The sequence below is a fragment of the Sphingobium sp. TomTYG73 genome, from assembly GCF_055394245.1.
The window spans coordinates 1,677,587-1,790,880 of the sequence record NZ_AP027339.1 but is presented as its reverse complement, the minus strand read 5'-3'; the positions used below and the strand labels follow the sequence as shown (position 1 = coordinate 1,790,880).

101 protein-coding genes and 2 tRNA genes (2 of these 103 running past the window's edge) are annotated in these 113,294 nt (G+C 62.3%); 61 read left to right on the top strand and 42 right to left on the bottom strand.

Annotated elements, in window-relative coordinates; genetic code table 11:
• The 5 genes from ACZ5TH_RS08985 to ACZ5TH_RS08965 form a co-directional block, all read right to left on the bottom strand.
• Nucleotides 1–521: the 5' portion of a DUF4198 domain-containing protein gene (locus tag ACZ5TH_RS08985; protein WP_464793673.1), read on the bottom strand. 319 nt of this gene lie to the left of the window's left edge; the window shows 521 of its 840 coding nt (coding positions 1–521); its start codon is at nt 519–521; its stop codon lies off the left edge, out of view.
• Nucleotides 522–531: 10 nt separating this feature from the next.
• Nucleotides 532–1,056 (bottom strand): DUF2271 domain-containing protein, encoded by a 525-nt coding sequence (locus tag ACZ5TH_RS08980; RefSeq protein WP_460986599.1) that lies wholly within the window; start codon nt 1,054–1,056, stop codon nt 532–534.
• Nucleotides 1,057–1,075: 19 nt separating this feature from the next.
• Nucleotides 1,076–1,714, bottom strand: coding sequence for a PepSY-associated TM helix domain-containing protein (locus ACZ5TH_RS08975; protein WP_464793672.1), 639 nt, complete (start codon nt 1,712–1,714; stop codon nt 1,076–1,078).
• A gap of 368 nt (nt 1,715–2,082) precedes the next feature.
• A complete protein-coding gene (locus ACZ5TH_RS08970) occupies nt 2,083–6,753 on the bottom strand; it encodes an NAD-glutamate dehydrogenase (RefSeq protein WP_464793671.1) in 4,671 nt (1,556 codons plus the stop codon).
• A 175-nt stretch (nt 6,754–6,928) separates the two neighbouring features.
• On the bottom strand, nt 6,929–8,203 hold the full coding sequence (locus ACZ5TH_RS08965; RefSeq protein WP_460986596.1) for a PAS domain-containing protein: 1,275 nt from the start codon (nt 8,201–8,203) through the stop codon (nt 6,929–6,931).
• A gap of 187 nt (nt 8,204–8,390) precedes the next feature.
• On the opposite strand from ACZ5TH_RS08965, the gene ACZ5TH_RS08960 reads away from it, so the two are divergent.
• Nucleotides 8,391–8,466 (top strand) — tRNA-Thr (locus ACZ5TH_RS08960).
• 164 nt (nt 8,467–8,630) lie between these two features.
• On the opposite strand, the gene ACZ5TH_RS08955 is transcribed toward ACZ5TH_RS08960, so the two are convergent.
• From ACZ5TH_RS08955 to ACZ5TH_RS08945, 3 genes are all read right to left on the bottom strand, one after another.
• The gene (locus ACZ5TH_RS08955; protein ID WP_464793670.1) at nt 8,631–9,173 is read right to left on the bottom strand and encodes a hypothetical protein; all 543 of its coding nucleotides are present in this window, start codon (nt 9,171–9,173) and stop codon (nt 8,631–8,633) included.
• 244 nt (nt 9,174–9,417) lie between these two features.
• Nucleotides 9,418–9,507, bottom strand: a complete 90-nt coding sequence (locus tag ACZ5TH_RS08950) for an SEC-C metal-binding domain-containing protein (protein ID WP_464793669.1) — start codon at nt 9,505–9,507, stop codon at nt 9,418–9,420.
• 109 nt (nt 9,508–9,616) lie between these two features.
• A complete protein-coding gene (locus ACZ5TH_RS08945; protein WP_464793668.1) occupies nt 9,617–9,931 on the bottom strand; it encodes a UPF0149 family protein in 315 nt (104 codons plus the stop codon).
• A 476-nt stretch (nt 9,932–10,407) separates the two neighbouring features.
• On the opposite strand from ACZ5TH_RS08945, the gene ACZ5TH_RS08940 reads away from it, so the two are divergent.
• Nucleotides 10,408–10,659, top strand: coding sequence for a type II toxin-antitoxin system CcdA family antitoxin (locus tag ACZ5TH_RS08940; protein ID WP_196224392.1), 252 nt, complete (start codon nt 10,408–10,410; stop codon nt 10,657–10,659).
• Entirely contained in the window at nt 10,659–10,958 is a 300-nt protein-coding gene (locus ACZ5TH_RS08935) for a CcdB family protein (RefSeq protein ID WP_464793667.1), read from the top strand. The genes ACZ5TH_RS08940 and ACZ5TH_RS08935 overlap by 1 nt, the downstream gene beginning before the upstream one ends.
• A 234-nt stretch (nt 10,959–11,192) precedes the next feature.
• Here ACZ5TH_RS08935 and ACZ5TH_RS08930 read toward each other — a convergent pair whose 3' ends face one another.
• Complete coding sequence (locus ACZ5TH_RS08930; RefSeq protein WP_464771202.1) at nt 11,193–11,876, bottom strand: TetR/AcrR family transcriptional regulator; 684 nt, start codon at nt 11,874–11,876, stop codon at nt 11,193–11,195.
• Nucleotides 11,877–12,174: 298 nt separating this feature from the next.
• Between ACZ5TH_RS08930 and ACZ5TH_RS08925 the strand changes: the two genes are divergently transcribed.
• The 12 genes from ACZ5TH_RS08925 to ACZ5TH_RS08870 all read left to right on the top strand — a co-directional run bounded on the left by ACZ5TH_RS08925 (nt 12,175) and on the right by ACZ5TH_RS08870 (nt 25,498).
• Nucleotides 12,175–13,197 (top strand): amine dehydrogenase large subunit, encoded by a 1,023-nt coding sequence (locus ACZ5TH_RS08925; RefSeq protein ID WP_464793666.1) that lies wholly within the window; start codon nt 12,175–12,177, stop codon nt 13,195–13,197.
• Complete coding sequence (locus tag ACZ5TH_RS08920) at nt 13,197–13,685, top strand: MauE/DoxX family redox-associated membrane protein (RefSeq protein ID WP_464793665.1); 489 nt, start codon at nt 13,197–13,199, stop codon at nt 13,683–13,685. The genes ACZ5TH_RS08925 and ACZ5TH_RS08920 overlap by 1 nt, the downstream gene beginning before the upstream one ends.
• On the top strand, nt 13,685–14,272 hold the full coding sequence (locus ACZ5TH_RS08915; protein ID WP_464793664.1) for a thioredoxin fold domain-containing protein: 588 nt from the start codon (nt 13,685–13,687) through the stop codon (nt 14,270–14,272). Before ACZ5TH_RS08920 ends, ACZ5TH_RS08915 begins: the two co-directional genes overlap by 1 nt.
• Nucleotides 14,273–14,274: 2 nt before the next feature.
• The gene (locus ACZ5TH_RS08910) at nt 14,275–14,820 is read left to right on the top strand and encodes a methylamine dehydrogenase light chain (RefSeq protein ID WP_464793663.1); all 546 of its coding nucleotides are present in this window, start codon (nt 14,275–14,277) and stop codon (nt 14,818–14,820) included.
• A complete protein-coding gene (locus ACZ5TH_RS08905; RefSeq protein ID WP_464793662.1) occupies nt 14,817–15,266 on the top strand; it encodes a c-type cytochrome in 450 nt (149 codons plus the stop codon). The genes ACZ5TH_RS08910 and ACZ5TH_RS08905 overlap by 4 nt, the downstream gene beginning before the upstream one ends.
• A complete protein-coding gene (locus tag ACZ5TH_RS08900; RefSeq protein WP_464793661.1) occupies nt 15,263–15,733 on the top strand; it encodes a cytochrome C in 471 nt (156 codons plus the stop codon). The genes ACZ5TH_RS08905 and ACZ5TH_RS08900 overlap by 4 nt, the downstream gene beginning before the upstream one ends.
• A 74-nt stretch (nt 15,734–15,807) precedes the next feature.
• Nucleotides 15,808–17,937 (top strand): TonB-dependent receptor, encoded by a 2,130-nt coding sequence (locus tag ACZ5TH_RS08895; RefSeq protein ID WP_464793660.1) that lies wholly within the window; start codon nt 15,808–15,810, stop codon nt 17,935–17,937.
• 21 nt (nt 17,938–17,958) lie between these two features.
• Nucleotides 17,959–19,362 (top strand): aldehyde dehydrogenase family protein, encoded by a 1,404-nt coding sequence (locus ACZ5TH_RS08890; protein ID WP_464793659.1) that lies wholly within the window; start codon nt 17,959–17,961, stop codon nt 19,360–19,362.
• Nucleotides 19,359–20,990: an AMP-binding protein gene (locus ACZ5TH_RS08885; protein ID WP_464793658.1), complete on the top strand. Its 1,632-nt coding sequence runs from the start codon at nt 19,359–19,361 to the stop codon at nt 20,988–20,990. Before ACZ5TH_RS08890 ends, ACZ5TH_RS08885 begins: the two co-directional genes overlap by 4 nt.
• Entirely contained in the window at nt 20,980–21,777 is a 798-nt protein-coding gene (locus ACZ5TH_RS08880; RefSeq protein WP_464793657.1) for a thioesterase family protein, read from the top strand. The genes ACZ5TH_RS08885 and ACZ5TH_RS08880 overlap by 11 nt, the downstream gene beginning before the upstream one ends.
• Before the next feature lie 797 nt (nt 21,778–22,574).
• Nucleotides 22,575–24,995 (top strand): TonB-dependent receptor, encoded by a 2,421-nt coding sequence (locus tag ACZ5TH_RS08875; protein ID WP_464793656.1) that lies wholly within the window; start codon nt 22,575–22,577, stop codon nt 24,993–24,995.
• 140 nt (nt 24,996–25,135) lie between these two features.
• On the top strand, nt 25,136–25,498 hold the full coding sequence (locus tag ACZ5TH_RS08870) for a GlcG/HbpS family heme-binding protein (RefSeq protein ID WP_464772618.1): 363 nt from the start codon (nt 25,136–25,138) through the stop codon (nt 25,496–25,498).
• 52 nt (nt 25,499–25,550) lie between these two features.
• Here ACZ5TH_RS08870 and glpK read toward each other — a convergent pair whose 3' ends face one another.
• A complete protein-coding gene (glpK, locus tag ACZ5TH_RS08865; RefSeq protein ID WP_464793655.1) occupies nt 25,551–27,032 on the bottom strand; it encodes a glycerol kinase GlpK in 1,482 nt (493 codons plus the stop codon).
• A 124-nt stretch (nt 27,033–27,156) separates the two neighbouring features.
• A complete protein-coding gene (locus tag ACZ5TH_RS08860) occupies nt 27,157–27,948 on the bottom strand; it encodes an SDR family NAD(P)-dependent oxidoreductase (protein WP_460986524.1) in 792 nt (263 codons plus the stop codon).
• Between the two features lie 210 nt (nt 27,949–28,158).
• Between ACZ5TH_RS08860 and ACZ5TH_RS08855 the strand changes: the two genes are divergently transcribed.
• Nucleotides 28,159–29,799 (top strand): FAD-binding protein, encoded by a 1,641-nt coding sequence (locus ACZ5TH_RS08855; RefSeq protein ID WP_464793654.1) that lies wholly within the window; start codon nt 28,159–28,161, stop codon nt 29,797–29,799.
• A gap of 95 nt (nt 29,800–29,894) precedes the next feature.
• Here the strand turns inward: ACZ5TH_RS08855 and ACZ5TH_RS08850 are convergent, their stop codons facing one another.
• Together ACZ5TH_RS08850 and alr are read right to left on the bottom strand one after the other, a co-directional pair.
• Nucleotides 29,895–31,148: a D-amino acid dehydrogenase gene (locus ACZ5TH_RS08850; RefSeq protein WP_464793653.1), complete on the bottom strand. Its 1,254-nt coding sequence runs from the start codon at nt 31,146–31,148 to the stop codon at nt 29,895–29,897.
• Nucleotides 31,145–32,275: an alanine racemase gene (alr, locus tag ACZ5TH_RS08845; protein ID WP_464793652.1), complete on the bottom strand. Its 1,131-nt coding sequence runs from the start codon at nt 32,273–32,275 to the stop codon at nt 31,145–31,147. The genes ACZ5TH_RS08850 and alr overlap by 4 nt, the downstream gene beginning before the upstream one ends.
• A gap of 118 nt (nt 32,276–32,393) precedes the next feature.
• On the opposite strand from alr, the gene ACZ5TH_RS08840 reads away from it, so the two are divergent.
• From ACZ5TH_RS08840 to ACZ5TH_RS08825, 4 genes are all read left to right on the top strand, one after another.
• Nucleotides 32,394–32,870 carry an Lrp/AsnC family transcriptional regulator gene (locus tag ACZ5TH_RS08840; protein WP_196224367.1) on the top strand — a complete coding sequence of 159 codons (477 nt, stop codon included), beginning with the start codon at nt 32,394–32,396 and terminating at the stop codon, nt 32,868–32,870.
• Nucleotides 32,871–33,140: 270 nt separating this feature from the next.
• The gene (locus ACZ5TH_RS08835; protein WP_464793651.1) at nt 33,141–34,208 is read left to right on the top strand and encodes a hypothetical protein; all 1,068 of its coding nucleotides are present in this window, start codon (nt 33,141–33,143) and stop codon (nt 34,206–34,208) included.
• A gap of 388 nt (nt 34,209–34,596) precedes the next feature.
• On the top strand, nt 34,597–37,071 hold the full coding sequence (locus tag ACZ5TH_RS08830) for a TonB-dependent receptor (protein WP_464793650.1): 2,475 nt from the start codon (nt 34,597–34,599) through the stop codon (nt 37,069–37,071).
• 42 nt (nt 37,072–37,113) lie between these two features.
• Complete coding sequence (locus ACZ5TH_RS08825; protein ID WP_464793649.1) at nt 37,114–37,521, top strand: VOC family protein; 408 nt, start codon at nt 37,114–37,116, stop codon at nt 37,519–37,521.
• 154 nt (nt 37,522–37,675) lie between these two features.
• Here the strand turns inward: ACZ5TH_RS08825 and ACZ5TH_RS08820 are convergent, their stop codons facing one another.
• Nucleotides 37,676–38,257, bottom strand: a complete 582-nt coding sequence (locus ACZ5TH_RS08820) for a nitroreductase family protein (RefSeq protein ID WP_464793648.1) — start codon at nt 38,255–38,257, stop codon at nt 37,676–37,678.
• 347 nt (nt 38,258–38,604) lie between these two features.
• On the opposite strand from ACZ5TH_RS08820, the gene ACZ5TH_RS08815 reads away from it, so the two are divergent.
• Nucleotides 38,605–39,282 carry a TetR/AcrR family transcriptional regulator gene (locus tag ACZ5TH_RS08815; protein WP_464793647.1) on the top strand — a complete coding sequence of 226 codons (678 nt, stop codon included), beginning with the start codon at nt 38,605–38,607 and terminating at the stop codon, nt 39,280–39,282.
• Between the two features lie 473 nt (nt 39,283–39,755).
• Here the strand turns inward: ACZ5TH_RS08815 and ACZ5TH_RS08810 are convergent.
• From ACZ5TH_RS08810 to ACZ5TH_RS08780, 7 genes are all read right to left on the bottom strand, one after another.
• Nucleotides 39,756–39,829, bottom strand: a tRNA-Gln gene (locus ACZ5TH_RS08810).
• 214 nt (nt 39,830–40,043) lie between these two features.
• Nucleotides 40,044–44,300: a DNA-directed RNA polymerase subunit beta' gene (gene rpoC / locus ACZ5TH_RS08805; RefSeq protein ID WP_460986515.1), complete on the bottom strand. Its 4,257-nt coding sequence runs from the start codon at nt 44,298–44,300 to the stop codon at nt 40,044–40,046.
• Nucleotides 44,301–44,378: 78 nt separating this feature from the next.
• On the bottom strand, nt 44,379–48,542 hold the full coding sequence (rpoB, locus tag ACZ5TH_RS08800) for a DNA-directed RNA polymerase subunit beta (protein ID WP_464771170.1): 4,164 nt from the start codon (nt 48,540–48,542) through the stop codon (nt 44,379–44,381).
• 344 nt (nt 48,543–48,886) lie between these two features.
• Complete coding sequence (locus ACZ5TH_RS08795; RefSeq protein WP_449473903.1) at nt 48,887–49,888, bottom strand: inorganic phosphate transporter; 1,002 nt, start codon at nt 49,886–49,888, stop codon at nt 48,887–48,889.
• 28 nt (nt 49,889–49,916) lie between these two features.
• Nucleotides 49,917–51,032 (bottom strand): DUF47 family protein, encoded by a 1,116-nt coding sequence (locus tag ACZ5TH_RS08790; protein WP_449473902.1) that lies wholly within the window; start codon nt 51,030–51,032, stop codon nt 49,917–49,919.
• A 94-nt stretch (nt 51,033–51,126) separates the two neighbouring features.
• On the bottom strand, nt 51,127–53,238 hold the full coding sequence (locus ACZ5TH_RS08785; RefSeq protein WP_464793646.1) for a TonB-dependent receptor: 2,112 nt from the start codon (nt 53,236–53,238) through the stop codon (nt 51,127–51,129).
• A 455-nt stretch (nt 53,239–53,693) separates the two neighbouring features.
• Entirely contained in the window at nt 53,694–54,635 is a 942-nt protein-coding gene (locus ACZ5TH_RS08780; RefSeq protein ID WP_464793645.1) for a LysR family transcriptional regulator, read from the bottom strand.
• Between the two features lie 203 nt (nt 54,636–54,838).
• On the opposite strand from ACZ5TH_RS08780, the gene ACZ5TH_RS08775 reads away from it, so the two are divergent.
• Nucleotides 54,839–56,173, top strand: a complete 1,335-nt coding sequence (locus ACZ5TH_RS08775) for a lipopolysaccharide biosynthesis protein (protein ID WP_464793644.1) — start codon at nt 54,839–54,841, stop codon at nt 56,171–56,173.
• A 186-nt stretch (nt 56,174–56,359) separates the two neighbouring features.
• Here ACZ5TH_RS08775 and ACZ5TH_RS08770 read toward each other — a convergent pair whose 3' ends face one another.
• Nucleotides 56,360–57,517, bottom strand: coding sequence for a glycosyltransferase (locus ACZ5TH_RS08770; RefSeq protein WP_464793643.1), 1,158 nt, complete (start codon nt 57,515–57,517; stop codon nt 56,360–56,362).
• 93 nt (nt 57,518–57,610) lie between these two features.
• Between ACZ5TH_RS08770 and ACZ5TH_RS08765 the strand changes: the two genes are divergently transcribed.
• Genes ACZ5TH_RS08765 through ACZ5TH_RS08750 form a run of 4 tightly spaced genes read left to right on the top strand, consistent with a single transcriptional unit; the run spans nt 57,611 to nt 62,821 of the window.
• Nucleotides 57,611–58,579 (top strand): glycosyltransferase family 2 protein, encoded by a 969-nt coding sequence (locus ACZ5TH_RS08765; protein ID WP_464793642.1) that lies wholly within the window; start codon nt 57,611–57,613, stop codon nt 58,577–58,579.
• On the top strand, nt 58,576–60,192 hold the full coding sequence (locus ACZ5TH_RS08760) for a hypothetical protein (RefSeq protein WP_464793641.1): 1,617 nt from the start codon (nt 58,576–58,578) through the stop codon (nt 60,190–60,192). Before ACZ5TH_RS08765 ends, ACZ5TH_RS08760 begins: the two co-directional genes overlap by 4 nt.
• Nucleotides 60,192–61,136, top strand: a complete 945-nt coding sequence (locus tag ACZ5TH_RS08755) for a lysylphosphatidylglycerol synthase transmembrane domain-containing protein (protein WP_464793640.1) — start codon at nt 60,192–60,194, stop codon at nt 61,134–61,136. Before ACZ5TH_RS08760 ends, ACZ5TH_RS08755 begins: the two co-directional genes overlap by 1 nt.
• A complete protein-coding gene (locus ACZ5TH_RS08750; protein ID WP_464793639.1) occupies nt 61,133–62,821 on the top strand; it encodes a hypothetical protein in 1,689 nt (562 codons plus the stop codon). Before ACZ5TH_RS08755 ends, ACZ5TH_RS08750 begins: the two co-directional genes overlap by 4 nt.
• A 21-nt stretch (nt 62,822–62,842) precedes the next feature.
• Here ACZ5TH_RS08750 and ACZ5TH_RS08745 read toward each other — a convergent pair whose 3' ends face one another.
• The 4 genes from ACZ5TH_RS08745 to ACZ5TH_RS08730 form a co-directional block, all read right to left on the bottom strand.
• The gene (locus tag ACZ5TH_RS08745; protein WP_464793638.1) at nt 62,843–63,613 is read right to left on the bottom strand and encodes a hypothetical protein; all 771 of its coding nucleotides are present in this window, start codon (nt 63,611–63,613) and stop codon (nt 62,843–62,845) included.
• 505 nt (nt 63,614–64,118) lie between these two features.
• Nucleotides 64,119–65,519 (bottom strand): methyltransferase domain-containing protein, encoded by a 1,401-nt coding sequence (locus ACZ5TH_RS08740; RefSeq protein WP_464793637.1) that lies wholly within the window; start codon nt 65,517–65,519, stop codon nt 64,119–64,121.
• Between the two features lie 2 nt (nt 65,520–65,521).
• On the bottom strand, nt 65,522–65,743 hold the full coding sequence (locus ACZ5TH_RS08735) for a hypothetical protein (protein ID WP_464778027.1): 222 nt from the start codon (nt 65,741–65,743) through the stop codon (nt 65,522–65,524).
• A gap of 86 nt (nt 65,744–65,829) precedes the next feature.
• Complete coding sequence (locus tag ACZ5TH_RS08730; RefSeq protein ID WP_464793636.1) at nt 65,830–67,359, bottom strand: hypothetical protein; 1,530 nt, start codon at nt 67,357–67,359, stop codon at nt 65,830–65,832.
• A 306-nt stretch (nt 67,360–67,665) separates the two neighbouring features.
• Here ACZ5TH_RS08730 and ACZ5TH_RS08725 point away from each other — a divergent pair, with 306 nt between their 5' ends.
• From ACZ5TH_RS08725 to ACZ5TH_RS08700, 6 genes are all read left to right on the top strand, one after another.
• Nucleotides 67,666–67,860, top strand: coding sequence for a DUF4169 family protein (locus ACZ5TH_RS08725; protein WP_449473893.1), 195 nt, complete (start codon nt 67,666–67,668; stop codon nt 67,858–67,860).
• Nucleotides 67,861–68,027: 167 nt separating this feature from the next.
• Nucleotides 68,028–69,008 carry a hypothetical protein gene (locus tag ACZ5TH_RS08720; protein ID WP_464793635.1) on the top strand — a complete coding sequence of 327 codons (981 nt, stop codon included), beginning with the start codon at nt 68,028–68,030 and terminating at the stop codon, nt 69,006–69,008.
• Between the two features lie 166 nt (nt 69,009–69,174).
• The gene (locus ACZ5TH_RS08715) at nt 69,175–70,392 is read left to right on the top strand and encodes an argininosuccinate synthase (RefSeq protein WP_449473889.1); all 1,218 of its coding nucleotides are present in this window, start codon (nt 69,175–69,177) and stop codon (nt 70,390–70,392) included.
• Between the two features lie 194 nt (nt 70,393–70,586).
• On the top strand, nt 70,587–71,243 hold the full coding sequence (locus tag ACZ5TH_RS08710; protein WP_464793634.1) for an EF-hand domain-containing protein: 657 nt from the start codon (nt 70,587–70,589) through the stop codon (nt 71,241–71,243).
• Between the two features lie 70 nt (nt 71,244–71,313).
• Entirely contained in the window at nt 71,314–72,033 is a 720-nt protein-coding gene (locus ACZ5TH_RS08705) for a response regulator (RefSeq protein ID WP_464771161.1), read from the top strand.
• Nucleotides 72,030–73,376, top strand: a complete 1,347-nt coding sequence (locus ACZ5TH_RS08700) for a sensor histidine kinase (RefSeq protein ID WP_464793633.1) — start codon at nt 72,030–72,032, stop codon at nt 73,374–73,376. The genes ACZ5TH_RS08705 and ACZ5TH_RS08700 overlap by 4 nt, the downstream gene beginning before the upstream one ends.
• Nucleotides 73,377–73,545: 169 nt before the next feature.
• Here the strand turns inward: ACZ5TH_RS08700 and ACZ5TH_RS08695 are convergent, their stop codons facing one another.
• From ACZ5TH_RS08695 to flgB, 13 genes are all read right to left on the bottom strand, one after another.
• The gene (locus ACZ5TH_RS08695; protein ID WP_460986501.1) at nt 73,546–74,598 is read right to left on the bottom strand and encodes a flagellar motor protein MotB; all 1,053 of its coding nucleotides are present in this window, start codon (nt 74,596–74,598) and stop codon (nt 73,546–73,548) included.
• A gap of 3 nt (nt 74,599–74,601) precedes the next feature.
• Entirely contained in the window at nt 74,602–75,465 is an 864-nt protein-coding gene (gene motA, locus ACZ5TH_RS08690; protein WP_460986500.1) for a flagellar motor stator protein MotA, read from the bottom strand.
• Between the two features lie 277 nt (nt 75,466–75,742).
• Nucleotides 75,743–76,588: a flagellin gene (locus ACZ5TH_RS08685; protein WP_464793632.1), complete on the bottom strand. Its 846-nt coding sequence runs from the start codon at nt 76,586–76,588 to the stop codon at nt 75,743–75,745.
• Between the two features lie 12 nt (nt 76,589–76,600).
• Entirely contained in the window at nt 76,601–77,935 is a 1,335-nt protein-coding gene (gene flgK, locus ACZ5TH_RS08680; RefSeq protein WP_464793631.1) for a flagellar hook-associated protein FlgK, read from the bottom strand.
• Complete coding sequence (locus ACZ5TH_RS08675; protein ID WP_460986498.1) at nt 77,932–78,246, bottom strand: rod-binding protein; 315 nt, start codon at nt 78,244–78,246, stop codon at nt 77,932–77,934. The genes flgK and ACZ5TH_RS08675 overlap by 4 nt, the downstream gene beginning before the upstream one ends.
• A complete protein-coding gene (locus ACZ5TH_RS08670) occupies nt 78,246–79,376 on the bottom strand; it encodes a flagellar basal body P-ring protein FlgI (RefSeq protein ID WP_449473871.1) in 1,131 nt (376 codons plus the stop codon). Before ACZ5TH_RS08670 ends, ACZ5TH_RS08675 begins: the two co-directional genes overlap by 1 nt.
• The gene (locus ACZ5TH_RS08665; protein ID WP_464793630.1) at nt 79,376–79,990 is read right to left on the bottom strand and encodes a flagellar basal body L-ring protein FlgH; all 615 of its coding nucleotides are present in this window, start codon (nt 79,988–79,990) and stop codon (nt 79,376–79,378) included. The genes ACZ5TH_RS08670 and ACZ5TH_RS08665 overlap by 1 nt, the downstream gene beginning before the upstream one ends.
• A gap of 173 nt (nt 79,991–80,163) precedes the next feature.
• A complete protein-coding gene (gene flgG, locus ACZ5TH_RS08660) occupies nt 80,164–80,952 on the bottom strand; it encodes a flagellar basal-body rod protein FlgG (RefSeq protein ID WP_449473868.1) in 789 nt (262 codons plus the stop codon).
• 70 nt (nt 80,953–81,022) lie between these two features.
• Nucleotides 81,023–81,766 (bottom strand): flagellar basal body rod protein FlgF, encoded by a 744-nt coding sequence (locus tag ACZ5TH_RS08655; protein WP_464793629.1) that lies wholly within the window; start codon nt 81,764–81,766, stop codon nt 81,023–81,025.
• A 136-nt stretch (nt 81,767–81,902) separates the two neighbouring features.
• Complete coding sequence (locus ACZ5TH_RS08650) at nt 81,903–82,766, bottom strand: flagellar hook-basal body complex protein (RefSeq protein WP_449473864.1); 864 nt, start codon at nt 82,764–82,766, stop codon at nt 81,903–81,905.
• A 42-nt stretch (nt 82,767–82,808) separates the two neighbouring features.
• On the bottom strand, nt 82,809–83,468 hold the full coding sequence (locus tag ACZ5TH_RS08645) for a flagellar hook assembly protein FlgD (RefSeq protein ID WP_464793628.1): 660 nt from the start codon (nt 83,466–83,468) through the stop codon (nt 82,809–82,811).
• Complete coding sequence (gene flgC, locus ACZ5TH_RS08640) at nt 83,465–83,875, bottom strand: flagellar basal body rod protein FlgC (RefSeq protein WP_449473860.1); 411 nt, start codon at nt 83,873–83,875, stop codon at nt 83,465–83,467. The genes ACZ5TH_RS08645 and flgC overlap by 4 nt, the downstream gene beginning before the upstream one ends.
• A 2-nt stretch (nt 83,876–83,877) precedes the next feature.
• On the bottom strand, nt 83,878–84,249 hold the full coding sequence (gene flgB / locus ACZ5TH_RS08635) for a flagellar basal body rod protein FlgB (RefSeq protein WP_464793627.1): 372 nt from the start codon (nt 84,247–84,249) through the stop codon (nt 83,878–83,880).
• A 261-nt stretch (nt 84,250–84,510) separates the two neighbouring features.
• Here flgB and ACZ5TH_RS08630 point away from each other — a divergent pair, with 261 nt between their 5' ends.
• From ACZ5TH_RS08630 to ACZ5TH_RS08595, 8 genes are all read left to right on the top strand, one after another.
• The gene (locus ACZ5TH_RS08630) at nt 84,511–85,179 is read left to right on the top strand and encodes a MotA/TolQ/ExbB proton channel family protein (RefSeq protein ID WP_464793626.1); all 669 of its coding nucleotides are present in this window, start codon (nt 84,511–84,513) and stop codon (nt 85,177–85,179) included.
• The gene (locus ACZ5TH_RS08625) at nt 85,179–85,670 is read left to right on the top strand and encodes a flagellar motor protein MotB (RefSeq protein ID WP_464793625.1); all 492 of its coding nucleotides are present in this window, start codon (nt 85,179–85,181) and stop codon (nt 85,668–85,670) included. The genes ACZ5TH_RS08630 and ACZ5TH_RS08625 overlap by 1 nt, the downstream gene beginning before the upstream one ends.
• 92 nt (nt 85,671–85,762) lie before the next feature.
• Nucleotides 85,763–86,281, top strand: coding sequence for a flagella basal body P-ring formation protein FlgA (locus tag ACZ5TH_RS08620; protein ID WP_464795082.1), 519 nt, complete (start codon nt 85,763–85,765; stop codon nt 86,279–86,281).
• Between the two features lie 46 nt (nt 86,282–86,327).
• Complete coding sequence (gene flgM / locus ACZ5TH_RS08615) at nt 86,328–86,606, top strand: flagellar biosynthesis anti-sigma factor FlgM (protein ID WP_464793624.1); 279 nt, start codon at nt 86,328–86,330, stop codon at nt 86,604–86,606.
• A gap of 8 nt (nt 86,607–86,614) precedes the next feature.
• Nucleotides 86,615–86,923: a hypothetical protein gene (locus ACZ5TH_RS08610; RefSeq protein ID WP_464793623.1), complete on the top strand. Its 309-nt coding sequence runs from the start codon at nt 86,615–86,617 to the stop codon at nt 86,921–86,923.
• Nucleotides 86,924–87,183: 260 nt separating this feature from the next.
• Entirely contained in the window at nt 87,184–88,005 is an 822-nt protein-coding gene (locus ACZ5TH_RS08605) for a lytic transglycosylase domain-containing protein (RefSeq protein ID WP_464793622.1), read from the top strand.
• 9 nt (nt 88,006–88,014) lie between these two features.
• Nucleotides 88,015–90,135, top strand: coding sequence for a flagellar biosynthesis protein FlhA (gene flhA / locus ACZ5TH_RS08600; protein ID WP_464793621.1), 2,121 nt, complete (start codon nt 88,015–88,017; stop codon nt 90,133–90,135).
• Nucleotides 90,136–90,238: 103 nt separating this feature from the next.
• On the top strand, nt 90,239–90,970 hold the full coding sequence (locus ACZ5TH_RS08595; protein WP_449473846.1) for a sigma-70 family RNA polymerase sigma factor: 732 nt from the start codon (nt 90,239–90,241) through the stop codon (nt 90,968–90,970).
• 94 nt (nt 90,971–91,064) lie between these two features.
• On the opposite strand, the gene mdoH is transcribed toward ACZ5TH_RS08595, so the two are convergent.
• The 3 genes from mdoH to ACZ5TH_RS08580 form a co-directional block, all read right to left on the bottom strand.
• Nucleotides 91,065–92,948, bottom strand: a complete 1,884-nt coding sequence (gene mdoH / locus ACZ5TH_RS08590; RefSeq protein ID WP_464793620.1) for a glucans biosynthesis glucosyltransferase MdoH — start codon at nt 92,946–92,948, stop codon at nt 91,065–91,067.
• Nucleotides 92,949–93,007: 59 nt separating this feature from the next.
• Nucleotides 93,008–94,492: an OpgD/OpgG family glucan biosynthesis protein gene (locus tag ACZ5TH_RS08585; protein ID WP_464793619.1), complete on the bottom strand. Its 1,485-nt coding sequence runs from the start codon at nt 94,490–94,492 to the stop codon at nt 93,008–93,010.
• A 216-nt stretch (nt 94,493–94,708) separates the two neighbouring features.
• On the bottom strand, nt 94,709–95,536 hold the full coding sequence (locus ACZ5TH_RS08580; RefSeq protein ID WP_460986482.1) for a flagellin N-terminal helical domain-containing protein: 828 nt from the start codon (nt 95,534–95,536) through the stop codon (nt 94,709–94,711).
• A gap of 14 nt (nt 95,537–95,550) precedes the next feature.
• On the opposite strand from ACZ5TH_RS08580, the gene ACZ5TH_RS08575 reads away from it, so the two are divergent.
• From ACZ5TH_RS08575 to ACZ5TH_RS08475, 21 genes are all read left to right on the top strand, one after another.
• Nucleotides 95,551–95,778: a hypothetical protein gene (locus ACZ5TH_RS08575; RefSeq protein WP_464793618.1), complete on the top strand. Its 228-nt coding sequence runs from the start codon at nt 95,551–95,553 to the stop codon at nt 95,776–95,778.
• An 87-nt stretch (nt 95,779–95,865) separates the two neighbouring features.
• Nucleotides 95,866–97,104: a sigma 54-interacting transcriptional regulator gene (locus ACZ5TH_RS08570; protein ID WP_464793617.1), complete on the top strand. Its 1,239-nt coding sequence runs from the start codon at nt 95,866–95,868 to the stop codon at nt 97,102–97,104.
• Between the two features lie 12 nt (nt 97,105–97,116).
• Nucleotides 97,117–97,476: a flagellar hook-basal body complex protein FliE gene (gene fliE, locus ACZ5TH_RS08565; RefSeq protein ID WP_449473838.1), complete on the top strand. Its 360-nt coding sequence runs from the start codon at nt 97,117–97,119 to the stop codon at nt 97,474–97,476.
• A gap of 3 nt (nt 97,477–97,479) precedes the next feature.
• A complete protein-coding gene (fliF, locus tag ACZ5TH_RS08560; RefSeq protein WP_464793616.1) occupies nt 97,480–99,216 on the top strand; it encodes a flagellar basal-body MS-ring/collar protein FliF in 1,737 nt (578 codons plus the stop codon).
• Nucleotides 99,209–100,225, top strand: a complete 1,017-nt coding sequence (gene fliG, locus ACZ5TH_RS08555) for a flagellar motor switch protein FliG (RefSeq protein ID WP_449473834.1) — start codon at nt 99,209–99,211, stop codon at nt 100,223–100,225. The genes fliF and fliG overlap by 8 nt, the downstream gene beginning before the upstream one ends.
• A complete protein-coding gene (locus ACZ5TH_RS08550) occupies nt 100,218–100,856 on the top strand; it encodes a FliH/SctL family protein (RefSeq protein WP_449473833.1) in 639 nt (212 codons plus the stop codon). Before fliG ends, ACZ5TH_RS08550 begins: the two co-directional genes overlap by 8 nt.
• A gap of 13 nt (nt 100,857–100,869) precedes the next feature.
• Nucleotides 100,870–102,198, top strand: a complete 1,329-nt coding sequence (locus ACZ5TH_RS08545; RefSeq protein WP_464793615.1) for a FliI/YscN family ATPase — start codon at nt 100,870–100,872, stop codon at nt 102,196–102,198.
• Between the two features lie 56 nt (nt 102,199–102,254).
• Nucleotides 102,255–102,620: a hypothetical protein gene (locus ACZ5TH_RS08540; RefSeq protein WP_464795081.1), complete on the top strand. Its 366-nt coding sequence runs from the start codon at nt 102,255–102,257 to the stop codon at nt 102,618–102,620.
• Between the two features lies 1 nt (nt 102,621).
• On the top strand, nt 102,622–104,457 hold the full coding sequence (locus tag ACZ5TH_RS08535) for a flagellar hook-length control protein FliK (protein ID WP_464793614.1): 1,836 nt from the start codon (nt 102,622–102,624) through the stop codon (nt 104,455–104,457).
• Between the two features lie 28 nt (nt 104,458–104,485).
• Entirely contained in the window at nt 104,486–105,130 is a 645-nt protein-coding gene (locus tag ACZ5TH_RS08530) for a flagellar basal body-associated FliL family protein (RefSeq protein ID WP_460986474.1), read from the top strand.
• 51 nt (nt 105,131–105,181) lie between these two features.
• Nucleotides 105,182–106,066: a flagellar motor switch protein FliM gene (locus ACZ5TH_RS08525; protein WP_464787262.1), complete on the top strand. Its 885-nt coding sequence runs from the start codon at nt 105,182–105,184 to the stop codon at nt 106,064–106,066.
• Nucleotides 106,063–106,401, top strand: coding sequence for a flagellar motor switch protein FliN (gene fliN / locus ACZ5TH_RS08520; protein ID WP_460986472.1), 339 nt, complete (start codon nt 106,063–106,065; stop codon nt 106,399–106,401). The genes ACZ5TH_RS08525 and fliN overlap by 4 nt, the downstream gene beginning before the upstream one ends.
• 84 nt (nt 106,402–106,485) lie before the next feature.
• Nucleotides 106,486–106,749 carry a FliO/MopB family protein gene (locus ACZ5TH_RS08515; protein WP_167302144.1) on the top strand — a complete coding sequence of 88 codons (264 nt, stop codon included), beginning with the start codon at nt 106,486–106,488 and terminating at the stop codon, nt 106,747–106,749.
• The gene (gene fliP, locus ACZ5TH_RS08510) at nt 106,739–107,533 is read left to right on the top strand and encodes a flagellar type III secretion system pore protein FliP (protein WP_464793613.1); all 795 of its coding nucleotides are present in this window, start codon (nt 106,739–106,741) and stop codon (nt 107,531–107,533) included. The genes ACZ5TH_RS08515 and fliP overlap by 11 nt, the downstream gene beginning before the upstream one ends.
• Nucleotides 107,534–107,570: 37 nt before the next feature.
• On the top strand, nt 107,571–107,843 hold the full coding sequence (gene fliQ / locus ACZ5TH_RS08505; protein WP_066527003.1) for a flagellar biosynthesis protein FliQ: 273 nt from the start codon (nt 107,571–107,573) through the stop codon (nt 107,841–107,843).
• Nucleotides 107,840–108,622 carry a flagellar biosynthetic protein FliR gene (gene fliR / locus ACZ5TH_RS08500; protein WP_464793612.1) on the top strand — a complete coding sequence of 261 codons (783 nt, stop codon included), beginning with the start codon at nt 107,840–107,842 and terminating at the stop codon, nt 108,620–108,622. The genes fliQ and fliR overlap by 4 nt, the downstream gene beginning before the upstream one ends.
• Nucleotide 108,623: 1 nt before the next feature.
• Nucleotides 108,624–109,760, top strand: a complete 1,137-nt coding sequence (flhB, locus tag ACZ5TH_RS08495) for a flagellar type III secretion system protein FlhB (protein WP_464793611.1) — start codon at nt 108,624–108,626, stop codon at nt 109,758–109,760.
• Between the two features lie 223 nt (nt 109,761–109,983).
• Nucleotides 109,984–110,439, top strand: a complete 456-nt coding sequence (locus tag ACZ5TH_RS08490; RefSeq protein ID WP_449473815.1) for a hypothetical protein — start codon at nt 109,984–109,986, stop codon at nt 110,437–110,439.
• 95 nt (nt 110,440–110,534) lie between these two features.
• On the top strand, nt 110,535–111,941 hold the full coding sequence (gene fliD, locus ACZ5TH_RS08485) for a flagellar filament capping protein FliD (protein ID WP_464793610.1): 1,407 nt from the start codon (nt 110,535–110,537) through the stop codon (nt 111,939–111,941).
• 18 nt (nt 111,942–111,959) lie between these two features.
• Nucleotides 111,960–112,358, top strand: a complete 399-nt coding sequence (locus tag ACZ5TH_RS08480; protein ID WP_460986464.1) for a flagellar export chaperone FliS — start codon at nt 111,960–111,962, stop codon at nt 112,356–112,358.
• Nucleotides 112,359–112,584: 226 nt separating this feature from the next.
• Nucleotides 112,585–113,294, top strand: partial view of an acetylornithine transaminase gene (locus ACZ5TH_RS08475; protein ID WP_464793609.1) — the 5' portion only. It continues 484 nt past the right edge of the window; 710 of the gene's 1,194 nt are visible here — the first part of the coding sequence; it begins with the start codon at nt 112,585–112,587; its stop codon lies off the right edge, out of view.

Sequence of the window (113,294 nt, the reverse complement as noted above, 5' to 3'; positions counted from 1 at the left end):
GGCACCAATTCGATGCCAACGCCGGTCGGCTTGAATATGGTGGTGGTGGGCGCGCCCAGTGTCAGGAAAATCTCGTTTCGGTTGGTGGCCTCGACCGTCTGGATGTTGGTGGCTCCGGCCGGGATCGCTTCGGCCAGCTTCTCCTTGGTCGTCCCCCGGGGCAGGCGCTTTACTTCGCCATTGAGGGTGTAGCTGCCCATAACGCCAGTCGAGACGCTGGCGACGCGATATGTGCCGGGTTGCGTCAGGTGAACATCGAAGGTGGAGCGATACTTGCCGGTCGCGACATTTTCGATTTGGCCAGCCGAGCCATCGGGCTGCGTCACTGCGACCGCGTCGGTGCGCATGGGCATATGTTCGAAGTAGAAGAGGTCGTTTGAGACCGCCGCGTCAACGGTGACCCAGCTGTCCGTTCCGGACAGGGTTGTCGAGGACGGGAGCATCCACTGGCGGTGCGCCTGGGCAGCGCTGGTGGTCATCAGCGCGGCGAGGGTTGCTGCGATCAGATATTTGGCTTTCATGACAGTCCCCTTATTTGCTGACGCTGAGGCTGACCTGCCCCAATTCATTGTTGCCCTTTGCGCGGACCACGGTGCCTGGCTTTGCTGGCCAGCTGAAAGGCAAGCGTAGCAGTTCGCGGCCGCCGACTTCGCGCGCCGCCTCTACGACCAGCGTGTAGTTGCCGGGTGCGAGTTGCCCGAGCGGGCCTTTGCCTGGCGTGAAGGCGACCTTCTGGTCACCCGGAGCGCGGGTTGCTCCGGTGATGCCGTCGGCGGGGACTTTCAGCGATCGGCCGGAGACGCGCCACCATTGGCGCAGGTCGCGGAGCCATTTGGTGCCTTCGCCCTTTGCCTTATCGACATCATACCAGACCGACAAGGTGCGGGGAGTGGCGCCTTCCTTTTCCAGCCAGATGGCGACGTAGGGACGGTGATATTCCGCGACGGAGAGGCGCGGGATGGTGACGTTGACGTTGAGCGTCTGGGCGGTGGCGGGGATTGCTGCCGCGCCGAAGGCGGCGCTGCTGCCGAGGATGAGTTTGTAGCGGCTTTGCATGTGCTGCTGGTCCCCTGAATTAATGAAGGAAAAGGAGAATTAAAACGGTTGGGATGATGAGGCCTGCCCCGACGATGGGCCAGGTGCTGGGGCGCTTGGCGGCGTGGAGCTGGAGGAGGAGGAGGCCGGTCATTGCGAAAACGAAACAAGCGACGGCGAAGATGTCGATGAACCATTTCCAGACGGTGCCGGTGTTGCGGCCCTTGTGGAGGTCGTTCAAATAGCTGATCCAGCCGCGGCTGGTGCTTTCGCTGGTCACTGCGCCGCTCTGCCGGTCGATGGAAACCCAGCCGTCGCCGCCGGGGCGGGGGAGGGCGAGGTAGATTTCGTCGGCGGACCATTCCGCCTCGCCCGCTGCGCGAGTGCCGATTTCCTTTTCGACCCAGGCGGCGATGGGCGCGGGGAGGGGCTTTTTGCTGTCGGGGCGATTGTCGGGGGCGACTTGTTTCAAGAGCGGCGCGGGAAGGGTCGCGGACTTTTCGATGGTTTGCGGTGAGGCTTCGACATCGGCGGCGTGGTTGAGGGTGATGCCGGTGAAGGCAAAGAGCAACAGGCCGATGAGGCTGATCGCGGAACTGATCCAGTGCCAGCTGTGCAGTTGCTTCAGCCAGAAGGTCTTCTTCTTTTTCTTGGGCTGGAGACGGGCAGGGGCGTGCATTGGGAGGGTCGGTCCTGATGATGAGGTGGACCGGATAACGCGAACGACTCGCAATTGCAAACGTGGAGAGGTCGGAAATTGTATTAAAGTGTATGGGTTGGGGTGGGATAGGGCATCGGGCCTTTAATCTGAATCGCCCAGCCCCGTTCGGGCTGTTTGAACGAGTCACTTGCCTCGTTCAAATGTCGAAGCCCCCATCTTCCTAAAAAGAAGTAGAACCCTTCGACAGGCTCAGGGCGAACGGCATTAATAGGGGTGGAGCCGATATAAAGCACGAAGCTCTAGGGCGCGTGGCGGGGCACGAGATCCCAGCTTTCGCTGGGATGACGGTAGAGGCTGGGATGAAATGCTGTTGAGGGGGGGCGCTATTAGCGCCCCAATAGTCCCCTTGCTTGCCCCGCTATTTCCGCGAGCATGGCGACGTTGGGTGCCGCAGCCGCCTTGGCGCGGTGGACCAGGGCGCGGAATTGGGTGATGCGGGGCTGCTTTTCGGCGAGCCATGCGTCGACATGGGCGAGGATGTCCTTGCCGTTGGATTTGCCGCCCTGTTCCAGAAAGTCGAGACGGACCTGCTGCATGTCGCGGGCGACGCCGGAGATGAGCAGCCTTTCCCATGGGTCGCTGGGGGCCATGCGGGCGGCGGTTGACTGCACCCAGTCGATGCCGACCGTTTCGCCCAGATGGGTGAAGGCGCGGGTAAGGGCGACTTCATCGACCTTTAGCCGCACCGCAAGCGCGGCGATGCCGACGGCGCCGTCCAGCTTGAACAGACCGGCGGTGCGGCGCACGAGATCCTCTGGCGCGCCCAGTGCGAGGAGGCGGTCGATGACGGCATTGGTGCGGCGCAGGGCTTCGCTGGTGAGGAGGTCGTCGACATCGCGGGCCAGCTTTTCGACGCCGCTGGCAAGCAGGGCGTGACCGGCGCCGGGCAGAGTCCCGGTGGGAAGGCTGCGCAAAATGTCAGCAATCTGTATCCGCACGCCATTGGCGACGTCGGCGAACAGGGCGAGGCGCGCCGCCTCCGACATAACGGCGGCGTCGATGTCGGCCCAGAGGGTGCCGATGTCATAGAGACGCTCAGCAATCAGGAAGGCGCTGGCGAGGTCGGCGAGCGAGCAGCCTTCCTCTTCGGCGAGTTCGAAGGGGTGGATGAGGCCGAGGCGATTGACGATGCGGTTGGCGACCTTGGTCGCGACGATTTCCTTTGCAAGAGCGTGGGCGGCAATGGCGTCCGCCTCCTTCTTTTGCATGGCAGGCGGGAAGGCCGCCGCGAGTTCAGGACCCATGCTGGGGTCGAGGGCAAGTTGCCCCTGTTCGATGGCATCCTGTAGCGCGAGCTTGGCCGTGGAGAGGAGGACGGCCAGTTCGGGACGGGTAAGGCCAAGGCCATCCTGTCCACGCCGAAGCAGCATGTCATTGGCGGCAAGACCCTCCACCTGCCGGTCGAGCCGCCCGCTTTCCTCGAAGGTTTCGATCAGCCGGACATAGCTGGCGAGGTCCGCCGTTCCACCGGATTCGGCGATGGACAGGCCCAGCACCTGAAGGCGGTTATCCTCCAGCACGATGTCGGCCACGGCATCGGTCATGCTTTCCAGTAGCTTGTTGCGCGCGTCGAAGGCCAGACGGCCGTCCGCCATTTCCTGGTTGAGCGCGATCTTGATGTTCACTTCATTGTCCGAACAATCGACGCCCGCCGAATTGTCGATGAAGTCGGTATTGATGCGGCCCCCGCGCAGCGAAAAGGCGATGCGCGCGGCCTGGGTGACGCCGAGATTGGCGCCTTCGCCCACGACCTTTACGCGCAGATCCTCCGCATTGACGCGCAAGCGGTCATTGGCGGGATCGCCCACATCGCCATGGCTTTGCGCAGCGGACTTCACATAGGTGCCGATGCCGCCGAACCACAACAGGTCGGCAGGGCTTTTGAGGATGGCGCTGACGAGAGCCGCCGGTTCCATTTCGGTTTCCGTGACGCCCAGCATCGCCTGAACCTGAGCGCTGAGAGGGATGCTTTTCAACGTGCGGGGAAATACGCCGCCGCCCTTGGAGATCAGCGACTTGTCATAATCGTCCCAGCTGGACCGGGGCAGTTGAAACAGGCGGTCGCGTTCCTTCCAGCTGTTCGCCGGATCGGGGTCCGGATCGAGGAAGATGTGGCGGTGGTCGAAGGCGGCAAGCAGGCGGATGGATTTGGACAGCAGCATGCCGTTGCCGAACACGTCGCCCGACATGTCGCCGCAGCCGACGACGCTGACCGGCTCGCTCTGCACATCGATGCCCATTTCGGCGAAGTGCCGCCGGACGCTGATCCACGCACCGCGCGCGGTGATGCCCATCGCCTTATGATCATAGCCGTGCGAGCCGCCGCTGGCGAAGGCGTCGCCCAGCCAGAAATCGTGATCCAGCGCGATGGCATTGGCGACGTCGCTGAAGGTGGCCGTGCCCTTGTCCGCCGCGACCACGAAATAGGGATCGTCGCCGTCGTGAATGACGGTTTGCGCGGGGTGGCGGACCTTGCCCTTCACGATATTGTCGGTGACCGACAGCAGCGCGCGGATGAAGATGCGGTAGCTTTCGGTGCCCTCCGCCATCCATGCGTCGCGATCGACCTGCGGGTTGGGAAGCTGCTTGGGATAGAAGCCGCCCTTTGCCCCGGTCGGCACGATGACGGCGTTCTTCACCCGCTGCGCCTTCATCAGGCCGAGGATTTCCGTGCGGAAATCGTCGCGCCGGTCGGACCAGCGCAGGCCGCCGCGTGCGATCGGCCCCGCGCGCAGGTGGATGCCCTCGACCCGTGGGGAGTAGACCCAGATTTCGCGCCAAGGCAGCGGTGCGGGCAGGCCGGGCACCTGCGCGCTGTCGAGTTTGAAAGCGAGCGCTTCGGCGGCGGCGTTGCTGAAGAAATTGGTGCGCAGGGTAGCCGTGATGACGGCACGCAGCAGGCGCAGAACGCGGTCCTCGTCGATCGCGCTGACCTTTTCGAGGCCCGCATTGATGGCGGCCTGCGCCTGTTCGGCACGGGCCGGGCCGTCCTTTGCGGCGGGGTCGTGCAGTGTCTCGAACAGGGTGATGAGCTGGCGGGCGATCTCCTGCTCCCGGCGCAGCGTTTCGGCGAAGGTCGCCATGCCATAGGCCATGCCGGTCTGACGCAGATAGCGGAAGAGCGCGCGGAACAGCACGACGGCGCGGGGCGCGAGCCCTGCGGTAACGATCAGTTCGTTGAACCGGTCATTTTCGGCGCGGCCTTCCAGCACCTGCGCAATCGCTTCGGTTACTATGTCGGCGCGAGCGACGACTGCATCACCGCTGCCGCCCGTGGGGAGTTCAAGGACGAAGCGCTGCACATGGCCCTGCGCGCCGCCATCGACCGCCGTCGTCATTTCATCGATGACGCGGAAGCCGAAATTCTCGAACGCCGGGACGACTTCCGACAGGGCGATCACATCGTGGCTGTAGAGCTTCAGACGCAGCTGCTCGGGCGTGTCCTCGCCGTTGCGGTAGATGCGGATCGATTTGTCGCCGGGGCCGCCAAGACCGTGGAGCAAGCGGATGTCGATCGCTGCCTCGGCCGGGCCGGCGCCGTTGCGATAGGCCATGGGAAAGCCGGGCGCATAGCGTTGGGCAAGCGCGGCGGCGCGGCCGGGCTCTTCGGTTTCGGCCAGCGCTTCCTCGACGGCGGGCAGCCAGCCGCGCACCATCTGCTTCAACTGGCGGTCGAGCGAAACTTCGTCAGGCACCACGCCACCATCGCGCAGGTCGAGCGTGATGCGCAGCAGCGCAAGGCCGCTTTCCTCAAGCGCGATCGACCAGCTGAGCACGGGCGCATGGGCGGCCTGGGAGAGCATATCCTGCACGGCAAGGCGGCGGGCGGTGGTCAGTTCGTCGCGCGGCAGCCAGGCGAAGGCATAGAGATGGCGGGGGAGGGCGCTGGTGCCGAGCGCCAGCTTTGGACGCGGCCGGTCGGTCAGCGACATGAAGGTGAGCGCGAGCCGTTCCAGCGTTTCATGATCGAAGCCGATCAATATGTCGTGCGGCAGGGCGGTGAGCGCGTGAACGAGCACTTTGCCCGCATGGCCGCCCGGATCGAAGCCGAACTTGTCCATCAGCGCGGAAAGAGCGGAACGCAGCAGCGGCACCTTGTCGGGGCTGGCCGACAGCGCCGCGCTGGTCCACATGCCTGCGTGAATCGAGAGGGCGACCAGCTTTTTCCCTTCCCGCACTGGCACGATGATGAGGTCGAGCAGGACGGCGCGATGGACGCGGGAGAGCTTGTTCGATTTGATGATGAGCGGGTTGCGCTTGCCCTCTTCAAACCAGGTGAAGGCCGCTTCGAGCGAGGCGGGCGCGAGCAGTGGCGTGTCATCCAGCGTGCAGATGCCCAGCTGATCTTCCGCCCTGCCATTGCGCAGGCGACGTTCATGGCCCGTTTGCGTGAAGTGGCGCGCGAGGAACCAGCGAAGGAGTGCGGCCCCTTCACCGTCGGGGATGGCGTCCGCATCCCGGCTCATGGCGTCGCGCATTTTCGGCCAGTCGGCAACCGCGGCGCGGACATCGGTCAGCGTCTGGCGCAGCGATTTTTCCAGCGCGCGGCGGCCCTTCGCGTCGGCGCGATCCGCCTCGATATAGATCATGGATTCGCGCCGGGCGCCGGGGGCTTCGTCGTCCAGAATGGCGGTCAGCTTGCCCGCTTCGCTGCGGTCGATCGAGAGGACCGGGTGGAGCAGGCGGTAGATGGTGACGTCATGCGATGCCAGCGCATTGGCGATCGAGTCCACCAGGAAGGGCATGTCGTCATTGACGATGGCGATCCGCATGTAGCGGCCGGTCGCGCCTTCGCCGAGCGTTTCGATGGAAATGGCAAGCTGGCCCGATTTGCGGACGTCGGCGGCGCGGCCGAGGAAGGCGGCTGCGGTTACCGCTGCCTCATGATCGAAATCCTCGCTTTCGCCCGGGAGCGCGCCCCTTTCCAGCGCTGCCTCAAGCGCCTTGCGGATCGATACGTTTACTCGGCCGGTCTTCGGCTCGGACAATGCCGTCATGCGTAACCTCTTCCCGCTGCGGCTGTATGCCGCTTTCCCTGAACGGGGACGACGCTGGCATGTTGTCACGCGACTCCCCGGCTCGCCTTGTTATGCGCTAGCGCCCGGTGAGGCTCAATTGGAGAAATGAAATAAAGTTACTGGCCGTCGAAATATAATGAGCGTTGTCGTTCGGTTAGGCGGCCGCCGCGACGATCACCCGCTGACCAAGGTCCGATCCATCGGGAAGGGCGCCGACTATCGCCAGAGTGCCGTCCGCTTCCCGCCGGGCGATGACGACGGCGAGGCCGTCTCCATCGGTCGAAATGGCGACAGGGTCGATCGGCGCGGCGGCCTTCATCGCGGCGCGCGCGGTCTGGCTGGGGTCGGGGCGAGGGGGTAGGAGCGAGCGGCGCTGGGCGCGCTCGTCGCGGATCAGAGCCTTGAGGCCGCCCGGATATTCGCCGAGATAGTCGCCAAGCGCGCCGAGGCCGAGGCCTGCGCTCTTCGCATGTTCCAGCGCGGTCGCATATTCGGTGATGCGCGTCTTGTCATAGGTAGAGCCGAAGACCAGCTTCACCACGGCGGTGAGGGGGCTGCGCGCCTGGGGCTTGATGCCGGCGTCGGCAAGCATCTCGGCATAATCTTCCGGTGACGCCTCGCTCATCAGGGCGAAGTCGTAGGCGAGGCCGATGGCGCGGTAGAGGGCGCCGTGGGTGCGGGCTTCGCTGGTGCGGGCCTGCTCCGCGCCGTCGCGGGCGAGGGCGAGCCAGTCGGCGAGCGGCGCGTCCTCGGCCGGGCTTTCCATGCCGGACAGGTCGAGCGTGTCGTCATCTTCGCCCGCCGCCGGACCATCGGCCCAGATCGGTGCTACGGCATGCGGAGCGGCGCTGCTGCGCAGGGCGGCATCGACTTCGCGGCCTAGCTCGTCAGCGACGGCCTGGCTCGCCAGTTCCTTCCAACTGATGACGCCGAACACGAAATCGATCGTCTCGCCATCGGAAGAGAAGGGCATGAGGATGCCGCGATAGAGGATTTCCGACCCGCGCTGGTTGAGGAAGCCTGCTTCGAAACCGATCGGCGCGGCGTTGGCGATGATCTGCAGATAATGGTCGGTCAGGCGCGACAACAGCGAGCGCGACGGCACGTCGTTGATGAACTGGATGGCGCCGGTGACATCGCACTCACGGCGCAGCGCGGTGCCCAGATACACGACCGCCGGATTGTCGAGCCCGGTGCTGAAATCCAGAAGGACGCTGTTGGGGCCGAAATCCTCCAGATGATCGGGCGAAAGATCCTCGATCGACGGAAGCGTGCGGTCGCCCAGCAGAGATGCCCAGTAATTATAGGCGCGCACCTGCATGCGTCGCTCGTCGGAGCCTACGCTGGACGGCGGCTCCATCGCCTCGTGATCGGCATAGTCGAAATCATCCTGTTCATTGGAGATTTCCTGCCCCCGCAGAGTGTCCATCCGGTCGGTCCTAATCCAGAAGAAAAGCTTTCCTGAGACTCGACACTGCCATGGGATGGTAAACATGCCGTGAAGAAGCGGCGGGCCTGACGCAACGCGCGCGCCCCGTGCCCCGGAAGAGATGGTGCACGAAGATGCATTGCCCGCTTGTCCTGCGCATCAACCGCTGTTATCTGGCCCACCCAACGCCGCTTTAGCTCAGTTGGTAGAGCACATCATTCGTAATGATGGGGTCACGTGTTCGAGTCACGTAAGCGGCACCATAGCTTTGGCCTTATGGGTCGAGTTTTCCCTACCAGAAGCGCTTTGAGATGGGTCCGTCGTGGGTTCCCTGTGGGAGGCAATTTGGGCTTATGATTCGGCCGGATCAAAGGAACGGGCGTTAATTCGAACCACCCCGACACTGCGCGAGCAATTTGTTTGTGGATCAAAAAAGCAATGCGAACCCGCCGATGACCATACCTGCGATGGCTGCAAAACTTACCACCAGATCGACCATGCCGGAACCCATGAGATGACCGAAGCCCCGATAGGTCTCAACACCATATTGGTTTGTGCGGGCGAAACTCCGCTTGTTTCGCCATACAATGGCCGCGATTGACAGGCCTATCAACAGCAGTGGCTTGAAATTGCCGCCCATCGGATGGAACAGCGCCGGTGGGCTCAAGAAGACGTAGAAAAGTACGACAATAGCCGCCCCTATGCCGAACATCGGTGTGGTCCAACGAGCGGAACTAGGATTTTGGGCAGTCGCTGTCGCTACAGGATGGCTTGCCACCGTCTGACTTGTCGGCCCGATTGGATAGACGTCGATCGCACGACCCTCAACTATCTCGAAATCGACGCGTTCGCTCGCCAAGGGGGCAAGGGAGCCGCGCCAATCTGCAGGGTGAAAGCGATAGCGGGTGCCGTCCTCGCCGGAGATTGCACCACCGTGAGCATCGCTGAAGCCGAGGATTTCACCCTTCATGCTATACCCCGCTTAATCTCTTCAGTCCCTCGTCAGCTCCAGAGCAGCGCATTTCCCGCGTTAGACGAGCAACTGGAATGGCGCGCGACTTGCTCCTAGTTCCATTGTCTTGCGCAGGGTAAGTAATTTGCTGATTTGTACAAGCGGGAAAAAGGTATTATCCCTAGGGCGTTAAGCAGCGGCATACGTCAAGCGAGCCAGTACCATTTTTGCCTATAAGTCCGCAAGATTGAAGGAACGGCCGTTAATTCAAGCCGCAGCATTTCTTGTATTTTTTGCCTGATCCGCAAGGGCAGGGATCATTCCGACCTACCTTTCCGCCTTTGGCAGTCATCGGCGGATTCTGATCATTCTCCAGCCGCCACTCGTGAAGCATCTGAACCCAAATGGGGATCAGGTCTGGTGCTTCGCGGTCCCAGCGGTCCTCTTCTTCCTCGGGCAGCTCATGTCGGCCATCTGCGAAGGCTGCAAGTTCGGTGATCCCGGCGATCGCTGCCTTTGCCCTTCATCATCGCTTGCGCGCGTATGCGGTTCCACCCTCGAGGGGCGAGTTTCATGGCCTTTGAGAAACCCTCAATCCAAAGCTCCCAGAGCGTTTCATTGCTTCTGGTGTCGACTTCCAGGATCGGGGCGAAGCCGGCCGGCTCGTCAAGCCCAATGAGAATTTCATTATGATGCCGCATCACGAGGTCGAAAAAGCGCTGCAATTCCTCGGGCGCATCGAATTTGGGCGTATCTGGACCCCACACCTGCTTCATCAGGCTGAAGGTGGCACCATGTCGGGGCTGACGATGATGCCGGTGAGAAAACCGTCTAACTCCGACAGCAACATGCCTCATCAAACTGGTTGATCAGCAGGTCGTCGAGTTCGTCCAAGTAATCGCTCATGGAGGCGACCATAGCTCGAGGTGAGGGCGTGGTCGTCTTCCTCCGCTTTGCCTCACGCAGAACCTGCCATCTTATATGAACAGGCGGACACAAACGCCTATTGCGAAGCTGCTCCCGCCAAAAAAGCTTTGCCTTCCGTGAAAGCCGGACGGTGGGGCGTAGGAACCCCGGCTATTAGAACTCGGTCGCCAGATTTGGAGGCCGAGTAGCATGCGCGCACGTCCAGTCGGTTCGCCGATAAAGGCGCATGCGCCTGCTCTAGTGGCTATGTTTCGTGATCTGACATTGGTTGACGGCCTTCGCTTGAAATGCGCATATATGTGCGCATTAATCTCAGGAGGCTCTAATGGGCAGGCGCGAGTATGATTTGGCGACGCAGGCTCGCAAGCCGACCAATGTGTCGCTGGATATAGCGCTTGTGGCTGAAGCAAAGCGGCTGGGCATCAATATTTCCCGCGCCTGTGAGGTTGGATTGGCTGAGCAGATTGCGATGGAGCGGGGTCGCCTCTGGAAGGAGGAGAATGCCGCCGCGCTAGAAAGCTCGAACAGCTATGTCGAACAGCATGGTCTGCCCTTGAGTCAGCATCGTCGGTTCTAATGGCGAAGTTTGATGTGTATCGATTGAAGCAGGGCGGTTCGTATGTGCTCGATTGTCAGGCAGACCTTCTGAGCGATCTCAACACCCGTTTTGTGGTCCCACTGTTGCCGATCAGCGAGGCTCCGAAACCCGCTATGCGATTGAACCCGATTTTGGCTGTGGAAAGCGAAAGGCTGGTAATGATGACGCAGTTTGCAGCGAGCGTCCCGACCCGTGAACTGGGGGATGCCGTCCAATCCCTCGCTTCTGAACAAGACGTTATTAGTGCTGCGCTGGACATGCTGACTATCGGATTTTGAAAGGGCAATCGGGTCGATTATTGGGTCGGTCCGCAGGTATAGCGCAGGTCGCATTCGGACTTCGCATCCTATCAAAATGCTTTCAATAGGAAGCGGCCCAAACGGGATTTCCGCTGCGTTTGGGTAGGGCGTGGGAGAAGGTGAAGTTGCCGCCTGCTTTGATCGCAAAATTGGCAGAAAAGCTGGCCTCTCGTCCAATCACTGAGTCGCCTTCGTAATGATGCCCCAAGGCTGTCATTCTGAAGAAGGCTGTGATCGTTGCTCAGCAGCCATTCCACAATCGTAAGTTTCTACCAGAGAAACGAACGAGTGAATGGCAATAGCTTCCAGCGTCGACATGATCGGCTCGAATGGTTTCTCGTAGCCGCCAAAAGGCGTCAGTCCTTCCATCGACGCAGAGATGAATAGAGCGATTGCCTTGCGGTCCTCAAAAGACAGATCTGGCCGCATCTCGCCTATTATTTCGGCCAGCGGCGCGCGGGCGCGTTCGTACAATTCCTGCACACGGCCCAGCACGAAACTATCGTGATTGGACAGCGCCCAAAGTTCTGGAAAAAGGTGCGTCGTTTTCTTGCTGCGAATATCCTCCAGGATTAACCGGCAGATGCGCTGCAGCCGTTCGGCGGGCGGCCCCGGCAAATGGATGATTTGGTCGAACTCCACCTCATAGCCACGGATCACCGCTTCCAGCAGTTCGCGGACCAGATCATCGCGGCTGCGATAATGATAGGTGAGGTTGCCGAACTTGATGCCGCAGTCGGTCGCGACTCGGCGCATGCTCATGGCGCGATAGCCCTCCTCAATCAGGATATTGAGGGCGGTATGGAGGATAAGCTCGCGCGTCTCGTGCCCCTTAGAATAGCCGCCATCCCGTTCCGCCATGATCAGGGCGGCGGTCCGGCCTTCCGCTTCATCCATCTGAATATCCGTTATTTTCCGTTCAATCAGGTGAACTATAGAGGTTCGTATAAATATGTCGAACGACAAATTTAGGTCACTTGACAGAATTGTTGCTGTTTATTCATAATCATCCTCAAGCGGACGAGATCCGCAGCGGGAGATTACGAACATGCGGTCCATTGGTCTGAGCTTGCTGCTTGGCGCGGCAATGCCCTTGTCAGCATCTGCCGACACCACAAAATTTCCTGCGCCCTTGCCCGAAGAAACACTGCCCAGTGTCACGCAACTGCCTGTTAATTGGCCGAAAAGTTGGGTCTTGATCCATGATCTCAACTTCGCCTCTATCCTCGATGGCAAGCTGGCGCTGGTCGATACTCGTTCGACGGATCGGCCACTTAAGGGGCTGGTGCGCGCGGCCCAGTTCGCCAATGAACTGGTAGCGCCGGATCGCGGCGAGATTTACACCGCAGAAACATTCTACAGCCGTCTCACGCGCGGGGAACGAACCGACGCCATAACCATATGGGATATGAAAACGCTTCAACCCAAGGGTGAGATCGTCCTGCCCGGTGGCAAGCGCCAGTTGTCCGTTACCTATCCCAACGTTTTCCAGTTCACCAATGGCGGCAAATGGGCGCTGGTCGCCAATTTCACCCCGGCCCAGTCGATCACCGTCGTCGATCTGGAAGGGCGCAAGGTGCTGGGGGAGATTGATCTGCCCGGCTGTACTCAAATCTATCCCAGCGGCCATCGCGGCTTCAGCAGCCTGTGCGCCGATGGATCGATCTTCAGCGTGACGCTGGACGAAAAGGGGCAGGCGGCCTCCTCCAGCAGCGTCGCCAGGGTGCAGGATATTGACCGGCAGCCGCTGTTCGGCACACCCGCCATGGTCGGCCGCACCGCCTGGTTCGTCAGCTATTATGGCATGGTCCAGGGCATCGACCTGTCCGGACCCGTTGCCAGGCCGCTTCCGGGCGCCTTCAGCGTCGGCAAGGCGGACGGCGGCGCCCCGCAATGGCGGCCGGGCGGCTGGCAGGTCATCGCCTCGGACGCCAAGGGGCTGCTCTATGTACTGATGAGCCCCAACGGCAAGGAAGGCAGCCACAAGGATGGTGGCACCGAAGTCTGGGTCATCGATCCGGTCAGGAAGATGCGCCTCTCCCGTATCGCGCTCAAGGGGCAGGGGCTGGCCATCGCGGTGACGCGTGAGGATGCGCCGCAACTGATCGTGGCGCGGGCGGACGGCGTGATCGATGTGCATGACGCCGCGACCGGTGCTTTCGTGCGGACCCTGGGCGCAACGGTCGCGGCCAACCCCATCGTCATCACGGTGCCATGATGGCTGCGCTTTCCCTTTTCCTCGCCATGCTGCTGGGCGTGTCGGCGCTGCACAAGGCGATTGATCGCAAGCGCCTCGGGACGGCGGCGGCGCGGCTTGTGGGGGCCACAGCACCGGCTGGACCGCTGCTGCTGATCGCGGGGGGCGTTGCGGAAACGACCGCTTCCCTGTGTCTGCTGATCGGGCCACTGCGGTCGGTCGGCGCCATCATCGCACTGCTGCTCTGGGCGCTCTATGCCCTGCTGCTGCTGCGCCGCCGGGGCCAGTCGCTTGATTGCGGTTGCGACCTCGTAGCCCGGGAGCAGCTGGTCGGCTGGGTCCAGATCGCCCGCCCGGCGCTGCTCGCCGGTCTCGCAGCCCTTGTGATCCTGCTGCCCCAGGCCCCCTTCACGCTCGATGCGCCCTTCGCCGCCGTCGGCTTCCTGGCGCTCTGGTTCGGTGCGGCCGAGCTTTTTGCCATTCCCCAGCCTGTTTGGAGGAAGAACTGATGCTAACATCCCAGATATTGCTTTGGGCCGCGGTGATCGCCCAAGCGCTGCTGATTGCGGCACTCGCCCGACAGGTCGGCATCCTGCACGAACGGATCGCTCCCGCAGGCGCGCTCACCCTGCATCAGGGCGTGAAGATCGGCGAGACGGCGACGCCGATGGACCTCATCACCATCGACGACGCAAAATTGCGCGTCGGCGGCAAACGCGATGGGCGTAGCCAGTTGCTCTTTTTCGCCTCACCCGACTGCCCGGTCTGCAAGTCGCTGCTGCCGGTGCTGCGCTCCGCCGCGCGCGCCGAGGCGGACTGGATCGATGTGGTGATCGCGGGGGATGGCGCTAAACCCGCCTATCGGGCCATGGCGTCCGACCATGGTCTGGCCGGCCTGCCGATCATCCTTTCCGAAGCCCTGGGCCGTGCCTTTGGCGTCGCGAAGCTGCCTTATGCCGTGCTGCTGGATGAAAATGGCAAGGTCGCCTCGCTCGGCCTCATCAACAGCCGTGAGCATCTGGAAAGCCTGTTCGAGGCAAAGGAACGCGGCGTCGCGTCGATCCAGGACTTCCTCGCCCGCCGGAAGGAGGCCTGAACATGGACGGTTTCGACAAGCTCACCGAACGAATGGCCCGGTCCGTTGCGCGCGGCACGTCCCGCCGCTCCTTGCTGGCCTGGCTTGGAGCGGGGATGACCGGCACGGCCATGCTGCCCGCCTTGCCGGTGGCGCGCGCCGCCACCCACCCCGGTGCCGCCCGGCCTGAGATGACCTCCGGCACGCCGCAGGATCCCGGCAATCCGGCGAGTTGCGATTATTGGCGCTATTGCGCGATCGACGGCTTCCTTTGTTCCTGTTGCGGCGGCACGGTCAACACCTGCCCGCCGGGCACGGAAATGTCGCCTATCACCTGGATCGGCACCTGCACCAACCCGGCGGACGGCCGCGCCTATATCATCAGCTATAATGATTGTTGCGGCGTGTCCTCCTGTGGCCAGTGCCTGTGCAATCGCAATGAAGGCGACCGGCCGCAGGTCCGGCCCCAGTCGAACAACGACTATAATTGGTGTCTGGGAACCGAAAGCAGCATCTACAATTGCTCGGTTGCAGCGATCGTAGGCACAGCCCTGGAGCAGCCGAAATGAAGATCGCCCTGGGACTGGCCTTGCTAATGACGGCAGGGATAGCGCAAGCGGCGCAGGATGGCGCGACCATCTATAATCGCTGCGCTGCCTGCCACACCCGGACCGGCGCTGGCGTACCGGGCGCCTATCCGCCGTTGGGGCGCGATTTCCGTACCCTGGCCGCCAAGCCGGGTGGCCGCCGCTATCTGGCGCTGGCCGTAATCAAGGGACTGAACGGCCCGATCAGCGTCGAGGGCAAGGCCTATCGCGGCATGATGCCGGCGCAGGGCGGGCTGGACGATGCTGGAGTGGCGGCAGTGCTCAACCATGTCGGCGGGTCGATCGCCAGCACCGGTCCCGTTTTCAAGCCCTTCACCGATCAGGAAGTGGCCGGATATCGGGTCGGCGGCAAGGCGCTGAACGCCGCCGATGTCGCGAAGCTCCATGAAGGGGCGGGCGGCAAGTGAAGCTCGTCCTGCTCGCTTTGGCAGGCCTTGTCGCATTATCCGCGACATTGGGGGCTGGAGCGAGCGAGCGAGCGATGCCGGGCGTCGTCAATCCGCGTCAGGCCCATCAAGACTATATTTTGAAATGCCAGGGTTGCCATAGACCGGATGGAGGCGGCGACGATCGGTCCAATCCGCCGATGCGCGGCATAGTCGCCCGTTTTCTGATGGTGCCGGGCGGGCGGGCGTTCCTCGGCCAGGTGCCGGGCGTCGCCACGGTCGATCTGGACGACCGGCGATTGGCGGACCTCGTCAACTGGACACTTTACACTTTCGACGCAGAGCATCTGCCAATCGATTTCAGGCCTTATTCCGCCACGGAAATCGCTGCCTTGCGCCGCAACCCCCTGCGACTGGATCGCGTCGCTACAAGAGAGCGACTGGTGGCAGGGTTCGAACATGCAGGAATGGAACAGGGAAAACCATGATTGGAGTATAATCGATGGGGGAAGTATATACAGGGTTGGTAGCATGCGGCTGTGCGGCTTTCGCAGGTCTTGGCATGATGAATCCGGCGTTCGCGCAGGATGACGCGCAAGGCGAAATCGTCGTTACGGCGGCCAAGCGGTCGGAAAATGTACAGTCTGTCCCGATTTCTGTAACCGCCATAGGTGGTGATATGTTGGCAAAGTCGCGCGTCAGCAGCGTCGACAGCCTGGTGACGAAGGTCGCCAATCTCCAGCTCACCTCCATTGTGGGCGACAATACGCCGATCTTCGCGCTGCGCGGCGTGTCCATGTCCGACTATAGCCTCAACCAGTCGAGCCCGGTCGCCACCTATTATGATGAAGTTTATAAAGGCAATTTCGCCTTTCTCGGCGTTGCCATGTACGATCTCGAACGGGTCGAGGTGCTGCGCGGGCCGCAGGGCACGCTCTATGGCAAGAACACCACGGGTGGCGCGGTCAACATCATCAGCCGGGAAGCGAAGCTGGGTGAAACCAGCGGTTATGTGAACGTCGGCTATGGCAATTATAACCGGTTCGAGGCGAACGGCGCGGTCAATGTGCCGCTGGGCGAGAAAGCCGCCCTGCGCGTGGCGGGCACCTTCGCCAGGGCGGACGGCTGGTTCAGAAATGTCGAGCCCGGCATGCCGGACCTTGCCAGCACCCGCGAATATGCGTTTCGCGCAACGCTGAAGGCCCAGCCGGTCGAGGGGCTGACTTTCGTCCTGCGGGCCTCCACCAGTTTCCAGAACCCGCAAAATTACGGCATCTATGCCCAGCCCGAAGCCAACCATCGACCCGGCCTGTCGCGATGGGAGATTGCGTCCGACGTCCCCACCCGCCGCCGTGCCCGCACGACATCGGTGGCGCTGACCACCAATGTCGATCTGTCCGATGCGATCGCGCTGACCAGCATCACGTCCTATGACAGGGGCACGCTCTTCTTCCGCGAGGATACGGACGGCACGGCAACCAAGCTGCTGGAAATCCCCTATTATGACAAGGCCAGCCAGTTCGCACAGGATTTGCGCCTGACCAGCGACACGGGCGGTCCATTCGACTTCATCCTGGGCGTCTATTTCAACCGGGAAAAGGTCTTCAACCGCACCGCCTTCGAGATCGCCACCGATGTCGACGTGAACGCGGACGGCACCATCGACGCACAGGATTGTGCCGACGGCCTGCCGCTGGCCTGCAAGGTCCAGAACCAGTTCACCCAGGTGAAGAAGAGCGTCGCTGTCTATTCCGACCTTAAATACAAGATTGGCGAGGCGGTGACGCTACGCGGCGGCCTGCGCTATACCCATGATACCGGCCGACAGAACGGCTTCATTTCGCAGGCGCTGGGTGTCGACGATAGCGTCGTCGCGACCCTGATCCCGCTGTCCGACCTGCGCTTCAGGAAAAACAATTTCTCCGGCAAGATCGGCCTCGACTACAAGCTGACCGACGGCAACCTTCTCTATGCCAGCGTCAGCCGTGGCTATCGCGCGCCCAGCTTCAATGCTCAGGCCTTTTTCGATCCGTCCGAACTGTCGGTGGCCAAGGCGGAGCAGGTGACATCCTATGAAGTCGGCGCGAAGACCCAGTTCTGGGATCGCCGCATCACGTTAAATGTCGCCGGCTTCTATTATGATTACAAAAATCAGCAGTTCATCAACGTCGATCCGTCCAGCGCGGCGCAGACATTGCTCAACATCCCCAAGTCGCGAATCTATGGTGGCGAGGCCGAACTGACCGTGCGGGCCGCCGACATGCTGACCATGCGCGCGGGCTTGGGCGTGTTGTCTGCGAAGATCAAGCAGGGCACGGTCAGCGGCGTAGATGTGGGTGGCAATCGCCTGTCCAACGCGCCGAGCCTGACGCTCAACGGCGGGATCGACTGGACGGTTGCGCAAGGCGGCTTCGGCAGCCTCTCCTTCCACCCGGAAGTCGCCTATCAGTCGAGTCAATATTTCGAGGTGCTGAACATCCCCCGTCTGAAGCAAAAGGGCTATGCCCTGCTCAGCGGCCATATCGACTGGGAAAGCGCGAACGGGCGCTTCAATGCCTCGCTCTGGGCGAAGAACCTTACAAAGAAATTCTATTTCACCTCGCGCGTGGACCTGCTCGCGGGCTTTGGTTTCGATTATAATCATATCGGCAATCCGCGGACATATGGTGTGACGGTTGGCGCGAAATTCTAAAGACAGCGCAAGGAGAGGATAATGGCGGACTATAAGCTGCTGATCGGCGGCGAACTGATCGATGGCGACCTCCAGATGGAGGTCGTCAACCCGGCGACGGGCGAGGCGTTCACCACGGTCGCGCGCGCTTCGGCTGCCCAAGCGGATCAGGCGATCGCGGCGGCCAAGGCAGCACAGCCCGGCTGGGCGGCGGTGCCCTATGCCGAGCGGCAGGCGAAGCTGGTCGCGCTGGCCGATGCGGTCGCGGCCAACGGCGCGGAACTGGCGCGACTATTGACGCAGGAACAGGGCAAGCCGCTGCCCGAAGCGCAGGGCGAGGTCGCCTGGACCGAAGGTTTTCTGCGCCATTATGCGACCCTGGAATTGCCGGATCGCGTTATTCAGGATGACGCAGCGGGCTATATCGCCGTCAAGCACAAGCCGCTGGGTGTGGTGGTCGGGATCATCGCCTGGAACTTTCCGCTGCTGGTCGCCTGCTGGAAGATCGGGCCGGCGGTGCTGGCGGGCAATTCCATCGTGCTGAAGCCCGCGCCGACCACGCCCGCCACGGCGCTGGCGCTGGGAGCTTTGTGCAAGGAGATTTTCCCGGCCGGGGTCGTCAATATCATCACCGACGCCAATGATCTGGGGCCGCATCTGACTACCCATCCCGATGTGGCCAAGATCGGCTTCACCGGCTCCACCGCGACCGGCAAGCGCATCGCCGCCAGCAGTGCCGATGGGCTCAAGCGCGTGACGCTGGAACTGGGCGGCAATGATCCGGCAATCATACTGGAAGATGTCGATGTCCGCGAAACGGCGAAAGCGATTTTCGGCAATGCCTTCCTGAATTGCGGACAGGTGTGCCTGGCGGTGAAGCGCGCCTATATCCACGCCGATATTTACGACGCCATGTGCGAGGAACTGGCGGCGCTGGCGCAGGCGGCGATCGTGGGCGACGGGCTGGAGCAGGGCACGCAAATAGGGCCGATCCAAAACGCGATGCAGTTCGAGAAAGTGAAGGGGTTCCTCGACGCCGCCAGATCCGACGGCAAGATCGTGGCAGGGGGACAGGCGATGGAGCGGGCCGGTTATTTCATCGCGCCGACCATCGTGCGCGACGTGACCGACGGCATGACGATCGTGGACGAGGAACAGTTCGGCCCGATCCTGCCGCTGATCAAGTTCGACGATGTGGAGGATGTGATCGCCCGCGCCAACGCGTCCGACTATGGGCTGGGCGGATCGGTCTGGTCCGCTGATGTGGCGCGCGCCGCCGACATCGCGGCGCGGATCGAAAGCGGGCAGGTCTGGGTCAACCAGCATATCGCCATCGGCCCGCACATCCCCATGGCGGGTTTCAAGAATAGCGGGCTGGGCGTTGAACAGGCCGAGGAAGGGCTGGCGGAATACACCCAATTGCAAGTGATCAACATCAAGCGATGAGCGGCCTGTCGATAGCGCGGGGCGCCACCGACGTCCCGCTGCTGGAAACCACCATCGGTCAGGCGCTGCTGAAGGTCGCAGCGGAGCATGGTGACGGCCTCGCGCTGGTGTCGCGACACCAGTCGATCCGCTGGACTTGGGCGCAATTGATTGCACAGGTCGATTCTGTAGCCACTGGGCTGCTGGACCTTGGCATCGGCAAGGGCGACCGCGTCGGCATATGGGCGCCCAATTGCGCTGAATGGACGGTGATCCAGTTCGCGACGGCGCGGATCGGCGCCATCCTCGTCAACATCAATCCGGCCTATCGCGCCAGCGAAGTCGAATATGCACTGAACAAGGTCGGGTGCAGCCTGCTGGTCACCGCGCCCCGATTCAGGAGCAGCGACTATGTGGCGATGCTGCGGGACATCGGGCCGGACCGGCTCCCGGCGCTGCGTCAAGTGGTCGTGCTGGGTGACGAAAGGCAGCAGGACTTGTTGAACTGGTCCGATCTGCATGCGGAGGCCGACCCCGATCGTCTGACCCTGATCGAGGCGACGCTCGACAACAATGATGCGATCAACATCCAGTTCACCAGCGGCACCACCGGCCAGCCCAAGGGCGCGACGCTGACCCATCGCAACGTGCTCAACAATGGCTATTTTTCGGCCCGCACGATGCGTCTCACCGCCGCCGACCGGCTGTGTATTCCGGTGCCGCTCTATCATTGTTTCGGCATGGTGCTGGGCAATATGGCGGCGCTGACCAGCGGCGCGGCGATGATCTATCCCGGTGAAGCCTATGATCCTCGGCTGGTGCTCGACACAGTGCAGGCGGAAGGTTGCACCATGCTGCATGGCGTACCGACCATGTTCATCACCATCTTGAACCAGCCGGATCTGGACGCATTCGACGTATCGACGTTGCGCACCGGCATCATGGCGGGATCGCCCTGCCCGGAAACGGTGATGCGGCAGGTGATGGACCGGCTGAACCTGACCCAGATCACCATCGGCTACGGTATGACCGAAACCAGCCCGCTCACTACCCAGACTGCGACGGATGATCCGTTGGAGGAACGGGTGACCACGGTCGGCCGCGTTCACCCTCATGCGGAGGCGAAGGTCGTCGGCCCCGATGGCGCGATCCTCCCCATCGGCCAGCAGGGCGAATATTGTTCTCGCGGCTATGCCGTGATGCTGGGCTATTGGAACGATCCTGACCGCACTGCGGAGGCGATCGACCCCGACGGTTGGATGCATTCGGGCGACCTGGCGACGATGGACGCGCGTGGCTATGTCCGCATCACCGGCCGCATCAAGGACATGATTATTCGCGGTGGTGAAAATATCTATCCGCGCGAAATAGAAGAATATCTACTTCGTCACCCCGCCGTCGCCGACGCGCAGGTGTTCGGCGTCGCCGACGCGAAATTCGGTGAAGCGGTCTGCGCCTGGATCATCGCCAAGGCTGACGCCACCCTGTCGGAACAGGATATTCAGGACCATTGTCGCGGGCACATCGCGCACTACAAGGTTCCCCGCTACGTGCGCATCGTCGAGCGGTTCGAGATGACTGTGACGGGCAAGGCGCAGAAGTTCGAGATGCGGGCGATCATGGAACGGGAACTGGGTCTTGGGGTCTGAATATAGCGGCCCCCAGGCCTATTTCCTGCGGACGGACGATGGCAGGTTCATGCCCACGAGCCATGTCGGCGGCGCATGGAATGTTGCGGAACAGCATGTTGCGCCAGCGATCGGATTGCTGCTCCATGCGGTGGAAACCGATCATGCCGCGCGACGGGACGATCGATTGCAGGTCGCGCGTCTCTCCTACGACATATGGGGCGTCATCCCGATGGAGGCGGTGCAGATAGAAGTGATCGTGCTGCGGCCAGGCCGTACCATCGAACTGGTCGAGGCCCGGCTCAGCCATGGCGGCCGCCCCGCCATCGTCCTGCGCGCCTGGCTGACGCAGGCCAACGACAGCAGCGCCTTTGCTGCGACCAATTTCCCTACCCTACCGCCGCCCGACACCATAGTCGGCTGGAATCCGTCCAGCCTCTGGGCCGGAGGTTTCATCGCTAGTGTGGAGGTGCGGCGGCAACAGCACGGGCGGGGCCGCGCCCGCTGCTGGGTTCGTTCGCCCTTGGCGCTGCTGGACGGCGAGGATGTGTCGGCGACGGCGCGGGCCATGGGACTGGTCGATATCGCCAACGGCCTTGCGCCGCTGATCTCGCCCCAGGACGCGGCTTTTCCCAATCTCGATCTTACCGCACATCTTCTGCGACCGCCAACGGGAGAATGGATCGGCCTCGACACCTCAGTCTCCGCGAGTCCGCAAGGCCTCGGACTTACACATAGCATTCTTCATGATGAAAGCGGGGCATTTGGTACAGTCTGCCAATGCTTGACGGTGCGCCCTAAAAGGTGATCTGGAATATTGAGGGATATTGCATAGGCTTGGCTGCTCCTGACCTTTAAACCAAATAGCTTACTCTTCAATCGGCGACGCCCGCAGCTTTGATGCTGTTTCTTTATGATCGCTGCAGGTCTGTTAAGCGGCCAGCGTTCTGTTCGTGGGGCTAGGTTTCCAGCAGGCCCCAAGTCCGGTTTTAGGGAGCAGTTTCGAGCGGTCGAATGGCGGCAATGTTCGCGCGTGCTGCCCGGCAGCTTGCCCGTCTCAAACCGGAAGATCGCCAATGACGTGTTGGAATGATGATTCGGTGGGGTTGAGGGAAAAGGCTCGCCCTTGTTACTTCGAGCATGACCACCGCGAGTCCATCTGGTCCAATGTGAGCCTTGCCCGAAATGATCTCCGCAGGCCCCCAGCGCTGAATTTCTTCACCACCGGATGTGACTTTTCCTCCGGCCTCCCTCGATATTCGCAAGTGCAGCAAATCTGCGTTGACGGGGTTGCGCTTCACCGTTTCGCGGTCCTTATTCCTATCCCTCCGATGAGGAAAAATTATCTAGCGCGTGTCAGTCTTTTGGCCCCTTGGGCGCTAGGACGATGTCAGCTGAATTCGGATATCTAATCAACGTAATGCGGATGAAACTCCGCCATATAAAGCGCATTATGCGAAGAAATAACGCCTATATTTGATAAAAAGTTGGTAGGCGGGCCGAAATTTACAAAAATATGACGGCGAGGGTTGCAGGGTTCCTGCGCGATCGTTAGCAGTTGTCAACATTATGGGGCTGGCTTCGGCCAAGAAAAGGAACGCTGTCATGAAACAGGGGAAGAGTCTTTCTGCATTGTTGTGCGGTGCAGCGATGATCGTGCCGACCGCTGCCTGGGCGCAGGATGCGGCCGATGGTGGAGGCGAGATCGTCGTTACGGCGACACGCGAAGCCCGCTCGCTTCAATCAGTGCCTATGAGCGTCAATGTGGCGACCGGCGAGCAGTTGCAGAAGCTGAACATTTTCGACGCCAAGGACGTCCAGCAGCTCGCTCCGGGCCTGGAGATGACCAACACCACGGGCCGTAACAATTCGACGACGCTGCGCGGTATCTCGTTCGATCCCGACCAGGGCACCGATCCGGCGGTCCAGGTCTATTTCAACGAAATTCCGACCGATGCGCAGACGGTTTACACGGCCCTTTACGATATCAAGCAGATCGAAGTGCTGCGCGGTCCCCAAGGCTTGCTGCGCGGTATCTCCGCCCCCGCAGGTGCGATCACCATCTCCACGGCGCGCCCCGGTTTCGATGAGATCGAAGGCTATGCGCAGACTACCGCTACCACGCGTGGGGGCTATAATGTGCAGGGCGGGGTTTCCCTGCCTTTCTCTGACAAGATCGCACTGCGCGTTGCCGCACTGGTCGACGGCAATCGACTGAACAACGTCCGCAATGTCAACACCGGCGAACGGTCGCGCAGCCGCACTGAAAGCGCCCGTTTGACCCTGGGCCTTCGTCCAACGGACAATCTCACTGCCTATATTACCTATCAGTATCTGTATGCGGACAATAGGCAGATGCAGCAGGTCATCGGATCAGGCAACACATCGACTTTCGACGCTGGCGCCTTCCTGGGCGGCGCTCTGGTTCCGAATTCATCAACGCGTTCCGGCCCAGCCCTGGGTGTCGATGACTATGCCGCCGTCGCAGAGGGCACGAGCCGCAATATCAATGAAAGCCACATCGTTAACCTGGCGATTGACTGGGATTTGGGTCCGGCAACATTGTCGTTTGTAGGTGCGCATCAGGATTCACGTCTGAAAGGCCAGCGTGATCTGGATGTCGGCAATGCCGTGCCCAACTACATCTCCAACTCCTTTGGTCCAACTCCCTTCGTATACGATACGGTCGAAATGCGCTTGGCTACGAATAACAAGGATGGCCTGGGCGGAGGCATTGGCGTCTTCTACAGTAAGATTGGGGGAACGACGCGCATCTTTCAGCCCGGCGACAGCTTCATTTTCCCGTTTGAACAGAATGATAGCCTGAACACTCTGGGCGCACTGCCTTATCTGCCCATCGCCACCGAAATTATCGTTCCGGTAGATCGGAGCATTTGGTCGTTCAACGCCAATCTTAACTTTCGGAGGGGCGGCCTGGCAATTGAAGGCGGCCTGCGTTACTCGATCATCAAGTCGGTGAATGTCAGCCGACTGGGTTTGAGCACGCCGGGCAACAGCTTGCTGTGCACTGGCGATCCAATTGTTGATGCTGTGTCGTTTGGCTGCTTACCGGCGTCCTACCCGGCAACGGACATCATTCCGGCCAACCTGCGCAATACGTCTGACAAGCCGATCACGGGCGGTCTGACGATCAGTTACCAGTTGATGCCGTCCATCAATATCTTCGCTTCCTACGGACACTCCTTCCGCGCCGGGAGCGTCAGCCCCGGCCTGCCCGATGGACTGAGCGACGACCTGATCCTGACCCAGCCGGAAAAGACGGATTCGATCGAAGCAGGCGTTAAAGGCAGCTTCGCCGGACGGCGCCTGCATTATGCGGTGTCGGTCTATTATCAGAAGCTCGACAACTTCCTGAACCGTTTCAGCGGCATCTATTATCAGTCCACCGTAGCCGCGCCGCCCACCGGCTTTTTCGATTTCAACTATAATGGCGACGCACGGATCAAGGGGATCGAAGGATCGCTGGACGGCCGGATCACGAGAGACTGGGACTTCGGCGTCAGCGCTGCCTATACTCGCGCCCGTTATCGCAACGCCCTGCTGCCGTGCAACGACTTCGCAGGAACTGGCCGCCCGAACCGGGATGGAGCGGCGACCGTTACGGGGCCGGGCAATGTCAGCTTCTGCGCCAGCAATGGCCGCATCGGCGAGACACCTGATTTCAGCCTGACCGCCAACACGGAAATCCGTTTCCCGATGGACAGCGTTACGCCGTTCCTGCGTGGGTTGCTCACGTACCGGCCTGGGTTCTATTCCGACCGGATCGATTATGATTATCGTAGCCGTGAGATGCTCAACCTGTTCGTTGGTCTTCGTGCCGAGGATAGCAAATGGGAATTCACCTTGTTTGCGAAGAATGTGCTGAACCAGAAGCGGATCGCCAACATCAGCCAGGGTAACGCCGTAGTCGGCACGTCCAGCGGCGTGGACTATGACTCGGGCTACCGCACGGTCAACGTGACCAACCCACGCGAGTTTGGATTGACGGGCAACTTCGAGTTCTAAGATCAAGGCAGGGCCGGTCGGATCACCAACATATGAAGCAGCTTCATAATGATCCGCACCGGCCCCAGCGGCTGGAGTCACGTGTTCGAGTGACGTAGGCGCACTATTTCTTTCCCTCTGGAACCGTTGATGGCCGCGAAATCGGGCTGAAGCCGCTCAGCATCGCTGTCCTGGATGCCGGTTGGCATCTTCTCGCCTTCCAGCGGCAGGATGGGGCATCCACGCTGCGGCCGCAGATTGCCTGCGCCAAGGCTGCGGGTGCGCTCGGCCTTGGTGTTTCGTCGCGCAAGATCGGCGACATGGCAGCCGAACGGCCGACCTTCATCGCGTCGCTCGGGCCGATCGCGCCCCATGGCGTGGTTCCAGCGGCGGGCGGCGTCATCGTCGTCGATGGCACGGGTGTGCCGATCGGCGCGGTGGGGGTGACCGGCGACACGTCGGACAATGACGAAGCCTGCGCGTTGGCGGGGATCAGTGAAGCGGGGCGTCGCGCCCAGGGGTAGGGCGCTTTGCTGGCGCGTCGCTGAGATGGTGGGTGGCCAACATCTGCCTTCCTCAGCGGAAGATGGCCTGGCCAACCGCGCCGCGCCAACCGGCGATAAGCTGATCTCTCTGAATAGCGGGTAGTGTTGGGCTAAACCGCCGGTCGGGCGTTACGCACGACACGGCTTCGGGGAGTGTCGGCCAGACCCCCGTCGCAGCGCCAGCGAGAAAGGCGGCGCCCAGTGCCGTGGTTTCGATGTTGGCGGGCCTGATGATGGTGAGATCCAGTATGTCGGCGAGGAATTGGCACAACCAGTCGTTGGCCACCATTCCACCATCCACCTTGAGCTCGTCAGGCTGCACGGCGCTGTCGAACGCCATGGCGTCCAGCAAGTCCGCGCTCTGGTAAGCGACGCATTCCAGCGCCGCGCGCACGATATGTTCAGGACCCGTGGCGAAGGTCATTCCCGTCAGCATGGCCCTTACATGCGGGTTCCAGTGCGGAGCGCCCAAGCCGACAAAGGCGGGCACCAGATAGACGCCGCCATTATCCGGCAAAGACCGCGCCATGGATTCGGTCTCGGCTGCCGTGGCGACCAGGCCCAGTCTGTCCCGCGTCCACCGGACGGCCGCACCCGCGACGAAGAAAGCGCCTTCGATCGCGTAGCTGACGCTTCCATTGGAATGGCAGGCGACGGTGGACAGCATCCGGTGCTTCGATCGGCAGATCTGCTCTCCCGTGTTCAGCATCGCGAACCCGCCAGTTCCCAGCGTGACCTTTGCGCCGCCCCGGTCCAGGCACCCCTGGCCGATCAACGCGGCCTGTTGATCCCCAACCATTCCCGCAATGGGGAGCGATACGCCCAGGATATTCTTGTCCGATGTCCCGAAGAGGCAATCATTCTCACGCACTTCAGGCAATATCTGCATCGGGATGCCGAACATTCGGCACAGCTTCGGGCACCATGCCATCTTGGCAATGTCGAACAGCAAGGTCCGGCTGGCGTTGGTTGCGTCGGTCGCATGCACCTTTCCCGCTGTCAGGCGCCACAGCAGGAAACAGTCGATGGTCCCAAAGGCCAGTTGCCCCTTTTCCGCGCGGTCGCGCGCACCGGGGATTGTTTCGAGCAGCCAGGCAAGCTTGCTGGCGGTGAAGTAGGAATCGAGCAGAAGGCCGGTGCGGCTGGTGACTTCGGGTTCAAGTCCATCCGCGATGAACCGGCTGCAAAGGTCCGCGCCGCGCCTGTCCTGCCAGACGATGGCCGGATGGATGGGCTGTCCGCTTTCACGGTCCCACAGCAGGCAGGTTTCGCGCTGGTTGGCGATCCCGATGGCGGCGACGTCCAGCCCCGTGCGGTGCGCCTCGTCCAACACCGCACGCGCGGTCGCCACGACGTCGCGCCATATCGCCTCGGGATCATGTTCGACCCATCCGTCGGCGGGATAATATTGTTTCAGGTCGATTTGCGCGGCGCTCCGCACGGTGGCTGTTTCATCGATCAACAGCGATCGGGTGGATGTGGTCCCCTGATCGATGGCGAGCACCGCCTTCATCCTACCCTCCGCCTGCGGTTCATCCCCATGCCGACCATGATCTCACAGAATCTGGATTATTCTACTCCACATTCGCGACTGGGCGTCAGTCGGCGGGCGGGCAGGGGCGATCCATCCTAGCGTCTCAGGGCAGATCGGGCACCCAGTTGACGCCGTTGATGTGACCTCCGCCGTCCACGAACAGCGTGTTGCCGGTGACATAGCGCGCGTCCTCGCTGGCCAGGAACAAGGCTGCGCCGCCAATGTCCTTTTCCGGGTCGCCCATGCGTCCCATCGGATTGGCGCGCTCGGCATCGGCGGCGAGTTCGGGCTGAAGTGCTTTGAAATGGTTGAACGAGGCGGATGCGGCGCCCGGGCAAATGATGTTGGCGCAGATGCCAAAACCGGCCCATTCCCGCGCCACGGTGCGGGTAAGCGTGCGAAGCGCTTCCTTGCCCACATTATAATCGGCAGTCCCCATATGCGCGTTAACGCCGTTCAGGGAACAGAGGCTGATGATCCGCCCCCAGCCATTCGCCTTCATATGAGGAAAGGCGCGCATCATCGCCCATTTGGGACCGAACAGGTTGATGTCGAAGGATTCATGGAAATATTCATCGCCCATCGCTTCGGCGCGGGCAAAGCCCCGGCCGCGATAGGCGTTGTTGACCAATATATCGATGCTGCCGAACTGATCGACAGCCGCATCCACGGCCGCCTCCATCTGAGCGCGATCCGTAACGTCGGTGCGCACGAAGCGCGCCCGGCCGCCCTCCGCGACAATCGCATCTGCCGCAGCCGTTCCCTTGCCTGCATCGAATTCGGCGATGATCACCGCCGCGCCCGCGCGCGCAAAACGTCGAGCGACGCCGAGGCCAATGCCATCGCCCCCGCCCGTTATCACTGCGACCCTTCCGTTCAGCCGATTATCGGACATTCTCACTCTCCTGGAACTTATTGGAAATGTTGGGCGGGGCAGACCTGACGAACAGGCATCAGCGATTATATTGACGCTCCTGTAGAAGTACAGCAGCGCCATTTATCCCTTACGCTTCACTTGCGGCGTCGGATAGCTATAGACGCTGCATGTCGGGAAGCGTCGCTATGCAGCGGAATCCTGGGCAAATACACAAACAGGGGCAAAGCGTTGCGCGATTATCAGGCTGATTTCATTGTCGTGGGAAGTGGGGCAGGTGGCCTGGTCGGTGCGATTGCCGCCAAGTTGAACGGCCTCAATCCGCTGGTAATCGAGAAAACCGACCGTTGGGGCGGGACGAGCGCGCTTTCTGGCGGCGGGGTCTGGATACCCAACAATCCGCTGATGGAGCGGGACGGGGTGGAAGACAGTTTCGAGGCAGCGCTTGCCTATATGGAAGCGACCATCGGAGATGTCGGCCCGGCGAGCAGTAAAGAGCGCAAGGTCGCCTATCTGAATGTTGGTCCGCAGATGGTGCTGGCCCTGGAACAGCAGGGCCTTGGCTGGGTCCGGGCACCAAGATACCCCGACTATCATCAGGATCAGCCGGGCGCGCGCGTGGGCCGGACGCTGGAAGGCGTAAACTTCGACGGCAAAAAGCTGGGCGACTGGCTCAATACGATGCGCAAATCGGAAATGCCATCAATGGTAATGGGCACCGACGACGCGCCCGTGATACCGGTGATGTTGCGGTCGTTAAAGGCGTTCTCCAGGTTCATGGGCATTATCGCGCGCACGGCCGCCTGGCGTGTACGCGGGCGCGAACCGTTGTGCCTGGGCGGGACATTGATGGGGCAGCTGATGGTCATCGTTCAGCGCCTGGGCATACCCGTCCTTCTGGATAGCCCGCTCAAGTCGCTGATCCAGGATGGCGATAAAGTGGTGGGCGTCGTGATCGGCGAGGGGGAGGCCGAACGGCGGATCATGGCGCCGCGCGGCGTGCTGCTGACCACCGGCGGATTCGCGAAGAACAGCGAGTATCGCAGGCAGTTTCAGGATGTCAGCGGCGAGTGGAGCCCGGCTAGCCCCGGCGATACCGGCGATGCGCACCAGATCGGCGCGGAGGTGGGTGCAGAACTCGCCCTGATGGACGCTGCCACATGGTATCCGGTGTCGATCCTGCCGAACGGCACCATCAATGTCGGCATCTGGGAACGCACCTTGCCCGGATCGATCATCGTCGATGCTTCGGGGCAGCGCTACACGAATGAGGCAGCGTCCTATGTCAACGCCGGGCGGGCCATGTTGGACCGTGACAAGACCGTGTCGGCCGTGCCGAGCTGGCTGATCTTCGATGCGCGCTATCGCAGCCGTTATTTCTTCGGGGGCACACCGCCGGGGATGAACGGGGAACTGGTGAAAAACGGCTTTTTCGTCAAGGCGCCGACGCTTGACCAGCTTGCAGCGAAAATCGGGATCGATGCGGCGGGCCTCAACCGGACGGTCGAGCGCGTAAACGCGATGGCGAAGACCGGGCTCGATGAGGATTTCGGTCGTGGCGACAATGTGTACGACCAATATTATGGCGATCCCGGCAATCAGCCGAACCCATCGTTCGGTCCTATCGACAAGGCGCCATTTTACGCAACGCGCTTTTATCCCGGTGACCTCAGCACCAAGGGGGGACTGATGGCCGACGAGCATGCGCGGGTGCTGCGCGCGGATGGCAGCGTCATCGAAGGGCTGTACGCCGCAGGCAATTGCGCTGCCCCGGTCATGGGCAGGACCTATCCTGGTGCAGGCGCTACGTTAGGTCCGGCCATGGTATTCGCCTGGATTGCGGGTCAACACAGCGCAGCGGCGGCTGCGTAAAGCTTGAGCCGGGCCAGCGATCTTTAGGGCAATGGGCGCCGTCGTCGCGTAGATATGCGAGACGACGGCTCCATGTCGTATGCGCCGCGCGAGCGTCAGCGATATCGGGCTATGGAAAGATCGGCCGTTTCGATCGCCGGTCTCCGGTTGGAAATAATGTCCGCGATCACATGTCCGGACCCGCAGGCCATGGTCCAGCCAAGCGTGCCATGGCCGGTGTTCAGATAGAGGTTCGGGATATGCGTAGCGCCGATAACAGGCGTGCCGTCCGGCGTCATGGGACGCAGGCCCGACCAGAAGCTGGCATGGCCAAGATTGCCGGACGCCGGAAATAAGGACTCAACCGAATATTCCAGCGTGTCGCGACGCTTGTCGGGAAGGTTTGTCGAGAAGCCTGAAAGCTCTGCCATGCCGCCCACCCGGATGCGGTCGCCCAGCCGCGTGATGGCAACCTTGAAGCTTTCATCCAGCAGCGTGGAAACAGGGGCGCGTTCCGCATCGGTTATGGGAACGGTTATCGAATAACCCTTCACCGGATAGACTGGCAGCTTGATCCCCAACGGCGCCACCAGCAGCGGCGAGTAACTGCCCAGCGCGACAATGAATGCGTCTGCCTTGATCGGTCCCTTGTCGGTTTCGACATGATCGATCGCGCCTTTATCCGTAACGAGACGCTCAATCTTGTGATCGTGCAGGAAGGTGACGCCCGCGGCCTTCGCCATGACGGCGAGGGCGTTGGTGAACTTGAAGCAGTCCCCCGTTTCGTCATTGGGCAGGCGCAGGCCGCCCACGATCGGCGACTGGCTGTTCGCAAGGCCCGGTTCGGCCGCGATGCAGCCTGCCCGGTCGAGCACTTCGAAGGGAACGCCGTCCGCCTTCAGCACGGCTACGTCCTTGCCGATACCGTCCATCTGCTTCTGTTCGCGAAACAGCTGGAGCGTGCCCCGGGTCCGCTCGTCATAAGCAATGCCCGTTTCGTGGCGGAGCGCGATGAGCTGGTCGCGGCTGAACTCGGCCAGGCGCACCATGCGGCTCTTGTTCACGGCATAGGCCTTTTCCGTGCAGTTGCCGAGCATGGCCACCATCCAGCGCCACATGGCAGCATCGAATGTCGGGCGAAGGATGAGCGGCGCGTGCTGCATGAACAGCCAGCGCAGCGCCTTCATCGGAATGCCCGGCGCAGCCCAGGGTGACGCATAGCCCGGCGAAATCTCTCCGGCGTTGCCGAAGCTGGTTTCAAGGGCCGGGCCGGACTGCCGGTCGATCACGACGACTTCATGGCCCGCTTTGGCGAGATACCAGGCCGAAGTTACGCCGATGACCCCGCTTCCCAGAATGGCGACCTTCATGCTGTCATACTCCGCTTTTGCTCGATGGCCTGCGCGGCGTGATATTCACGGGCGTATCGGTGGCCGAGTTGGGTGAGGATTTCGTAGGAAATGGTGCCCGCGTCGGCCGCGACATCGTCGATCGACTGATGGGGGCCGAGCAGTTCGACTGGCGCGCCGGGATAGAGCAGCATGTCGGGAACGTCCGTCACGTCGAGCGTGATGCTGTCCATCGACACTCTGCCGACGATCGGCACCCTGATATTGCCGATGAAGGCCGCCCCACGGTTGCTGAGATGGCGCGGCCAGCCGTCCGCGTAGCCGACAGGAATGGTTGCGATGTGCGATACGCGCTCTGCCGTGTGGGAGAGGCCATATCCAACGCCCGTTCCAGAAGTGACAGTGCGTAGCTGCGCGATCCGCGCCTCTAGCGAAACGACCGGGCGCATGGGATTGAGCCCGTTCTGCGGCGCCCCGCCGTAAAGCGCGATCCCGGCGCGCACGACCTCATAATGAGGGTGATCGAGGAAACTGCCGCCGCTATTGTCCAGCGAACGCGGCACATCGGGGAAGTGGCGGGCAAAGTCGTTGAAGGCCACGACCTGCTTGTCATTGAAGGCGGAAGACGGGTCGTCGGCGCAGGCAAGGTGGCTCATGATGAGCACGAGGTCGATGCCGTTCAGGAGCGATCGGTCAGCGAGGATCGCCTTCGCTTCGTCCGGGGAAAGGCCGAGCCGTGACATGCCACTGTCGACCTGAAGCGCTGCGAGAAGGGGGCGGCCCGTTGCCTGCGCTAGGCCGGACCAGCGCCTGATCTGATCGAGGGAATTGAGGACGGGCGTCGCGCCCGCGTCCAGGCACTGCCGTTCGGCTCCGGGCTGGAGGCCATTCAGCACGAAAAGCTGGACCGGGTCGGGGAGGTCAGGTTTGAGCGCCAGGGCCTCGTTCAGTTGCGCCACGAAGAAATGGCGGCAACCCGCTTCCAGCAAGGCGGACGCTACCGCCGAAGCGCCAGTGCCATAGGCATCAGCCTTCACCACGCCAGCCACCTCCGCAGGTGCCACGCGGCGCGCGATGATGCGGTAGTTTTCCACAAGGGCGTCCAAGTCGATGCGTAACACCGCGCCCGCGCAATCCAGCGATCCCATTTAGCGATCCCCCTCATGCATTTTGTAGAGGGGGAATTGTGCCTTTTTCTCCCAAAGTGACGCAGTATGTTCTATAATGTCGATATTATTGAGAGAATGTGCGAAGGAATTGGGCGAAATGGCCGTAGGACTGGATCAGACGGATCGCGCGATCCTGCGCTTACTAAGGCTCAATGCGAGACGTCCCAATTCCGAGATAGCCGAGGAAGTCGGGCTGTCGCCGTCAAGCTGTCACCGCCGGATCAAGCTGCTGGAAGATGCGGGGGTCATTCGCGGCTATACGGTGCTGACCAGCCCTCTGCGGGTCGGCGAGAATAGCGTGAACATATTGGTGCAGGTAACGCTAGACAGGCAGACCGAAGATTATCTCGCACGCTTTGAACATGCCGTCAGGCAATGTCCGGAGATCCGCGAATGTTTCCTGATGACGGGCGGGACCGACTATTGGCTGCGCGTCGAAACGGAAAGCGTTGCCGCCTATGAGATCATCCACAGTGAAATCCTGTCCCGGATGCCCGGCGTAGCGCGCATCAACTCAAGCGTCGCGATGCGCGATGCGCTGAGCCCGCGATCGGCGGGGCCGAGGGGCCGTTAGGGCAGGGCGTTCCCCGGGTGAACATCGGTCAGCCTGACTCCGCGGCGGCGTTCGCTTGTACCATCCAAGGGATTTCGACGGGGAATCGGCCAATTTCCGCTCAGGCGGAACAATGCGCCATCATTACATATTTCTAATTTTTGACACAGTTGACGATCGTCAACTTATGGTCCAACATCCGGTTAGCGCATCCCCTCGAATCGCGGCGGGCCAACGGCATTTCCGGGCGATTGGAGTGAGACGACGTCCAGTTTATCAATGGAGTGCCTGATGACTACCGATTTTGCCGACCAGTTCCGTCCGGTAGCGCCGCCTTACGTGATCGAAAACGCCTATACGGAAGATCAGCGTCAGCGGATATTCAAGGTTGTGCGGGAGAACGGGCCGTGGCCGCTCATTCTCGCCGAAAACTTCAAGTCTCCTGAAGAAGTCATAGCCACGACCGGCGGCACCATTCCTGAAGGGTTCACGCTGACCTGGGACATGATCCTGCAAGGCAGCGGGACGTTCCGGGGGTATATCGCCCGTCAGGGTGTCTGCTTCTATCCTGAACTGAACGACTGCTATTATAACTCCAAGTTCCTTGAAATGTCGCGCAACTATTGGGGCGCCAAATATGCCGAGCCAGAGACGTTTCTGATCAACATTCAGGGGCCGACCCTCATCGGTGGGCCGCCGCATCTTGATGGTACGGTCTTCCGCGGAATGACCATGGAAAACGCGCCGCTCTGGCTTCTGTTGACGATGGCCAAGTCTCGCATGTTCGAACAATGGCGCAGCAAGAAGATGCAGGTCACCGGCTGGTATTATAAGGGCAATATCGGCGGCGGATTCAACTATTGGCCGGACGGTCCGCGTGGCGAACCCAAGCAGATCACTGCGCCTATGTGGGGTCGCGCGGTCGTTGCCGAGAACGAGATGATGTTCCACCACGCTCAGGCGACCGGCCCGCTCGCGATGCGTCGTTCCGAAGGTCTGGATATCAGCAGCGTGATGGCGCCCGATCCGACGGTCGAAGGCGGCTGGCGGATCGAGACCAACGGTGTGGTTAATCAGCAGTTGCCGGCAGACGAAGTGCGCCTGCTGGTTCACTGGGGCGCACGAGTGTTCATGGATATGGCCGACCTGAAGCGGACGTTTGACCACACGGATGACATCACGCACGACCAGGCTTTGAACATGCTGATGGACGAAGCCCGCAACCGTGGCGCTCAGTTCGAAACGCCCACTGATCCGCTGACTGATCGCGCGTTCATCGGCATGCTCAGCCAGGTGTTCGCTGTGAACGGCCCGGCGAACATTCCGGCTGACATGGACGAGGCGCCGCTCGCCGCCTGATAGCTGAATTCGGTACAATGCAAGATGAAGTGAATGGCGGGCCTCTGCGGCCCGCCATTTGCGTTCTAGGGAATGCGAAAGAGGACTTGGCGCGGATTATAATATCGCCGTTTTTCCGAATAGGCGGTAACTTATAGAACAACGGCATGTGCAAATAAATTCATCTTGACAATGGTTGAAATACGTCAACTATCGTAGATGGCGAACGTATGAGGGGCACAGTCAGCGAAGTTGCTGACGGAACGAATATCAAAACCCAATCGCCGATCGGAACCGGTAACTTTTGCCGGGGGCCGCGATGTCCCATGTGGAGGGGCATTGCTACATATGGGGAGTAGCAATGATGCGATCAGTAGAAAATAGCTTGAAGCTGCTATGCGGAGCCGGGATGACGGCATTGTGCATTGCGGGAGCTGCGCAAGCCCAGGCTCAACCGGGCGCTGGTTCGAGCGTGAACTCGGCTCCGGATGAAATTGTCGTTACCGCGCAGCGCCGTGACGAGCGCGCGCAGGATGTTCCCATCGCGATCACGGCATTTTCGCCAGAACGTCTACAGCAGCAAGGGATTACGCAGCCGCAAAATTTGCAGGCGACGGTTCCGTCTCTGGTGGTCGGCAACAATGGCAATCCGTCACGTGAAGCGCAAAGCTTTACGATCCGAGGACAGGGTGCGACCTTTCAGGCGTCGCCTGGCGTGGTCGTTTATCTGAACGAAGTGCCGCTGCCCGCGCCGATCTCCATTCCTCAACAAGGTGGTGCCGGTAATTTCGTAGATCTGGAGAATGTCCAGGTACTAAACGGCCCACAAGGAACCTTGTTCGGACGCAACACGACTGGTGGCGCGGTGCTGCTCGTTCCCAAAAAGCCGACGAACGACTTTGAAGGCTATGTTCAGGGCAAGTTCGGTAATTACGACAACAAGGAACTTGAAGGCGCGATCAACGTCCCGATCGTCGATGACAAGGTCCTGCTGCGGGTGGCCGGAGCCTATCAGGATCGTGATGGCTACACGCGGGATGTCGTCTGGAACACCGATCGCGATAATTTGCACTGGTATTCCGGGCGCGTTGGACTGACGCTGCGGCCGACCGAGACTTTCGAAAATTATACCATGGCCTATGGGGCGAATTCCCGGACCCATGGGACCGGTACGGTCAACACGCAGCTTAATGTTGCGGGACTGGCGGCCACGAGTTTTGTCGGCCTTCCTTTCTGCGTTGAAGGACCGACAATCCCTGGCTTTAGCGCATCGTGCGACGTCTACAGGGCGGCTAGCGCGGAAGCAGATGCTCGTGGACCCAGACAAACAGCGCATGGCACCAATTCGTTTCAAAGGACGAAGACCTGGGGTGTTACCAATACTTCCACACTCAATCTGAACGAAGAACTGACGCTGCGTAACATCGTCAGCTATCAACGCTTCAAGACGACATATAGCGTCGACAGTGATGGCACCATCTTCCAGTTCGATGATGGCGATCCAAGAAGCTATCCGGCTCCCGGCGTAGTTACTTTGCCCGGTGACGGTACTCCGGTCATCTACGATAATGCTTCACCGACGCGACTGCCGCGAGATGATATCAAGGTTTTCACCGAGGAATTGCAGCTTCAGGGCGATTTGTTTGACAAACTGCTCACCTTTACCGCAGGCGCATTCTACTATGATCAGCGTCCGGCCGGGACCCAGGGGGCGGGTGCTACTGGTTTCTGTCCAGCTTTGTTCACGGGCAACCCATTGGTTTGCGGCGTGTATGACATAAGATATGCGATCACCAATACGTCGAAAGCGCTATATGCACAGTCGACGCTGGATTTGGGACTGGTTTCGCCTGCGTTGCAGAACCTCAAGGTCACTGGCGGCATTCGGTACACTTGGGATAGGGTCAGCGGCTCGGCGGGTCTGTATCAGGTAATCGCTCCAGGGGCATTCTTCTGCTTCGCCGACAATAGGATTGCACCAGACGCGGCCGGCTGCTCATTTGAGGCCAATCTGAAGACCAATGAGCCGACCTGGAACATTGGTGTAGATTACAGATTTTCGCCCGAGCTTCTTGTCTACGGCAAGATTAGCCGTGGCTACAAGGCCGGTGGCATAAACGCCAATGCGGTGTTTACCACCACTCGTACTTTCCCGCCGGAGTTCGTCACATCCTATGAAGCGGGCTTCAAGTCGGATGTGCGACTGGGGGGCATGCCGCTTCGGCTCAACGCTACCTATTATTATCTGACCTATAAGGGTATTCAGCGCGCGACCGGCGACTTCAATCCCGCCACCGGTGCAGCTGGCGCAAGGGTTCTTTCCGCAGATGCGCGCATCCAGGGCATAGAGGCGGAAGCGTCGCTGCGGCCGATTCCGGGTGTCGAGATCGGTGGTACGTTCAGCTATACAGATGCCAAATATAAGAAATATGAGTTCGCGCCGAGCAGCCCCACTCAGGACTGTACCGGCAATGTCATAAGTGCTCCGGAGACTGTAGATCTGACCTGCATCCCGTTCCAATATGTGTCGCCGTACATCTACAGCTTCCACGTGTCCGCAGAGCAGCCGCTTGGCGGGGATCTCGGCACACTTGCGATGTTCGTCAACTATTCACACACGTCGGCGCAGCATACGGCGGGGACCAGCCTTCCTGGGGATCAGCCGGGCGAGCGGCTTGAACCATTCGGAACGCTGAACCTGTCGCTCGATTGGCGGAATGTTGCAGGTAGCCGCGTGGACGTAGGCTTTTACGCGACCAACCTGACGAACAAGCTGTATCGTGTCAGCAACAGCAACACCTATAACAGTCAGTTCTTTACTGCGACGTTATACGGCGAACCCAGAATGTACGGGGTCCGTCTGCGCTACTCATTCGGAAAATGACTTGAAGTTCCGAAGGGTTGAATATGCTTAAAATGAAGAGCGATGAATATGTCAGATGTGAATAAAGTGGTTCCTTTAGGCTTCACCAAGCTGATCGTGCAGGATCTTGACAAGGTTGCGGCCTTCTATGGCGCCGTATGCGGCCTGGTCGAGGAAGCGCAGGTCGATGCGGAGATCGCAGGCCGTCCCATTCGGGAACTGTACTTCAAGTCAAATCCGCCGGGCACGGGGAACTTCACGCTGACGAAATTCCTAGACGTGGAAAAATCGGCCACGGAGTCGGTTATCCTGGGATTCATCGCGGATGATATCCACCGGTTCGTGGAAAGTGCCGCCGCCGCAGGTGGTGTTGTGGTCGTGACTGCTCATCCGGAGCCTGAACATGGCGTACATGTGGCCTTCGTCAAAGACGTCGAAGGCAATTTGATCGAGGTGGTCCAACTCATGTGAGGCGCGTGGTCATTACGCGTGCAAATGTCAGCGGTCATCTCGTGACATCCAGTGCCTGAAGGCTTCTGGATCAGGTGGAAGGGGGAGGTACATGGTGCCTCCCCCGACTTTCATAACGCGCTTGTCGATCGATGATCGGCGCCGCAGTTTCAAGTCAGCTGCGGAAATTGCCGGAATAGGCAATCTCTTCAAGAGGCTTGCGGTTGCTTGGCTCTTCGCGTGCCTGCAGCTTTTCCGGAAGAGACGCGGGGTCGCCCATCCGGCCTATCGCTACGGCGGCCTCTATCCGGAACCCGTCCGGAACGCCCAGCTCCGTCCTGGCTTTGTCCATATCGATCCCGACCATGCCATGGGCGTGATAGCCAATCAGGGTCGATTGCAGCGCTATGCCCGACCAGGCGGCGCCAGCGTCAAAGCTGTGCGAATGGCTGGGTTTGTCCGGCGATCCCATGGTTGTTTCGCTCAGGATGAACAAAAGCACCGAGGCTTCCTTGGCCCAGATCGCGTTGAACGGAATCAGCAGATCGAGGAAGCGCCCCCAATTGGCGGCATCGTCACGCGTCGCATAGAGAAAGCGCCAGGGTTGATAATTGAAGGAAGAGGGCGCCCAGCGTCCGGCATCCAATATGGTGCGCAGATCGTCAGCGGGCATGACGGAGCCATCAAACGCGCGCGGCGACCAGCGATTTAGAAACAAAGGGTCGAGTGCCGTGTCGGTTACCCGGTTGAGCGTCATGTCTTTAAGGGTCCTTTGCAAACAAGATGGATTTTACACAGGCTTATCGCTGCAGATCACCAGAAATGCTTGACTAAAAGTTGTCGTATGTCAACGTCCTGATGGCGGCGGTGATCGCAGGGTCGCGCTTCGGACCATTACGTTCTGCGGTGACTATTGATCATGGTTGCTTAAGGGCCTTCCGCGCGTGCAACCTTTGTTGCAGGACGGCGAAAAGTTGGAGCGGGGAGCCCTTTGATAACCATGTTGCGAACGGTGAATAACGCTATCGACTTTTCGTAAGCTGAATGGTCAGATGACATGCGAGCAGAACTTTTCATTAATTCAAATCAGCGCTACGGGGGAGTATGACTGATCTTAAGGTGAAAAAGGCCAAGCTTGTCGCTCCTCCTCGCCCTGGAGTATATTCCCGGGGTTCCGACACGGTCGATGCAATCCTGAAGGCCGCGTTGCACGTTCTCGTCGATGAGGGCGCATCGGCCTTCACCCTTCGCCGGATTGCTGCTGAATGTGGGATGAAGGTCGGAAATGTGAGCCGTCATTTCCCGCGTAAGGAAATGCTGGTTCAGGTGCTGCTGGACGAACTGCTGAGCCCCACCGTGGGCGAAGCGAGAGTCAGCCTCACCAACAAGGGCTTACCTGCCGAAGAAGCGCTCGCGCTGGTCATCGGGGGCACCTTCGACGAGACGAAGACGAAGAAGATGACCCATCTGTTTACCGAATTGTGGGCGATGGCGAACCACAATCAGTTCGTCGCGGAACGGGTCGAGATGGTCAATCAGTATATGCACAATCTGATGGCGTCCTATGTCGCCGAACTCAACCCGGCGCTTTCCATGGAGGAAGTCGACATCGTGACCCTGTTCATCAACACGTCGATCGAAGGGTCAACGATATTGGCGGGATATGGCAAGCCGTGGGAGGCCAAGATGCCGCAGCTCAAGGCTTTTGCCGTCAAATCTCTGATCAATCTTGCCAAGACAATCACTCCCGAGGAAGTGAGAGGGCTTCGCCCGGCTGCGTGACGGTAAACTTGGGACTGGGAGCAGGAGCTCTTGGCTGCGGCCATACATCAGGCGATTAAAGCGGATGCAAGTCTGCCCAGGCTGAGCAGGAGGCGGCGATAGCGCCGATGATAGCCGACAGCGCGAGCAATTCGGCGATCAACCGTTCCTGCCAAGCCGTCCAGTGAGATGACGCGGAGGTTTTCCGGCCAGTGACGTGGCCGGATGTTTGTGCGCCAATGTCTCAGGTCCGCGTAGAAGTCAGCTTCTGATATTTCATGGGCAGGAAGAGCGGCTTTTCTCGCTTGATTGTGATGCCACTGAGGATGCACCCTTTACTCTAGATGGAGGGATCGCGTCAGGCGCCCCTCGACCCTTTGCTTCGACCACGATCAGTCATCAAGCCCAATGCCTCCGCCAAGCACCAGCGACCGGCCAGAGAAGGCGATGGCCAAGTTCATACATGGCTTAAATTTTCTAGATTGCCGAATGTTTGGATGCCCGACAAGGATTCGAACCTTGATTGACGGAGTCAGAGTCCGCTCTCTTACCATTAGAGGATCGGGCACCAAGGCGGGTGTAGCCCGCATCGGAAGCGCGCAAATAAGCTGGTTGGATCGGCTGGTCAAGGGGCTTGCGCCGGAAAATGCCGCATACTTCGGTTAGGAAAAAGCCCGCCGGTCGCATATTCGTCCGGCGGGCTCATTCATCATCCCTTGCGGGGTAGACAGGCTTGGGAGCCGCTATCCAAGATAGGAAGTGGCTCCCATGATTTCAAAGCTTCAGTCGAGATCCTGGGTGGTGAAGTCCTCACCCTGAACCGCGCCGAGCGGATCGTCGCCAATGGCAGCTTCCGGACCCTGTGCGAGTTCGGCAGCATGCTCTTCAGCAGCCGTCTTGGGCGCGATCAGGTCGACCTGGCTCGATGCCCGCAGGGCGGCGCGCATCGCCGCGTCACGCGACGAGGCGGCAACGCGCATGCGGTTCATGCCCGCGCCAGTGCCCGCCGGGATGAGGCGGCCGACGATGACGTTTTCCTTGAGGCCGACCAGCGTGTCCTTCTTGCCCTGAACCGCCGCTTCCGTGAGGACGCGAGTGGTTTCCTGGAAGGAGGCCGCCGAGATGAACGAACGCGTCTGGAGCGAGGCCTTGGTGATGCCGAGCAGCACCGGCTTGCCAGCGGCGGGCGCGAAGCCCGGCTGGAGCTTGGCGTTGATCTCGTCCATTTCCTCGCGGTCGATCTGCTCGCCCACCAGCAGCGTGGTGTCGCCGGACTCGATGATCTCGACCTTTTGCAGCATCTGACGAACGATCGTTTCGATGTGCTTGTCGTTGATCTTCACGCCCTGCAAGCGATAGACTTCCTGGATTTCCGCGACCAGATATTCGGCCAGCGGCTCGATGCCGAGAACTTCCAGAATGTCGTGCGGATCGGGCGAACCGCCGATCAGGTTATCGCCGCGCTTCACGAAGTCGCCTTCCTGAACGTCGATCACCTTGCTCTTGGGGATCAGATATTCGACCGGCTCGCCGCCATCCTCCGGATTGATGGCGATCTTGCGCTTCGCCTTGTAATCCTTGAGGAACTGCACGCGGCCCGAGACCTTGGCAATGATCGCATTGTCCTTGGGCTTGCGGGCTTCGAACAGTTCGGCGACGCGCGGCAGACCGCCGGTGATGTCGCGGGTCTTCGCGGCTTCGCGAGAGACACGCGCCAGCACGTCACCGGCCTGCACCTGCGCGCCGTCATCGACCGACAGGGTCGCACCCACCGCCAGCATGTAGCGAGCAGCTTCGCCCGACTGATCGTCGAGCAGGGTGAGGCGCGGACGCAGATCTTCCTTGGTACGGGCGGACCCGCGATGTTCGATGACCACGCGCTGGGCGATGCCGGTCGCTTCGTCGGTCTGCTCGGTCAGCGTCTTGTTGTCGATCAGGTCGACATATTTCACGATGCCCGGCTTTTCCGTGATCACCGGCATGGTGAACGGATCCCACTCGGCAAAGCGCTCACCCTTCTTCACGGTGTCGCCATCCGCAAACAGGATGGTGGCGCCGTAGGGCAGGCGGTGCGTTTCGCGTTCGCGGCCTTCGGAGTCGATGATCGCGATCTCGCCATTGCGGGCGAGCGACAGGCGACGGCCATTCTTGTCGGTGATGGTCGGCATGTCGCGCAGCTCGATCGTGCCGTCCGACAGGGCTTCCAGGTTCGACGTTTCGTTGAAGTTCGCCGCGCCGCCGATGTGGAAGGTACGCATGGTAAGCTGCGTGCCCGGTTCACCGATGGACTGCGCCGCGATGACGCCGACCGCTTCGCCGATATTGACCGGCGTACCACGAGCGAGGTCACGGCCGTAGCATTTGCCGCACACGCCCATCCGGCTTTCGCAGATCAGCGGGCTGCGGATCTTCACCGCCTGGGTGCCGATAGCCTCGATCTGCGCGATCATGGGCTCATCGAGCAGGGTGCCGATCGGAATGACGATGCTGCCATCCTTGCTGTCGACAATGTCCTGCGCCGTGGTGCGGCCCAGGATACGCTCACCGAGCGAGGCGATGACCGAACCACCCTGAACGATGGCCTTCATCTCCAGCGCCTTTTCGGTGCCGCAATCTTCCTCGACGATGGTGCAATCCTGCGACACGTCGACCAGACGGCGGGTCAGGTAACCCGAGTTCGCCGTCTTGAGCGCGGTGTCGGCCAGACCCTTACGGGCGCCGTGGGTCGAGTTGAAGTATTCAAGGACGGTCAGACCTTCCTTGAAGTTCGAGATGATCGGCGTTTCGATGATCTCGCCCGAAGGCTTGGCCATCAGGCCGCGCATACCGGCCAGCTGCTTCATCTGAGCCTGCGAACCACGGGCACCGGAGTGCGCCATCATGTAGATCGAGTTGATCTGGGCCATGCGGCCGGTCTGCGGGTCCTTGGGCTGGGCGCGGATTTCGTCCATCATGGCGTTCGCTACCACGTCGCCGCAACGGCTCCAGGCGTCGATAACCTTGTTGTACTTTTCCTGCTGCGTGATCAGGCCGTCCTGATATTGCTGCTCATAGTCAGCCACCAGCGCCTTGGTTTCGGCAACGGTGCCTTCCTTCGAGTCCGGGATCACCATGTCGTCCTTGCCGAACGAGATGCCGGCCTGGAACGCGTGGCGGAAGCCCAGCGCCATGATGGCGTCGGCGAACAGCACCGTGTCCTTCTGGCCAGTGTGGCGATAGACCTGATCGATGACGTCGCCGATTTCCTTCTTGGTGAGAAGGCGGTTGACGACGTCGAAGGGCACCTTGTGCGACTTGGGCAGACATTCGCCCAGCAGCATGCGGCCCGGCGTCGTTTCGAAGCGCTTCATATACTGATTGCCGGCTTCGTCGGTCTGCGGCACGCGGCTGGTGATCTTCGAGTGCAGCGTCACGGCCTTTGCGAAGAGAGCCTGATGGACCTCCTGCATGTCGGCCAGCAGCATGCCTTCGCCCGGCTCGCCTTCGCGTTCCATGGACAGGTAATAGATGCCCAGCACCATGTCCTGCGACGGAACGATGATCGGCTTGCCGTTCGCGGGCGATAGGATGTTGTTGGTGGACATCATCAGCACGCGGGCTTCCAGCTGGGCCTCAAGGCTCAGCGGAACGTGGACGGCCATCTGGTCACCGTCGAAGTCGGCGTTGAAGGCCGAGCAGACGAGCGGGTGCAGCTGGATCGCCTTGCCTTCGATCAGGACGGGTTCGAACGCCTGAATACCGAGGCGGTGAAGCGTCGGCGCGCGGTTCAGCATGACCGGGTGCTCGCGAATGACTTCGTCGAGGATGTCCCAGACTTCCTTGCGTTCCTTCTCGACCCACTTCTTCGCCTGCTTAAGGGTCATGGACAGACCCTTGGCGTCGAGGCGGGCGTAGATGAAGGGCTTGAACAGTTCGAGCGCCATCTTCTTGGGCAGGCCGCACTGGTGCAGCTTGAGTTCCGGGCCGGTCACGATGACCGAACGACCCGAATAGTCGACGCGCTTGCCGAGCAGGTTCTGACGGAAGCGGCCCTGCTTGCCCTTGAGCATGTCGGACAGTGACTTGAGCGGACGCTTGTTCGCGCCGGTGATGACGCGGCCGCGGCGGCCGTTATCGAACAGGGCGTCGACAGCTTCCTGCAACATGCGCTTTTCGTTGCGGACGATGATGTCCGGCGCGCGCAGTTCCATGAGGCGCTTCAGGCGGTTGTTACGGTTGATGACGCGACGATAGAGGTCGTTCAAGTCCGAGGTCGCGAAGCGGCCGCCGTCCAGCGGCACCAGCGGGCGCAGTTCTGGCGGAATGACCGGGACGACGTCCAGGATCATCCATTCCGGACGGTTGCCCGATTCCAGGAAGCTCTCAACCACCTTCAGGCGCTTGATGATCTTCTTGGGCTTCAGTTCCGACTTGGTGACAGCCAGCTCATCGAGCAGCGCCTGCTTCTCGCCCTCAAGGTCGAGATCCATCAGCATCTGCTTGACCGCTTCCGCGCCGATCCCGGCGGAGAAGGCGTCCTCGCCATATTCGTCCTGCGCGTCGAGCAGTTCGTCTTCGTTTAGAAGCTGGAACTTCTCAAGCGGGGTCAGGCCCGGTTCGGTGACGATGTAGCTCTCGAAATACAACACGCGCTCAAGCTGCTTGAGCTGCATGTCGAGCAGCAGGCCGATGCGCGAAGGCAGCGACTTCAGGAACCAGATGTGCGCGACCGGCGCGGCCAGTTCGATATGGCCCATGCGCTCGCGGCGGACCTTCGATACCGTGACTTCGACACCGCACTTTTCGCAGACGATGCCCTTATACTTCATGCGCTTATACTTGCCGCACAGGCATTCGTAATCCTTGATCGGACCGAAGATGCGCGCGCAGAACAGGCCGTCACGCTCGGGCTTGAACGTGCGATAGTTGATGGTTTCCGGCTTCTTGATCTCGCCGAAGGACCACGACCGGATACGCTCTGGCGAGGCAAGGCCGATCTGGATCTGGTCGAAGGTTTCGGCCTTCTGGACCGGGTTGGCGAAATTGGTCAGTTCGTTCATCTTTTTCATTCCCTCATGAGGGCAAATCTTTGGAGCGAAGGGGAGGGCGCCGCCGTCAGGCCGCGCCCCGCAAACCCTTTATTCCGCTGCCTGCGCGAAGCCGTCGTCGTCCTCGACCTCGTCCATCGCGGCGAGTTCGACGTTGAGGCCCAGCGAGCGCATTTCCTTGACCAGCACGTTGAAGCTTTCGGGGATGCCAGCCTCGAAAGTGTCGTCGCCCTTGACGATCGCTTCGTAGACCTTGGTACGGCCGACCACGTCGTCCGACTTCACCGTCAGCATTTCCTGCAAGGTGTAGGCGGCGCCATAGGCCTGGAGCGCCCACACTTCCATTTCACCGAAGCGCTGACCACCGAACTGCGCCTTACCGCCCAGCGGCTGCTGGGTAACGAGGCTGTAGGGGCCGATGGAACGTGCGTGGATCTTGTCATCGACCAAGTGGTGCAGCTTCAGCATGTAGATGATGCCGACAGTCACCTTACGGTCGAAGCGGTCACCCGTGCGGCCGTCGAACAGGTCCGACTGCCCCGAGGTGTGCAGCCCCGCCAGCTCCAGCATCGCCGACACGTCGGCTTCGCGGGCGCCGTCGAACACCGGGGTCGCCATCGGAATGCCGCGCTGCAGATGCTCGGCTAGATCGATGATCTGCTCGGCGGTGCGGCCTTCGATCTGATCGGCATATTGCGGGCCGTAGGATGCAAGCAGCCGTTCCTTGACCGCGTCGGGCATGGTGCCCGGCTGCGGGTTCGGATTGGCCTCACGCCAGTCTTCCAGCGCGTGCTTGAGCTGCTGGCCGAGGCCACGGGCAGCCCAGCCCAGATGCGTTTCGAAGATCTGCCCGACGTTCATACGCGAAGGCACGCCCAGCGGGTTCAGCACGATGTCGACATGGGTGCCGTCCTCAAGGAACGGCATGTCCTCGATCGGCAGGATGCGTGAGATGACACCCTTGTTACCGTGACGGCCGGCCATCTTGTCGCCCGGTTGCAGCTTACGCTTCACCGCGACGAAGACCTTGACCATCTTCAGCACGCCCGGGGGCAGTTCGTCGCCGCGTTGCAGCTTGTCAACGCGGTCCTCGAACTTCTCGACGATCAGCTTCACCGCTTCGTCATACTGCGCCTTGACGGCTTCGATGCCGGCCTGACGAGTGTCGTCCGCGACGGCGAACTTCCACCATTCATGACGCTCAACTTCGGAGAGCAGAGCCTCGTCGATCTCGACACCCTTCTTGATGCCCTTCGGAGCGGCGGCAGCGGTCTGGCCGAGCAGCATTTCCTGGAGGCGGTTGAAGGTCGCGCGGTTGAGGATGGCGCGTTCGTCTTCGCGGTCCTTGGCGAGACGGTCGATTTCCTCCCGCTCGATCGCCATGGCGCGCTCGTCCTTGTCGATGCCATGACGGTTGAAGACACGGACTTCCACGACCGTACCGGCAACGCCCGGCGGCAGACGCAGCGAGGTGTCGCGCACGTCGCTCGCCTTTTCACCGAAGATCGCGCGGAGCAGCTTTTCTTCCGGGGTCATCGGCGATTCACCCTTGGGGGTGATCTTGCCGACCAGAATATCGCCCGGCTCCACTTCGGCGCCGATGTACACGATGCCCGCTTCGTCGAGGTTGCGCAGCGCTTCCTCGCCGACGTTCGGGATGTCGCGGGTGATGTCTTCCGGCCCCAGCTTAGTGTCGCGGGCCATGACCTCGAACTCCTCGATATGGATCGAGGTGAAGACGTCATCCTTCACGATCCGTTCGGAGATCAGGATGGAGTCTTCGTAGTTGTAGCCGTTCCAGGGCATGAACGCGACGAGCGTGTTGCGGCCCAGCGCCAGCTCGCCGAACTCGGTCGACGGGCCGTCGGCGATGACGTCGCCGCCTTCGATCAGGTCGCCCACCTTCACCAGCGGACGCTGGTTGATGCAGGTGTCCTGGTTCGAACGCTGGAACTTCTGGAGCGTGTAGATGTCGACGCCTGACTGGCCCGGCTCGATGTCGCCGGTGGCGCGGATGACGATACGGGTCGCGTCGACCTGATCGACGATGCCCGGACGCTTGGCGGCGATGGCCGCGCCGGAATCGCGCGCAACCGTGCCTTCCATGCCGGTGCCGACGAACGGCGCCTCGGCGTTGACGAGCGGCACGGCCTGACGCTGCATGTTCGATCCCATGAGCGCGCGGTTGGCGTCATCGTTTTCCAGGAACGGAATGAGCGAGGCCGCGACCGACACCAGCTGCTTGGGGCTGACGTCCATCAGGGTGATGTGGTCCTTGGGCGCCATCAGGAATTCGCCCGCTTCACGCGCCGAGATCAAGTCTTCGGCCAGCGTGCCGTCGGCGTTCAGCTCAGCGTTCGCCTGCGCGATCGTGTGCTTGGCTTCTTCCATCGCCGACAGATAGACGACCTCATTGGTCACCTTGGTGTCGATCACCTTGCGATACGGCGTCTCGATGAAGCCATATTTGTTCACGCGGCTAAACGTGGCGAGCGAGTTGATCAGACCGATGTTCGGGCCTTCCGGCGTTTCGATCGGGCAGATACGGCCATAATGGGTTGGGTGAACGTCGCGGACTTCAAAGCCTGCGCGCTCGCGGGTCAGACCGCCCGGCCCAAGCGCCGACACGCGGCGCTTGTGGGTGACTTCCGACAGCGGGTTGGTCTGGTCCATGAACTGCGACAGCTGCGAGGAGCCGAAGAATTCACGCACCGCGGCCACGGCGGGCTTTGCGTTGATGAGGTCGTTCGGCATGACCGTCGACACGTCGACGCTCGACATGCGCTCCTTGACGGCGCGCTCCATGCGGAGAAGGCCGACGCGATACTGGTTTTCCAGCAGCTCGCCCACCGAACGGACGCGGCGGTTGCCGAGATTGTCGATGTCGTCGATCTCGCCCTTGCCGTCCTTCAGGTTCACCAGTTCCTTGACCACGGCGAGGATGTCCTCGACGCGCAGGGTGGTGACCGTGTCCTCGGCGTCGAGGTCGAGGCGCATGTTGAGCTTCACGCGGCCGACGGCCGAGAGGTCATAGCGCTCGGGGTCGAAGAACAGACCGGCGAACAGCGATTCAGCGGTTTCCTTCGTCGGCGGTTCGCCGGGGCGCATGACACGATAGATGTCGGACAGGGCCTGGTCGCGCTCTTCGGCCTTGTCAGCCTTCAGCGTGTTGCGAATCCAGGGGCCGGTGGTGACATGATCGATGTCGAGCAGTTCGAGACGGTCGATGCCCGCCTTGTCCAGCTTTTCGAGGTTTTCAGGGCTGACTTCGTCACCGGCCTCGATGTAGATTTCGCCGGTCTTCTCGTTGATGAGGTCGTAGGCGCTGTAGCGGCCATAGACTTCCTCGGTCGGGATCAGCAGCGTCTCAAGACCGTCCTTCTCGGCCTTGTTCGCGGCGCGAGGGCTGATCTTGTGGCCAGCGGCGAACACGACTTCGCCCGACTTGGCATCGACGATGTCGAAAGCGGGCTTCTGGCCGCGCCATGCTTCGGCGAGATAAGGGATCTGCCAGCCGCCTTCGCCACGGACGAACACGACCTTGTTGTAGAAGAAGCCGAGCATGTCTTCGGCGGTCAGGCCGAGCGCATAGAGCAGCGCGGTGACCGGCAGCTTGCGCTTGCGGTCGATGCGGACGTTGACGATGTCCTTGGCGTCGAATTCGAAGTCGAGCCACGAACCACGATAGGGAATGACGCGCGCGGCGAAGAGATATTTGCCCGACGAGTGGGTCTTGCCACGGTCATGGTCGAACAGAACGCCCGGCGAACGGTGCATCTGCGACACGATAACGCGCTCGGTGCCGTTGACGATGAAGGTGCCGTTGCCCGTCATGAGCGGCATGTCGCCCATGTAGACGTCCTGCTCCTTGATATCGAGCACGGAGCGGGTTTCGGTGTCCTGGTCGACCTCGAACACGATCAGGCGCAGCGTGACGCGCATCGGCGCCGCGTAGGTGATGCCGCGCTGACGGCATTCCTCGACGTCGTATTTGGGCTCTTCCAGCTCGTAATGGACGAAGTCCATTTCGGCGGTGCCGGCGAAATCGCGGATCGGGAATACCGAGCGCAGGGTCTTTTCGAGGCCCGATACATAGCCGATCGACGGGTCCGAACGCAGGAATTGCTCATAGCTCTCCCGCTGGACTTCGATCAGGTTCGGCATCTGCACCACTTCGTGGATGTCGCCGAATACCTTTCTGATGCGCTTCTTCGCGCCGGTATTGCTGATCGTGGGGAGAGCTTTGGTCGCCATTGCGTTTCCTGCCTGTAATTCGTCGCATTTTTTCGCATCGCAGCGAAATTCAGCCTGACGAGACGGGTGAAAGGGCTGATTCGCCCTTCTGCCGCCACGCAAAAAAGTGCGGGCCGGGACTGTCCGATCCGCACTGTCAGCACCTTGTGACCCACCAAATGTCGCCCAATCCCGCCGGTTTCGCGCGCTATTCGAAACCGGTCCCCGGGCGATCCAGGGGACGGTTCATGCTTGCTGGAAGGCTTGCAGGAACCGGATTTTCAAAACGCCATATAGAGACGGTGCGACCCTTTGTGAAGGGCGGATTGTCCCAATAATGATCGTGATCCGATCGCTGCGGCGGTTCAGAACAGTCGTGTCAGGCCATAGAAGCCTGCTCCGATCAGGGCGGCGGCGGGCAGCGTCACTACCCATGCGATCACGATGCTGGAGGCGACGTTCCACCGGACGGCCGACAAGCGGCGGGATGCGCCGACGCCGACGATCGCCCCGGTGATGGTGTGCGTGGTGGAAACCGGCACGCCCAGATGCGTCGCCAGGAATAGCGTCATTGCTCCGCCGGTTTCGGCGCAGAAGCCTTGAGCCGGCGTAAGTCGCGTAATCTTCGACCCCATCGTGTGGACGATCTTCCATCCGCCGAGCAGTGTGCCGAGGCCCATCGCCGCCTGACAGGAAATGACCACCCAGAAAGGAACGTGGAAGCCGCCCGTCAACATGCCCTGCGAATAGAGCAGAACCGCGATGATCCCCATCGTCTTCTGCGCATCATTGCCGCCATGGCCAAGCGAGTAGAGGGACGCAGATACGAGCTGAAGCTTGCGGAAGACCCGATCCGCGCCCTGGGGCGTGAAGCGACGGAATATCCAGCTGATGATCAGGACGAGCAGTAGCGCCAGGATGAGGCCGATCGCAGGTGACATGACGATGGCGGCGCTGGTCTTGAATACGCCGCTCCATACGACAGCGCCGAGGCCTGCCTTGGCCGTGCCCGCGCCCAGCAGTCCGCCGATCAGCGCATGGCTGCTGGACGAGGGGATGCCGAGGCCCCACGTAATCAGGTTCCAGGCAATGGCGCCCATCAACGCGCCGAAGATAACCTGCGGGTCGATGATGCTGGCATCGACAATGCCTTTGCCTACCGTTTCGGCGACATGCAGGCCGAAGAAGAGGAAGGCGATGAAGTTGAAGAAAGCCGCCCAGGCCACCGCATATTGCGGCTTCAACACGCGCGTCGATACGATCGTCGCGATCGAGTTCGCGGCATCGTGCAGGCCGTTCAGGAAGTCGAAGGCGAGCGCGATGCCGACCAGAGCGACGAGCAGCGGAAAGGCGAGATGGGCTTCCATCAGATTGAGACTCGAATGGAGCTAAGGATCAGGCGTGGTCGATGACCAGCCCGGAGATTTCGTTGGCGACGTCCTCGAACCGGTCGGTCACCTTCTCCAGGTGGGCGTAGATTTCGTTCCCCACGACGAAGTCCATGGGGTTGCCTTGCCGGGCCTGATTATACAGCGCCTTAAGGCCAGCCTCGTGCAATATGTCGGCATGCCCCTCCAGCTTCACCAGCCGCTCGGTCAGCTCATGCAGCCGCACCGAATTGAGGTTTAGCGAACGCAGCAGTGGCATCGCTTCGGCTGTGATGCGGGCGCACTCCACGATAAGGGCGCTCATATCCTGCATCTGGGGCGCGAATTCCTTGACCTCGAACAGGGCGATCGCCTTGGCGGTCTGGTTCATCTGGTCGATCGCGTCGTCCATCACGCCGATCAGGCCGGTGATGGCGCTGCGGTCGAAGGGCGTTACGAAAATGCGGCGGACGTCCTGCAGCACTTCGCGGATGATGTCGTCGGCTTCATGCTCACGCGCGGAGATCTCTTCGATATGTGCGTCCATGTCCGGGCCGCCCTTCAGCAGCTTGGCGAGCGCATCGGCCCCGGCGACGAGCGTCACCGCATGATCCTCAAACTGTTCGAAGAAGCGCCCCTGTTTGGGCATCAGCGCGTGAAACCACCGCAGCATTCCAGTCCTTTCGCTTTGCCATTCCTTGATCCGCAGCAGCGTTCGGATGAACCAGCCCGGATCGCGCGGCGGTTCGCGAAAGGCCGCGATGATCGTTTGAAGATCGGGTTCCTCGACCGCTTTCGCGGCCTCTGCGACCGGAAACCAGCGCAGTTCCCTCTGCCCCTGCTCGGGCCATTGCGACAACTGGCCGGTCACTGCAAGGGGGAAAACTTCAACCGTGGCTTCGCGCGTGTCGCCCTTGCGGCGACGCTTGTCATAGCGGTAGCGGCCTAAAGGAGCGGGGCAGGCGATGCCGTGAATGCCCGCTTCCTCATAGGCTTCAAGCTCAGCGGCCCGGTGTCCGGCCATCCCCTTGATGCGATTTCCCTTAGGGATAACCCATCGGCGGGTTTCGCGCGAGGTGATGAGGAGGATGCGCATCGAGCCATCGGGGTCGGCGGCATAGGGCAAAGCGGCGATCTGGCGCATTACCAGTCCGCCCCCGCAACCTTAGCCATAAAATGCCCCTTATCCATATGCGCCTTGTAACCAAACCGTCACATTGCGCAATGAACTAGGTTGGTCAGATCGATAGTCGAGCCGTCAGGCGGATATCCCGTCCGGCCAGTGGCGCATAATCCTTGAGGAAGCTGGCATGTCGCCGCGCCTCGACATCGAATATATTGTTCGCCGACAGGCTGATGGTGGTCCGGTCATTCCCTTTCAGCGGCTTGAAGGACAAGGATGCGTTGACGAGCGTGAAGCCGTCGGTGCGGGTTTCGGTCGAGGCGATCCTGTTCTGCGCAAAGCTATGTTCGACCTCGCCACGGAAGCTCAGGCGGTCGCCCTGAAGTTCGATCCCTCCGAGCAAACGCAGCGGCGGGATGCGTGGCGCAGGGCCGGAGCCGGTGATGGTTGCGCGGACATAGTCGGCAAGGCCATCCAGATTGACCTTGTATCCGCCGACTTCCCCGAGCTTTACCGATGCCTCTGCTTCAAAGCCGAGATAGCGCGCATTAGCCTGATTATATTGGAAGCAGGGGAAATCCAGCGGCTTTCCGCCATTCACTGCCATGCAGGCGCTGTCATCGACCAGCGCATCATAGATGTAGCCGTTGAACCAATTGTGATAGGCCGACAGGGACATGGTGTAGCCGGGGCCTTCACCGCGCAGCGTGGCTTCAACGCCCCAGCTTTTTTCCAGGTCGAAGTTTGGATTGCCAAGCTCGAATGCTTGCGTCCCGGCGTGATTGCCGCGCGCGAACAGTTCTTCGGCCGAGGGCGCGCGTTCGGTGCGGGCGAGGTTCAGGCCGACGCGCCAGCCGGGACGTATTTCCTGGCTGGCGCCGATCGACCCGGAAAACGCGTCGAAGCTGCGCTGATAGGCGGGATTGAGCAAGGTCGCGTCCGCGTCTGCGCCTACCTTGTTATGCTCATAGCGGCCGCCCAGTTCGATCCGGCTGCTGCCAAGGTCGAAGGATTGAAGCGTGAAGAAGCCGAGTTGCTCCGTCCGGTTGCGGGGCAGGAACTTCTCTTCACCCTCGACATGGAAATTGCGGGCGAAGAATTGGGCGCCGACGGCCCCATCCCAGCCGCCGCGCTTGGCCTGCACCAGTTCCAGCCGCGATTCGATCGACTGGTTATAGAATGTGGTGCCGACCTCCCCGGATGGTTCGATCTCCTGATGCTGGTAATCGGCGAAGCCCGCGCGGAGGCGGATGGAATCCAGGATGCCGCCATTGACCGGCAACTCGGCGCGCATGTCGGCGCGGTCCTGCTTCATGTGGAGGTGAACCTGTTCGCCCTCCGACCCCGGTTCGACCGAATAACGGACGGGGACGCCGTAGAGATTGTCCGTGTGGGCGATCGAGAAGCCGAGGTTGCCGCCATCGGTCACCAGCGCCGCGCCGCCAGCCACTTCCCAGGTGCGCGCGGCGCTGTTGGGCAGCTTGCCCCGCAGATCGGCGAGGGGCGTGATGGCGGGGTCTCCGCTCGCCGCGGCCTGGGCGCGCAGGGCGGGCGTGAGGATATAATTGCCGGTGTCGAGATCATCGCTCTTCGAATAGCTGCCGTCGAAGTGGACGACGATCTTGTCCGTTACCGGCGCTTCGATCTCGGCGGAGTCGCTGCGTTCGTTGGCGGCGCTGCCGTAATTGGCGATGCCTTCGATGTGGATCGGCTCGTCGGGGACGCGTCGGGGGATGCGGCTGTCGATCACATTGACGACGCCGCCGATCGCCGAGGAGCCGTACAGAAGGGCAGCCGGGCCGCGCAGCACTTCGATGCGGTCGGCGGTCAGGGGATTGATCGCGACGGCGTGATCGACCGAGGTGTTCGATACGTCGAAACTGCCGACGCCATCGGTGAGGATGCGTACCCGTTCGCCCTGAAGGCCGCGCAGGATCGGGCGAGAGGCGTTGGGGCCGAACGAGGTGGCGGAGACGCCGGGCTGATGGGCGAGGGTTTCGCCGATGGTGGTCCGCAGGTCACGTGTCAGCTCGGCGCCGGACAGGACCGAGGTGCCGGACAATATGTCGCCTTGGCGGCGGGGGATGATGGCGGTGACGACGATGTTGGGCTGGTCATCATGATAGGTGCCGGGCTGGATTGATGGCGATTGGGCGAGGCTGGGGGAGGCGAGGCAGATTGCGGTGAGGGCGCAGCTGGCGCGGAGGAGCGGCAGGGGGGAATTCATGAAGGAAACCCTTAATTGAAACGGTTTGTGAGGCGCCTCTATCTTAAATGTTATAACGTATCAATGGGGTTGGGGGGATTATCGGGGGAGGGGAAAGGGTTAGCGGCCAAGCGGGCGAGATCGTAGATAAGTGGCCTGGATCAGCGGGCAATTACCGGCGATTGGAGCGTAATCGTGTTACACGGAAGCATCGGAATTGAGGCTGAATTTCCGTCACTCCGGGGCTCGGCCGGGGCTTCACTGCGTCGACAGCGTAAGAAACGAAGCGGGACCCCGGATCAAGTCCGGGGTGACGATTAGTGTGGCATGATCAGGCTCTAAGGATCAGTGATCAGGGGATATGGGACTGGAGCCAGCGGCAGTGCAAGCGGCCAGACCCGGCTGCTGGGGATCGACGATCGACGACTGGCCTAGCGACCAACTACCAAGATCGATCGTGGACCCGCAAACAAAGATCAGAGGAAGAGAAATTCCGCGAGCGCGCTGACGGGCGAGTCTGCGTCGGCGCGGGTGCGCAGGGCTTGTCGGACCTCGATGGAAGGGAGGGGGCGTTCGAGGGGGAGGCGGCGGATGCCGTTCATGCGGCCGAGGTCTCGCGCGAGGGGGCCGAAGGCGGCGAAGCAGCCCGCGCCTTCGCGCAATATGGTCATGATATCGAACATATTGTCGGTTTCGAGCACCGGCGCGCCCATGCTGATGCCTTCCCGGTCGAGCGCTTCATCGATGATGCGACGCAGGCCGTTATTCGGCTCCATGGCGAGCGTGGGACTGATCCGGAGATCGTCGACCGTGACGATGTCGCGCCGGGCGAGCGGATGATCCGCCCCGGCGTAAAGGTTGATCTGTTCCGACCAGCCATAGCGGGAGGCGAAGCCCGGCTGTTCCCCCAATGCGTAGAAATAGGCGATATCGATGCGGCCCTGCTCCAGTGCCGCACGCGCCTCATCGGCGAGGTGGATGGAGAGGTCGAGCGTGATCGCGATATCCTCATTCGCGGCCTCAAACGCGGCGAGCGCTTCCTGAAAATGACCGAAAACAGGCGCGGGCGCGGCAAGGGTGATCGCCTGCCGCGCTGGTGCGGGGGAAGGCTCCGCAGGCGCGGCTTCGGGCGCGACGGACGGAGGGGAAGGAGGGGCCGTTTCGTCCGGTGCCCAGTTGCCGGACTGATCCTGCGACAAGAGGGTCATCGCCTCGGCGGTCTTGCGCCCGGCGGCGGTCAGCCGTTTATGATCAGGCGGACCTTCGAACAGATGATAGCCAAGACGCATTTCCAGAGAGGCGATTGCGCGCGCGATGTCTTCGACCGGGACGCCCAGATCGCGGGCGCAGCGCGACATGCTGCCCGCCGCCACCATCTGCGCAAAAATGTCGAGTTGACGCAGGGAAGGCGTGGCCATGCGGCGGTGATAGTGCAATTGGGACGCCGGGTTAAGCGGGATATTTTTGGCTGTCGGTTCAGGCCAGGGCCGTTCCGCCATCCCCACCCCCAGTCCTTAAAACGAGTCATATGCCTCGTTTGAACCTAAAGGGAGGGGCTTCTTAAGCTATGTTTGCACTCAATTCCGCTTGGCATCGGCGATGAGTTCGGCAATCAGGCGCCATGATCAGTCGGTTCAGACGGACAGTGGCGGATGGCGCCGGGGACAAGCGCGGCTTTGCGAATATCGTCCGTAACACCGGCTGGCTGCTTGGCAGTAAGGGGTTGGGGGCGGTCCTTAGCCTTGTTTATCTCGCCATCGCGACCCGGACGATGGGTCCGGCGGGCTTTGGTGTGTTTAGCCTGGTCATCGCGATAGCCCAGTTCATCGCCCGCATTGTTACTTTCGACAGCTGGCAGGCCGTCGTGAAGTTCGGGCAGGTGCCGTTGCGGGACGATCAGAAATCGGCGTTGGCGAAGCTGGTCGGCGCCACCCTGACCATCGACCTGCTGAGCGCCGTGGCGGGCATAATGCTGGCGGCGGCCATCGCCTTGCTGCTGGGGCCGGTTCTGGGCTGGAACAGGTCCGTCGCGTGGATGGGTCTGGGCTATGCGTCCGTGGTCCTGCTGGCGACCCGATCGACGGCTGTGGGAATATTGCGTCTGCTCGATCGCTTTGCAGCGGCCGCCTTTGCCGAAAGCATGATGCCGATCATGCGCATGGCGGGCGCGTTGGTGGCATGGTGGTTCAATCCGACGCCGCTGGGCTTTCTGATGGCCTGGGCCTTTTCGGAGGTCGTCGTGTCCCTGACCTACTGGATTCTGGCGTTTCGCCATGGTCGCAGCCACATCGGCCGGGTGAAGCTGGTCCGGATTGGGGAGGCTCGGCGCCATTTCCCCGGCATCCTGAATTTTTCGGTTGCCAGCAACATCAACCTTAGCCTGCTGGCACTGATCAATAATGTGCCGATATTCCTGGTGGGCATGTTCGCGGGTACGACGGGAGCGGGCTATTACCGGCTGGCGGCGCAATTGGGCAACGCGTTGACGACCTTCTCGCAGCTTATGTCGCGCGCCATCTTCGCGGAGTCCACGCGCCATCATATGCGCGGTGGGCAAGAAGGCGACATGACCGCGCTGCGCAAGCTGTCCCGGCAGATCAGCGCGGCTGCGGCTTTGAGCGCTGTACTGATTATCCTGCTGCTCTGGCTGGTGGGGGAATGGGTGCTGGTCAAGATGTCCGGCGCGGCGTACCTCCCTGCCTATCCGCTGCTGCTGCTGCTGGCGGGAGCGGCGGCGATCGAGATGGCGGGAGTTAGCTTCGATCCCATTTTGATGACGATCGACCGGCAGCGGCTGACAGTGATGGTCCGGCTCGTGGAATGCGCGATATTGGGCGCGATGCTGGCGGTGCTTTTGCCCCGAATGGGCGCGCAGGGGGCGGCGTTTGCGGTGTTGGTTGCCTCGATGGGCGGTTTTGTGATGCGAGCGGCGGCGGTGCGGCGGCATTTGAGATAGGGTTTAGCGGATCGCACCTTTCAAGCTCCGACATTCCTTCCGTTCGGGCCGAGCTTGGCGAGACCTCTCTTTTTTCATTCTTACGCATAAGAAGTAGGGCCCCCTTCGACTGCCTGCTTGCAGCAGGCGCTCAGGACAGGCTTCGACAGGCTCAGGGCGAACGGGGATGGGGCAGCGCCGGACGCTTTAGCTCAGCATCTCCGCGAACAGTGCCTGATACTGTGAAAGCGCGGCATCGACGCCATATGTGCGCACCGATTCCCGCGCGCGATCGGAATTGGCGGGGCGCAAGAGGGTCCAATCTATCGCTTCTGCAAAGGCGGCGGCGTCTCCGACCGGCACCATTGGATGCTGTCCCGCATCGGCGATGATATCGCGCAGATTGGGGGTGCAGTCCGTGATAACGACCTGGCAACCGCAAGCCAGCGCTTCGATTGCGGTGGCTGTGAGGCCCTCCCAGCGGGAAGACTGCAACAGTACTTCGGACGAGCCATAAAGATCGGCCAGTGCCTGCGGGTCGGAGACGAAGCCCAGAAATTCGACGCGGTCGGCTATGCCAAGGTCGGCGGCTTGCTGCTTGAGGTCAGCCAGCAGCGGTCCTTGTCCAGCAATGCGCAGGCGCCAGTCATGTCCTTTCACTTGGGCGAGCGCGGCAAACATCGTGCGATGGTCTTTTTGTGCGACGAGGCGGCCGACCGCAAGCAACTCCCGCACGGCACCTGGCGGGGCGGGGGGGCGGTTGCTGCCCACCTGCTCCAGCAGAGGGGTCACGGTGGGGCGGGGCAGGAAGGCGACCCTTGCCCGGATCGAGGGGCAGCCATCGGCGAGCAAGTCGGCATCGCTGCTGCCCATGACGATAGTCCGGCCACTAAGCCACGCGGTCAATTGAAAGCGTTTGCGTCGCAGCCACGCCAGCGCGCCGCGCCCGCCCGGTCGCACGATAGGGTTGGATATGCGGCCCACCGCCTCCGCAGGCGTTCCTGCCGCTGCCAGCGCGACCAGCAGGTTGCTTTGATTGCCAGCTGAATAGAGAATGGCGGGCCGATGACGGCGGATCATGGCGCGAAGGGCGGGCAGTTGGGTGAGCATCGACAGTCCGCGAGGCAGAGTTGCCGCTGGAACGCGCCGCACAGTCACTCCTGGCGCGATCAGTGCGGCTAGCGGCCCTCTGGTATGGGCCATCCACAGTTCAGCGCCTAACCCCTGCGCCGCCAGATGATTGGCAAGCAATATAGCGACACGGTCCAATCCACCATCGCTCGGTTCATAGAGATAGATGGCCACACGATAGGAGCGATCCAGCATGGCCGCCTTGTGCAAGGAATGAGGTTGGCCGCTGCTCATGGTGCCCGCCCGGCGATTGACAAATGAAGGGAAATGCCGCTTGCGCGTTATCGAACTCGCGCCAGTGGTTCAATCGGCAAAAGAGCGGAGCACATGAAGTTAATAATACAGATTCCGTGCCTGAATGAAGAAGAATCGCTGCCCGAGGCACTGGCTGCTCTGCCCCGAGAAATTCCGGGCGTGGACAAGGTCGAATGGCTGATCATCAATGACGGCAGCACCGATCGCACGGTCGAAGTCGCGCTGGCCCATGGCGTCGACCATGTCGTAGATCTTCCGGTCAATCGCGGCCTTGCCTATGCGTTCATGGCGGGGTTGAAGCGGTGTCTGGCGGAGGGTGCGGACATCATCGTCAACACCGACGCCGATAATCAATATAATGCGGACGACATACCGTTGTTGATCCAGCCGATATTGGAGCGGCGGGCGCAGATGGTGATCGGCGACCGGCCAATCTCGACCATCGCCCATTTTTCCTGGGTCAAGCGCAAGCTCCAATGGCTCGGCACCAAAGTCGTGCGCATGGCGTCACAGGCGGACATCCATGACGCGCCGAGCGGCTTCCGGGCGATTGCACGCACGGCCGCTTTGGAGATCAACGTCTTCGATACCTACACCTATACGCTGGAATCGATCATTCAGGCCGGGCTGTCGAATATTCCGATCACCTCGGTTCCGATCCGCGTCAATGGCGAGACGCGACCATCGCGCCTGTTGCGATCGATGCATAATTATGTGTGGCGGTCGATGAAGTCGATCACGCGGACCTTCTTCATATACAAGCCTGGCATGACCTTCTTTTACCTCAGCATTCCGCCGCTGGCTATCGGCACGGGGCTGGTCATCCGCTGGCTGGTGCTGTTCGCGGGCGGGACTGAGCGAGCCCATGTCCCGAGCCTCGTCGCGGCGTCATGCCTGTTGATGCTGACGGCGTTGATGTGGATAGTAGGGCTGCTGGGTGAGCAGATGCTTGTCACCCGGCGCATGATCCATGATTTGCAGCTGCGCATGCGCGACATGCCGTCATCTTATGACGTGCTGAAGGACGGCAGCGCGCTATGAGCCTTTCGCGGCGCGATCTGCTGGCGCGGCAGGCTCTGGGCGAGATACCGAAGATCCTGACGCTGCTGGACCGGACGCCGGTCAGCCGCACCTATGGCTGTTTCGATCGGCTTTACTGGCATTACCGCATGATCGATTTTCCGTGCGGGATGAGCCAGGAGTTCGTCTATCCGCTGGCGCTGGCCTGGTCGCTGGATGCGCCGGGGAACAGCTATTTTCAGGCGCCTGCTATCCGCGATTTTGTAGAGGCGGGGATCAGGTTTGCGGCGCGGTCGGCGCATGCGGATGGATCGTGCGACGATTATTATCCGTTCGAGCGGGCAGCGGGGGCGGCTGCCTTTTCGCTGCTCGCCTGTATCGAGGCGGCGCGGATCATCGGCATCGATGAGGATGCCGAGGTTCGGGCGTTTTTCCGCAAGCGAGCAGGGTGGCTGGCGACGCATCAGGAATCGGGACGGCTGTCTAATCATGAGGCGCTGATCGTTGCCAACCTGATCCGCATGTCCGCGCTGGACGGGCCGGAGTGGGAGGAGCCGCTGCGCGCGCGGGTGGCGCGGCTGTTGTCATGGCAGCATGAGGAAGGCTGGTTCGACGAATATGGCGGCGCTGATCCGGGCTATCTGAGCCTGACGATCGGCCTGCTGGCGGAGAGCGACCGGCGGCGGCCTGACCTTGGGTTGCGCGAGGCGTGCCGCAGGGCGATCGGATTCTTCGCGCATTTCGTGCATCCGGACGGGACGGTGGGCGGCGCCTATACGAGCCGGGGGACGCAGAATTTCTTCCCGCATGGGTTCGAGATTGCTGGCGAGTGGATGCCGGAGGCGACGCAGGTGACTGATCGGGCGCTGGCGCTGTTCGAGGGGGACGGGCCTCCTTGCTATTCGGACGATCACATCATCGGGCATCATGTGTGGAGCTGGCTCCTTTGCTGGTCCGAATGGCGGATGGAGCGGGTTGGGGTTTCGTCGGCGGCCGGGTCGTCGGCATGGTTTCCGGGCGCTGGGCTGATTGTCCAGCGGCGTGGCGAGCGGGCGCTCTTTGCCGGGCTGCGACAGGGAGGGGCGTTTCAGTTTTTCGCGGGCGATCGGCTGAGCCTTGCCGATAGCGGGGTCACGATAGCGACGCGGGCTGGCCGGGCGGCGGTGCAGCATCTGCCGGGCGACTATGAGGTGCGCCGGGACGAGGACGGGTTCGATGTCTCGGGCAAGATGGCGTGGGCGAAGTCGACGCTGCTGACGCCGGTGAAGTCGGTGATCCTGCGCTGCATGATGGTGAGCCTTGGCCGCTTCTTCCCCGATCTCGTGCGGCGACTGCTGCAGAAGATCCTTGTGACCGGGCGCAAGGACGCGCCGTTTCGGTTTCAGCGGAGTCTGCGTTGGGACGGCGAGGGTGTCACCATCCGCGACGAAATCTTTGCGGATGAGGGGTGGCAGGACGTCGCTTCGGTCGGCATCGGGGGATTCCAGACCTCATCGACCACGATCATGGCGCGGGTCTGGCAGGCGAACCATTTGCAACCTTGGAACGACCTGACGCATCTGGTTCGTGCCCTTGGGGCAGGTGATCCTCTGGTGATCGAGCGCCGCGTTCCGCATGAGGGGACGGCTGGCTGATGCGCAAGCTGTTGAGCGTTGCCGTCAGCCTCGTCATCCTGGTGGTGATCTGGGCCAGTGTCGATGCGGGCCGGGTTATCGACGTGTTCCGTCATTCTGACCGGTTCTGGCTGGCGATGAGCCTGCTTGCCGCCGTGCCGCTGACGCTCGCTACCGCGCTGCGTTTTGCCATGCTGAGCCGGTCGCCGATACCCTTTGGCGCGTGCCTACGGCTGATCCTGTCGGCCTCCACCCTGAACGCGGTGCTGCCGTCCAAGATGGGCGACATCGCGAAGGGGTGGGTGCTGGCGCAGAAATATCAGTTCCCGGCCGATCGGGCCGTGTCTCTCGTCGTGTTCGAGAAGATGATGGACATGGCTGCGCTCCTCCTTTGGGGGACATTCGCGCTGTTGTGGGTAGCCGGGTCAGATTGGCTGATGTGGCTGTTCGCGCTGGCGGTCGCGGGCCTGTTTCTGCTGCTGGCGCTGCTGATGGCGCCGTTCAGTACGGCGCGGCGGCCGCTGATATGGGCCATTGGGTTCATGCCAGGCAAGATCTCGACACGGCTGGACAGCTTCATGCAGGAATGGTCGGTGATGGCGGACTGGTTCTGGTCGCGTCCCACGCGGGCGTGGAGCACGGTATTGTTCTCGGTCGCCATCTGGGCCGGGCATCTGGGGCAGTTCTGGCTATTCACCAAGGCTGTGCATGCCAGTGTCCCGCTGCTCGATAATATGGCGTTCGCGACCTTGTCGATTCTGGCGGGGTTGCTGCCGCTTACGATGGCGGGGATTGGTAGCCGGGACGCGGCGATCATCCATTTCTATTCGCAGTGGCTTTCGCCAGCAGCGGGCGCGGCGGTCGGCGTGCTGGCGACATCGAGATATTTGCTGCCCGCGATCGCCGGTGCGCCGTTCGTGCGTGATTATTGGCAGGGACGCGGCAAGGCGGCCGTGACACCATGATCGGCGGTGCAAAATCGAAAAGCGTCCCGCTGCTGGTGGGCCTGACGCTGATTACCCTGCTGGTTTACGCGATTCAGGCTTTCCTGCTCCATCCATGGGCGATCGCCGATGACGCCCGTCAGTTCCTGAGCTGGACCAGCAGACTGTATGATCCGGCATCGCGGCCCGGTGACGTTTTGGCGGATTATTGGCAGCAGACGGCGCCGCCCCTCTATGGAGCGCTCCTGCACATAGCCGCTGCCCTGGGTGTCGCGCCCGTGCTGTTCGCCAAGTTGCTCGCATTTCCTCTGGTCGCGATTACAGCGGTTCTGGCCTGGAAGCTGAACGCCTGTTTCACGGTCGACGCGCGCTGCCGCCTGATGGGCTCGCTGTTTGTCATGGCCGCGATCATTCACAATGATTCCATTTTTTCGGGAACGCCGCGCGCCTTCGCGTCGCCGCTGATCCTTCTGACGCTGATCGGCCTGCCAACGCGACGGTACGGCCTCACAATCGCGGGGCTTTTGCTGCTTAGCATCGTCTATCCAGCGCCTGCGATCACATGCCTCGGCATTTTTTCGCTTTGGATATTGGCCTGGCGTTTCCCGATCGGGTTTTCCCTGTCCTGGAGAAGCGTGGCGCTGCTCGCCCTGGCCGCGATCCTCGTCCTCGGATCAGCCTTGCTCTTCAAGGCGGGCATGGGCGATTGGGGGCCGGTCCTGCGCCTTGGCGAAGCGCGAAGCATGCCCAGCCTGATGAGCGTTGGCGGTCGCAGCAGTATTGTTGGGCGGGGCGGAGACATCGCCTGGCTATGCTCGCCGCGCATCGGATATCTTCCCGCCATCATCAATTGTCAGGGCAATGGTGATCCGCGCCTTCTGGTCAATCTGCTGCTGAGCGTCGTTCCTATGCTGGCGCTCTGGGTCCGGGTCCGGCGCGGGCAAGGTGCTGGTGAAGACTCCCTAGCAGACAGCAATCGGGCCTATGCCCTGTTTCCCTATGCCCTGTTTCCCTATGCGCTGCTTGCAACGGCCATCTGCTATCTAATTGCCGCGCTGGTCGCCTTCACATTCCATCTGCCTGCTCGATACAGCCAGCCGGTACTGTTGATCATGGGCAGCCTTGCGTCTGGCCTTTGGGCGGGCCGCGCATGGAACTGGTTGCTGGAGCGCAAGATATCAGTGAAACCCTTTGCTCGAATGGCGATCATGCTGTTCGCCACGGCAGCGGCAGTCGGGATATTCGCGACACCCAAGACGCGAGTGGTTCATGCCGAGCATCCGGACCTTCTCGCCTTCATAGCACGAACGCCGCCGGGCACCCGCATAGCGGGCATATCCGATGACCTGAGTTTCATCCCCGCTTTGACCGGTCGATCGGTGCTGACCACGCCGGAACATGATATTCCCTATCACAAGCGCTATCATAGGGAGAGTCAGGCAGGTCTGGAGGCCTCCCTGAAAATGGGGCGCTTCGACGATCTCGAAAGCGTACGAAACTATATCAGGCGCTATCGCGTCGATCTGCTCGTGTTTGACCGGAATTTTCTGACTCGAGGCGAATTGCCGAAGAGTTACAAAGCCGTCCTGCCGTCAACAACTGAAGTGAGCCCTATGTTTGCAGAGGCTGAGGCCTTGGGGCGTGCACGCTGCCATATTGTTGAGGGACCGGGCTGGATTGCGCTGTTTGCATCCTGCCTGTCTTGAGACCGTAGGATCAGGGGCGGTTCAAACCAGTCCGCCGTCCGCCAGATCGAAATGCCCCTTTTCCAGCCATGAACGAATGGCGTGGGCGCCCCTTATTGAGGAAGGCTCGGCAGAATTTGCCATCGTATACTGGAATATTTCCTCCTGCCGCGCGCGGAAATGGCGGCCTCTCTCCCTGAAATGGGGAAGGCAGGCCAAGAGTTCTTCCGAAGAACGGAAAACATCCCCGGCGGTCCATGAGAGATAGGGCGGATCCGCACGATGATCGCGCGGATGGGTGTCGATGAAGAAGGCGGGCCTCGGCTTCCACAGAAATTCGTAGATCTGGCTGCTCACATCACCGATATAGGCGTCCGACCCAAGCGTATAACTCATGTCGCTTAGGCGGTCGCTGTCCACGTCGATAAGAATATTATCGCAGCTTTTCCAGCGATCGTCCAAATCCGGCCGCCGCTTCATCACCTTATATTCAAGCGAGATGTGCAGTTTCTTGCGGAACAGCAGCACATGTGGCGCGAAGATGAGATTATAGGCCTGTCCAGGGCCGATGGCGAACCAGTTTATGATATCGTGGCCATGACGATACCAGCTGGACAGGTGCGGATCGAAATGCGGATTGTAGACGAAGGTTGGACGGCCGTTTGGGAAGAAGTCGCGTGGCGCGTCCCTGTCGATCAGGTCGAATTTCGGATAACCGATGATCGCGATCGACCTTTGGTGGGCGAGGCCATGACGGATCATCTCATCCGCGACCTTTGGACCTGACACGAGCATCGCGTCGAATTCAGCCATGTCCCGATGATAGGTTACGGATCGGTCGCCTGCGCCATGCGGCACAAACATGAATTGGGGACCGCCGCCGTTCCAATGCTTTTTCAGTTGAAGACAGGTCCTTTCTGGACTGACGATCAACGATGCATTTTGAAGCGCGCTGGCGTGATGGGAAAGGCGTGAAAGTCGCTCTGCTGGAGCAATCCTGTTCAGGAGCCGCGTCGCAAGACCGGTTTGCGGCACGCTGAGGTCGAACCATGATATGCGGGCAGCCGCCGTGGTTCCGACGGCATCGCGGACCCCTTGAGCGATCGCCGGGGTGCCGTACGCGCAAACCAGAGGGAGGGCCGGCGCGGCCTCAGCCAGAGCCTTGAGGATACCGGCCGTGTGGGCCAACTGATGCGTTGCGTCATGATTGAACAGGAAAACGACGGAACGCTCAGGTACAATGGCCTTGGACGGGTGCGGCTGCATGACCGGGCTCTCTAGTCGCCCGCCGCAATCCCGTCAAAGCTGGATGCTCGCTTTAGCTGCGGCGGTCGTACCAGACGAGTAGGCGTCCGCCTTCGGACAGATGCTGCTGGCGAACGATCCGCGCGCGCTTCGATACATGTTTGAGGAAACACTCTTCGCTGTAATCCGGGAAGATGTCCTCACGCTGCGCAAGCAATTTACGGACCATTGGATCGGATTTAGGCGGGAACTCGATGACGCCGACAGGCGCGAGCCCCATGATCCAGTCGACAGCCATGTCCAGCGGAACATTCCGGCCAATGGCGATATGGTGGATGAAGGCAAGCGCCACGAGCGCGTCCGCACTCGTGGACCGCTCCATCAGGCCCTTGCGCTCCGCCTGCGCCCAACCTTGTGAGGGGCTGGGGTTCGCCGCGTCCAGCCATAAGGGCAGGAAAGGTGTATCCGTGCCCTGAAAGCGGTGATGCGCGCGTTCAAGCGCGCCATAGTCGAAATCGAAACCCACCACGGAAGCCGCGCCATTTTCCATCGCGGCCAGGGAATAATCCCCGGAATTGCAGCCCAGGTCGAACATTAGGCCTGGCTTCACCGCGGCTGCCATTTCACCGACGAACGCGCGTTTCGCCGCAGCTTCGGGTGCCGCATAGCTATTGTCCTGCGCGTAATCGCCCCAGACGGTTTCGCTTCCCTTGAGCTTGAGCCCGCTGATGTAGCGTCGCAATCCCTCCAGCATCGCTTTCAGCGAGTTGCGGGGCAGCTTGCGCTCACTGGGTTTTCCGGCGATCTGCCCTTTGCGCAGGGATCGCGTCTGCAACGCGGCCTGAGCCGTCACATGGGCCATTATGGTCCAGGAGAAATTATCCTTCCACCGCAAGAGCGGGGCAAGATCTTCCGGTGCGATCCCTTCCAGGCTCCCCCTGAACCAATGCGCCGGAGAAACGCCGAAACGCGCCCAGAAGATGAGCGGGTTCAGGAACTGCATGCAGAATTGGCGATGACCGATCCAGATGTCGCCATCCTTGTACGGGATGAACGATCCATGGTCGATGAAGACAGGACGGTTGCCCACGAACTGTATGTTGTAGGCGGTGGCGTCGGACAGCGCGAAGCCATGCGCGAGCGCCTCAAGTTGCACGTCCAGGTGATGAATAGCCGCCTGCTTATGCAGGGAAAAGGTCCACTCATAGGGATAGGAGATGAACGGGACGCGCGGGTGTTCCAGCACGTAAGCCGCGTCGGCCAGATCGTTCCCCAGACTGGCCGGGTCATGCTCTTCCCAATCGACCAGCATACGTTGGTCAGCCAGGTGGCGGAGCAAACCTGAATCTCGAGCCGCCTCATAGGCCGGGGCGGCGGCAGGCTTGACCGATCGGAATATGCGTTGTCCACGCACGAAAACGCGGCTGCCGGGGTCGCGAAACGACCCGGCGTCGCTCATCAAATTTTCGCTCACGATCAGTTGTCGCGCTGCGAGCCGTCTTTGCGGAGAACCGTGGCTACCGCAGTCTTGATCTTTCCAATGAAGTGGCGACCGAACATCCCGGCTGCGGCGACGCCGCCGATTACGGCCTGGATGAGCATGCTGCCCGTGGCGCCGTCAAGATAGGCGAATGCCGGAGTGCTGAGCGAAACGAGCAAGGCACCGAACAGGCCGAATGGGACGAAAGACTTTTTCACATGACATCCTGTGTTTCAGTTTCGTGACTGCTTAGCGAAAAGACTGTTTTACGACAATACGCAACCACGCCCCCAAGCGACGGGCGTCACCATCCGGCGGGCAGGTTGATTTTCATGAGCGGGACATGCTTCTCATCATCAAGGAAAACCTGGCTGGGCCGTGTCCCGCGCCCGGTCGGCGCGACGGTATAGCGGGATTGGGTGAGCCCCGTGACCAAGGTGGAAAGCGACAATGGGGATGTGTCCTTACCCGGCGGGATCGCGGGGCCACGCACAGCGAAGAGGGTCGAGAAGTTGGCAAGTTTTTCGGCATCGGTCATAGTCGCCGCCTGATCCACGAACGGCTTGGCGTTGGTCGTTCTGGATCCGTGGTCGCCATGCACGATCATGACAAAATTATCGCCCGCTGCCGATTGGCTGATAGCGCGAAAAGCTGTTTCGGTCTTGCGCAGCGCGCACAGCAGCTGATCATAACCCGCGTCCTGCCGGGGACGAAGTGCACCCGGTCGCTCACGCCTGATCCAGGCGCCTTCCTTCAGGCGGCAGTCTTCGGTCAGGCCAAAGGGCGAATGTGGCAGCAGGATGTGAGCGAAATAGACGTCGCCCGGCTTGGCCTTGGCAAGGTCCGCGTTGAACCTGTCGAATGCAGCGGCCGCGTTGAGAGGGTTCATGCGGATATCGGAAATGTCGCGGAACGGCAGGGGCACTCCGAGTTTTCGCAAGCCATTGTAAAGGAACCCTCCCACCTTGCGGACCGAGCGTGAGGTCAGCTTGCGCAGGATTATGCTGACCTTGCTGGCGGTCGTCAGGTGGGATGTGGCGACTGCGCCCATGTCCTGCGACTGATAGGTTACGCAGTGAGCGATGGAAGCGGAAGCGCACATGTCGAGAAATTCGGACTGATACACGTTGACGTGATGACCGCGCCGCGCGAGCAGGTCGAAATAGGCCGTATGCTCAACCTTTTGTTTCATTTCCTTGCTGCTGCCCGGTTCTTGAACCTGGCCAAAGTTCAGCACTTGCGGTACGGAATTGAGAGTATAGGCATAATCGCTATGCGCGCGGGTGTAGAGCCGGAAGCCGTTGCCGATATAGAAATGTTGGAGGGCCTCGCGGACTTGCGGCGTGCGGGGATTGTCCATCGGCATGCCGTCGATGCCGCCATGCTCATCCAATATGATATGTACGATGGCAGGCAGATCCGCTGGGCTGCGGCTGCGGGTTGGAGTTTTGGTCACCTCCGTAAAAGCTTGTTCACGATGCTGCCCAAGCCCCGCCAGACTGGACAGTGCTGCTACCAAAGCGGCGACAGTGACGAAGGATAAGATCGAGCGCCGGGTAAAGAGCGTGAAGAGGAGCACAACCGCGCCCGCCACCATGGGCCAGGGCGCCAAGGCCCCGCCGCCGTCGATGATCACGGCGATCAGCAGAGCTTCCAGAAAAGCCCTGATCCACCGGTTGGCTGCCGCGTACAGCAAGCCATAGATCGAACCCACGCCTATCAGCACCATCAGTGCGACGAGAGATTCGACGGTCCATAGAGGATAGCGGTGAAAAAGCAGCAGGTTGAGCAACAAGGCGCCTAAAGCTGCCGATGCCGCTCCGATTGCGCGCAAGGCTCTGCCGGAAGCTCTGTCATGCATGTTGGGAGGTGACAATTCATCTCCCGCTTTCTCTGCTTCTGGCGCCAACTTTCCGCCGTCCTATCCTGCAAAAATTTGAACGCCTCTAGAACCATCGTCCGGCGAAGTCGAGCGGAAGGCCTCGGTTGCGCACGGGGCGTGACGTGAAGCGATGCGTGCTGTAACGCCCGCCGCGCCAGCGTCCCGTTGCCTGTCCGGGGATTGGCTGACGCTCGAAGAATGAGTATGTTCGATAGGAGCCGTTTTCAGTCTCCATGTCAGCATTGTTAGGGGAGCCGTATGGGTGACATCATCAATCTGCGGCAGGCGCGCAAGGCCAAGGTGCGGAAGGATAAGGAGCAGGTGGCGGCTGCAAATCGGGCGAAGTTCGGCCAGACTAAGGCTGAGCGTGAGGTGCGGCGGATCGAGGAGGCGCGGCAGGATCGGCTGTTGGACGGTAGCCGACGGGATGGTGACGTCGACCCGGTTGAATAGTGTTTAGGACTGCAAGCAATCTTCGAAGGCTTTTTAGGTCAAATGAGATGAATGGATGTTCATCTCTCTCGCGTCTGCAACAATTCGTCTCTTTGGAAAATCAACTCATCGTGAATCCGTGACCATGTCTGCGGTCAATTGAAAAGTTCGTTGGTTCAGCTTGGACTATGAGAGGATATATTCAATCTGCCCGCCCGGCTGGTGCCGCGATTGCCGCTGTTCTAGCCCTTGGTTCAACCTGTTCTTTCGCGCAGGAAACTGTTCCTGATGCGGGTTCGCCGCCTGTTGTGGTGCCGCCGCCGGTTGTAGCCCCTGCTGCGTCGGTCCCCCAGCCGATGGTTCAGCCGACCGCTTCGGTTGAGGAACGGCTGGATGCTGCGGTGGCTGCTTCGGAAGCCGAGGCGGCGGTGAAACCTGATGCTAGTCGGCCAAACGCGCGGACGGCTTCCACGCCGGTTCGAACTGCGCTGCGGGCGCAAGTTGAGCGGCCTGCTGCTGCGCGGGCGGTTGAACGGGCGGAGGCATCGCCCGAGCGCGAAGCTGCCGTTGTTCCGCAGCCTGTCGTGAGCGAAGCTGCGCCCGCCACACCGCCTGCCGCTGAGGCGCGTGAGGTTGGTGCTGCCGATGCTGGCACAAAGGAATCGCTCCTGTGGGCCTTAGGCGGTGGCGTGCTGCTGCTCGCGGGGCTGGGCGGGGCTGCCGCTGTTCGTCGCCGTCGCAACATTGCGGAGGGCGAGGAGGACGAGGCCGTCGCGGTCCCGGTCACTCCGATGGTCGACACTCCGCTCGTCGAAAAGCCTGTCGCGGTCGCGCCCACCTTTGTGGAGCGGGAACCGGTGGCTGAGCCTGCCATCATGCGTGCGCCGATGCGCGCGCCCCTTGCGGCCGGGGCTGCTTACGGCTCCAGTCTGGAGGCGATGGTCGCCGCCGCCCCGAGCGCGGAGAATCCGTTCCGCACGCATCGCAGGCGGCTGGCCCGTGCGCGGTTCCTGCTGGCGCAATGTGAGAAGGGCGAGCGAGCATCCTTTACCGATGCGCCTGCCCATGTGCCGCCGCAGACTATCCATGCCGAACCGCAGGTGCAGACCGTCTATCGGATGGGCGCGGATCGGAATCGCCGGATGACATTCAAGCCGCAAACGCGCTAAGTCACCGGACAATCAGCCAGACAGGGGCGGCATCGCACGGTGCCGCCCCGTTTGCATGACCTGCGCACGTCGATTCGGTTGCACTTGGGGCCGACCCCTGATACCGGCGCGCCGGTAATTTCGCGCCAGTTTTGCAGGCCAAGTTTGAAGGAAGGTCGCTCCACCCATGTCCGATAAGATCAACCGCATTGTCCTTGCCTTCTCGGGAGGGCTCGACACCAGCGTGATCCTGAAATGGTTGCAGCAGACCTACCAGTGTGAGGTCGTGACCTTTACCGCCGATCTGGGGCAGGGCGAGGAGCTGGAGCCTGCGCGGCAGAAGGCCAAGCTGATGGGCGTCAAGGATGAGCATATCTTCATCGACGACCTGCGTGAAGAGTTTGTGAAGGACTATGTCTTCCCGATGATGCGCGGGAACGCGATGTATGAGGGGCTGTATCTGCTGGGCACGTCGATCGCCCGCCCGCTGATCGCCAAGCGGCAGATCGAGATTGCGAAGATGGTCGGCGCGGATGCCGTCAGCCATGGCGCGACCGGCAAGGGCAATGATCAGGTGCGGTTCGAGCTGGGCTATTATGCGCTGTCGCCCGACATCAAGGTCATCGCGCCCTGGCGGGAATGGGATTTGGCCAGCCGCACCAAGCTAATCGAGTTCGCGGAGCAGCATCAGATTCCGATTCCGCGCGACAAGCGTGGCGAAAGCCCGTTTTCGACCGATGCGAACATGCTGCACACCTCCTCCGAGGGCAAGGTGCTGGAAGATCCGTGGGAAGAAGTGCCGGACTATGTCTTCTCGCGTACGGTGAACCCGGAGGACGCGCCCGACGCGCCGGAATATATCACGGTCGATTTCGAGCGTGGCGACGGCGTCGCGATCAACGGCGTGGGCATGAGCCCGGCGACTTTGCTGGAAACGTTGAACGAATATGGCCGCAAGCATGGCATCGGTCGGCTCGATCTGGTCGAGAACCGCTTCGTTGGTATGAAGTCGCGCGGCATGTACGAAACGCCGGGCGGCACCATCTATCACCTTGCCCATCGCGGTATCGAGCAGCTGACGCTGGATCGCGGTGCGGCGCATCTGAAGGATGAGCTGGCGCCCAAATATGCCGAGCTGATCTATAACGGCTTCTGGTTCTCGCCCGAGCGCGAGATGTTGCAGGCCGCGATTGACCATAGCCAGGAGAAGGTGACGGGGACGGTTCGGCTGAAGCTCTATAAGGGCGGCGTTCAGGTCGTGGGGCGGAAATCGCCTTATTCGCTCTACAGCGAGAAGGTTGTCACGTTCGAGGATGATGCGGGCGCCTATGATCAGCGCGATGCGGCGGGCTTTATCAAGCTGAATGCGCTGCGTCTGCGGCTGTTGGGGCGGCGGGACGGCTGATCGGGGTGAGGTAGCGCCTCGCCTCCTGAGATCCCAGCTTGCGCTGGGATGACGGGGGTGGGGGGAGGCTCGCCCTCGTTACATATTGCGACAATTTAGCCCGTGACATGACAAGTTTGCGGGACAAGTCTTCCTCATAAGGGGTTTCAGGAGCGGCGATGGCCGTTCGTGACCCCTTGGAAGGAAGAGACGAGATGATTCGCAAATTTTTGGGCACCGCTGCTGTCGGCGCGCTGTTCGTTGGCGGGCTGGCCGCCTCGCATCTGGCGCTGGCGCAGCCGGGCGATGCTGGTCCGGGCGGCCGTCATGGCAGCATGATGGCGATGGCCGACGCGAACAAGGACGGGAAGATCAGCAAGGCTGAACTGACCGCAGCGCTTGATGCGCGGTTCGCGAAGATGGACGCCAATCACGACGGCAAGCTGACAAAGGAAGATCGGGAGATCAGCCGTCAGGCGCGGCTGGACCAGCGCTTTGCCGCGTTGGACACCGACCGCAACGGGCAGATCAGCAAGGCCGAGTTCGCCGCCGGGCATCAGGGCCGCTGGGGTCGCGGGGATGGCAATCGCGAGGGGCGTGACGGGCGGGAAGGCCACCGCTTTGGCGGGCGCGGCCATCATGGCTTTGACGGCGGCATGATGTTTCATGGGCGTGGCGGCCGGGGTGGCGAGGCGATGAAGGACGGCGTTCTGACGCGTGCCGAGTTCATGGCCCGGCCGCTCGCGATGTTCGACAAGGCGGACAGCAACAAGGACGGCTTTGTGACGGCGGATGAAATGAAGGCCGCGCGTCAGGCGATGCGTAAAGCCTGGCAGGCCCGCCGTGGTGCGGAGGCCGCGCCGAAGAACTGATCATAGGGGAAGGGTGGGGGATGCGTCCTTCACCCTTCCAAGCTGCTGATAGTCGTGACAGATATTGCCCATGAGTGAAAAACCCCATCTGCTGCTCGTCGATGACGAGCGTTCGATCCGCGAGCCGCTGGCGCAATATCTGTCGCGCAACGGATTCCGTGTGACTGCCGTCGAAAGCGCGGCGGAGGCGCGGGTGCGGCTCAATGCCAATGCGATCGACCTTGTGATCCTGGACATCATGATGCCGGGCGAGGATGGGCTGTCGCTGTGCCGCCATATTCGCGAGACGAGCGAGATTCCCGTCATCCTGCTGACCGCCAAGTCGGAAGAGACCGACCGGATCGTCGGGCTGGAGATGGGGGCGGACGATTATGTGCTGAAGCCCTTTTCCCCGCGCGAACTGGTGGCGCGGATCAAGGTGATCTTTCGCCGCGTGGCGACGGGTGGCCAGCGGGTCACGGCGCCTGATGGGGCGACCTATGCCTTTGCGGGCTGGCTGCTCAAGACGCAGGAGCGGGTGCTGGTGGATCAGGAAGGCGTGGCGCTGCCGCTATCGACCGCCGAATATAATCTGATGATGGCCTTTGCGACGCGGCCCAATCAGGTGCTGAGCCGCGACCAGTTGCTCGACATCACGCAGGGGCGGGAGGCCAATGCGTTCGACCGGGCGATCGACAATCAGATCAGTCGGTTGCGCAAGAAGATCGAGCCTGACCCCAAGAATCCGACGCTGATCAAGACGGTGTGGGGCGGCGGCTATACGCTGTCCGCCGATGTGAGGAAGCTGTGAGGCGCTTTCGCCTTTGGCCGCAGAGCCTGGTCGGGCAGATCATCGTCCTGGTGGCAATCGCGCTGTTCGTGGCGCAGGCGATCAATTTCGGGCTGCTGCTGCGGGAGCGCAATCGGCTGACGCTGACGGCGCAGACGGCGCCGGGGGTTTACCGCATCGTCGATGCGCTGGACAGCCGGGGCGAGGCACCCACGCGCAATCGGCCGCCGAGGGCGCGCTTCTTCGATGCTCCGCCGACGTTGACGGGCGAGCGGCGGCCGGAGGTCGAGCGGCGCGCGCTGGCGATGTTCGCGGATGTGGGGCTGCCCGTGCGATCGGTGCGCGTGGTTGAGCAGGACCGGCCGCCGCCGATGCGCCGGATGGACAATATCAGGATGCGCGCCATGGGCGACATGCGGGGTGAGCCGCGCGGCGGGCGGCTGACGATGGCGGCCGAATATGCGCCCGGACAATGGGTCGTGACCCAGACGCGGGCGGGCAACCGGGCGCCGCGCTTTGGCGGGTGGCTCGTGGGGCAGACGCTCATTCTGTATGTGATCGTGCTGTTGCCGCTGCTGTGGGTCGGGCGACGGCTGGCGCGGCCTTTGGGGCAGTTGACGCGGTCGGCGCAGCAGTTTGCGCGCACGGGATCGGCCGATGCGGTGGAAGAGCGTGGGCCGGGCGATGTGCGGGAGCTGACCACCGCGTTCAACGCGATGCGCGGCCGGATCTTTGCGATGCTGGATGAAAAGGACCGGATGCTCGGCGCGATCGGCCATGATTTGCGCACGCCGCTGGCGTCGCTGCGGGTGCGGACGGAGTCGGTGGAGGATGAGGGCGAGCGGGCGCGCATGTCGCAGACCATCGACGAGATGAATCGGATGCTGGAGGATATCCTTTCACTGGCGCGGGCGGGACGGAGCACGGAGGCGGCTCAGAAGGTTGATCTTTCCGCGCTGGCCGATGCGGTGGTGGAGGATTTCATTGAGCTGGGATCGCCTGCGGAGATGGCGGATAGCGCGCGGGCGGTGGCTTCGGTCCGGCCGCAGCAGATCAGACGGGCGCTGCGCAATTTGATCGAGAATGCGATCGTTTATGGCGAGCGGGCGCATGTGTCCGTGGTGCGCGAGGATGGCGCGATCCGGATCGTCGTGGCGGATGATGGGCCGGGTATCAGCGAGGATCGGATGGAGGAGATGATGGAGCCGTTTACGCGGCTGGAGGGATCGCGGAACCGGGAGACTGGCGGGGCTGGGCTGGGACTGGCGTTGGTGCGGGCTATCATGGCGGAGCATGGGGGCGCGCTTAGGCTGGCGAACCGGGTTGGCGGTGGGCTGGAGGCGAGTTTGGTGTTGCCGGTTTGAGCGGGGATGGTGGCAGATACGAATTCCCCTCCCGCAGGCGGGGGGGCTAGGGGTGGGCGCGAGCGCAGCGAGCTTTCGGGCTAGCCGTTAAAAACAAGTCCGGCGTTGCGCTGGCCCACCCCCAACCCCTCCCGCCTGCGGGAGGGGAGCAGATTCGCAATCCGATCGCTCAGTGCTTGCCCGGCTTGCTAGACGTCCCGGGCGCGGTTGGGTTGAGCAACTGGACCCCGCTAGGCAATCCGGTGCCGCCCATGTCGATCCTGGTCACCTCTTCGCGCGCTATCCGGGCCGGGTTGTCGCGTTCCTTGATGGCGGCCTTGGTCGCCTCGTCTGGCGCCTCGTCGTCGCTGCTGTCGCTGCCACGGGTCCAGCCGAGGATGATCGACATGCGGCGGTTGCGTGGGTCGTAGACATTGCCTTTGGCAAAGGGCTCGCGGTCGGCGACGCCTTCGATGCGGGCGAAGCGGTCGTTGCCGATGCCGCTCGCCGCCAGCGTCTTGCGCGTGGCTTCGGCGCGGGCGGACGATAGCATCCAGTTGTTCATGCTCTGGCCCGAGCTATAGGGCAGGCCATCGGTATGGCCGCGCACGATCAGCGGGTTGGGCATGCCGCGCACGACGCCTGCTACTTCGCTGACGAGATCACGCGCCTGCGGCAGTAGATTGTCGGTGCCCATGGCGAACATCGCGAAATTGGATTCATCGATCAGGTCGATGCGCAGCCCCTCGCGGGTTTCGGTGAAGCGGACGTTGCGGCGCAGCTTGTCCATGCCCTTCTTGCGGGCCATGCGCGCTTCCAGTTCCTTCTTCACCGCCTCGAACTTGGCGCGGTCGGCGGCGCGGGTGGCCTTGCCGCCCTGATCCTTGGTGCCGGTCGCGTCGCGCGGGATGGTGATGGCAAGGTTGCCCTGACCGCCGGTCGTGGGATAATTTTCCTTGCTGACCATGCTATCGCCGCCGAACAGGCCGCTCGACCCGGCCGAGGACATTTTCAGTTCGACCAGCGTCGGCGTGAAATAGTCGGCGAGGCCCTTGCGCTGCTTTTCCGTGGTCGCGCCCAGCAGCCACATCAGCAGGAAGAAGGCCATCATCGCCGTCACGAAGTCGGCATAGGCGACTTTCCATGCGCCGCCATGATGGCCGCCATGACCATCGACGATGATCTTCTTGACGATGATTGGCCGGGGTTCGGGCTCGTTCCCGCCGCGCTTCTTTTCGGCCATGGCTTATTTGCCCCGCATGCCGTCGAACACTTCGGCGAAGGCCGGCTGGTTCGCATGGGTGAGGCTGGAGCGCGCCGCTTCGATGACGAGCGGCTGGGGGTGGCCATGGAGCGAGGCGATGATGATCTGCTTGACGACATGGTACATGGAGCCATCCGCCTCGATCACCGCGCGGCAGCGATTGGCGAAGGGACCGACCATGCCATAGGCGAGCAACACGCCGAGGAAGGTGCCGACGAGCGCCGAACCGATCATGCCGCCAAGGATTGCTGGGGGCTGGTCGATCGATCCCATGGTCTTCACGACGCCCAGAACCGCCGCGACGATGCCGAGAGCGGGGAGGGCGTCGGCCAGCCCCTGAAGATTGTCGGCGGGCTTTAGAGCTTCGTGGTGGTGCGTTTTGAGCGCGTTATCCATGACCTCTTCGACCGCATGCGGATCGAGCGTACCCGAGGACACGACCACCAGACGCAGCGTGTCGCTCATCAGGTGGATCAGCGTCTTGTCAGCCATCAGGCGGGGATATTCGGAGAAAATCGTCGAGCTGGCAGGGTCCTCGATATGCGGCTCCAGCGCCACCGGGCCTTCGACGCGCAGCGTCTTCATCAGGCGCGAGACGAGGAAGATGCAGTCGAGAAAATCCTGCTTCTTATATTTGGGGCCTTTGAACACCTTGCCAACGCCGCCGCCCAGCGCCTTCAGGTCCGCGCCCGAATTGCCGATGATCAGCGCGCCGACAGCGGCGCCGCCGATGATGAGCATTTCATGGGGCAGGGCGTGGAGAACGGGACCGATGTCGCCACCCGTGAAGATGAAGCCGCCAAATACCATGACGAGCAGCACGACCAGGCCAATGAGTGCGAACATGAGTACCCCTGAAAAATTCTGCCCGCTGGGCTTTTACCCGACGACGCAAGATGCGCTTTCGTCAGATGGTTAACGCCCAATGGTTAGCGGGAGGTTTAGGATGGCGGATTTTTTCGGCCGTTCTCGTTCTTTCCCGTCATCCCAGCGGAGGCTGGGATCTCGTCGGCGTGGTGCGTCCTCTCCTGAGATCCCAGCTTTCGCTGGGATGACGGAGTGAGGGGGAACGGCGGAGTAAGAAGGGGCGACGCGTAAGAGGGGAGCGCCGCAGCCTGAAAACTTAGCGGATCAGGTCGAACAGTGTCTGCTGGTTGATGCGTGCGAAGGCGGACTGAGCGGCTTCGAGCTGCAGCAGCTTGCTCTTCACGGAGGAGATGACTTCGGAAAGGTCGGTCGATTCGAGGCCCTGACGGCGTTCCTTCAGGTCCAGATCGACGCTGGTCAGCCGGTTGCCGGTCACGTCCAGCCGGTCGCTACGGACGCCTTGCTTCGCCTGTTCGATGGTGACGTGGCTCTGCCCCGCCTTGATCGCGGACAGCGCCGATTGGAGGTCAGCGTCGGTGCCGCCCTGCAAGGCGGTGAGCGCCTGGCCCAATATGTCGTCCAGCGTCATGGGCGTTCCGCCGACGTCGATCCCTTCCGAAACCTCCTGCCGGGTGCCGACCACTGCCAGATTGAGCCCGCGGCTCACGGGAACCAGTACGCTCTGCGTGTCGTCGAATACCGGCACGCCCTGATAGTCGGTCTGATTAAGCAGCGAGCCGATGGCCTCGCGAATGCCCTTCACATCTTCAAAGATCGCGGTGCGCTGCGCGTCGTTGAGCGATCCGTTGCGGGCAGAGGTCACCAGTTCCTGCGCGCTGATGAGCAGGGTGTTGATTTCGTCCAGATTAGATTCGGCGTTGGCCGCGCGGCCGGTGCCATAGCTGACATTGGCCTGCCAGGCCGATTGCTGTGCCTGCTCCTTGCCGATTTCGGACACCTGCACCCAAGCCAGGGAATTGTCCGATGGCTTGTTCAGTGTGATGCCGGTCGAAATGGCGGTCTGCCCTTCGATGATGCCCTGAGACAATGTCTGCTGACGACGGATTTCGGCGATCAGCGTCTTGTTGGTGATGCCTACCATGGGTCAGCCCTTTCAAATGATCTGCAGAATGGCGTCGACAGTTTCCTTCGCGATCTGAAGGATTTTCGCCGAGCCGGAATAGGCCTGCTGCAACCGGAGCAGTTCGGCCGCTTCCATGTCGAGATCGACGCCGCTGACCGCTTCGCGCGCGGCGATCGCCTGATCACTGCGGCCCTGAGCGGTTGTCTGTTCGGCCTTGATGGAGGAGAGCAAATTCGCCTGCGTCGCGATGATCGACGTCCACCCCTGTTCGACGCTGCCATTGCCGCGCAGGACGGTGCCCGCGTCCAGCAAGTTGCCGTTGAGCCTTCCGTCCGTCGATTTGGTCGCCAGCGCCGTGGGATCGGTGATCAGCGCGGTGACGCTCGCCGCTGTCGTGCCGGAGAGGAGCGCTGCGCCCGCCACGTTCGCGTCAGTACGGCCCTGCGCGTGCCAGTTGTTCACGTCCGTCACGAACTGCTGCGCCAGCGTGTCCAGGCTGGTGCGGCGCTGCGCCGTTATGTCGGCCGAGGAAAAGAGGCCGCCGAGCGTCCCGTTGGAGGGTGCGGGCAGTGCCGTGCCGCCAGCGGTGGCTAGCGCCAGGGTGCCATTGGCATTGACGGTCAGCGCCAGCGCCGTCGCATTGTCGCCCTGCACGATCGTCGTGCCATTATAGTTGATCGTCGCCACGTCATGCGCGCCGAAGCTGATGTCGACATTGAGATTGGCCGACAGCGTGTTCAGCGCCGCGTCGCGGCCGTCCAGCAACTGCGCATAGGCCGATGTCCCGGGCTGCGCGCGAAGCAGGCTGTTGTTGATGCCCGCCAGCTGCGACAGCGACCGGTTGATGGTTTCGACCGACGCGGTCGCTTCGGTGGCGATGCCGCTGGATACCTGCGACAGGTCGGCCGAAGTGCGCTGGAATGCTTCGGCGACGCGATTGATGCTGTCGAGCGTGGTGACGCGGAGCGATCGGTCGCTGGGGCTGGCGGCGAGCTTGTCGATATTCTGGTACATGCCCGTCATCAGCTTACCGATGCCGGTATCCGTGTCGTTGAGCGCGCCTTCCAGATCGGTCATCCAGCGCAGCCGCGCCGTAGAACTGCTAAGCGCCATCCCGCTGGAGCGGACGGCGGCATCCAGATAGGGATCGGCGGCGCGGGCGACGCCCGATACTTCGGTGCCGCCGAAATTGGCGCGGGCGATATAGGTCGCCATCGTCGCCGTGGACGAACCGGACTCGACGGTCGTCAGCGACCGGCGCGAATAGCCTTCCGTGCTGGCGTTCGCGATATTTTCCGAAATCGCGGCCATCGCCTGGCGGTAGGCTTTCGTGCCCGAGGCACCGATGATGAAGAGGTCGCTCATGCACCCTTATCCGGTGTTACCGGAGCGGCGGGGGCTTTCGGCATGCGGCTTTCATATTGGCGCAGCAGCATTTCCGCGATGCCGAGTGCGCCCTTTTCCGCCATCGTGTCGGCGGTGCGCGCGTCGGACATGTCGCGAAACTGTTCGGTGGCGCTCGAATCGAAGATGCCTTCGCCGCCGCCTGACTGGCGCATGGTGCCGATCATCTGGCGCAGGAAGATTGCCTCGAACTGCTTGGCGGTCTTCTCCAGCTGCGCCTTTTCGGGCGACGCGGTGGGCTGAACCCCTTTGGAAATCGCGTTTATCTGCATCACAACACCACCAGTTCAGCCTTCATCGCGCCTGCCTGCTTCAAGGCTTCGAGGATCGCGACCATGTCTGCGGGAGAGGCTCCAATGGCATTCACCGCTTTCACTATATCGGCCAGCGATGCTCCACCTTTAAAATTAATCATCGGTTTCTTTTCCTGATCGATCGAAATCGAGCTGGAAGGCTCCATCGCGGTGCGCCCTTGCGAGAAGGGTGCGGGCTGGACGATGCGCGGGCTTTCGTTGACGCTGACGGTCAATTTGCCATGCGCGACGGCGGCCGGATGGATCCTGACCGCGCCGTTTATGACGACGGTGCCAGTGCGGGCGTTGACGATGACCTTGGCGGGTGCGTCGGCGGGCTTGACCTCGATATTCTCGATCATGCCCATCATCATGATGCGGTCGGTCGCGCCGGGGGCTGCGTCGATGTTCACCGAGACGGCGTCGGTCGCACGGGCGCGGTTGTCGCCAAAGGTGCGGTTGATGCCGTCCGCCACGCGCAGGGCGGTGGTAAGGTCGGCTTCGGCGAGGTTGAAGGTGAGGGTGGGCGCCGTGTCGAAGCCCGTCGCGACTGCGCGCTCGACCGTTGCACCGCCGGGAATGCGGCCAGCCGAGGGGATGTTGACGGATACCTGGCTGCCATCCGCGCCGGATACGCCAAGGCCGCCGACGGCAAGGTTGCCCTGCGACATGGCGTAGATTTCGTTATCCGCGCCGCGCAGGGGCGTCATGATGAGCGTGCCGCCGCGTAGCGACTTGGCCTTGCCCAGCGCGGAGACGGTGACGTCGAGACGCTGGCCGGGCTTGGCGAAGGCGGGAAGGTCTGCGGTCACCAGCACGGCGGCTGCGTTTTTGAGCGAGGGGTTGATGCCCTGCGGCAGCGTCAGGCCGAAGCGCGAGACCATGCCCTTCACGCCCTGCGTCGCATAATCGAGGCTGTCGTCGCCCGTGCCCGCGAGGCCGACGACGATGCCGTAGCCGGTCAGCTGGTTGGGGCGGACGCCCTGGAACGTGCCGAGATCCTTGATGCGTTCGGCATGAGCCGGAACGGTCACCAGACTGGCGAGGGCCAAGCCGGTCGCGATCAGAAGATATTGGAACAGGCGGGTCATGGCTCTGCCGGTCTCCATCAGAAGGGGCTGATCATCGAGAAGAAGCGTTGCAGCCAGCCCTGACGGCTCGCGCGGGCGATTTCGCCCTTGCCGGTGTAGATGATCTTGGCGTCGGCCACGCGCGTGGACGCGATGCGGTTGTCGGGCGTGATGTCCGCCTGACGGACGAGGCCGCTGATCTGGATATACTCGTCGCCGCGATTGAGCGTCAGCGCCTTTTCACCCTTCACCAGCATCGTGCCGTTGGGATAGACCGCCGCGATCGTCACGGTGATTTCGCCGTTCAACGCATTGGACTGGGTCGCATTGCCCTTGCCCGTGAAGCCCTGATCGCCGCTTGCCGCGATGTCGCTGGCGGAGAAGAGCTTGGAGAGGGGGCCGGTGCTCGGTGGCGTCAGGCCGATGCTGCCGCTGCGGCTGGTGTCGGCCGAATTTGTCTTGGTCGCCTGCGTGCGTTCGACCAGCACGATGGTGATAATGTCGCCGACGCTCTGCGCCCGCGCGCCGCTGGTAAGCGGGGTGTAGCCCATCGACGCCTGGAAGATCGAGCCGTTGGCCACCGGGACGGCAGGGGCGGCAACGATGGTGGGGGCAAAAAATTGCCGCTCGGCATCGCGCTTTTTGCCGGCCATTGCCGGGGTGGTGGCAAGGGCGGTTGCCGTGAGGAATAAAACAGCCGTTCGGGCTGTTCGAACGAGCCGCTTGTCTCGTTCGAATGTCGAAGCCCTTCCCTTTCTTTTTGAAGAAGTGAAGCCCTTCGACAAGCTCAGGGCGAACGGTGTGTGGGGGGAAGTCATCAGTCCGCTCACAGCTGCTGATTGACGTACTGGAGCATTTCGTCCGTCGCCTTGATCATCTTGCTGTTCACCTCATAGGCGCGCTGCGTTTCGATCATGTCGACCAATTCCTCGACGACATTGACGTTCGAGGTTTCAAGGTTGCCCGAGCGGATCATGCCGCGACCATCGAGGCCAGCGACGCCGACTTGCGGGGTGCCGCTGGCGGCGCTTTCAGTCAGCAGGTTGCCGCCGATCGGCTGGAGGCCCGCCGGGTTCATGAAGCTGGCAAGTTCGACCTGACCAAGCTGGGTCGGTTCGGTCTGGCCCTGAAGCGTCGCGGTGACGGTGCCGTCATTGCCGATGGTGATGCCGGTCGCGCCCTGCGGCACGGTGATCTGCGGGATGAGGGGCAGGCCGTCGCTGGTGACGATCGCGCCTTCCGCCGTGGTGCTGAAATTGCCCGCGCGGGTATAGGCGGTGGTGCCATCCGGGCGCTGGACCTGGAAGAAGCCGGAGCCTTCGATCGCCATGTCGAGCGCGTTGCCGGTTTGCTGCAACGTGCCCTGCGTGTTGATCTTGCTGGTGCCCTGCATCGCGACACCGGAGCCGAGGTTGAGGCCGGTCGCGAATTTGTTTTCGCTGTCCGAATTGGCGCCTGCGGCCACCATCTGCTGGTAGGCGAGCGTTTCGAAATCGGCGCGGTCGCGCTTGAAGGCGGTCGTGTTGACGTTCGCCAGGTTGTTCGCGATCACGCGCATCTTCGTGTTCTGCGCGTCGAGGCCGGTGCGGGCGACGTGAAGGGCTGCGTTGGTCATGGTCTAACTCCGTGATGCCGTCAGGCTTGCCCAATGGCTATGCTCAACGAAAAGCAAGGTTCGTGCCAAATTAACCATCAAGCCGCATGAGAGACGCGCCGCCGTCGTCGAGCTGCTTGGCGGTGTCGATCAGTTTCACCTGCGTTTCCCACGCCCGGCTGGCTTCGATCATGTCGACCAGTGCTGAGGTCGCGTTGACGTTGGAGCCTTCGATCGAACCGCCGGTAACGGTCGCCAGCGGATCGGTCGGCAGGACGCCGCCATTGGTTTCGCGGAAAAGGCCGTCCGTGCCCTTGGCGATGCTGGAGCCGACTGCGCGGACGAGCTTCAGCCCATCGACACGCTGCGGGTTTGCCGGGTCGCCGCCCTGCGGCACGCCCCAGATGCTGCCATCCTGCGAGATGGAGACGCTGTCCATCTGCGGCAAGGTGATGGGGCCGCCTTCGCCCAGGACGGGAAGGCCGTCGCCGGTCGTGAGGAGGCCGCTGTCGGAGACCTTAAGGTCGCCCCGGCGCGTATAGGCTTCGCTGCCGTCCGCGGCCTGAACGGCGAGCAGTGCATCGCCGTTCATGGCCACGTCCAGCGGATTGCCGGTTTCGACGACCGCGCCCTGCGCCATGTCGGACGCGATCACCTGTTCGGACGCCTGCGCCCGCGTTTCGAAACCATCGCCCTTGATCCAGCGCGTCTCTGCATTGGCGATCTCGGCGCGGAAGCCAACCGTGTTGACGTTCGCGAGGTTGTTGGAGATCGACGCCTGCCGCGCCATCGCGCCGCGCATTGCGGTGAGTGCCGTGTTGACGAGCCGGTCCATGGGTGAATCCTGTTTCTAGCGAGATCAGCTTTGATGCCGTCATCCCCGCGGAGGCGGGGATCCATCTCCTGAACGCGGCGCTTGGTGCTACGCCTGGAGAAGGTTTCCCGCCTCCGCGGGAATGACGGTTTAGGTTTTAGGTGCGCATGTTCACGATGGTGGTCGACAGCGTGTTGGCCGCTTCGATCGCCTTCGAGTTCGCCTGGAAGTTGCGCTGGGCCGAGATCAGGGCGACCAGTTCTTCCGTGATGTCCACGTTGGCGCGTTCGAGAGCGCCCGAGCGAACCGAGCCGTAAAGGCCGCTATTGCCGGTGCCGAAGCGCGGCGCGCCGCTGGCCGAGGTAGAGGTCCAGTGCGCGTCGCCCTGCTGACGCAGGCCGTCCTGGCTGTTGAACGCCGCCATGGCGGTGGTGCCGAGATAGACGGTGGAACCATCGGCATAGACGCCGGAGATTTGCCCGTCCTTGCCCACGCCGACGCTGTTCAGCTGATTACCGGTGCCGCCAGCGGGCCAGTTGGTGGGAACCTGAAGGTCGGCGAGGTCGGCTGAAGTCAGGGTGCCAGCGGCAAGGCCGGCTGCGATGGCCGCGCTGGGCTGGCCAGTCGTGGGATCGACGGGGATGACCTGAACGCGTGCGCCCGTGGTATCGACCACGTAGCGGTCTTCGGTCAGGGACAGGGCGCCGTTACGCGTGAAGCTGACCTGGCTGTCGCCGGTGCGCTTGACGGTGAAGAAGCCTTCGCCGGTGATGGCGAGGTCCAGCGTCTTGTCCGTGCCCTCGATCGTGCCTTGCGTGAACTGCTGGGTGATGCCCTGCACGCGCGCACCCTGACCAGCGACCTGCGTGGTCGTCTGCATCGGCGCGGCGGCGAAGATGTCGCCGAACACGGCCTTGCTCTTCTTGAAAGCGGTGGAGTTCACGTTCGACACATTGTTGGCGATGGTGGCCAGATCGGTCTGTGCGGCCTTCAGGCCGGAAAGCGAGATGTAGAAGGACATGGCGTTACTCCTTGGGTGAAAAGGATTTGGTGGGTGATAAGGTTAGGAGAGTGAAATGGCGTCTGACGGGCTGTAGCTGCCCAATGCGGTGATGAGTTTTGAGGCGCTGCCGTCAGCGGGTGACTGGACGGCGGCGATGGTGGCCCAGCTGGCGACACGCGACGGCGAAGCGCCATTCACGCGAATCTTGAGGGCGTCGGTGGCAACCCTGTTTCCGGCTTCGTCCTTGCCGTCCCAGTAGAAATTGACGTCGCCTGCAGATCGGTTGCCAAGGTCGATGGTCTTCAGCACATTGCCGTTGCCGTCCATCAGGTCGACGCTCGCGCCGCTGGTTGCGTCGGCGAACGTGACCTGGCCGATATACTGGCCAGCGGCATCAGGCGCGACGATGTTGCTTTGGACCAGCATTGACTTGCCGATCCAGCTGGCGGCATCGCCCAGGCGCGAACCGGTCAGCTGCGAGGCGAGGCCCTTCAGCGTCTGGTTCATTTCCGCGATGCCGCTGGAGTTGGTGATGGTCGCCATCTGGGCCACCATCTGCGCGTTATCCATCGGCGCGAACGGGTCCTGCGTCTGCATCTGGGCGGTGAGCAGGCGCAGGAAATCCGCCTGGCCCATCTCCGCCTTGCCGGTGCCGACATTCTTGTAGGGGTTATAGGCCGACAGCCCTGCGCTGTCGGTGACGGTCGAGGTCGTGCTCATTTGCCGATCCTTATGGTTTCGAGCATCAGCGACTTGGCGGTGTTCAGCACCTGCACGTTGTTCTGATACATGCGGGCGGTTTCGATCATGTCGACGAGCTCCGCGCTGCTATCCACGGCCGATTCCCAGACGTCGCCATTCTTGTCGGCGAGCGGGTGATTGGGGTCGTGGCGCTTGGTCGGCTTGGCGTCGGTGGTGAGGACGCTGGCGACCTTCACCGTGGACACGCCGGGCTTGTCGGTGACCGATTCAAAAACGGGCTTGATGGCGCGATAGGCGGACGCCTCGCTGCCGGTTACGTTGCCCGCGTTCGCCATGTTGGAGGCGGTCGCGTTCAGGCGGACCAGCTGCGCGCTCATGGCGCGGCCGGCGATGTCGAAGACGTTCATGGGGCCAGAGCCGCTCATGCTCATTCTCCCTTCAGGGCGCGAGTGACGGTGTTGATGCGGCCCTCAAGGAAGGAGAGGGTCGTGCGATATTTGACGGCGTTTTCGGCGAACAGCGTCTGTTCGGTGCTGAGTTCGACGGTGTTGCCGTCGAGGCTGGGCTGAAGCGGGACGCGATAGCCCATGCTGTCATCGACCGCTTTGCCGACATCCGCGATTGAGCTGCCCTGCTGGCGCGTCGTCGCTTCCTTCAGCGCTGACTCGAAATCGATGTCGCGCGCCTTGTAACCGGGGGTCGAGGCATTCGCGATGTTGGACGCGAGCAGGGACAGGCGTTGCGAGCGAAGCGCCAGCGCCTTTCCATGTATCCCGAACAGTCCGTCTTCCAGCGACATTTCCGTCTTTCCGTCTTTTTGCCCCGAGGGGCCTAAAAGTTGCGGGTCATCCGCCGTTCTGAAGCCTGAAGGCGTGAACCGCGGGTGATCCGAACGGGTATTCGCAAGAGCCGTGCCAATTTGCGTGGGTGACGCATCGGCAATGGCGAGAATGGCGGAAATCCGTGGGTTCGGGTGAAAGAGACGGCAGGGGCGGCAGGATTTTGCCGGTCTCTGGCAAGACTTTGCCGCAGGTGATCCGGGTGAATGGGGGATTGGTTGATGTTCGGGATTTTGGCGCAACTCTTCGATCCCGTGACGCTGATCATCATGATTGCGGGCGTGGGCGCGGTGGCGCTGTTTCAGAATGGTGGCCCGGCGATTGGGCGAGGGTTCGCGGCATTGGTGCCGCTGCTGCGCGCCGATCCGGACAAGGATCAGGCGACGGCGCGAGCGGCATTGCTGAAGATCGATCAGGTTGCGCAGCTGCGCGGCCTTGCCTGCACCGACCGGGTGAAGACGGCCAATCCCTTCCTGGCTGAAGCGGCGCGCCGCCTAGCCAACAGTGAAAAGACCGAGCAGTTCGAGATTTGGGCGGCGCAGGCGCTGGCCGACCGGGCGCGTCGTCATGGCGGTGCGCGCAACGTATGGCTATCGATCGCCGATGCCGCGCCTGCACTTGGCATGGCGGGCACCATATTGGGCCTGATCGGCATGTTCGCGGCGATGGATGACCCAGCGGCGCTGGGTCCGTCCATGGCGCTGGCGCTGCTGACGACGCTATATGGCGTGGTGATTGCCAATGTCATTGCCGCTCCCATAGCGAGCCGTCTTGCCGACCTGTCGGAGCGTGAGTTGGCATGGCAGAAGGAAGCGGTCACCCGCATGGTCGCCATCGCCCGGCGCGAAAATGTGACGACGCTGCGGGCGTCCATCCGCGAGGTTGCGTGATGACCGCTGCCGCATCGCAAGCCCGGCGCAATCGGTGGGCGGTGAGTTTCGCCGATCTGTTGTTGTTGTTGCTCGGCTTCTTCATCTTGCTTCAGGCGAGCGGGCAGAAGCGCGATGCCATGCTGGCGCAGGTGCGTCAGCAATTTGGCGGGCGCGCGGTTGCCAAGGATATGGAATTGCGCGCGGCGGAGCTGTTCCTGCCGGACGAGGCTTTGTTGTCCGATCGGGGCAGGGCGGCGCTCGCCAGGGTTGGCGCTGGCTTGCGGCGAGGAACGGGCAGGATCGACGTCAGCAGCATCGGCACCGATCCAGCGCGGCGGCGGTTCGATCCATGGGATCTGGCTGCGGCACGACTGGGCGCCGTGGCGCGCGAGTTGAAGGCGCAAGGGCTGGGTGACGATCGGCTGCGAATCCGGGGCCTTGATCAGATGGATGGCGGCACGGGCAAGGGGCAGGTGATCCGCATCGGTGAAGCTGCCGGGCGGCGTTAACGACTTGTTAGCCATGTCGGATGCTTAATGCGTGGCATGAATCTGCCTGCATCCGGAGACCTTCTGTGAACAAGCTGCCCTTCATTGCCGCTATGGTGCTGGCCGCAGCGGCTGCTCCGCCTGCGCTGGCGCAGCAGAAATTCGAGAATCTCGATCGCCTGGACGGGCTGGTCGCGATGACCGTGGGCGCCAATATCGGTGAGCCAGGCGGCCCTGTCGCGCCGGTTGATCGGCGGCTGCGGCTGGCGGCTTGTCCGGTGACGCCCAGCGTCGAAGGGCCGACTTTCGGCGCGGCGATCGTGAAGTGCGATCCCCTTGGCTGGCGCATACGTGTGCCGCTGAGCGGTGGTGGGGCTGGTGCTATGACGCCGGTCGCCCGCTATGGTGCACCTGCTCGCCCGGCGCAGCGCGACATGGTGGTCAAGCGCGGCGACCCCGTCCAGCTGATCGCTGGCAATGCGAGTTTCAGCGTCTCGCGCGTGATGATCGCGGATGAAGATGGCGCCGTGGGCGACACCATCCGCGTGCGCGAGGACAAGAAAGCAGCGCCCGTTCTGGCGCAAGTCGTGGAAATGGGCACTGTGCGCATTCCGGGATTTAATGATTTTTGAACGCTGCCGTTATAGGATGAGCGGGACGAGTGAAGGATAGTTAGCCATGATCAAATCTGTCGGCCAGAATATGAGCGCCGCCATAGAGGCTTCCCGCTTGCGGGACAGCGGCAAGGCGCGCGCCTCTTCAGACAAGGGATCGGTAGGCGTGTCTTCTTTTTCAGCATCGGCCAGCCCGGCTGCGCGCATGGCGGCGGAAGGTGCGCCTGTGGACATAGATCGCGTCGCAGCGATCAAGGCGGCCATTGCGTCGGGCAACTATCCGGTCGATGCGGCTGCGATCGCCGACAAGATGCTCGCGCTCGACCTGTCGGTTAACGGGTAAGATAGTCTATGCCGCTCGGGCTTGCAGCGCTGGATGATCTTTTCTCGGCGTTCGAGGAGCTGCGCGCGGCGCTTGATGGCACCGACGTGGCGGCAATCGATGCCGCCGCATCTCATGTGAGCAGGAGCGCCGCCGCAGTGCGCGCGATCGGCGCATGGCGCGCGGATGATGCGATTCGCGAGAAGGTTACGGCGCTGCTGCCGATGATTGAGGCGGCGCGGGTGCGAATCAATGTGCTGACCGATCATGCGGGGCAGCGTCTGTCTTTGCTGGCGGCGCATGGGTCGACGCAGGCTCCGCTGGTTTACGGGCGGTAACGAGCTACACTTATTTCCGTTCGCCCTGAGCCTGTCGAGCCGAAGGCCGGCGAAGCCAACGGCTTTTCTTAGAAAGGGAAGGGCTTCGACAAGCTCAGCCCGAACGGTTTTAGAGTTTTTGATGTTGTGAAGCAGGCGCCCCAGAGGCGCCTTTTTTCATGCATGCTGAACGCGCCATCAATATTTATGGAGCGCGCGTTAACCAAATCTTGGCATAACCCTTGCTCTAATGGTCCCCGGTACCAACGGGGATTTTTCATTTGTCGGCTTTTGCAGACATATCAGCGACAGGCGCTTCGACCGGCAATCGCGTGACCAACGCGATTGCGATGGCGAGCCGCAGGACGGGCGTCGATTTCGCCTATCTGCTGGGCCAGGCCAAGATCGAGAGCAGCCTCAATCCCACGGCGCGCGCGAGCACTTCTTCGGCGCGGGGGCTTTATCAATTCGTCGATCAGAGCTGGCTTGCCGTCATCGACAAGCATGGCAGCGAATATGGGCTTGGCTGGGCCGCCGACATGATCAGCCGGGGCCAGAATGGCCGCTATTATGTCGCCGATCCGGACATGCGCCAGCAGATACTCGACCTGCGCAACCATCCCGAAACCGCCTCCGTCATGGCGGCGCAGCATGCCGCCGACAACAAGGCCTATCTGGAACAGCGGCTTGGCCGCGAGGCAGAGCCGGTCGATCTTTACCTCGCCCATTTCCTCGGCGTCGGTGGCGCGAGTAAGTTCCTGTCCGTTCACGACCGCGCGCCGGGCGCGACCGCCGCGTCGATGTTCCCGGCTGCTGCGCGGGCGAACCGTTCCATCTTCTACGATCGGTCGGGCAGTCCCCGCAGCTTTGCCGAAATCCGCGATCGGTTCGCGTCGAAGCTCCAGCGCGGTGTCGATTCGATCAACACCGGACCCATCCAATATGCCGACGCTTCGCTGCCCGAAGGCGCGAAGACCGTCCAGCCCGCCGATTATGTGCGGATCGAAACCCAGCGCCTTGCGAATGCGGCGGACGTCTCCGTCCGGCCCGACCCGCAGACGGCGCGTCTCGCCTATCTCATGCTTGCCACCCTCGGAAGGTAACGGCCCGATATGACTCCCGCCCAAGTCAAAGCGAAGATCTGGATGAGCGCCGCCAAGGGGGCGGTGTTGCCCATCGCGACGCTGATGGTCGTGCTGTTCATGATGGTGCCGGTGCCCGCGTTCATGCTGGACGTTGGTTTCATCACCAACATCATGATCTCGCTGGCGGTGCTGATGGTGGCGTTGAATGCCGCCAAGCCGCTGGATTTTTCGAGCTTTCCCACGGTGCTGCTGTTCGCGACCTTGCTGCGGCTGGCGCTGAACGTCGCATCGACGCGTGTCGTGCTGGTGCAGGGCCATGAGGGATCGGACGCGGCGGGGCATGTCATCGAGGCCTTCGGTCATTTCCTGATCGGCGGCGATTATGTCGTCGGCATCTTCGTCTTTGCGATCCTGATGATCATCAACCTCGTCGTCATCACCAAGGGCGCGGGCCGCGTGTCGGAAGTCAGCGCGCGCTTCACCCTGGACGCCTTGCCGGGCAAGCAGATGGCGATCGACGCCGACCTCAACGCCGGTTTGCTGACGCCTGAGGAAGCCAAGGTCCGCCGCCGCGAAGTGGCTACCGAAGCCGACTTCTACGGTTCGATGGACGGTGCGTCCAAGTTCGTGAAGGGTGACGCGGTTGCGGGCATCCTGATCCTTGCCATCAACATCGTCGGCGGCATCATCCTGGGCGTGGTCAGCCACGGCCTGTCGATGGGTGAGGCGGCGCAGACCTATATCGTCCTCGCCATCGGCGACGCGCTGGTGGCGCAGGTTCCCGCGCTGCTGCTCTCCATCGCCGCCGCCGCCATCGTGACGCGCGTCGGCAGTGAGCAGGAGCTTTCGGACCAGATCACCGGCCAGTTCGGATCGAGCAAGGCCTGGGCGCCGGTCGCCGCGATCCTGACCTTCCTCGGCATCCTGCCCGGCATGCCGCACATGATCATCCTGCCCGCCGCAGCACTTGCGGGCTATATCGCCTGGCATCTGCGCAAGACCGCCAAGGCAAAGGCCGCCGAGCCTGCACCAATGCCGGAGCCGGCTAACCCGGCGCTGATCGAATGGAACGACGTGTCGGACGGCGCGATCCTGGGCCTCGAAATCGGCTATGGCCTCATTTCGCTGGTCGATGAGCGCAAGGGCGCGCCGCTGATGGCTCGCATCACCGGCATCCGCCGCCAGTTGTCCAAGGAGCTGGGCTTCGTCGTGCCGATGGTTCGCGTGAAGGACAATCTGGCGCTGGAACCCAACCAGTATCGCATCACCATCGCTGGCGTGGTCGTGGGCGAGGACGAGATTTATCCCGACGATCTGCTGGCCCTCGACAGTGGCGCGCTGGAAGGCGTGGTGTCTGGCCGCGAGGCGAAGGACCCGACTTTCGGTCTGGACGCCGTGTGGATTTCCGCCGCCAAGCGCAGCGAAGCGGTGGTCTGCGGCTATACGGTCGTTGATCCGCCGACGGTCGTCGCGACCCACCTCAATCAACTGATCGCCATGAACGCCAGCGAGATGTTCGGTCTGGACGAAGCGCGCAAGCTGCTCGACAATCTGAAGGACGCCGCGCCGCAGCTGGTCGATGGCCTGACCCCCGGCACTCTCAGCCTGGTGCAGATTTCGGCGCTCTGCCGCGCTCTGCTGTCCGAAGGCATCGCGCTCAAGGACTTCCGCCGCATTTGCGAGGCGATGGTCGATGCCGCGCGGCCCGACATGAGCCATGAGCAGCTCGTCGAAGCCGTCCGTCAGCGCATCGGCGCGCTCATCATTCAGGGCCTCGTGCCGGTGAAGATGCCGCTGCCGGTCATCACGCTGGACGGCGATCTCGAAGCGCTACTCGCCCAGGCGATGCGTGTCGCAGGCGATGCCAAGCATCCGATCGAACCCGCGCTGGCCAACCGCATCATCGAAGCGGTGGTGCAGGCGGCGCGGCCGATCATGGGGCAGGCACGCAACTTTGCGATCGTCACGTCGCCGGTGGCGCGCCGCGCGCTCGCCCGCCTGTTCAAGCCGCATCTGCCCGAAACGCCGGTGCTGTCCTTCCTGGAAATTCCCGATGGCAAGGGCGTGGAGGTCGTCGCGGTGGTCGGCGGCGAACAGCGGCCCGCGCCGCGCCACGATCCAGCGCCTGTTCGCGAACGCGTCGCATAAGGCCGTGAAGATGAAGAACGGCCTTATGTGCTTATTTGTTGCCGCGATCTCCGAGCCGGAAAATGTGCCATTTTCCTCGAAATCGCTTTGTGGAGCCTGACCCATGTTCATGAAAAAGGTCGTCGCCGGTTCCGATGCCAATACCTATGGCCGGTCGAACAACAGCCCTGAACAGCTCGCCCGCCGCTATATGCCGCTGGTGCGCAAGATCGCCTGGCATGTGCATGGCCGGGTGTCGAGCGCGGTCGAGGTCGAGGATTTGTTGCAGATCGGCATGGTCGCGCTGGTCGAGGCGGCAAACGGTTTTGAGGATCGCGGCTTTGGCTTCGCCTCCTATGCGCAGATGCGCGTACGCGGGGCGATGATCGATCATCTGCGCCGCGGCGCGACGATCGCCCGGTCGGCCATGGCCAACCGCAAGCAGCTGGCTGCGGTGCGCAACCGGCTGGAACAGCAATTGCGCCGCGCGCCGCTCGAAGCCGAAATGGCGAGCGAGATGGGTATGGAGGCGGCCGCCTATCGCGAACTCGCCGACAGCTGCGAGATGGTGCAGCACACAAGCATGGATGAGGTTTATTCCGACCAGTCCATGTGGTTTGCCGACGTGGAAGATCGCGCCGATGACGTCATGGAGCGGGAGTCGCTCAAGGCTGCGCTCGCCGGGTGCATCGGCGAACTGCCGCAGCGTGAGGCGCTGGTGTTGCAGCTGTATTTTGTCGAGGAATTGAACCTGGAGGAAATCGGCCAGGCGCTGGATATCGGCGCGGCGCGGGTGTGCCAGATCAAGAAGGCTGCATTGGATAAGCTGCGCGAGAAATTACGCGAGTGGGACTGACATATGCGTCATCCCAGCGAAAGCTGGGATCTCGTGAGGCTGGGTCGCTTGCTCTCGCCTGAGATGCCAGCTTTCGCTGGCATGACGGTGTTTGCTAACGATCGTTCGCGACTGCCTGCTGAAGCGGAGCCGCCCCTCGGACCTGTTCGGGATAGTGCGGTGGACGATAGCTATGTGCCCGCCACCATGGCTCTGCTACCTGGAACAGCCCGCTGCGTTCGGCCTTTTGCCCCAAATCTTTGCGGGCGGTGACAGCGGCAAGGACGGGGGCAAGCACCAGGCCCGCGACGACCGGCATGATCCATCCAACTGATGTGCCACCCCTGATCGCCAGCACGGTCAGCAAGCCGCCTAGCATGATATGATATTTGAACAGCCAGATGGCGCTGGTGATCGACATGCCGTCGCGGTCGCGGATTTGGCCGCTCCAGCTGCTTTTCCGGCCCATCAATATGCCGAACAGGTTGATCGTCTGGGTGAGCATGCTGACGGGCGCCATCAGGATCGAAAGCGCGATGTCGGCGATGACTCCACGGCTCATGCGGGCCGCTCCGCCAAAGCCGATGCGGCGGGCGGGATCAGCCATCGCCCATCCCATCGCCAGCAACTTGGGACCGAACAATAGCACCGCCGTCAGCGCCAGAAGGCCGCCCGATGGCAGGATGGCGCTAGGCGGCCAGACGCCAGCCAGCGCGCCGCCCAGCACCACCAGCATCAGCGCGAGCCAGAGCGGTGACGTGCAATAGGCCGATGCGCCGACCAGCAACTGGAAGCGGCTGACCAGATGCAGTCCCCTGATCTTGGGGATGAGCGGCACATGCTGGATATTGCCCTGGCACCAGCGCCGGTCGCGGGTGGCCAGGTCGGGCAGGGAAGGGGGAAACTCCTCGAAACTGTCGTCCGCCATGACCATGTGAACGTCCCAGCCACGCCTCCGCAGCAGCGCGGCCTCGATCATGTCGTGGCTCATGATATAGCCGCCGAAGGGCGCGCGTCCGGGTAGTTCGGGCAGGCCGCAGCTTTGCGCGAAAGCTTTGGTCCGGAGGATGGCGTTGTGCCCCCAGAACATGCCTTCCGACCCTGCCCACCAGATCATGCCCGCAGCGGAAATGGGGCCGAACAGGCGGCTGGCGAACTGCTGCCAGCGTGCGAAGAAGGTCGTCGCGCCTACGAGCGTCGGTACTGTCTGGATGAGGCCCACATGCGGGTGCCGCTCCATGTCCAGCGCTAGGCGCGCCATTGTCTGGCCGCTCATCACGCTGTCCGCGTCCAGCACGATCATATAGTCATAGCCGCCGCCGAAACGCTGCACCCATTCGGCGATATTGCCCGGCTTGCGACCAATATTGAGCGCCCGTCGGCGATAGTGGACGGGGCGCGAGAAGCCCTTGCGCATTTCCAGATAGGCCTGGCGCTCAATCTCCCCATTGGCGGGGTTGGAATCGCTCAGGATGAAGAATTCGAAGCGTTCATGGCCCATGACCTGCGCCAGCGAGCGCTCCATGAACGACAGGCGGCCCATGACGCCCAGGAAATCCTCATTACAGACGGGTAGAAGCACGGCCGTGCGGCCCCGGATCGGACTAGCGAACAGCGCGCGATGGGGGTGGGCGCCCGGACCTTTGCCCAAGGTAAGCGTGAGGAAGCCGATGAGGCTGGTCGCAAAGCCGAAGGCGATCCACGCGAACAGGGGAATGAAGAGCGCGAGATAGACGCCTTCCCATAGCGAAATGCCGTCCAGACCAATCGACCGCCGCATCTCATGAGCCGCAATGGAGGCGGGAAGCAAAGCCAGCAGCACGACCAGCATGCGCCGCGCCCATTGGTCGATATTCAGCGGCCGATGGGGGAAGTCGCGCGGATGCTCCCGGAAATCCTGTTCCGGCATGGCGAGGGGCATCTCGGCGGGCACATGCTCGAACCCGCGCGCAACGGCTTGCGCCGCTTCGCCGCTCGTCTGTCCGCCACTGATCGCCATCTTGTGTTTCCGTTCTGTCATCGTAACGGACGCAACGCGCCCGGTCTCCGCCGGTTTCTTCAAGCGCCTAGCGGATAATGCACATATTCGCTGAGCGCGGTATTGCCGGAGCGAAGCTGAACCCGGATATCGGCCGCTTTGCCGCCATCCCGCCGCAGATCGAGGGCGACGCGGAAAAGGCCGGGCTGATGCAGGACGGGGTAGCCGCCTTTCCTGACCAATGCAGCGCCTGCCGTATCGACCCAGATATCCGGACGCGCATCTTGCGCAACGCCGGAAAAGTCGAGGATCAGGCGGTCGACGCCCGCTTCATTAGCCTGTCCGGTCCAGATAGTGGCGAGCACCGCGCCGCTCTTTGCCGGTCCACCCATGGACGACCAGTCCAGCCGGTAGCTGGCGTCGATCCTGCCGCCCGCGCGCACCGCCGCCGCAGGGGTCCAATAGGCGCAGACATTATCGACATATTCGCTGGTGGTGGGAAATTCATAGAGCCGCACTTGCCCCGCACCCAATGGCTTGCGCGAAGCTGCCCATAGCGAGGGGCGACGCTCGTAAAAGACGCCATCATCTTGATAATGGTCGAAGTTCCGGTCCCGCTGCATCAGGCCGAAGCCCTGAGGATTGCGTTCGGCAAAGGCATCGACGCGCGGAGCGGACGGATTGATGAGCGGACGCGCATGGGTCATCCCGTCAGCGCTGCCGATCGCGAGCAGGTCGGAATCATGGATTTCCGGCCGCCAATCGGTGCGGGACGCGCGGCTTGCCTGATCATACCAGAACATGCTCGTCATCGGCATCAGCCCCAGTTCGGCAATCGCGCGGCGGGGGAAAAGGGCGGTGTCCACATCCTGCCGCACGCCCTGCGCGGTCAGCTCGCTTACGAAGCGATAGGCCCCCGTGATGGAAGCGCCATCGAGCAGGGCATAGATGGTGATGCTGCTGCGGCCCGTGCGCTCCAGCCAGAAATTGGTGAAGCGGGGAAATTCCTCCTTCCCCTGAATGCTGGTGTTGATCGCGATCGCACGGGCGGACAGGCCGAACTGCTTCGTGGCGCCGGGGGAGCGGAAATAGCTGGCCCCGAGGAAGGACAGCCAGTCGCCATTGCGCGCCGCATTCATGACGCGGAACCCGGCATAACCAGCGTCCGGCCCCAGCTGTTGCACCGCATTGTCGGCGGGGGCGTCGAACATCGTCGGATCATAACGCAGCGGGACGGCGCGGCCATTTTCCACCAGCTCGATTTCCACTGGCTGTTCAGCCGAAGCGCTCAACGGGAAAAGTTGCACTCCGGTGTCGCCGGGTAGGTTGCCCCAGATGGTCCGGTCTTCGCGGAAGCGCGCCTTGTAGAGGGCATCATAGTCGACCTTGCGGGCGCCGGGATGATGAGGCGTTTCCCTATAAGGCTGCCGCGCGAGCCGCTGGGCGCGGGCGATCACCATTTCCCATGAAAAGCGCCCGCGACCCTGCTGGGCCAGGGCCGATCCGGGCAGGAGAAGGGTGGCGCCTGAGGCGGCGATCATTGCGCGCCGGTCAATCTTCATCATGGTCGTAATGATGGGCGCATGGCCGCACATTGCAAGCCTTGGCAGGCCAAAATGCGGTGAAGCCTCCGCCCGGGGGGACGGAGGCTTCGATATGCTGGCCGTTCGATCGAAGGTTGGTTGCCCGGCGCGGTGGGGACTGTTGATGTGCCGGGTTCCCGTGACTGACTGTAAGGTGACCAATACCCCAGCCGGTCAATTCAGTTCAGCTATTCCAGATTACTGGATCAGCTTCAGGACGTTCTGCTGGCTCTGGTTCGCCTGGGCGAGCATCGCGGTCGAAGCCTGGTTCAGGATCTGCGCCTTGGCGAGCGCGGTCGTTTCGGCCGAGAAGTCGGCGTCTTCGATGCGGCTCTTGGCGTCGGAGAGGTTGGTGATGTTGTTGGTCAGGCCATTGACCGTCGATTCCAGCTGGTTCTGGGCGGCACCGAGCGAAGCGCGGGTCGTCGCCACATCCTTCAGCATGGTGTCAACGTCGGTCAGGGCGGTTGCAGCGCCGGTCGTCGTGCTGACGTCCGAAGAAGCAAGGTTGGTCAGCGCCGAGAAGGCGATGTTCACGACGTCGCCGGAATTGGCGCCGGCCTGGATGTCCACGTCGCCGGCCTTGGCGGTGTAGGTTGCGCCGGCCGCGCTGTTGAAGATGCGGACGCCGTTGAATTCCGTCGTGGCGAGGACGCTGGTGATCTGCGTCTTCAGCGCGGTGGCTTCAGCGTTCAGGTTGGTGCGGTCGGTTGCCGAGTAGGTTTCCGACTTCGACTGGACGGCCAGTTCGCGGATACGCTGCAGCATGTTGGCGACTTCGCCGAGAGCGCCTTCCGCCGTCTGAGCCAGCGAGATGCCGTCATTGGCGTTGCGGATGCCCTGGGTCATGCCCTTGATCTGCGAGGTCATCTGCGAAGCGATCGCGAGGCCCGCTGCGTCGTCCTTGGCGCTGTTGATGCGCTTGCCGCTCGACAGACGCTCCATGGCGGTGCTCAGCGACTTGCCTGCGAGAGCCGAAGCGTTGGCGGCGCGCAGAGCAGAAGAGTTGGTTCCGATAACAGTCATGATATTCCCTTTCTATGTCCTATCAGGTCGCTGCCATCAGGCTGCTTGCGGCCTCGAAAGGGGATAACGGCGGCGCGGAAAAAGCTTTTAGGGCTGAGCGCGATTTTTTTGAGAAAAGTTCAAAAAGCCCGGAAATCAAGGCTTTCACGCGCGCGCGTCCTATAGAAGCCGACTTCGTGCGGCGGGAAAGCGGAAGAAAATTGCCGCCGACCGGCAAGGTTATTGCCGCATTAACCAGATGATAACCATGCGAAGGGCATTTGTCAGAGCATCGAAGGGGGGTTGGAATGTGCGGGGGCACAATCCGGCCAAAATGATTGGGGACTTTCATGGCATCGTTAGACGTCAGCCGAGGTGTCTGCGCCCTCGTTCCGGGCCTGCAACATTGGCTGGAAAATGCCTTTTACATGGTACGCATCGTCGATGCGCAGAGCCCGCGTGAGCGGGAGGACCGCCGCGTCCTTCTGGCGACCGAGATCGGCCATGCCACCCATCGCGACATCCTGATCAACATGATCGACGGCACGCCTTCGCTGGTGCCTGCCGCCAACGGCCTTCCGGCCCGCGTGGCGTTCGGCCTTGAAGACATGGCCTTCGCCTTTGCCCTGATCGCCGAGCTGGCCCGCCCCGCGAGCGTCCCGGCAGTAGGCGACGCCGCCAGCACCCGCCTGATGACGCTGGCTGGCCGGGTTGCCCGCAGCGACGCCACCGTCCTGATCCAGGGCGACACCGGCACGGGCAAGGAAGGCATGGCGCGCTTCCTTCATGCGCAGTCGGGCCGCATTTCCCACGACTTCATCGCAGTCAACTGCGCCGCGCTTCCTGAAACCATGATGGAAGCGATGCTGTTCGGTCATAAGAAGGGCAGTTTCACCGGCGCGGCAAACGCTTCGGACGGCCTGTTTCTCGCGGCGGACGGCGGCACTCTGTTCCTTGACGAAATCGCCGAACTGCCGCTGCCGCTTCAGGCAAAGCTCCTCCGCGCGTTGCAGGAAGGTGAAGTCTTGCCCGTCGGTGCAACCCATCCGGTGCCGGTCAACGTGCGCATCATCGCCGCCTGCAACCGCGACCTCGCCGCCGAAGTCGCCGCCGGGCGTTTCCGCGAAGATCTTTACTGGCGCCTCCACGTCATGCCGCTGGAACTGCGCCCGCTGGCCGAGCGCGCTGGCGACGTGACCGCCATCGCCGCCGCCATGCTGCTGCGCCATCAGGATTTCGTCTGGCCGACCGCCGCCGCGCTGGAAAAGCTCGCCGCCCATGTCTGGCCGGGCAACGCCCGCGAACTCGGCAATGTGCTTCAGCGCGCTATCGTGCTGCGTGAAGGTGACCGGATCGAGGACGAAGACCTGCACATCGCCAGTGCGCCGCAGCTGCGTGTCGTGGGCGCGCCTGCCCCGGCCGAGCCGGTCCGCTTGCGCGACGTTGCTCACCAGTCGAAACTGGAGGCGGTCCGCGTCGCGCTTCGTGAAACGGACGGCCACCGCGCCGCCGCCGCCCGCAAACTCGGCATTTCAGAACGCACCCTGCGCTACCGGCTTGCCGAGATGCGCGAACTTGCAGCGGCTTGAGGGAGGTAGGGCATGACCGGCATTTCCCCGACTGACAGCGTGATGGCGATACGCAACGCCATCCTTCAGAAGAACGCCGCCCTGCGCGACGTCGCCCAGACCGGGACGGTCGGTGGCGGCGCGGGTGTGGGCGGGGCCGAGGGCACCAAGCCCGGCGGCTTCACCGAGGCGCTCAACTCTGCCTTGCAACAGGTCAACGGCTTGCAGAGCCAGGCGGGCGCGGCGGCTTCCGCGTTCGAGCGTGGCGAGACTACCGATATCGCTGCCGTCATGCTGGCCAAGCAGCAGGCGTCGGTCAGCTTCGAGGCGACACTTCAGGTCCGCAACAAACTCCTGTCCGCCTATAAGGACATTATGAGCATGCCGGTATAAACGATGAGCGAGAACGCACTCACCCTCGATGGCGGCGCTGCCGCTCTCCCCGCCACCAGCGGCGCCGGTTTCGGCGGTGCGAAGGGCGCCGATGCGCTCAAAGCGCGCTTCACCGGCCTCATCAAGCAGCCAGCGGTAGCGAAAAGCCTGCCGCTGCTCGGCCTGCTGGGCGTCGTTGCTACCGCTGGTGCTGCATGGCTCGCGCTTCGCGAACCGCCGCAGCGCGACCTGTTCCGTGGCCTGCCCGATGCTGACAAATCAGCGGTTGCGCAGGTTCTGGACCAGAGCGGCCTCGCCTATGACTTCGACAAGTCGGGCGCGATGACCGTGGCCGAAGACGATTATTTCAAGGCGAAGATGATGCTCGCCGCGCAGGGCCTGCCCAAGAGCGCGCCTGACGGCAACAGCATGATCGACAGCCTGCCGATGGGCGCCAGCCGCGCGGTCGAGGGCGAAAAGCTCCGCTCCGCCCGCGAAATGGACCTTGCCCGTACGATCGAGGCTATCGACAGTGTTGAGAGCGCCAAGGTCCACCTCGCCGTTGAACCGCCCAGCGTTTTCTTGCGGGATCGGGCCAAGCCTTCGGCCTCGATCATGCTCCGCCTCGCTTCGGGCCGGACATTGGCCGACGCGCAGGTGAGCGCGATCGTTCACCTCGTCGCATCATCGGTGCCGGAACTCAGCCCCGACCAGATTTCGCTGGTGGACCAGAATGGCCGCCTGCTCAGCAATAATGACGGCAATGCCGCCGACGATCGCCAACTCGCTGTCCAGGGCAAGATCGAGGATCGCTATCGCCAGTCGGTGATCGCGCTGCTGACCCCGATCCTGGGCGAAGGCAAATTCTCGACCGAAGTGCGGGCCGAACTGAACTTCGCCGAACGTCAGGCAACCCGCGAAAGCTTCCCGCAGGACGAAGCGCGCCTTCGCACCGAGCAGGGGACATGGGCATCCGATCCGCGTGGCCAGGGTGCTGGCGGTGAGGCCAGCGGCGTTCCCGGCGCGCTCAGCAATCAGGCGCCCGTCAACCCGACCGTCACGCAGACCAATCCCAATGGTCAGGCCGTCAGCCAGGGCACGCAGGCAAACCAGCCAGCCACCCCGGCCAGCGCGCCGATGAAGACCGAGGAAACCTTCAACCGCAGCTTCGAGCTGGGCCGTGAAGTGTCGGTGACCAGGGACGCGGTCGGCACGGTGAAGCGCCTCTCCGTTGCCGTCGCTCTGGACAATGGTGCTGATGGCAAGCCTCGCTCGGCGCAGGAAATCGCCGCCCTTGAGGCTCTGGTGAAGGGCGCCGTCGGCTTCGATCAGCAGCGCGGCGACGTGGTCGCCCTGTCTTCGCGCAGCTTCGTGAAGGCCGAGGAGGTCGTGGCCCCCTGGTATGAGGCCGACTGGATTTCGCCGCTGGTGCGTAACCTGTCGGCCCTTGCCGTCGCGCTGCTGGTCATCTTCGGCATCGGCCGCCCCCTTCTGAAGCGCCGCGCCGCTGCGCAGGAAACTGCCGCTGCCGACATGGCCGCCCAGGGCCAGAAGATCGGCCGCGAAATCTCAAGCGAAATCGGCCGCCATGCCGCTGCGACGCCGCAGGCAGGAAAGCCGATCACGCTCGACATGATCTCCTCCACTTATGACTATGCGCAGCGCGCCGACCTTATTCGCAACTTCGTGAAGCAGGACCCGGATCGTGCCGCCCTTGTCGTCCGCGACCTCCTGAAGGAAGGGAAGAAGGACAATGGCTGAGGCCGCAACCGCTCCTGCCGCGATCAAAGGCAGCGCCGCCGCCGCCGTCCTGCTGATGCTGTTCGATGAGGATGAAGCCGCGCAGATCCTCTCGCGCCTGGAACCCGACGAAGTCCGCCAGCTTGGCTATGCCATGTATGACGTCGCCGATGTCGCGGTCGAGGAAGTCAACGAAGCGCTCGATCATTTCGTGACCAAGGCGAAGAAGCGCACCACCATCGGCTATGGCGCGACCCGCCACATTCGCGGTGCGATGACCAAGGCGCTGGGCGAAGAACGCGCCGAAACCATACTGGCCCGTATCACGCCGCCCACCCGTTCGACCCAGCTCGAAATGCTGAAGTGGATGGACGCCAAGGAAGTGGCTTCCCTGATCGAAGCGGAGCATCCGCAGATCATGGCGATCGTGCTCGCCCATCTGGAAGCGCCGGTAGCCGCCGACGTCCTGCAACTGCTTCCGGCAGAATATCAGGAAGAGATCGTCTATCGCATTGCCACGCTCGGCCCCGTGTCGAACGAGGCGCTGGACGACCTGGAGCAGCTGTTGCTGCGGGGCTCCACGTCCAAGAAACAGGGTGCGGCGTCGCAGCGCGGCGGGACGATCGAAGCCGCCGCGATCATGAACAATGTCCGCAAGGACAATGAACAGCGGATCATGAAGGCGGTCGCCAAGCGCGACAAGATGATCGCCCAAACCATCGAAGAAGAGATGTTCGTGTTCGATAACCTGATCGACATGGATGACAAGAACATGGGTACGCTGATGCGCACCATCGACAGCTCCGTGCTGGTCGTGGCGCTGAAGGGCGCGAACGAGATGCTGAAGGGCAAGATCTTCGGCGCCATGTCGGCGCGCGCGGCTCAGGCCATCGCCGACGAGATCGAGGAACGCGGACCCATTCGCCTTGCAGAGGTGATGGAGGCGCAAAAGCTGATCATCGCCACCGCGCGCCGCATGGCGGACGCAGGCACCATCATGCTGGGCGGCAAGGGGAACGACTTTGTTTAAGGTCTGGGACGCAGGCAGCTGTCAGGATTTCTCCAGCATTCCGCTGGGCGGCATGGGGCAGGTGAAGAGCGGAAGCTTTCGCAGCCTTTATGCCGACGGGGCGGCTTCGCCCGGCATGACGATGCACAGCGCCATGCCCGCGATGACCGACGAAGACCTGCTGGAGCAGGCACGGATGGAAGCCTTCACCCTCGGCTTCGATGAAGGATGCCGGGTCGTTGGGGACGCCGCCGCCGCTGATGCCGAAGCGCGGGCTCGCCTTGCTGAAGCGCTGGAACTGCTGACCCCCGCGCCTAGTGGCATGCTGTCCACCATGTTGTCCGCTGCCGTCGTTCGCTTGGTCGAGCAGATCGTGGGCGAGGTGGAGATCGACATCGAACGGCTGGTCCAGCGCTGTGACACGGTCGCCGCCTTCATCGAAGATAATGAGGACAAGAGCGCGCTGCACCTGCATCCTGAGGATGTGGCGATGCTGGAAGGGGAAACGATCGGCCTCAAGCTGATCGGCGACCCCGCTATGCATCGCGGTTGCGTCCGCCTCGAAACTGCCGACGGCTGGGTCGAAGATGGCCCCGACGTGCGCCTGTCGCGCCTGCGCGCGCTGATGGACGATATGGAAGGCCGTTCATGAAGGGGATTTGGGCATGATCAAGGCCTCGCTTGCCCAGGCCGAAAGCCTGTTCGACCATCTTCAGGTTCAAAACCGCGCCCCCCGCCATGTTGGCCGACTGGTCAGCCACGACGCAGGCATGCTGGAGGTCACAGGCTTCCGCAAGCCGATCGGCGCAGGCGCGCGGGTGATCGCATCGGATAGCACCGTCTGCCGCGCCGAAGTCATCGGCTTTCGCGGCGACAAGACCTTGCTCGTGCCGCTCGACAATGATGTGCCGCTGGAAAATGGAGCGCGCGTCGAACCGGACAGCCAGGCGAATATGGTGCAGGTGGGCGAGGGGCTGATCGGCCGCGTCATCGACGCTATGGGCCAGCCGCTGGACCGTAAAGGGCCAATCATCGCGGGCGGCAGCTGGCCGCTCAACGGCGTCAAGGGCAACGTCCTTGACCGTGGCCGGGTCACTGAACCGTTCGACCTTGGCGTGCGCGCCGTCAACGCGCTGCTGACCGCCGGGCGTGGCCAGCGCATCGCCATCATTGCGGGCTCTGGCGTCGGCAAGTCGGTCCTCATGGGCCAGATGATCGCCGGGGCCGAAGCCGACATCGTCGTCGTGGGCCTGATCGGCGAACGTGGCCGCGAAGTCAGCGACTTCCTTGAAACCAAGCTTAAAAATTCGATGCACAAGTCGATCGTCGTCGCGGTGCCCGCCGATCATCCCCCGGTGCTGCGCCTGCGCGCCGCCGCCCGCGCCACCGCCATCGCCGAATATTTCCGCGCACGCGGCAAGAAAGTCCTGCTGCTGATCGACAGCCTGACCCGCTGCGCCCATGCCCAGCGCGAGATTGGCCTCGCTCTTGGCGAACCGCCCGCGATGAAGGGCTATCCGCCCTCGGCCCTCGCGCTGATCCCGCGGTTGGTGGAACGCGCTGGCGTCGATACCCGCACCGGTGGCTCCATCACCGCGCTTTACACCGTGCTGGCCGACGGCGACGATACGGATGATCCGATCGTGGACGCTGCCCGCGCGATCGTGGACGGTCATTTCGTTCTCTCGCGCCATCTGTCGGAACAGGCGATCTTCCCCGCCATCGACATCGGCAAGTCCCTTTCGCGCGTCATGGCAGACGTGGTGCCCGATGAGCATCGCATGGCCGCCGCCTCCTACCGCCGCCTCTGGGCCGCCTATGAGGAAAATCGCGACCTCATCCTGATGGGCGCCTATCGCCCGGGCAATGACCCGGTGATCGATGAAGCGGTGCAGCGCCGTCAGGAAATCCTCGACTTCATCCGGCAGGATCAGAAGAGCCGCATAGACCTCGACACCAGCGCCGGTGCGCTAATCGCTGAGTTTGGCGCGTGAAGGGTGCGCTCAAGACCCGCCAGCGCGTGCTGCGCGTCCGCCATGTGCAACATGCCATGGCCGTTGCTGAAACCGCCCGCGCTCAGGACGAGGCGGACGGCATCGAACGCAACGCCGACAGGCTGCGCAAGGTGCGGAGCGATCTTTTTTCAGACCCCGGCATGGCAATTGGCGCGAATTTTGCAGCGATGCAGGAACTGGCGGGCCGTCTTGAACACGCTGGCCGTCAGCTGGATGGTGCGCTCTACGATGCGCGCCGCAAGGTTGAGGCGAAGGAAGGCCTCAGCCTGGTGGCCAATCGGGATCGCGAAATCGCCGAAAAACTCAAGGATCGCGCCCACGCGGACCTGGAGGAATGGCGGGAGAACAAGCTGGCGGCCTTGCCGCGCTACCGCCGGATGCAGCGGACAGGAGATGTATGAGATGAACATGCTTTCCAGCCTGAAGGCACTGCTCTTTTCCTCGGCTTCGCCGGGCGTGGCTGCGTCGCAGCCTGCCGTGCCGGGCGAAACGGCGGACTTCGCCGCGCTGCTCAATGGCACCATGGCGCAAGAGGCTGTTGCGTCTCCAGCCCTGCCGGAGATTGACGGGCAGGGTGCCGCTGCCGCCGTGCCAGAGATTCCCGGCGTCGAGGGGCAAGATGCTGCCACCACCACCCCGGCTCTTCCCATGAACATCGGTCAGCCAGAGGCCACACCTGCGCATGGTCATGTGCCGCACGGGCTTGCCATAGCGGTTGCCGCTGGCAAGGATTTGCCGTCATCATTGCCGCCCGGCCGAGCGCTGGGTCTCATCAAGCAGGCTGCTGATGATCCGGTGGAGAAGCAGGCACCGGTTGAGCCCGCCGGACTCCCCGCCCAGCCTGAGGCAGGTTTGCCGAACGACGCGCCCATTCAGCCTGAAGGCGCATTGCCAGAACAACCGGAACAACCGAAACAAGTGGCCGAACCCCTTCACTTGCCCAAGCCGCGCCCGGACATCTGTAAGGACGACGCTGCGCCGGAAGTGATCAGTCCGGTGGTACAGGATGCTCCTCCGGCCCCCACAAAATCTTCGCGCAAGGAAAAGGCGAAGACTGAACTGCCGCAGCAGGATGCCGTGACTGTGGCGCCAGCGCCGCAACCCGTCGCGGCGGTTGGGGATGTTCCGCCGGTTGCTTCCGTGCCACCGGCGCCAGAACAGGTGTCAGCGGAACACCCGCAAGCCACCGCCGCTATGTCAAACATGACCGGGATGACGGGGGTGATGCCACCAGCGCCGAAAGGCCGCTCGCCGCTGCCGCGCGAACCTGAAGGGATTGCTCCTGACAAGCGGGCCGCGCGCAGTGAAGGCAAGATTCCGTCAGCGATTCCCGATGCACCCGTTGCGACTGCCGAAAACGAAAGCCCAGCGCCTGAACTCACCATGGCAGCAGCGCCGGTTCTTAATGGCAAGCCAATGAAGGCAGAAGCGATCGCTCTGCTGCAAATCGTGCGTGAACAGGTGGCCGCGCGCCAGACGGGCGCGCCGGTGCGGGTTGGCGAACAGGTCTCGGCCGCCGCTCATGCGAAAGCCGATGCGTCCGCTCGTCCTGTTGACACGACGTTCGACCCCTCCATCCTTCCGCCGCCCTCTGACACGGTTCCGGCCGTTCCTGCCGCCTCCGCGCCGCAGGGCGCCACGCCGTCCTTGCCCATCGCCTCGCCATCGCCTGATCTGTCCGCCAGCCTTGGCGCTCAGGTGGTCGACATGGGCGTATCGGGGCAGTGGATCGACGGGCTGGCCCGCGACATCGCCGGGCTGTCCGCCAATGGCGCGCAGGGCCGTTTCCAGATCGATACGCACCATCTTGGCGCTGTGCAGGTGGACATCCGCCATAACATGGATGGCGCCGCCGTCAGCCTGACCGTCGCCAGCGAGGCGGCGGAAATGGCCTTGCGTCAGGATAGCGACCGGCTGAAGCTCGACGCGGGTCTTGCCGCCGTGCGCATCGCCGAGGTGAAGGTCGAACGCGCGCCCGCTATCGCCGAAGCGCATCGTGCCGAAACGGCAAATCAGTCGCCGTCTCAGCAGCAGCAACAGTCGCAGCAGGGCTCTCAAACGTCCGCCTGGGCGCAGAATAGCGGCCAGAATATGGGCCAGCCCCAGGGTCAGCAAAATCGCTGGCAGGGGCGCGAAAATAACGGCTTTGGCCCTAAAGGCTCCGGTGATCCTGCCGTTCTTAACCATGCAGACGCGCAGCCTGCCGCCCATGACCGGGCGCGCGCGCGGTACGCATAGGATTTAAGGTTATTCGGGGGACCGGCAGATGAGCGACGAGGCGAAGGCGAAGAAGAAAAAGGGCGGGGGCAAGAAGATGATCCTCCTCGTCGCCGCCGCGCTCGTTCTGGGTGGTGCGGGGACGGCTGGCGGGCTATATGCCGCCGGTTTCTTCAGCGCCAAGGAAGAAGGGCCGAAGGAAGACCCCAACAAGCCTGTCCTCGTCCTGGCGGGCGAGAGTGCCGAAGAAGTCGCCAAGGCCCATGGCATGGCTGGCGGCGAGGGGCACGGTGAAGGTGGCGGCGGCGGTGGCACGCATGCGCCCGCGCATCCGGGCAAGGGCATCGACCTGCCCACGCCTGCCAATCCGGCCGCCTATCAGGCCACCTATTTCCAGTTGCAGGCGCCTTTCACCTCCAACATGTCGGACACGGACGCCTTCGCCCAGATCTCCGTCGCGGTATCGACCTATTACGACCTGCGCGTGATCGAGGCGATCAAGACCCATGAGATGGCGATTCGCAGTCAGGTTTTGATGATGCTCGCGCAGCAGCCCGAAACGATGCTGGCGACGCCCGAAGGCAAACGCCAGCTCCAGGGACGCATAAAGGGCGTTATAAACGATATTTTGAAGCAAAAGACGGGTTATGGCGGCATAGATAACGTTTATTTTACCAATTTCGTTATTCAATAGGGGTGCCTGAAAGGTCGGGAAGTCCCCCGTCCACTAGGGCAGGGGACTATCATGACCGACGTTCAGACCTACGCCCTCGGGCGCGGGGAATCGCAGACACCACAGCTGCTGTCCGGACTAGACCGGCTGGGCGAAAAGCTCGGCCGGCGTTTGCGTGCCTTGATTGAGCCTATCTCCGGCGTGCGCCCGCACATCGCGATGCTTGACGCGCGGGTGCTCGATTTCGGCGAATGGTCAGCCGAAGTGCCCGCCTTTTCCAGCATCGGCGTTTATCGCATCACCCCGCTAAAGGGGCAGATGCTGCTGCGCATGGACGCAGCCATGATCTCGACCCTGGTGGATTGCTTCTATGGCGGCCCCGGCAATCGCCCGCTGCCCGCACGCGGCGAGTTCACACCGACCGAAGACCGCCTGATCAGCCGTATTTCCGAAGGTGTGATTGGACGCCTCGTCGAAAGCTGGACCGATATTCTGCCGTTGGAAATTGGCCTCATCATCCGTGAAGCGGGCATCGGCTTCGCGTCGGCCGCGCAGCCGGGCGAACAGATGGTGCTGCAACGCTTCATGCTCAGCATCGCGCGGGATCAGGAATGGCCGATCGACCTGCTCTTTCCGCTTTCGTCGCTGCGCGCGGTGGAGCCGCTCATGGGCGCCAAGGCCACGGTCGATGAAGAACGCATCGATCCTGTGTGGCAGGCGCGCATCGCCAACCGCATGCGCGACATCCGCCTGCCCGCCCGCACCGTGCTGGCACGCCCCAATCTCTCGCTCGCCGACCTCATGCAGTTGAAGACCGGCGACATCATTCCAGTAAACATCAGCCGCAGCCTGCCACTGATCGTGGGCGACCGCATCGTCGCTCACGGATCAATCGGCGAGCAGGACGGCCGCGCCGCATTCCAGATCGAAAAGATAGCACAGGGACCAGAACAATGAGTGACATGAGCGAAGCGCCGCGGATTGACGGCTTTGCCGAAGAAGGGCTGAGCCGGATGGCGAGCAACCGCCAGTTCCGCCTGCTGGCCGACATTCCGGTCCGCATGTCGGTGGAGGTCGGCTCCACTTCGCTGCGTCTGGCGGAGGTCATGGACCTTGCCGAAGGCAGCATCGTGGAACTCGACCGTCAGGCCGATGATCTGCTCGACATCATGGTGAACGGCGCTCTGATCGCGAAGGGTGAGGTCGTCACGGTGAATGGCCGTTACGGCATCCGCATCGTCGATATCGCCGCCGCCGAAAGCCGCCTCGCCGGGGTCGAACGGCGCGGCTGATCGCGCTCAATGCCTTTTTCTCTTGCTGCGCGCCGATCTTTCTGATTCGGAAAGGCGATTAACCATGAAAGCGGATCGCGCCCCATGTTCTGGTACTTCGTCAAACTGCTGATCCTCCTGCCGCTGGTCGGCGGCATGGCCTTCGGCGCGCTGTGGCTCTGGCGCAAATATCAGCCCGGCCTGATGGTGGGGCAGGATGGCCGGTCCCTGAAGATGCTGGAGGCGTTGCCGCTCGGCACCTTCGGCAAGCTTGCCGTAGTCGAGTTCGAGGGCAAGAAGATCCTGCTGTCCGTCACGCGCGGCCGGATCGAGAAGATCGCGGAAGGCGATCCCTATCGTGCGCGCTAAGGCGCTGCTGATTGCTGGGCTGGCACTGACGGCTGGCTTGTTGCTGGCCGAGCCTGCTCTTGCGCAGGCGGTCGCACAGGCCGCTCCGGCCGCGCCCGTCGATAATGGCGGCGCGCTGACCAAGGCGATGGGCGCGATTTCGGGCGATGGCCGTTCGCTGTCGTTGTCGCTGCAAATCCTTGTCCTGATGAGCCTGCTGTCGGTGCTGCCGTCGCTCGTGCTCATGATGACCAGCTTCACCCGCATCATCATCGTCCTGTCGCTGCTGCGTCAGGCGCTTGGCCTTCAGCAGACACCGCCCAATCAGGTGCTGGTGGGGCTGTCGCTGTTCCTATCGCTGTTCGTGATGCGCCCGGCGATCGACCAGATCAACGCGCAGGCGTTCGACCCCTATGGCAAGGGCCAGATCAGCATCGAGGAAGCGGTAGGTCGCTCGGGCAAGGTGCTGCACGGCTTCATGACCAAACAGACGCGTGAGACCGACCTCAAACTCTTCGCCAACCTCGCCGAAGCGCCCGCTTTCCGCTCGCCTGCCGACATTCCTTTCTCGATCCTGTTGCCTGCCTTCGTGACGAGCGAACTCAAGACCGCCTTCCAGATCGGCTTCATGATCTTCCTGCCGTTTCTTATCATCGACCTTGTGGTCGCCTCCACGCTGATGGCGCTGGGCATGATGATGTTGTCTCCGACCATCATCTCCATGCCGTTCAAGCTGCTGCTGTTCGTGCTGGTGGATGGATGGGCGCTGACCATGGGGTCGCTGGCGGGATCGTTTGCGACATGACCGGCTCCCTCCTTCATCGGGGTGGGGAGTAGGGGGTATGGACAATGCCGACTTCTTCATGGGCCTCGCCCAACAGGCGCTCTGGATCACGGCGCTCGCCGCCGCACCCATCCTGATCCCCGCACTGATCGCAGGCGTCCTCATCGGCATGGTGCAGGCCGCGACCTCGATCAACGAACAAACGCTCAGCTTCATCCCCAAGATCATCGTCGTGGGCGCGATGCTGGTGCTGTTCGGCGGGTCGATCCTCGTCCTGATCGCCGATTTCACCCGCGAGATATTCGAACGCATCCCGGACCTGCTGCAATGATCGCACCGGGCTTCGCGAATGTGGAGACGCAGCTGTGGATCTGGCTCATCGCCATGATCCGTCCGGGCGCGGCTTTCATCGCGGCGCCTGTCTTCGGTGCGCCTTCCGTGCCGCTGCCGCTGCGCTTCATCCTCTCGCTGGCGCTTGGCATGGCCGCGCTCAACAGCGTCACGATTCAGCTGCCGCAGGACGGCGTCGCCAGTTTCGCAGGCGTGATGCTGGTCATGGGGGAAGTGCTGGCCGGGCTCGCCATGGGTTTTGCGGTGCAGATCGGCTATGCCGCCGCCTTCGTCGCGGGGGAGACAATCGGCAACGCCATGGGCCTCAACTTCGCGGCCATGGTCGATCCCTCCTCGGGTCAGCATACGCAGGCGATCGGCACGTTCCTGTCGATCCTCGCCACCTTCCTGCTGCTCGGCATGGACGGCCACCTGATGCTCGCCAGCTTCGTGGTGCAGAGCTACAAGGCGTTGCCGCCGGGCGGCGCGATGCTCAGCAATGACGCGGTCTGGCATCTGGTCCAGTTCGGCGGATCGCTGCTCGGCGCGGGAGTCACTGTCGCGCTGCCAGTCGGCTTCGCGCTGATATTGGTGCAGATCATCATGGGCATGCTCGCCCGCAGCGCGCCGTCGCTCAACCTCTTCGCCGTTGGCATGCCGGTCGCCGTTATGGCGGGACTCATCCTGCTGGCCGTCGCCGCGCCGGTGATGGGCGAGGGGCTCACCGCCGCGCTCAAGGCGGGGCTCGACCAGGCCCAGTCCATAGCGGAAGGCCGCTGACATGGCGGGGGATAATGGCGGCGGCGAAAAGACCGAGAAGCCAACACAAAAGAAATTGCAGGACGCCGCCAAGAAGGGCGACATCCTCCAGTCCAAGGAACTGGCGACCGCGCTGGTGGTGATGGCCGGGATCGGCTGGATCGCGGTGACAGGGCCGTCCGTCGTTGAATCCCTGTCGCAAATGCTGATCGAGGCGCTGCGTTTCCGCCGCGAGGACATCACCGATTTCGCCCCCGCCGCGCGCGGCATGAGCCTGCTCACCGGTATAGCGCTTCCGGTCGGCGGCATATTGCTGGCGACGACGCTCGCCGCCATTGCGGGACCAGCCATCCTTGGCTCGCTCGGCTTCCGCCCCGGAGCCTTCGCGCCCAAGGCGTCGAAGCTCAATCCGGCAGCGGGCCTCAAGCGCATCTTCGGCGTTCAGGGCCTAATCGAACTGCTGAAATCGATCGCGAAGGTAGCGCTGCTCGGCTCCATTGGCGTCTGGCTGATCTGGGACAGGCTGACCGCGATCATCGGCCTCGGCTCGCAGGGTCTCGCGCCAGCCATGTCCGATCTTGGCAACATGTTCATCATGACCTGCCTCATCATGGCGGGCGGCCTGTTCCTGATCGCCGGTATCGACGTCCCGGCGCAGATCATGCAGCGGTCCAAGCGGCTCGGCATGAGCAAGCAAGACATCAAGGACGAGCATAAGGAAAGCGAAGGCTCGCCGGAACTCAAGGGCCATATCCGCCGCCGCCAGTTCGAGGTGCTGAGCGGATCGACCCGCAAGGCCGTGGCCGAAGCCAGCGTCATCATCACCAATCCGACCCACTTCGCCGTCGCCCTGCGCTACAAGCCGGGGCAGGACGCCGCGCCGGTTGTGGTCGCGAAGGGTTGTGACGCCATCGCAGCCGCCATTCGTGAGCTGGCCGACCAGAACGGCGTTACCGTCCTTCAATATCCCGACCTTGCCCGCGCCATTTACTTCACCTCGCGCGCTGGGCAGATCGTGAATGAGGGGCTCTACATGGCGGTCGCGACCGTCCTTGCCTTCGTCTTCCGCGTGGAAAACCGGATGGCGAGCGAGATCGATCGGCCCTTCATCAGCGTGCCCGATGATCTGCGCTTCGACGCCGATGGCCGAAATTTGTAGGGCAACACGCTTTAAATCGGCACCGCCGCCCTGCTTCCGTTCGCCCTGAGCCTGTCGAAGGGCTTTTCTTTTTTCAAAGAAAGGAAAGGGCTTCGACAAGCTCAGCCCGAACGGGGCGGGGTGATTTAAATGGGAGGTGCCCTGAAAAAATTCTCAAGGTGAACTAAATCTTAGGCATTGCTGGCCGTAATATATTCATGGGGACGCATTAGGATGGTGCGTCATGAACGAATATGTTTCGCGGAGCGACTTGTCGCAGGTTGATCGGGTATCATCCCGAACGCCTTCGGCCGTGCCCGCAGTCCAGCCGATTGCAGCGCAGCAGGGCGTCGATCCGCATGCGGACAAGCCCCAGAACGGCGACACGAACTCCACTCTGTCCGAAGATGATCTCGCCAGCGCGGCGGAATATGCCAAGGTGCATGCCCGCGTGGCTGACATACTGGCGCAACTGCGATCGGCCTCGGCCGGACCCACGGTTGAAGGGGCGGAGGCCGAAATTCAGTCGCTGCTGCCCGCGCCGATGATCCTGGTGCCGTTGCCACCCGCATCGAAGGAAGTGGTCGAAAGCGCCGTCACCTTGGGCAAACGCATCGCGGAGCAGGCAAGCTATGCCCATGCCGCGCAGGCGCATCTGCGCCGTGGCACGGTGGATCAGCTGCTTTCAATCGACGGTTGAGGAAAGATCGCCGCACGCGATCTTCCTCTACCCCATGAAAATCATTCCTAAAGGTCTTCATCCTAGAGCCGTTCTCATCCTCGAAAGGACGGACGATGACCTCGGTAAGCAGCAGCATTTCAACAGCGCTCGGCATTGGGTCCGGCATCGACACCGGCGCGCTGGTCACCAGCCTGGTGAGCGCCGCCCGCGACCCGAAGCAGAAGCAGATCACCGATCGTCAGAGCACCAATAATGCGCGAATTTCGGCGCTCGCATCGGCCTCCAGCTCGCTCGATACTTTTGCCAACGCCCTGAACAGCCTGCTCGCCGGAACGGGTTTCGCGGGTTCGCCCGCCTCCAATGATCCCAGCATTGCGGCTGTCAGCCTGCTGCCGGGCGGTGTGCCAAAGCTGCCAGCGCAGCTTCAGGTGCAGCAGCTTGCCTCTGCGCAGACCATTGCCTCTGCACCCGTTTCAGGCGCAACCGCCGCCACCGTGCTTGGCGCGGGCAGCTTCTCGCTGACAGTGGCTAGCGGCGCCGCCGTCCCCATCACGCTTGGTGCCGGTGCCACCTATGCCGACCTTGCAGCGGCGATCAACGCAGCCGGGACAAGCGTCAGCGCCAGTGTCATCACCGACAATCAGGGCACGCGCCTGGTGATGAAGGGCGCGACGGGCGACGCGAACAGCTTTACCTTCACCAACACATCTTCGCCTGCAAACGCGGCGCTCGACGCCTTCACGTGGGACGGCGCGACCGGCGGGATGACGCGGCAGGTGCAGGCCAAGGATTCGATCATCCTTCTGGACGGCGTCGAGCAGCATTACAGCAGCAACACGATCGACACCGCCATCGCCAACCTGCGCATTGACCTGAACAAGGCCGCGCCGGGCACCAATGTGACGCTGGCATCGACCGAGCCGACCACGTCGATGCGCGACCTGATGGTCGAGTTCGTCGATGCCTATAATACGTTGATGAAGGCGCTGAACACCGCCACCGCGGCCGGGGGCAATTCGTCCAGCGCGGGCGCGTTGAACGGCGAGGCATCGATCCGCGACATGAAGCGGCAGCTGTCGCAGATGACGTCTGCCGTGCTGGCGCCCACGGGAACCTACACGACGCTGTCGTCCATCGGTGTCAGCACCAATCGCGACGGCACGCTGAAGCTGGACACCGCCGCGCTGGACAAGGCGCTTGTCGCCGACGCCGCCGGGATCACCCAGATGCTGAACCCGGCGGTCAAGTCGGACACGAAGCCCGGCCTCGCCGGTCTGATGGACAGCGTGCGCGACAAGATTCAGCAGACGGATGGTCCGCTGGCTGCGGCAAAAAGCAAATATGAAAAGCTGGGTGAGGCGCTGACCGAGCAGCTGGAAAAGCTGAACGACCAGATGACCGACTATCAGGCGCAGCTTTCGAAGGTCTATTCGGCGATGGACAAGCGTCTGGCGGCCTTCAAGGCGACCCAGAACTATCTGGAACAGCAGGTCGCCATGTGGACCAAGAGCGATAATTGATAACAGGGGTCAGGTAAGATGTTCTATTCTCAACAGGGCTATGCAGGCGCCAACGCGGCTCGCCGTTATGCGGCGGTGCATTCGGGCAGCCGGATCGAAGGCGCCACGCCCCATGCGCTGGTAAAGGTGCTGTTCGACGAACTGTTGATCGCTCTCGAAGCCACCGCGCTCGCCGAACGCAACAACGACCGGCTGAAGGTTTCCGACAAACAGGCTCGCGCCATGTCGATCCTGATCGCGCTCGAATCCAGCCTCGACTTCGACAAGGGCGGCGACATCGCCATGGGCCTCGCCCAAATCTACCGCGAAGCGCGCCGCTTGCTGCTGCTCAGCGCCAAGGAACGCTCGCCCGAACATGCCGAGCAGGCCCGCGACATCATCGCCGAAATCGCCGACGCCTGGAACCAGATCGCCTGACGATCCTCCAACAGCCGTCATCCCAGCGAAAGCTGGGATCTCCGGCGAGAGGGCACAACCCGGCCTCACGAGATCCCAGCCTTCGCTGGGATGACGAGCATGTAACATGGCTTGCGCCACCCAGACGGCCCTAGTATAGGCAGCGCTCGCAAAGGGCGGCCCGGCGGGGGCCGCCTTTTTGCGTTTTGAGACTTTTTGCATCAGCCCCAGCGAAGGGAGGGCCACCATGTCGATTACGCCGCTCATGCCCGTTTACCCCCGGTGCGACGTCCGCCCGGTGCGAGGCGAGGGCTGCTATCTGATCGGCGAGCGTGGCGAGCGTTATCTCGACTTCGCCAGCGGCATCGCGGTCAATTTGCTCGGCCATGGCCACCCGAAACTGGTGAAGGCGATCGCGGATCAGGCCGCGACGCTGATGCACACGTCGAACCTCTACGGCATGCCGCTGGGGGAAAAGTTCGCGCAGCGGCTGGTCGATTCGACCTTCGCCGACACGGTCTTTTTCACCAATTCGGGCGCGGAGGCGGTCGAATGCGCGATCAAGACCGCGCGCCGCTACCATTATGCCAATGGCGAGGCGCACCGTCACAATATCATCAGCTTCGACAACGCCTTCCACGGCCGGACTTTGGGGACCATCTCGGCCACCAGCCAGCCCAAGATGCGCGACGGCTTCGAACCGCTGCTGCCCGGCTTCACCGTCGTGCCGTTCAACGACCTGGAAGCCGCCGCCGCTGCCGTCGATGAGAACACCGCCGGTTTCCTCGTCGAAACCGTGCAGGGCGAAGGCGGCGTCACGCCCGCGACCCAGGAGTTCCTCACCGGCCTGCGCAAGCTGTGCGACGAAAAGGGTATGCTCCTCATCCTCGACGAAGTGCAGTGCGGCTATGCCCGCACCGGCACCTTCTTCGCGCATGAGCAATATGGCGTGAACCC

What these genes read in the sequence shown, in the direction of transcription:
- ACZ5TH_RS08720 (WP_464793635.1), top strand. Translation starts at nt 68,028, where the DNA reads ATGAGAGGATATATTCAATCTGCCCGCCCGGCTGGTGCCGCGATTGCC.
- flhB (WP_464793611.1), top strand. Translation starts at nt 108,624, where the DNA reads ATGGCGGGGGATAATGGCGGCGGCGAAAAGACCGAGAAGCCAACACAA.
- ACZ5TH_RS08705 (WP_464771161.1), top strand. Translation starts at nt 71,314, where the DNA reads ATGAGTGAAAAACCCCATCTGCTGCTCGTCGATGACGAGCGTTCGATC.
- alr (WP_464793652.1), bottom strand. Translation starts at nt 32,275, where the DNA reads ATGGGATCGCTGGATTGCGCGGGCGCGGTGTTACGCATCGACTTGGAC.
- ACZ5TH_RS08860 (WP_460986524.1), bottom strand. Translation starts at nt 27,948, where the DNA reads ATGTCCGATAATCGGCTGAACGGAAGGGTCGCAGTGATAACGGGCGGG.
- fliD (WP_464793610.1), top strand. Translation starts at nt 110,535, where the DNA reads ATGACCTCGGTAAGCAGCAGCATTTCAACAGCGCTCGGCATTGGGTCC.
- ACZ5TH_RS08725 (WP_449473893.1), top strand. Translation starts at nt 67,666, where the DNA reads ATGGGTGACATCATCAATCTGCGGCAGGCGCGCAAGGCCAAGGTGCGG.
- glpK (WP_464793655.1), bottom strand. Translation starts at nt 27,032, where the DNA reads ATGAAGGCGGTGCTCGCCATCGATCAGGGGACCACATCCACCCGATCG.
- ACZ5TH_RS08895 (WP_464793660.1), top strand. Translation starts at nt 15,808, where the DNA reads ATGATGAATCCGGCGTTCGCGCAGGATGACGCGCAAGGCGAAATCGTC.
- ACZ5TH_RS08535 (WP_464793614.1), top strand. Translation starts at nt 102,622, where the DNA reads ATGAACATGCTTTCCAGCCTGAAGGCACTGCTCTTTTCCTCGGCTTCG.
- ACZ5TH_RS08975 (WP_464793672.1), bottom strand. Translation starts at nt 1,714, where the DNA reads ATGCACGCCCCTGCCCGTCTCCAGCCCAAGAAAAAGAAGAAGACCTTC.
- ACZ5TH_RS08935 (WP_464793667.1), top strand. Translation starts at nt 10,659, where the DNA reads ATGGCGAAGTTTGATGTGTATCGATTGAAGCAGGGCGGTTCGTATGTG.
- flgM (WP_464793624.1), top strand. Translation starts at nt 86,328, where the DNA reads ATGATCAAATCTGTCGGCCAGAATATGAGCGCCGCCATAGAGGCTTCC.
- fliQ (WP_066527003.1), top strand. Translation starts at nt 107,571, where the DNA reads ATGGACAATGCCGACTTCTTCATGGGCCTCGCCCAACAGGCGCTCTGG.
- ACZ5TH_RS08840 (WP_196224367.1), top strand. Translation starts at nt 32,394, where the DNA reads ATGGCCGTAGGACTGGATCAGACGGATCGCGCGATCCTGCGCTTACTA.
- ACZ5TH_RS08945 (WP_464793668.1), bottom strand. Translation starts at nt 9,931, where the DNA reads ATGAAGCAGGTGTGGGGTCCAGATACGCCCAAATTCGATGCGCCCGAG.
- flgK (WP_464793631.1), bottom strand. Translation starts at nt 77,935, where the DNA reads ATGAGCGACCTCTTCATCATCGGTGCCTCGGGCACGAAAGCCTACCGC.
- ACZ5TH_RS08755 (WP_464793640.1), top strand. Translation starts at nt 60,192, where the DNA reads ATGCGCAAGCTGTTGAGCGTTGCCGTCAGCCTCGTCATCCTGGTGGTG.
- ACZ5TH_RS08760 (WP_464793641.1), top strand. Translation starts at nt 58,576, where the DNA reads ATGAGCCTTTCGCGGCGCGATCTGCTGGCGCGGCAGGCTCTGGGCGAG.
- ACZ5TH_RS08850 (WP_464793653.1), bottom strand. Translation starts at nt 31,148, where the DNA reads ATGAAGGTCGCCATTCTGGGAAGCGGGGTCATCGGCGTAACTTCGGCC.
- ACZ5TH_RS08645 (WP_464793628.1), bottom strand. Translation starts at nt 83,468, where the DNA reads ATGAGCACGACCTCGACCGTCACCGACAGCGCAGGGCTGTCGGCCTAT.
- ACZ5TH_RS08940 (WP_196224392.1), top strand. Translation starts at nt 10,408, where the DNA reads ATGGGCAGGCGCGAGTATGATTTGGCGACGCAGGCTCGCAAGCCGACC.
- ACZ5TH_RS08750 (WP_464793639.1), top strand. Translation starts at nt 61,133, where the DNA reads ATGATCGGCGGTGCAAAATCGAAAAGCGTCCCGCTGCTGGTGGGCCTG.
- fliE (WP_449473838.1), top strand. Translation starts at nt 97,117, where the DNA reads ATGACCGGCATTTCCCCGACTGACAGCGTGATGGCGATACGCAACGCC.
- motA (WP_460986500.1), bottom strand. Translation starts at nt 75,465, where the DNA reads ATGTTCGCACTCATTGGCCTGGTCGTGCTGCTCGTCATGGTATTTGGC.
- ACZ5TH_RS08745 (WP_464793638.1), bottom strand. Translation starts at nt 63,613, where the DNA reads ATGGCTGAATTCGACGCGATGCTCGTGTCAGGTCCAAAGGTCGCGGAT.
- ACZ5TH_RS08695 (WP_460986501.1), bottom strand. Translation starts at nt 74,598, where the DNA reads ATGGCCGAAAAGAAGCGCGGCGGGAACGAGCCCGAACCCCGGCCAATC.
- ACZ5TH_RS08515 (WP_167302144.1), top strand. Translation starts at nt 106,486, where the DNA reads ATGTTCTGGTACTTCGTCAAACTGCTGATCCTCCTGCCGCTGGTCGGC.
- ACZ5TH_RS08585 (WP_464793619.1), bottom strand. Translation starts at nt 94,492, where the DNA reads ATGATGAAGATTGACCGGCGCGCAATGATCGCCGCCTCAGGCGCCACC.
- flhA (WP_464793621.1), top strand. Translation starts at nt 88,015, where the DNA reads ATGACTCCCGCCCAAGTCAAAGCGAAGATCTGGATGAGCGCCGCCAAG.
- rpoC (WP_460986515.1), bottom strand. Translation starts at nt 44,300, where the DNA reads ATGAACGAACTGACCAATTTCGCCAACCCGGTCCAGAAGGCCGAAACC.
- fliN (WP_460986472.1), top strand. Translation starts at nt 106,063, where the DNA reads ATGAGTGACATGAGCGAAGCGCCGCGGATTGACGGCTTTGCCGAAGAA.
- fliR (WP_464793612.1), top strand. Translation starts at nt 107,840, where the DNA reads ATGATCGCACCGGGCTTCGCGAATGTGGAGACGCAGCTGTGGATCTGG.
- ACZ5TH_RS08575 (WP_464793618.1), top strand. Translation starts at nt 95,551, where the DNA reads ATGTCCTATCAGGTCGCTGCCATCAGGCTGCTTGCGGCCTCGAAAGGG.
- ACZ5TH_RS08490 (WP_449473815.1), top strand. Translation starts at nt 109,984, where the DNA reads ATGAACGAATATGTTTCGCGGAGCGACTTGTCGCAGGTTGATCGGGTA.
- fliF (WP_464793616.1), top strand. Translation starts at nt 97,480, where the DNA reads ATGAGCGAGAACGCACTCACCCTCGATGGCGGCGCTGCCGCTCTCCCC.
- ACZ5TH_RS08785 (WP_464793646.1), bottom strand. Translation starts at nt 53,238, where the DNA reads ATGAATTCCCCCCTGCCGCTCCTCCGCGCCAGCTGCGCCCTCACCGCA.
- ACZ5TH_RS08920 (WP_464793665.1), top strand. Translation starts at nt 13,197, where the DNA reads ATGGCTGCGCTTTCCCTTTTCCTCGCCATGCTGCTGGGCGTGTCGGCG.
- ACZ5TH_RS08610 (WP_464793623.1), top strand. Translation starts at nt 86,615, where the DNA reads ATGCCGCTCGGGCTTGCAGCGCTGGATGATCTTTTCTCGGCGTTCGAG.
- ACZ5TH_RS08915 (WP_464793664.1), top strand. Translation starts at nt 13,685, where the DNA reads ATGCTAACATCCCAGATATTGCTTTGGGCCGCGGTGATCGCCCAAGCG.
- fliG (WP_449473834.1), top strand. Translation starts at nt 99,209, where the DNA reads ATGGCTGAGGCCGCAACCGCTCCTGCCGCGATCAAAGGCAGCGCCGCC.
- ACZ5TH_RS08525 (WP_464787262.1), top strand. Translation starts at nt 105,182, where the DNA reads ATGACCGACGTTCAGACCTACGCCCTCGGGCGCGGGGAATCGCAGACA.
- flgG (WP_449473868.1), bottom strand. Translation starts at nt 80,952, where the DNA reads ATGACCAACGCAGCCCTTCACGTCGCCCGCACCGGCCTCGACGCGCAG.
- ACZ5TH_RS08830 (WP_464793650.1), top strand. Translation starts at nt 34,597, where the DNA reads ATGACGGCATTGTGCATTGCGGGAGCTGCGCAAGCCCAGGCTCAACCG.
- ACZ5TH_RS08685 (WP_464793632.1), bottom strand. Translation starts at nt 76,588, where the DNA reads ATGGTAGGCATCACCAACAAGACGCTGATCGCCGAAATCCGTCGTCAG.
- ACZ5TH_RS08545 (WP_464793615.1), top strand. Translation starts at nt 100,870, where the DNA reads ATGATCAAGGCCTCGCTTGCCCAGGCCGAAAGCCTGTTCGACCATCTT.
- ACZ5TH_RS08715 (WP_449473889.1), top strand. Translation starts at nt 69,175, where the DNA reads ATGTCCGATAAGATCAACCGCATTGTCCTTGCCTTCTCGGGAGGGCTC.
- ACZ5TH_RS08970 (WP_464793671.1), bottom strand. Translation starts at nt 6,753, where the DNA reads ATGACGGCATTGTCCGAGCCGAAGACCGGCCGAGTAAACGTATCGATC.
- ACZ5TH_RS08570 (WP_464793617.1), top strand. Translation starts at nt 95,866, where the DNA reads ATGGCATCGTTAGACGTCAGCCGAGGTGTCTGCGCCCTCGTTCCGGGC.
- ACZ5TH_RS08655 (WP_464793629.1), bottom strand. Translation starts at nt 81,766, where the DNA reads ATGGACCGGCTCGTCAACACGGCACTCACCGCAATGCGCGGCGCGATG.
- ACZ5TH_RS08580 (WP_460986482.1), bottom strand. Translation starts at nt 95,536, where the DNA reads ATGACTGTTATCGGAACCAACTCTTCTGCTCTGCGCGCCGCCAACGCT.
- ACZ5TH_RS08540 (WP_464795081.1), top strand. Translation starts at nt 102,255, where the DNA reads ATGGCCGTTGCTGAAACCGCCCGCGCTCAGGACGAGGCGGACGGCATC.
- ACZ5TH_RS08875 (WP_464793656.1), top strand. Translation starts at nt 22,575, where the DNA reads ATGAAACAGGGGAAGAGTCTTTCTGCATTGTTGTGCGGTGCAGCGATG.
- ACZ5TH_RS08665 (WP_464793630.1), bottom strand. Translation starts at nt 79,990, where the DNA reads ATGGCCGGCAAAAAGCGCGATGCCGAGCGGCAATTTTTTGCCCCCACC.
- ACZ5TH_RS08710 (WP_464793634.1), top strand. Translation starts at nt 70,587, where the DNA reads ATGATTCGCAAATTTTTGGGCACCGCTGCTGTCGGCGCGCTGTTCGTT.
- ACZ5TH_RS08780 (WP_464793645.1), bottom strand. Translation starts at nt 54,635, where the DNA reads ATGGCCACGCCTTCCCTGCGTCAACTCGACATTTTTGCGCAGATGGTG.
- ACZ5TH_RS08775 (WP_464793644.1), top strand. Translation starts at nt 54,839, where the DNA reads ATGATCAGTCGGTTCAGACGGACAGTGGCGGATGGCGCCGGGGACAAG.
- ACZ5TH_RS08950 (WP_464793669.1), bottom strand. Translation starts at nt 9,507, where the DNA reads ATGACTGCCAAAGGCGGAAAGGTAGGTCGGAATGATCCCTGCCCTTGC.
- ACZ5TH_RS08480 (WP_460986464.1), top strand. Translation starts at nt 111,960, where the DNA reads ATGTTCTATTCTCAACAGGGCTATGCAGGCGCCAACGCGGCTCGCCGT.
- ACZ5TH_RS08670 (WP_449473871.1), bottom strand. Translation starts at nt 79,376, where the DNA reads ATGGAGACCGGCAGAGCCATGACCCGCCTGTTCCAATATCTTCTGATC.
- ACZ5TH_RS08795 (WP_449473903.1), bottom strand. Translation starts at nt 49,888, where the DNA reads ATGGAAGCCCATCTCGCCTTTCCGCTGCTCGTCGCTCTGGTCGGCATC.
- ACZ5TH_RS08905 (WP_464793662.1), top strand. Translation starts at nt 14,817, where the DNA reads ATGAAGATCGCCCTGGGACTGGCCTTGCTAATGACGGCAGGGATAGCG.
- ACZ5TH_RS08620 (WP_464795082.1), top strand. Translation starts at nt 85,763, where the DNA reads ATGGTGCTGGCCGCAGCGGCTGCTCCGCCTGCGCTGGCGCAGCAGAAA.
- ACZ5TH_RS08930 (WP_464771202.1), bottom strand. Translation starts at nt 11,876, where the DNA reads ATGGATGAAGCGGAAGGCCGGACCGCCGCCCTGATCATGGCGGAACGG.
- ACZ5TH_RS08890 (WP_464793659.1), top strand. Translation starts at nt 17,959, where the DNA reads ATGGCGGACTATAAGCTGCTGATCGGCGGCGAACTGATCGATGGCGAC.
- flgC (WP_449473860.1), bottom strand. Translation starts at nt 83,875, where the DNA reads ATGAGCGGCTCTGGCCCCATGAACGTCTTCGACATCGCCGGCCGCGCC.
- ACZ5TH_RS08825 (WP_464793649.1), top strand. Translation starts at nt 37,114, where the DNA reads ATGAATATGTCAGATGTGAATAAAGTGGTTCCTTTAGGCTTCACCAAG.
- ACZ5TH_RS08595 (WP_449473846.1), top strand. Translation starts at nt 90,239, where the DNA reads ATGTTCATGAAAAAGGTCGTCGCCGGTTCCGATGCCAATACCTATGGC.
- ACZ5TH_RS08965 (WP_460986596.1), bottom strand. Translation starts at nt 8,203, where the DNA reads ATGGACACTCTGCGGGGGCAGGAAATCTCCAATGAACAGGATGATTTC.
- ACZ5TH_RS08910 (WP_464793663.1), top strand. Translation starts at nt 14,275, where the DNA reads ATGGACGGTTTCGACAAGCTCACCGAACGAATGGCCCGGTCCGTTGCG.
- mdoH (WP_464793620.1), bottom strand. Translation starts at nt 92,948, where the DNA reads ATGGCGATCAGTGGCGGACAGACGAGCGGCGAAGCGGCGCAAGCCGTT.
- ACZ5TH_RS08955 (WP_464793670.1), bottom strand. Translation starts at nt 9,173, where the DNA reads ATGAAGGGTGAAATCCTCGGCTTCAGCGATGCTCACGGTGGTGCAATC.
- ACZ5TH_RS08790 (WP_449473902.1), bottom strand. Translation starts at nt 51,032, where the DNA reads ATGCGCCAGATCGCCGCTTTGCCCTATGCCGCCGACCCCGATGGCTCG.
- ACZ5TH_RS08765 (WP_464793642.1), top strand. Translation starts at nt 57,611, where the DNA reads ATGAAGTTAATAATACAGATTCCGTGCCTGAATGAAGAAGAATCGCTG.
- ACZ5TH_RS08770 (WP_464793643.1), bottom strand. Translation starts at nt 57,517, where the DNA reads ATGAGCAGCGGCCAACCTCATTCCTTGCACAAGGCGGCCATGCTGGAT.
- ACZ5TH_RS08530 (WP_460986474.1), top strand. Translation starts at nt 104,486, where the DNA reads ATGAGCGACGAGGCGAAGGCGAAGAAGAAAAAGGGCGGGGGCAAGAAG.
- ACZ5TH_RS08980 (WP_460986599.1), bottom strand. Translation starts at nt 1,056, where the DNA reads ATGCAAAGCCGCTACAAACTCATCCTCGGCAGCAGCGCCGCCTTCGGC.
- flgB (WP_464793627.1), bottom strand. Translation starts at nt 84,249, where the DNA reads ATGTCGCTGGAAGACGGACTGTTCGGGATACATGGAAAGGCGCTGGCG.
- ACZ5TH_RS08835 (WP_464793651.1), top strand. Translation starts at nt 33,141, where the DNA reads ATGACTACCGATTTTGCCGACCAGTTCCGTCCGGTAGCGCCGCCTTAC.
- ACZ5TH_RS08820 (WP_464793648.1), bottom strand. Translation starts at nt 38,257, where the DNA reads ATGACGCTCAACCGGGTAACCGACACGGCACTCGACCCTTTGTTTCTA.
- ACZ5TH_RS08625 (WP_464793625.1), top strand. Translation starts at nt 85,179, where the DNA reads ATGACCGCTGCCGCATCGCAAGCCCGGCGCAATCGGTGGGCGGTGAGT.
- ACZ5TH_RS08650 (WP_449473864.1), bottom strand. Translation starts at nt 82,766, where the DNA reads ATGTCCTTCTACATCTCGCTTTCCGGCCTGAAGGCCGCACAGACCGAT.
- ACZ5TH_RS08675 (WP_460986498.1), bottom strand. Translation starts at nt 78,246, where the DNA reads ATGCAGATAAACGCGATTTCCAAAGGGGTTCAGCCCACCGCGTCGCCC.
- ACZ5TH_RS08885 (WP_464793658.1), top strand. Translation starts at nt 19,359, where the DNA reads ATGAGCGGCCTGTCGATAGCGCGGGGCGCCACCGACGTCCCGCTGCTG.
- ACZ5TH_RS08815 (WP_464793647.1), top strand. Translation starts at nt 38,605, where the DNA reads ATGACTGATCTTAAGGTGAAAAAGGCCAAGCTTGTCGCTCCTCCTCGC.
- rpoB (WP_464771170.1), bottom strand. Translation starts at nt 48,542, where the DNA reads ATGGCGACCAAAGCTCTCCCCACGATCAGCAATACCGGCGCGAAGAAG.
- ACZ5TH_RS08630 (WP_464793626.1), top strand. Translation starts at nt 84,511, where the DNA reads ATGTTCGGGATTTTGGCGCAACTCTTCGATCCCGTGACGCTGATCATC.